The sequence below is a fragment of the Cobetia sp. 5-11-6-3 genome (assembly GCF_013374055.1).
GTDB classification, from domain to species: domain Bacteria; phylum Pseudomonadota; class Gammaproteobacteria; order Pseudomonadales; family Halomonadaceae; genus Cobetia; species Cobetia marina.
In genome coordinates this window covers 115,344-230,168 of sequence record NZ_BLWJ01000002.1, presented here as the reverse complement: position 1 = coordinate 230,168, position 114,825 = coordinate 115,344, and the positions used below count along the sequence as shown (strand labels likewise).

The window sequence follows — 114,825 nt, the reverse complement described above, 5'->3', positions numbered from 1 at the left end:
GGCGTGCAGCATCAGGCTTTCCAGCAGCAGACGCTCCCGTGGTGGCAGATCCAGCGTCGCGCCCACCAGCGTGAAAGTGCCGCTGCGGGTCGACATGGCAAGCGGGCCGAAGCGAAGCGTGTTGTCACTGCGCCCCTGACTGCGCCGCAGCAAGGCCCGCACACGGGCTTCCATCTCCACCAGCGAGAACGGCTTGGCCAGGTAATCATCGGCACCAAGATCCAGTCCACGCACCCGGTCGTCCACCCCATCCCGCGCCGTGATGATCAGCACCGGCGTCAGGTCATTGCGCTGACGCAACTCCGACAGCAGGTCCATGCCCTGCCCATCCGGCAGGCCGAGATCAAGCAGGATCAGATCAAAGCCGCCCTGGCGCGCCGCGTCCCGTGCAGGTGCCAGAGTATCGAAGACATCGATGGCATAGCCCAGCGTCGACAGACTGCGCTGCAGGGTGCGGGAAATGAGGGGATCATCCTCGACGACGAGCAGGCGCATGCATCCAAAGTCTCAGTAAGGGGAAGGGAAAGTGACAGGTTGATGAAAGGTCGCGCTCCTACCATGCCGGTATCGCAACTACCGCTGCGATATACCGATCAGACAGCGCCACCCTGTCGCCATGAACATAAAGCAAAAGGCGCTGTGAAGACAAAAACAACAGCCATCAGGAGCACACCATGCGCCAGTCCCGACGCCTGCCCTCTTCCCTTCGCGACATCACGCCGTTGCGCCTCGCCGCCGCCATGGCTGCGCCGCTCGCGCTGGCCGCGGCAAGCCTGGTCGCCATGCCCGCCGCCGCGGCCGACAAGAGCGAATGCATCGCCCCGGCCAAGCCCGGCGGTGGCTACGACCTCACCTGCCGCCTGGCCGCCAACGGCCTGCTGGAAACCGGCATCATCGACTCGCCGATGATGGTCACCTACATGCCGGGTGGCATCGGCGCGGTCGCCTACAACCACGTCATCGGGGTACGCAGTGATGACCCCAATCTGGTCGTGGCCGCCAGCACCGGTGCCGCCGTCAATCTCGCGCTGGGCAAGTTCGGCAAGTTCAGCGCCGATGACGTCCGTTGGGTTGGCGCACTGGGGGTCGACTATGGCGCGGTGGTCGTCAATGCAGACGCCCCGTGGCAGACCCTCGATGAACTGATGCAGGACCTCAAGGCACATCCCAGCGAGATTCCCTTCGGCGCCGGCGGCACCATCGGCAGCCAGGACTGGATGAAGGCCGCGCTGATCGCCAAGTCCATCGATGTCTCGCCGCGCAAGCTGCGTTACGTGTCCTTCGAGGGCGGCGGTGAAGCGCTGGCGGCACTGCTGGGCAATCACATCAAGGTCTATACCGGTGATCTGTCCGAGCTCAAGTCCCAGCTTTCCAGCGGCAAGATTCGCGTACTGGCCGCGCTGTCCGAAGAACGCATGGACGGCGCCTTCTCTGACATTCCCACGGCTACCGAACAGGGCTATGACGTGACCTGGCCGATCTGGCGTGGTTACTACATGGGCAAGGACGTCAGCGATGCCGACTACGACGCCTGGGTCGAACGCCTCAAGCAGTTGAGCGAAAAACCGGAATTCGCCGAGATCCGTGAAGCGCGCGGTCTGTTCCCGATCCAGAAGTTCGGCGCGGATTTTGACGATTACGTGAAAGGCCAGGTCGCCGACTTCAAGACCCTCGCCAAGGAAGTGGGACTGACAAAATGAGACTCGCCGCCGATCGCATCCTGGGCTTCGCCCTGATGGGACTGGCGGCGTTCATCGTCGCCCAGTCCCTGAATATCGAAGTGCCCTTCGCCTACGACCCGGTAGGCCCCAAGGCCTTTCCCATCGGCCTCTCGATCCTGATGGCCATCTTCTCGCTGGTGCTGATCCTGCGCCCCGGCCCGGAAGGTGACTGGCCATCCGCCAGCGTGATGCTGCAACTGGGGCTGGTGATGGTGATCCTGATCGCCTTCGCCTTCTTCTTCGTGCGCCTCGGCTACCCCATCACGGCCGTCGTCGCCATCACCGCCATCGCCCGCCTGTTCGGTGCCCGCTGGCGCGCTGCCTGCGTGACCGGGGTGCTGATGGCCGGCGCAAGCTACGTGCTGTTCACCGCCGTGCTGGAAATCTCGCTGCCGACCGGGCTGTGGTTTTCCTGATTCCGAGAGGGCTTTCTCATGTTTGATTTCATCCTCCAGGGCTTTGGCGTCGCACTGACGCCACTCAACCTTGGCCTGGCCTTCAGTGGCGCACTGCTGGGCACCTTGTTCGGTGCCTTGCCGGGCATCGGCCCCATCAACGGCATCGCCATTCTGATGCCGCTGGCCTATACCCTCGGCCTGCCGGCGGAATCGGCACTGATTCTGCTCGCAGGCATCTATACCGGTGCCGAATACGGCGGCCGGATGTCGAGCATTCTGCTCAACGTGCCGGGGGATGCCGGCGCCGTGATGACCACCCTCGACGGCTATCCGCTGGCCAAGCAGGGCCTGGCGGGACCGGCACTGGGCATCTCGGCGATCAGCTCCTTCGTCGGTGCCAGCATCGCGATCCTGGGTCTGACCCTGTTCGCCCCGCTGCTGGCCAAGGTGGCCGTGCAGTTCGGTCCGGCGGAACTGTTCACCATGATGGTATTCGCCTTCGCGTCCATGTCGGTGATGATGGGCAAGGACCCGGTCAAGACGGCGCTGGGCGCCATTCTCGGCGTGCTGATCGGCACCGTCGGCGTCGATTCCGGCACCGGTATCCAGCGCTTCACCTTCGATATCCCCGACCTCTACGACGGCATCGACTTCGTGGTGCTGATCATAGGCATGTTCGCGATCAGTGAAATCCTGCTGATGCTGGAAAGCCGCCTGCAGCATGGCAAGACCGGCGCCCTGCCTGTCATCGGCCGCGTCTTCGTGACGATGAAGGAAATCCTCTACTGCAAGGGCGCCATGCTGCGCTCCGGCCTGCTCGGCTTTTTGATCGGTGTGCTGCCGGGTACCGGCGCCTCGGTGGCGGGGGCCGTCTCCTACACCACCGAGAAACGTGTCAGCGACAAGAACAACACCTTCGGTACCGGCGACATGCGTGGCCTGGCCGCGCCGGAAGCCGCCAACAACGCGTCCGCAGCGGGCTCCTTCGTGCCGATGCTGACCCTGGGCATTCCGGGCTCCGGCACCACCGCCGTGCTGCTGGGCGCGCTGATGCTCTACAACATCACGCCGGGCCCGATGATGTTCAGCGAGCATCCCAAGGTCGCGGGCGGCCTGATCGCCTCGCTGTACATCGGCAACATCGTGCTGTTGCTGCTCAACCTGCCGCTGGCCGGCTTCTTCGCGCGCGTGCTGACCATCCCGCGCTGGGCGCTGGTACCGGGCATCGTCATCCTGTCCTTCGTCGGGGTCTATCAGCTGCATTCCGACATGGGGGCCATCTACCTGATGCTGGGCATCGGCGTGCTGGGCTACCTGTTGCGCAAGCTGAACTTCTCGCTGGCCACCATCGTGCTGGGCTTCGTGCTCGGCGGACTGATGGAAGAGAATCTGCGTCGCGCCCTGGCCATCAGCGGTGGCGACAGCAGTATCCTGTGGCAATCGGGCATCTCGCAGGGCCTGTGGCTGGCCTCGCTGTTGCTGCTGCTCGGGCCTTTCATGCTGTCACGACTCGGCAAGCGCAAGACGCGTACAGCCTGAGCAAGGCACCCCGTGTGGCACCCCCCAAGCCCCCGTTCTCCCTCAGGAGTCCGGGGGCTTCTTGGTGGCAGGCTCCCCGCCTGTGGCATCATGGCCCTCTCCATCTACCAGACAATCTCCGCCACGGATTCCCCCACAAGCCCTCACACAAGGATTGCCGCGTGTTCGAAACATCGTCTGCCGCCGATGCCATCAGCGTCACCCAGCTGAATCGTGAGTCCAAGCGCCTGCTGGAGCGAGGCTTGGGGGAGCTCTGGATCGAGGGGGAAATCTCGGGCTTTTCGCAGCCGCGTTCCGGCCATTGCTACTTCACGCTCAAGGATGACAACGCCCAGGTGCGTTGTGCGCTGTTCAAGAGCCGCGCCCAGTTTCTGCGTGAGAAGCCCAAGGATGGTGACCGGGTGCGGGTGCGCGCCAAGGTGTCACTGTTCGAGGCGCGCGGCGACTATCAGTTGATCGTCGAGGCATTGCAGCAGGCGGGGCTGGGGGAGTGGCTGGCGCGACTGGCGCGCCTCAAGGAGCAACTGGCGGCCGAGGGCGTGTTCGCCAATCAGCGCGCCCTGCCCCACCCGCCGCGCCATCTGGGGGTGATCACCTCCGCGACCGGCGCGGCGCTGCAGGACGTGATCGCGGTGACCCGCAAGCGCTGGCCTCAGGCACGCCTGAGCGTGCTGCCGGTGGCGGTGCAGGGGCCACAGGCGGTACCCCAGCTGATTCGTGCGGTGGCGATGGCCAATCGCGACAGCGATTGCGATGCGCTGCTGATCACGCGGGGCGGCGGCAGTCTTGAGGACCTGTGGGCCTTCAATGACCAGCATCTGGCGCGCGCGATCTTCCACTCGCGCCTGCCGGTGGTGGCGGCCATCGGCCACGAGACTGACACCACACTGGCGGAACTGGCCGCCGACCTGCGCGCACCCACGCCATCCGCCGCCGCCGAGGCGCTGTATCCGGATCAACGTGCCCAGGTGCAGCAGCTGGCTTCCCTCACGCAGCGCCTGTGGCGCGCTCAGCGCGGACGGCTCGATCAGGCGGCACAGCGACTGGATCACGCCCGCTCGCGCCTGCGCCATCCGGCGCGCGAGCTGCAGGCCCAGAGCCAGCAAGCCCGTGAGCTGGAGCGCCGCCTGCACGCCGCAGTGCGCATGCGCATGACCCGTGAGCAGCAGAAGGCCGACCAGCTGACCCGCCGCCTGCAGCAGGCCAGCCCCGCACGTGACATCCAGCGCCATCGCCAGCAGCTGGCGATGCTGACACCACGCCTCGACAATGCCCTGCCGCGCCGGCTGGCAGCGGATCGTGAGCGACTGGAAAGCGCGATGCGCGCACTGAACGCGGTCAGCCCGCTCAACGTGCTCAACCGCGGCTATGCCATCGTCGAGCGCGTCAGCGGCAGCCAGACGCCGGCAGCGGACGACAGCAAGGTGATCCGCGCCGCCCATCAGACCCAGCCCGGCGAGATGCTCTCGATCCGCCTCGGCGAGGGCCGTCTGGCCGTCGAGGTCAAGCGCCGCTACAAGCCCAGGTCCTGAGCACCTGATCGGCACTGATGCGCCACCAGACCGAAAAAAGCCCCGCTACCGGAATCGGTAACGGGGCTTTTTCATGGGCGGCTCACGTCAGATACACCGGACCGCTCTTGATCACTCGCCTTGCGCACCACTCACACTGACACGCGTGAACGGCTACGCAGGTCTTGACCCTGGTCTTTCGCGTGACTTCGGGCGCGTTGGATCGCTTTTGACCTTACGCCTTTCGCGCAGCTCCGGGCGCGCTGGATCGCTTTTGACCTTACGCCTTTCGCGCAGCTTCGGGCGCGCTGGATCAAAAATCAGGCGGACCCTGTTCGGCGCCCGGCTTGAAGGCGCCCGGCTCCAGATCATGACGTCCCAGCAGCTTGTAGAAGTCGGTGCGGTTGCGCCCGGCGATCCGCGCGGCCTGGGTCACGTTGCCTTCGGTGATCTTCAGTACCTTGATCAGATAGCTGCGCTCGAAACCGGCACGCGCCTCGGAGAAGGACGGCAAGGCGTTCTCTTCTGCGGCCAGCGCCTGGGAGACCAGCGCTTCCGGAATCATCGAGGAGCTGGTGAGGGCGACACACTGCTCGACCACGTTGACCAGCTGACGCACGTTGCCCGGCCAGGCACTGGAGGCCAGCAGATTGAGCGCTTCCGGCGAGAAGCCCTTCACGAACGGCTTGTGGCGGGCAGCCGCCTGGCTGATCAGGTACTTGGCCAGCAGCGGCACATCCTCGGCACGCTCGCGCAGGGCGGGCAGCTTCAGATTGACCACGTTGAGGCGGTAGTAGAGATCTTCGCGGAAGTCGCCGTCATGCATCGCCTTGTCGAGATTGCGGTGCGTGGCGGAGATGATGCGCACATCGATGGGCACTGACGTCGTGGAGCCCAGCGGGCGGATCTGACGCTCCTGCAGCGCACGCAGCAGCTTGACCTGCAACGCCAGTGGCATGTCGCCGATCTCATCGAGGAACAGGGTACCGCCATCCGCCGCCTGGAACAGGCCCTGGTGCGCGCTGACTGCACCGGTGAAGGAGCCCTTGGCGTGACCGAACAGCTCGCTTTCCAGCAGTTGCTCCGGCAGCGCGCCACAGTTGATGGCGACGAAGGGACGCGAGGCACGCGGGCTGGCGTTGTGGATGGCCTTGGCCATCAGCTCCTTGCCGGAGCCGGACGGGCCGGTGACCAGCACGCTGACATCGGAAGCCGCGACCATGCGTGCCTGCTCCAGAATCTGCTCCATCTGCGGGGAACGCGTGATGATGCCGGCACGCCAGGCATCGTCACCCTCCTTTACGGGCGGCGCCTGGGCCAGCGCCTCGTCGATGGCCGCGAACAGCTCATCCTTGTCGACGGGCTTGGTCAGGAAGCTGAACACGCCCTGACGAGTGGCACTGACGGCATCCGGGATCGAGCCATGCGCCGTGAGCAGGATGACCGGCATGCCCGGCTGACGCTTCTGCAGCTCACCGAACAGCGCCATGCCATCCATCTCGTCCATGCGCAGGTCAGACAGCACCAGGTCAGGACGCGCCGCCTCCAGACGGCTGAGCGCCTCACGGCCGCTACTGGCGGTGGTAACCTTGAAGCCACGGCTTTCGAGACGCATGCCGAGCAGCTTGAGCAGACTTGCATCGTCATCCACGAGCAGAATATGCGCTTGAGCGTATTTCACACTAACTCTCCTTGCGGGCCTGTCGCTCGGAAATCCCTCCGACGTCAGTCCCGCACAGTCTTGCGTCATGCAGCCGGTTGGGCCAATGACAGTTCGTGGCCAGACACGCCCGGCATCGGATTCAGGGCGTGGTCTGACGGCGAGAATTGATGGCTTCCTCGATGGCGGTCAGCGCCTCGAGCTTCTTGCTGAGCTGGGCGTTCTCGGCACTCAGCTTGCGGCGGACGCCTTCGCTCTTGTCGCGATCCGCGATCAGGCCGCGACGCTCCTCCAGCCCGTTGAGCCACTGGCGCAGCAGCGGCTGCAGACGACTTGGCGCGGTGGGCAGGTCCGCCTTGTAGAGGTCAGAGGCCAGTTCCCAATCGGACTCGTCTCCCCAGCTGAGCACGATGGCACGCGCCAGACGACGGTCATGGCGGTTGCCTTCCAGCTGCATCAGGGTGCTGTCGCGCCACTGATCGTTGCCGCGTTGAGCCTGCAGCGCAAAGGCGACCCACTCATCCAGCAGGCAGTTTCCTTCCTTGAAATCGGGCAGATCGCCCGCCCCATGACAGCTGTCCTGAACGCTGGGAGTATCGGCGACGTGTTCGTTGCCCGGCAAGGTGATATTCGACAGGGCGCCACAGGCACTGAGCAAGCTGACCAGCATGCCGGTGGTGATTCCCGTCAACAGTCGTTGACCCTTCATCACTTCTCTTCCTTGCGTGTCTGATGGCACTCTCGGGTGCCATTTCATGTGGTATGGGGTGCACTGTCACCCCCCAGCAGGACCTGCTCACCTTCCTGACCAGAGGAGGGTGAACGGCTGGGGGTCGGCAAGGTCAGGCGGAAACAGACGTCGGCCTTGGCGTCCTCCACCAGCGCCAGTTGACCAAACTGGGCGCGAGCACTGTCGGCGGCCACCGAAAGACCGATACCGGAGCCCTTGAGCGGCCCCTTGCGCTTCACCGCGCCCTGATAGAAGGGCTGGAACAGGTGATCGCGGTCCTTCGGAGCGATCGGTTCGCCGCTGTTGGCGACCTCGATCACCAGCTGGCGACGCTCCTTGCGCGCCCTCAGCCATAGATCGCCGCCATCTTCCCCATAGGCGATGGCGTTGGAGATCAGGTTGTCGAGAATCCGGCCGGTACGCGGACGATCCGCCTCCCAGCTGAGGCTGGCGGGTGGCAGGTGCACGCGCATGCCCTTCTTCTCCAGTGCCAGGCGGTGCTTTGACAGCACTTCCTTGAAGACTTCGTGCACATCGAAGCGGCTACGTTCGAGCCCCTGATTGTGTTGCAGCAGATTGTAGTCCAGGAGCTGCTCGATCAGCTTCTGCAATTCCTTGCTGGAGTCATCCAGCAGGCCAAGAATTTCCATCTGGTGCGGACTGAGCGGGCCGGCGACCTCATCGATCAACAGGCCGGTGCCTTCACGGATGCTGGCCAGCGGTGTCTTGAGCTCATGCGACATGTGACGCAGGAACTGCTGCTTCTGCTCTTCCAGCTCATCCAGGCGCGCCGCCAGCCAGTCGAGACGCTCACCCAGCTGGACCAGCTCGGCGGGCCCCTTGATGAGCGGACCCTCTCGGTCGGTGCCGCTGCCGAGACCATTGATGCGCCGCTCCAGCTGACGGATGGGACGGATGATCAGCCAGGTGAAGAACAGCATCAGCAACAGACTGATGGAGACGAGCGCGGCCGTCTGCCACCACAGTTGAGTCTTCACCTGGGAGGCGCGCGCACGAATGCCCTCGATGCGGGCATCGACGAGTTCACGGGTGGAGTTCAGAAGGCCGCTGGCCTGGATGGAGAAGGGACCGAAGTCCTCGAGATGACTGCTGACCTGCGCCACGCTCATCTCGGGCATGCGCTCGAGTTGCGACAGCGAGCCCTTGAGTTCGCTGACGCGCGGGTCTCCCTCGCCCAGCAGGCGCGCCTGCTCGTCCAGCAGCTCGCGGAAGGCACTGGCCTTGTCAGCGTAGATCTTCATCAGATCCGGATTTTCCAGCACCGCGTACTGGCGTGCGCTGCGCTCCATCTCGACGGCGAGATTGGTCAGGGTGCGGGCTCGGCGAGTCTGGTCAACCGCCTGGCGAGCGCTGACATCGGCCAGCTCCGAGAGCTCGGAGAGTGCCTGACCCGCCTGGAACATCAGCACTGCAATCGGCAGCATCACCACCATGAATGCCATCAATACCAATTGAAGCAGAGAGCGGGGGCGCCAGTGCCGTGTCACCTTGGAGGCCATTGAAAGAACTCTATGCAGGAAAGGGGTGGTCATCATCGAATCACGTCTTCCAAGGATACCAGAGTTCGCCAGCGCCCATCGCGGTTGCCAGTTCGTTAATCAATATGATTCTGATTTAATTCATCCCCGCTCGACGACAGAAACCGCGCCCGGGCAGGTGTCGTGGATGATTCACTTGACCCATCCTCGTGAAACGCACAAAAAGAGGGCCGGCAAGAGCCGGCCCAAGTACGCAGGGAACTGAAGGGTCAGTCATCACGACGAATGCCTGTTACCTGGAGAGCAGACCTCCATCGTGATTGCTGGGCCTGACAGGTGGTCTGCCTGTCGCTGGCCCGGGAGTCGCCAGTGCCACCTGGTGGTCGTTCCAGGTCAGTTGACACTCGCCTCGGACAGGGTCCGAGCTCCCTATCGGATACATCACAGGGGGGCGATGCATCGCAATGCTTGCGGCGCTCGCCGGGCACTTCCCGGCGCTCACCTGAATTCCGGGGATGGCGGTGACGGATCAAGCATCACCGCATCCAGTATCGGGCATCCATGCCCGGGCATCCTTGCCCTAAAGATACTTTCCATGCCCTCTGGGGGCCGTACCTGTCTCATCGCAACCTGAAGTCACACATCGCGTGGAGCAGACGCTTGGCCTGTCAGCGATCACGGAGCGCACAGGGTAGTGAGTACCGTCATCGCTGGAAGGCCGGAGAGAATGTCCATTTTCATGGGCACTCCCTCGTGCTCAACATGACTATTGCCAATGCCGTGCCAATAACCGGAAAACACATTCAAAAACAATGACTTGCAAATATACAAAAACCGGCATCGGCGTGGATTCCCACGCACGAGGCGTGAAACGATGAAATACACGTCCTTTTCGTCGCAAAATGCCAACAGTTATCGTTGGTATCCGATTTTCTCCTTCCATATCAATCAATTGAAACGTCTCCTTTGCAAGACATCGCGCCACTCACTGATCCAGAAGTGCGACATCGATCCAGAAGCGCGGCATTGATCCAGAAGCGCGGCATCGATCAAGAATTGCGACATCGAGCCAGAAGCGCGGCATCGATCCAGAAGTGCGACATCTTGCCGGAATTTCCCGCGCATCATGCGCAAGACCCCCGTCAGTCACCTGAAGCGTTCAGGCGGCTGACGGGGGTCGAGAGTCTTGAGGGCGACGGCAAGCGCCTTGAGCGCCACGTGCTTGGGTCGTGACTAGAGCGCCTTGATCAGCACCTTGGAATTGCGCGCGGAGTTGTAGATCTCTCGTCGCATCGGCGGGAGGTCATCCAGGCCGGCCGACACGAAGCCGTGCTCGATGAACCAGTGCAGGGTATGCGTGGTCAGCGCGAACAGATGCGTGAGGCCACCACGCCGTGCACGCACCTCGATCTCGGCCAGCAGCTGCTCACCCCGCTGGCCACGACGGTAGTCATCATGCACGGCCACGCAGGCCAGCTCGCCCATGGCAGCGTCACGACTGACATGCAGGGCTGCACAGCCGATGATCATGCCGTCACGCTCGAGCACGACATAGTCGTCGATCTCGTGCTCGAGGCGTTCACGCGAGCGAGCGACGAGGATACCGCGCTGCTCCAGCGGCCCCAGCAATGCCAGCAATCCTCCGACATCCTCCAGGCGTGCCTTGCGCAGCTGTTCGTAGCCCTGGCGGGTGATCATGGTGCCGATCCCGTCGCGGGTGAACAGCTCGCCCAGCAGCGCATCGCGATCCCGCCAGCTGAGCAGGTGAGTGCGACCGACGCCGCGCCGCGCCGCACCACAGGCCGCGGCCAGATGACGAGACAGTTCGCTGTCATCCTCACGTGGCGGCGCCAGGGCGGCGGCCTGTTCAGGGTTGAGCTGACGCAACAGTACGCCATGCTCATCGAACAGCCCCTCCCCTTCTCCCAGCAGGATCAGCTTGTCGGCGGCCAGCGCCACGGCCGCGTGCTCGGCCACCTCGGCCGCATCGAGGTCGAAGACTTCGCCAGTGCTGGAGAAGCCCAACGGCGGCAGCACCACGATGGCCTGCTGGGAAAGCAGCCCCTGGATGGCCTCGCTGCGCACCCGACGCACCTCGCCACCGTGCAGGAAGTCGATGCCCTCTCGCACGCCCAGCGGCTTGGCCATCACCAGATTGCCCGACACGGCGGAGAGCTCGACACCATGCAGCGGGGTATTGGGCAGCCCCAGCGACAGGCTGGCCTCCAGGCGCAGGCGCAGCGTGGCGACCTGCTGCTCCAGATGCGCGAGGATGTCACGGGTGACGACCCAACGCCCCTGATGACGCTCGGCCTCGATTCCTACTCCCTCCAGTGCTTCCCTGACCTGCGGACGCACGCCGAACACCACCACCAGTCGCACGCCGAGGGTGTGCAGCAACGCCAGATCCTGAATCAACTGCGTTCGTCGTGAGGAAGACAGCGCATCGCCTTCGATCAGAATGACGAAGGTGCGCCCACGGTGAGCGTTGATGTAGGGAGAGGAATTGCGAAACCAGTCCGCGAAGGGAAAACGCGTGTTCAAGAGCCAGCTCCGTGCAGGAGGGAGGAAAATGACATGTCAGGCATGCCCATGAATCATCATATCAGCGCCGCAGCCTGCACGGCGAGCGACGCCCCTGACATCCATGCGGCCTAAACGAGAAAGGCGACCCGAAGGTCGCCTTTCTCGTTTTTCAAAAACGTTTTTTCAAAAACGTTTTTCAAGTGCGTCTTGCCAATGCATCTTGTCGATGCGTCTTGCCGATGCGTCATGCCAATGCATCTTGCGTGTTTCTCTCATGCAGCGCCCTGTCGCAAACCCGTCGCAAGCCCGGGCGCTGAGGCAGATGTCGGCTTAGCCGAACATGCCCTTGAACATGAAGAAGAACAGGATCGACAGGATCGCGCCGGCCGGCAGAGTGATCAGCCAGGACATCACGATGGTACCGATCACGCGCAGGTTGAGCGCTGCCATGCCGCGTGCCAGACCTACCCCCAGCACCGCACCGACGAGGGTGTGGGTGGTGGAGATCGGCAGGCCGGTGCCGGAGGCCAGCACCACGGTGGAGGCCGCCGCCAGGGTGGCCGCGAACCCACGAGACGGGGTCAGCTCGGTGATGCCGGTACCGACGGTGGCGATGACGCGGCGACCATAGGTGACCAGGCCGACGACGATACCGCCGCCACCCAGCACCAGTACCCACCAGGGCATGCTGGCCTTGGCGCCGATCTGACCGGCGGAATCGACGACACTGATGATGGCTGCCAGCGGACCGACCGCGTTGGCCACGTCGTTGGAGCCGTGGGCGAAGGCCATGGCACAGGCGGTAAACATCATCAGCAGGCCGAAGACCTTCTCGACGCCGCTGAAGTCGAAATCATCACCGGTGGCGCGATTCTTCTCCTTGAGGCGAGAACGCGCGACCTTGCGCTCCATCAGCACGCCGATTCCCATCACGATGGCACCGATGACGACGGCCAGCAGCAGGCTGGACTCGAAGCTCAGGTGCAGCCCGACATGCTTGAGGCCCTTGACCATGGTCACCATCGAGATGATGAAGCCGACCAGGAACATGTACATCGGGACATAGCGCTTGGCGGCCGCGAACGGGTCGTCATTGTCGAAGATCAGCGTCTGCACGGACTTGAACAGCACGAAGGCGATGGAGCCCGCCAGCAGCGGCGAGACCAGCCAGGAGGCCGCGATCTGACCGACCTTGGGCCACTCGACCGCATCCACGCCGAGACCCGCCGCCGCGAAGCCGACGATGGCACCGACGATGGAGTGGGTCGTGGAGACCGGCCAGCCCTTCATGGACGCGATCAGCAGCCAGATACCGGCGGCCAGCAGTGATGCCAGCATGCCGTAGACCAGGAACTGCGGATTCTGGATCAGCAGTGACGGGTCGATGATGCCCTTGCGGATGGTATCGGTGACTTCACCACCAGCCAGCCAGGCACCGAGGAATTCGAAGATCACGGCGATGACGATCGCCTGCTTGATGGTAATGGCCTTGGAACCAACCGAGGTACCCATGGCATTGGCGACATCGTTCGCGCCTACACCCCACGCCATGAAGAAACCGAATACGCAGGCAAGGATGACGAGCACATCGCCGTATTGAGCAATGATGGACATTAGGGAACTCTTGAGCAGATGGCAGGACGTCCTGACAGCGCTTAGCGCGCCATCAGGATCTGCAGTCGGGTACCGACCTTTTCAGCTTGATCGGCGACATCGCCGACCCAGTCGATAATCTTGTAGAGGAAGATCACGTCGACCGGTGGCAGAGCGGCTTCCAGCGAGAACAGGGTCTGGCGGATCGCGATCTGCTGTTCGTCGGACTGCTTCTCGAGCTCATGCAGCTCATTGATCAGCTTGTCGACCAGCTCGCTCATGTTGCGCCCGAAGCCGGACTCGACAAGATCTTCCAGCTCGCCCAGCGCACGGCGCGCCTGGCAGACCGATTCGACCGCAGTCTTCAGATACTCACGCATGGCGGGCACCAGCGCGGTGGGTATCTGCATGTGGCGACCCAGCATGATGCCGGCGATATCCTTGGTGACGTTCGCGATGGAATCCTGGACATGGATCAGCTCGAGAAGGTCGGAACGGGATACCGGCAGGAACAGCGAATTGGGCAGATTGAGACGCAGCTGCGTCTTCAGTTCGTCCGCTTCACGCTCCAGCTTGCTGATGGTCTGACGAATGCTGGCCGCCTGATCCCAATCACCCTGTTCGCAGGCGTCGAAGAAGGTCAGCAAGTGCTGGGCACAGTCGTCTGTCTTGATGATGTGGGTGTGCAGCGCCTTGAAAGGCGAGCGCCCGAACATCGAAGAGAAAGGGTTGGTCGTTACCATAGTGGCCGTCGGCGTTAAGGATTGACGCGCGGAGTGTAGCAAAGCCTTTGTGACGATCACATAACTTTCATCGTAACGACACGATACCGCCATGCTGTTGTACTTCACGCAACATCAGCGGCAGTCGGGGGGAACTCGAAGGATTCCAGAGGAGAGATTGTCATGTAGCGACAGGACGCGGGGTCGCTGACTGATTACATTGTTCATAATATAACCAAGGAGTTGGCGGCAGGCAATTCATGTCACACAAATGTCACGATACTGTCATATCACTGTGATTCTGCTGACGCATCACCTGCCGTGGGAAGGCTGGCGACACGCTCTGCGCTTGCCTTGGCAAGGGACAGGCGCGAGCATGAAGCCGCCGGGGGCTGCCTGTCCCGGGATCTCGGACAGGCCGCCAGCGTCCTCGTATCGCTGTCGTCATCCATGCCCGGCCATCTTCATTCTTCATCTTCTCGTACAGGGAGTGCCGTCGTCATGGCGCAGGAAATCGAACTCAAGCTGGCGCTGACCCACAGCGGCCTCGGACGCACGGCGATTCTGGAACGTCTTGCGGATATCGCGGAACTGGCTGGCACCACGCCCCGTCGTCGCTGGCTGGCCAATACCTATTTCGACACGCCTGAGCATGCGCTGGAACGCGCCAAGATGGCATTGCGCCTGCGCCGCAGTGGAGAGGATGCCGACAGTCCGGGCCCCTTGCGCCAGACCCTCAAGACCAGTGGCGAAAGCCATGGCGGCCTGCATTCGCGCGGCGAGTGGGAATGGGCGCTGCCCGACGGCCAGACAGACCTCGATCTCGATGGCCTGCGCGGCCTTCCCCCTCTGCAGGCGCTTGAGGAAGGTCCGCGTGAGCACCTGCTCGGCGCCCTCGCCCCTACCTTCAGCACGGATTTCGAACGTCATGCCTGGCAGCTGGAGCTGACGGTGACGCAGGATGGCCAGACAGCGGGTGTCGGCGTCGAGATGGCGCTGGATCTCGGCCACGTGAAGGCAGCAGGTCGGGAAACGCACATCCGCGAGATCGAACTGGAACTCACTGGCGGTGACGACCTGAGCGCCGAGCAGCGCGAAGGGGTGCTGTGGACGCTGGCGGAATCCCTGGCCAGCCGACTGGCCCTGCGCCCGGCAGATGCCAGCAAGGCACGCCGCGGTGCCGCACTCAGAGATGGCGAATGGCACGAGAAGACGCTGGATACCACCGACACGAATGCCCTGCTCGCCGCGGCCATCGATGCCCTGGATGCACATGCCGACCGCCAGCAGCAAGATGACATGCGCTGGCACGATCACGCCCTGGCCGCCTTCTCGGCCCTGGCCTCGCGCCTGGCCGCCAGTCAGCATCCCGGTCATGTCCATGCGGTGGCGCTGACGGAGGCGCTGAGCGAATCCCGTGAGCAGGGCACGCCAGACAGCTGGATGACAGCGGCCTTCGGTCAGCACAGCCTGTCGCTGCTGGCGGCATTGCGCAGCCGAGGCCAGTGAGACAGCTCATTAGAATGCTCGGTGAGACAGCTCATTGAGAGACCCCGGTGAAATCGCTCGCTGAGCGCCTGGCCATCGCGCCCTCACCTGCCCTGCCCCCACCATCGCGTCGCAGCCCGCCCCGGCGCTGCGACGCCAGTCAAGGAAGCCCGCATGCCTGAACGCCAAGGGCCGGCCAACGAATACGGCAGTACGTCACAATCCGCCACCGCCCCCCCTCGCTCCAGCGATTTCGAGCCGGCCAGCGGCAGGCTGCGTGCCCGGCTGTTCCACTGGATCTTCGAGTCCGACACCAAGGCGGCCAAGGCCTTCGATATCGCGCTGGTCGCGATGATTCTCGCCAGCGTCGCCGTGGTGATGCTCGATAGCGTGCCATCGCTGAATGCCCGCCATGGGGAGCTGTTCCGTATCCTGGAATGGACCTTCACCCTGCTGTTCACGCTGGAATACGCAGTACGCCTCTATTGCCTCAAACACCCCGGCACCTGGGCGAAGGGCTTCTACGGGGTGCTCGACCTGCTGTCGATCGCCCCGACCTGGCTCTCGCTGCTGATTCCGGGGGCACAGGCACTGCTGGTGGTGCGCGTGCTGCGTGTGCTGCGGCTGTTCCGCGTGCTGCGCCTGATGGCCTTCGTCGGCGAAGGTCGCATGCTGGTCGAGGCTCTCGCGCGCAGTCGTCGCAAGATCCTGCTGTTCTTCATCACCGTACTCAGCATCATCACGGTGTTCGGTGCCCTGATCTATCTGATCGAACCTCCGGAAGCCGGCTTCACCTCCATCCCCAAGGCGCTCTACTGGGCGGTGGTGACGCTGACCACGGTGGGCTACGGCGATATCGCCCCCATCACGCCCTTGGGCCAGTTCATCTCGGCGATGATGATGATACTGGGCTATTCGATTCTCGCCGTGCCCACCGGCGTGTTCTCGGCCGAGGTGCTCAACGGCCTGCGCATGCAGCAGACCAGCGATGAAGCCTGCCCCGGCTGTGGCCGTGAGGGCCATGATCGCAATGCCAAGTACTGCAAGTTCTGCGGTACCTGGCTGGATGAAGACACGCGTGACCCACGCGAGCCAGAGCCTGAGACAGACCCGGAACCCGGACCTGAGCCCGACGCCGAGCCGCCAGCGAAGGAGGAAACCGCCTCCCCAGGCGACGACTCCCCCGACCGCGACCGCAGCTGACGAGGCCGAGTGTCACTCGGCACACGACAACGCCTCGGAAATGACAACGCCTCGGAAATGACAACGCCCCCGAGACCGCAAGGTCCGGGGGCGTTGTCATTCAGCCGGAAGCCGGCAAGGGCTAGCGGTCAGAGAAGGGCTTGTCCCAGGCGGTCAGCGTGGCCTCGCTCCAGCTGCCGTAGGAGGCATTCGGCAACATGATCCAATCCTTGCCGAAATGCTGCGCCTGCTCCGCGACGAGCGCCTTCTGCTGCTCGGGCGTCTTGTCGGAGAAGTCATCCGCGAAATCATGCAGGCTGTCGCCCAGCTGCATCACGATGTCGTGATCCTCCGCGATCGCCTGGCGACGCACCGACTTGCTCGGCCCCAGCAGGCGCACATGGGCGTCATCGACACCGGGCAGACCCAGGGCTTTCAGCGTGGTGACCGTGGCGTCCTTGTTCTCCTCGTAGCGATCCGACACGTAGTAGATCGCCACGCCACGCGATGCGGCAAGTTCGAGGAACTCCCTGGCACCCGGAATAAGGGTCGGCTTGCCCTCTCGCTCCCACGCCTTCCAGGTGTCCCAGCCCGTGAAGTCATGACAGGCCTTGAGATCACGCACCAGCAGCGCGGAGTTGTCGATCACGGTTTCATCAAGGTCGGTCATGATCGCGGCAGGTTTCTCGTCATCACGAGATGCCAGCAGTGTCTCCAGCTGACGTGTCGCCAGCGCATAGCTCTGACGCTGCAGGGCCGCGACTTCCGCCGATTGCTGCTGATAGCGCAGTGCCATGGCATATGCTGCCGGCGGACACTGCGCTGCCTCGGGTGTCTCGGCCGCCTGACTGACGGGAGCGACTCCCAGGCCCATGATTCCTGCCAGTGTCGCGACCCTGGTGGCTCTCGCCAGCAATGAGACACGCGCTTGAGATGAAGACGTGATCGGCATCGATGATCCTCTGTGCATGATAGGTATGTCGTTGAATTATCAAGACAGCCGAATATTAACACTCAGCGTTATTGAATTCCTGTTCAACGACCTCGCCTGCCATGTCACCATCCGCTTCTCGTCATCACGAGCAACGCGTCATGAGCATCTCGCCACGCGCGTCATGCGGCATGCCTCACTCGACGAAGTTCGAGATGTCGCCTCGTCCCTCACGCACGATGACGGGCGGCAGGTCGCGCAGGTCCACCACGCTGGTGGCCTCCAGGCGGCAGGCCCCACCATCGATGATCAGATCCAGCGCATGCCCGAAGCGCTGACGGATCTCTTCCGGGTCCGTCATCGGCAGCTCCTCGCCCGGCGGAATCAGCGTCACGCTCATCAGCGGCTCGTGATGTGCCTCCAGCAGGGCATGCGTGATGGCATGGTCCGGCACGCGCACGCCGATGGAGCGACGCTTGGGATGCAACAGCAGGCGTGGCACTTCGGTGGTTGCGTGGAGGATGAAGGTGAAGGCTCCGGGCGTGTGGCTCTTGAGCAGTCGGAAGACGGCATTGTCCACCTTGGCGTAGGTGCCGATTTCCGACAGATCCGAGCACATCAGGGTGAAGTTGTGCTTGTCATCGAGTTCACGCAGACGCTTGATGCGCTCGATGGCTTTCTTCTCGCCCAGGTGGCAACCCAGTGCATAGCCGGAATCGGTCGGGTAGGCGATCACGCCCCCCTGCCGAATGATGGCAACCGCTTGATCGATAAGACGTTTCTGCGGGTTTTCAGGGTGTATCTGGAAAAACTGTCCCATGCGGCGCTCCTTGCGTCAGCACAGTGCGCCGGACACTGGCGCACTGATCTCGGCGAACTCTCGACAAATTCTCGGCGAACTCTCGACAAGACCGGCCTGACACGACGCGACACGCCAGTCAGGCCGGCTCTGCCATCTCTATCACATGGTGGCGGTGGCGGCCGCAAAAAAGGGTGCAAGGCGCGGATGACACCAGACGGGCGGCACTCTGGTGCGCGGTGGCGGACTCATGCTGCCGGGTGCCAGCGGCCCCCCGGGGAAGTGGAAATCACTGCCGACGGAAGCATAGAGGCCCAGTTCATCCAGCTGACGCGCCAGGTCACGCGCTCGGTCGATGTTCTGGAAGCCGCTGACCAGCTCGGCGGCCTCACCGCCGGCAGAGATGAAGTCCCGCAGCAGCTCACCGCGCTTGGTGCGGGTCAGCTTGTAGCGCATCGGGTGCGCCATCACCGCGACACCGCCATCGGCACGTATCCATCCCACCGCCTCTTCCATCTCGGGCCAGTGTGCCTTGACGTCGCCCTTCTGGCCGGAGCCCAGGTGACGCTTGAAGGCATCCTGAAGATCACGGGCCAGCCCCGCCTCCACCAGCGCGCGGGCGAAGTCCGGCCGCGACAGGGGGCGGTCTCCCGACCCGCTGAGCGTGGCCTGCTCACGGGCACGCTGCATGGCATCACTCAGTCCCAGCTTCTCCATGCGCGCGGCGATCTCGTGACTGCGCCGCTCACGTGCATCATGTTGCTGCCTGAGGCCGGCGCTCAACGCGTCTCCGGCGCCCTCGGGCATCAGCGCCACCAGGTGGATGGTCTGATTGCGCCAGCGCACGGACAGCTCGCAGCCCGGCAGCAGGGTGACGCCATGGGCGATCGCCGCCTGCTGAGCCTCGAAGATGCCTTCCATGCTGTCGTGATCGGTCAGTGACATGCGCGAGACGCCGCGCCGCGCGACCAGCGCGACCAGCTCTGCCGGCGCCATGCCGCCATCGGAGGCGGTCGAGTGCATGTGCAGGTCGATGTCCGGCACCTCGATGTCCGTCTCGAAACGCTGGGGCAGCGCGCGGGGGACAGGACGGGCAGGCGGTGGCGATGATGGCTGGTGAGCGGGCGACTCGGATGTCGGCGGATGGTCGGACAGGACGTCGGACACGGGAAAACCTCTCGGGATGAACGTCCAGAGCCTCGAGTTGCCGATCATGCTGGCAAGCCCTCGGCAGGGACGTCAGGGGCAGTGTTGACTGCCGTATATGTCTGGAAGCCACATGGGCTTTGTCAGCAGGCAGCAATGGCGGCAGAATGAACGCATGCAGGCAAGGGTGCGCCGCTGGTTGCCAAAGGATACCACTCGCACAAGCCCTTGCCTTCCCGACGGCACCGCCGTCGTGTCCAGGAGTGTGTGTTTCTCATGAAGATGTTGCTCGACTTTCTGCCGATCGTGATCTTCTTCGCCGTCTACAAGACGACTGGCGACATGATCATGGCCACGGCCGTACTGATCCCTGCCACCCTCGCCCAGGTGCTCTATATCTACTGGCGTCACAAGCGTGTCGAGAAGATGCAGCTGGTCACGCTGGCGCTGGTCGTCGTGCTGGGTGGCGCGACCGTGCTGTTCGGCAACAGCGCCTTCATCCAGTGGAAGCCGACCGTGGTCAACTGGCTGTTTGCCGTCGCCTTCCTGCTCTCGCCGCTGTTCGGCGGCAAGCCGCTGGTGGAGCGCATGATGGAGAAGGCGATCCAGCTGCCGCGTGCCATCTGGCACCGCCTCAACCTGGCGTGGGTGGTATTCTTCCTCGCCATGGGCGGCCTCAACATCTATGTCTTCAGCCACTATTCGGAAGACATCTGGGTCGATTTCAAGCTGTTCGGCATGCTTGGCCTGACACTGCTGTTCGTCATCGTTCAGGGCGTCTATCTGTCCCGTCACATGGTGCAGGCCCCTCAGGAAGAGTCTTCCTCTTCCACCTCTTCACATAAGGATGATTCGTGATGCTGTATTCCATTGTCTGTCAGGATGTCGAAGGTAGTCTCGAAGCGCGCATGGCAGCACGACCGCCACATCTGGCACGTCTTGAGGCCCTGAATGCCGCAGGCCGTCTGGTCATCGCCGGCCCCAACCCGGCCATCGACAGCGAAGCACCGGGAGACGCCGGCTTCAGCGGCAGCGTCATCATCGCCGAGTTCGATTCCCTCGAAGAGGCCCAGAAGTGGGCCGATGCCGATCCCTTCGTCATCGCCGGTGTCTATGCAAGCGCCGAAGTGAAGCCGTTCAAGCAGACACTGCCCTAGTCCTGACTGCCGCTCGGCCGCTGACCGGCGGCTTCGCCCCCTGACGACGGACAGCCTGGCTGTCCGTCGTCTGCGTTGGAGACGTTGCCCGGCCACTGCCCTGATGCCCTGCTCTCCCGCTCGACCTCCTGCCAGGAATGCCCGTGAACGATCGTCCCTCCTCCCCCCGCCAGCCCGCTTCCGCCACGCCTGAGCCGTCCACGTCTGAGCCGTCCGCATGGTCAGTGTCCGACGCGGCGCCGAAGGACAGGCCGGACGCCATGACACGCAAGCCTGCGACGACGCCACCGAGCGCGATCGACCCTGTCACGGCACCCGGCGTGGTGCCGGAGGTCCCGCTGGCACCGCTGGCCGCGCTGGAAGAGGCACGCCTTGAATGGGATGACGCGGCCCCACAGGCCATGGATTACGGGGATGTGTACTTCTCGATCCACGATGGCCGCGCCGAGACCGTGCACGTCTTCCTCGACAGCAACCGGCTGAGCGAGCGCTTCCGAGACTGGCGGGAAGCGCGCCCCTTCGTGATCGGCGAGACCGGCTTCGGCACCGGCCTCAATATCCTGTGCGCCGCCCAGCGCTTTCTGGCCACGGCACCCGCCGAGGCACGCCTGCATGTCGTCTCGGTGGAAAAGCATCCGATGCGTGCCGCGGATCTCGAACGCGCGCTGTCCGCCTGGCCGGATCTCGCCTCACTGGCGAAACCGCTGGTGGCACAATGGCCGGCTGCGGTACTCGGCGTGCATCGTCTGTGGCTGGATGAGCGCATCACGCTGGATCTGCACTTCGGCGATGCCGTCGAGCGCCTGTCACGCCTCGAAGGAGGCGTGGATGCCTGGTTCCTCGATGGCTTCTCGCCGTCAAAGAATCCGGAAATGTGGTCACCGGCGCTGTTCGCGGCCATGGCCGGCATCTCGCATCCCGAGGCGACCTTTGCCACCTTCACCGCCGCGGGCTTCGTGCGGCGCGGCCTGCGGGCGGCAGGCTTCGCCTGGCGCAAGGTGCCCGGCCATGGCATGAAGCGCGAGATGATCTGCGGCGAGCTGGACGCTGCCACCTCGGCGGCGCGCGCCGAGCTGATGGGGCTTGCCGAAAGGCAGGAACAGCATGACCGGCCCCGTCCCCCGCTGCCATCACCCGCACAGCGCGGGGTGCTTCATCCGCTGCGCCGGGAACAGCCCTGGACGCAGCCGCCCCAGCCGGCGCCCATCTCCCGCGAGACACACGTCGCGGTACTTGGCGCTGGCATCGCCGGCACCAGCTGCGCCGAGGCGCTGGCGCGGCGTGGCGTGAAGGTCACGCTGATCGACGCCGAAGCCCCCGGTGCGCGGGCCTCCGGCAATACCCAGGGGGCGCTCTACGTGAAGCTGGCCGCCGAGACCAACCCTGCCAGCCGCTTCCAGCTGGCCGCGTTGCAATACAGCCGGCGCTGGCTGGCAAGCCTCGACCCCGAGCAGACCCTGTGGTCCGCCAGCGGCGTGCTGCAGCTGGCCACCAGCGAGCGTGAGCGCAAGCGCCAACAGCGCTTCGCGGACAATCACCCGCTGCCCGAGGCGCTGCTCAGGCCGGTCACTGCCGACCAGGCCAGCCAGATCGCCGGCAGCGAGATCACCTTCGATGGCCTCTTCTATCCCGTCGCGGGCTGGGTGCGTCCGAAGGCGCTGTGTCAGCACCTCGCCGCCACGCCGGGCATCAGCTTTCGGCAGGCGCGCATCGAGGCCATTCAGTCGCTGGGGGCCGAGGAAGGCAGAGAGGAAGGCGGAAAGACAGGCAACAACGCACCAACGCCGCGTTGGCAGCTGCAAGCCAGCGACGGCAGCTGTCTGGAAGTGGATCAGCTGATCGTCGCGCTGGGGGAGAAGACTCACCTGCCCGAGCCGCTCGCGCATCTGCCGCTGCAGCCGATTCGTGGTCAGGTCAGCGAGATCACGGTGCCGCCCGAACAGGCAGCAGGGCTGCCCATGCTCGACAGCGTGGTGTGTGCCGGTGGCTATGTCTCGCCCTGTCAGCATCACGCCGACGGCAGCGTGACGCTCAGCTTCGGCGCGACCTTCGCCCCGCGCGATGAGGATGACTCGGTACGTGAAGCAGACCACAGCGCCAATGTCGCCGAGCTGCGCAGTGCGCTGCCCGCCTTCGTCGCTGCCTGGGAGCGGGCGCGTGGCGTCAGGCTGGAAGACGATGCCTGGCAGGGGCGTGTCGCCTGGCGCGCCGCCAGCCCCGACAAGAGTCCGCTGGCCGGTCCGGCACCGGACGCCGCGCAATGGCGTGAGGATTACGCCGCCATGGCCTTCGATGCGAAAAAGCGCGTGCCGTCACTGAGCGGCGCCCATTTGCCCGGCCTGTGGCTCTCCACCGCGCATGGCTCACGCGGCTTCACCACCGCACCGCTGTGTGCGGAGCTGATCGCCTCACAGCTGTGCGGCGAGCCGCTGCCGCTGGAACGCGAACTGGCCGAGCACCTGCACCCGGGACGCCGCCTGATCCGCGATATCGTGCAGCGGCGCTGAGGCATTGGCGGACATGGGTGGGCACTGGCAGACATGAGTGGACACCGGCTGAGGCAGAGGGCTCGCCATCCGATGACGTCCTTCAGGGGAGTCGGCACTGCCTGGCAAGCGCCTGACGATCGATGACCTGATAGGTGAAGGAGGGGCGGCCTATCTGGCCGTAGTGGAAGGCCTCGCTGAGCATGCCGCAGGCCGCCAGATGGCGCAGGTACTTGCGGATGGTCACGCGCGACATGCCCGTGGCGCTCAGCAACGCCTCGCTGGTGAAACTGTCTTCATCGCGTGGCAGCGCCTGGATGGCACCGGCGACCAGCGCCAGGGACGCTGCCGTCACACCCTTGGGCAGGCGGCCATCAGACACCGTCCCCGCCGCGCCACTGACCGCCATCTGCGAGCCGAACAGCTGGTCCAGCTGCTGCTGACTGACCTCCCCCTCGAGACTCTCCAGCTGCTGGCGACCACGCCGTGCCAGTGCCAGCGCCTGCTGGAAGCGGGCGAAGCTGAAGGGTTTGACCAGATAATCGCAAACCCCGAGCGCATGCGCGCTGCGCACCGTGTCCGCCTCACTGGCGGCGGTGATCAGGATCACCTGGATGTCAGGGGCGGCATGGCGTCTCAACCAGCGCAATACCTCCAGACCGCTGCGGCTGCGCAGATAGACATCCAGCAGCACCAGGTCCACCGCCTCCTGCGCCAGCACCTCCAGCGCCGCGGCGACATCCTCGCACTGGGCGACCAGGCGCATGCCATCGATACGATTGAGGTATTCGACATTGAGACGCATGACCATGGGGTCGTCTTCGACTATCAGCACACGCATGCGCTCAGGCTCCTTGATCATGCGGGGTCTTGGACGGCAGCCGTCCAACGACGTGGAATGCTCTCAGGGCGCCGCAGTGGGCGACCGCTGGCAGGGCAAGGTCAGCTCGACCAGGGTGCCGCCGCCCGGGGGCGAGTAGAAGTGCCAGTCTCCCGCGCGCGCGGTCACGATCTCCTGTACCAGCGACAGCCCCAGCCCGCGACCTTCACCACGACTGCTTACCCCCGCCGCGCGCGCCGTCTCCATGAGCTCCGCCGGCATGCCGGGGCCGTTGTCTGCCACGCTGATCGACAACTGGGCCTCTGACGCCTCACCCACGGATTCCAGCATCAGGCTCAGAGTGACGGCCGGGGCGTGTGTGGCATCGTCCATTTCCTCCAGCGCTTCGAAGGCATTGTCGAGCAGATTGCCGATCACGCTGACCAGATCATGGCTCAAGCTGCGCTCCAGCACCGGCAGCACGGCCTGAGACAGCTCGGCCTGAGACAGCGCTGCGCCGGGCATCTCCCGGTGCTCGGGCCGTGCATGATGCCACTCGACGTCCAGCTCGACATTGAGTGCGATGCCCCGCTCGCGAGCCTCACTGTGCTTGCCGATCAGCAATCCTGCCAGCAGAGGGTCCGCGATGCGCTCGGCGGCCGCGGCATCCGCTGGCAGCTCCCGCTCCACCAGCAATGCCAGGTAATCTCGCAGGCCGTCGAGGTCCTGCATCTGCGTCAGCCCTGACAACACATGCAACCGATTGCGAAACTCATGGCGCGCGGCGCGCAGTGACTCTGCCTGTCGGCGGACGCCGGTCAGCTCCTCGGCAAGGCGCTGCATGCGGTCGTGCTCACGCAATACCAGCACGCCGCCCATGAGATGCTCGCCATCATGCACCCGCTGGCAACGCACCCACAATCGCCGCCCGTCATGGGTGACCTGACGCAGGCGAGCCGCGTCCTGCTCCGCCACCGGCGAGTGCGCGGCTAGACACTCGTGCATGCCGGTATCGGGCAACCACGCCTCAAGGCATTCTCCCGGTTCGGGGGCCGTCCCCAGCAGCTCGCGCGCCGCGGCATTCACCAGGGTGACATGCCCCTCGGGGTCGACCACGATGATGCCCTCTTCCAGGCTGGCCAGCACCGCCTGATGCTCTTCCACCAGACGCGCGATGGCCGCCGGCTCCAGTCCCTTGAGCTGTCTGCGCAGATAGCGTGCCAGCCCCAGCGCCCCCAGCGTGCCGAACAGCATCAGGATGCCCAGCCCGATCAGCAGCTGACGCTTCTCATCGGCCAGCCGCCGCCCCAGCGAATCCAGCGTGATGCCGATGGCAACGGCGCCGATGACGGAACGCGCTTCGCCATCGGATGCAGAGGCCATCACCGGGGCAAAGCTGCGCAGGCTTTCGCCGAGCGTACCGCGGGACTCGGAGAGATAGGCCGCGCCTCCGAGCGCACGTTGCTCGTCTCCCCCCTGAAACGGCTGGCCGATCCGCGCGGGCTCCGGGTGACTGAGTCGCACGCCGTCCGGACGCATCACCACGATGAAGTCGACGGCATTCTCGCGGCGCAGCCGCTCGATGCGTGCCGCCAGGCGGCTATTCGCGACGGGAGGCGCTGCCTGCGAGGCGTTGGCTTCGCTCAAGGTGGCGCGCACCTCAGGCAGCCGCGCGATGCGTTGCGCGAGGGCGGCGATGCGCTGCCCCTGTATCTCATGCTGGGTCCGCTCCAGCTGCGCACTGAAGAGCCAGGCCGCGACCAGCAGACTGACGATCACCATGCCGGCAGCCAGCAGCGAGGTCAGCGCGCTCAGTCCGGGTTGAGAAGAATGCAACACGCCAGACAGTCCACGTGCCCCCTTGGTGGCATGGCCAATTCGCCCAGCACGTGAGCGAGCCGCGCCATGCGGTTTCATAAGTTTCAAAAGGCTTTCTTTAATTCGCAAAACTTGGCCCTCGAAAGCCACATCGTAAGCTCCCTGTGACGCGCATCCACTGCGCGGACATGATGTCCCACCTTGTCCCAACCGATCCCGCGATGCCACGCCAGCGCATCCGGACATGACAACAGGTCCTGCAACGACAGAGTGCAGGACAAGGAGCCTGCATGACACATTCCTCGCAGACCGCCACGGCCACGCCTGCCGACGAGTCGCCTTGCCTGAAGACACGCATCTTCGGCATGTCCCTGCCGATCTTCGCCCTGTCGTTTCTGGTCCTGATCGCCGCCATCGCCACCGATACCCTGCCGGCCGGCATGATCGGCGCCCTGATGGTCATGATGGTCCTCGGTGAGCTGCTGGGCTTTCTGGGTGATCGCCTGCCGATCATCAACAGCTACCTAGGAGGCGGAGCGATTCTCGCCATCTTCGGTGCCGCAGCGCTGGTCTATAGCGGCTGGCTGCCACAGGATGTCACGGCCAGCGTCAGCGAGTTCATGAAGGCCGGCGGCTTTCTGAATTTCTACATCGCGGCACTGATCACCGGCAGCATTCTCGGCATGGACTCCCGCGTGCTGGTCAAGGTCGGGGCACGCTTCGCGCTGCCGCTGCTGTGCTCGGTGCTGTTCGCGGCACTCTTCGCGATGCTGGTCGGCTGGATCATGGGCTTCTCGCCCAAGGATGCCGTCATGGTCATCGCCCTGCCCATCATGGGCGGTGGCATGGGGGCAGGCGCCGTGCCGATGAGCCAGATCTACGAGCAACTGCTGGGACAGCCGGCCAGCTATTACATCTCGATCCTGGTACCGGCGCTGGCGCTGGGCAATGTCTTCGCCATCATCATCGCCGGGCTGCTCAACGGGCTTGGCAAGCGCTTCCCGTCACTGACCGGCGGAGGCCAGATGATGCCGGGCGTCGATGTCCGTGAAGAGAAGAGCGCGCCTGATCTCTCCCAGCTGGGTATCGGCATGGTCATCGCCCTGAGCTTCTTCGTCGCCAGCCAGATTCTCGGCAAGGTCATCCCGCTGCACCCCTACGCGCTGATGATCATCGCGGTTGCCGTACTCAAGTGCGCCAACCTGGTGCCGGAAAGCATCAACCAGGCTGCCGCTCAATGGTTCCGTTTCGTCGCGGGCAACTGGACCTTCGCGCTGCTGTTCGGCATCGGCGTGGCCTACACCGACCTGGGCCAGGTGATCGACGCCATCACCATCACCTACGTGGTGATCGTCTTCGGTGTCGTCGCCGGTGCCGCCTTCGGTGCAGGGCTGGTGGGCAAGCTGGTCGGCTTCTATCCCATCGAGTCCGCCATCACCGCTGGCCTGTGCATGGCCAACATGGGCGGCACGGGTGACGTCGCGGTCCTCTCGGCGGCCAATCGCATGCAGCTGATGCCCTTCGCGCAGATTTCCTCGCGCCTGGGCGGAGCCTTGATCCTGCTGATCTCGAGTCTGGTCGTGCCGATGTGGTTCGCATGATCCGGCCTCGATGCGCATGATCCGGCTTCGATAGGAGCACCGACGCCAGGTGCCTCGACAGACGCTGCAGGAACGACGACGCCCCCGGCCTGTGCCGGGGGCGTCGTCGTTTCCAGGGACAGGAGCAAGGTCAGGGCTTCGCCAACGGATCATGACCGCTGGCCGGGCTCAGTCGCCCTCTTCCTCATCGTCTGCCAGCTGACGCCCGAAGGACTGCCATTGCTCCAGCGTCATCACCTCGGTGGATTCGGTGCCGATGTCATGGACGATCAACAGCTTGCCGCGTGACAGCTGGCCTTCCAGCTCCGCGACCCAGCCAGCCATGCCTTCGCCGACATCGGTGGTGTCATAGCCCTGACGGGTGACGAAGGTCTCCAGCAGGGCACGACGCGTGTCGGCGGGCAGCATGGTCTGCGGCACCTCGATGAAGCGATCCTTCGGGTCCATCTGATCAAGCGGCATCTGACTCATGGGTAGCTCCTGTTCATCCGTGGAACGTGACGCAGCCATTGGCGCCTGCGGTGCATCATTCAGCGTGTCCGTACTCATGCATCCTCTCCTGCGCTGTCTTGCGCATCGGCTTTCTGCGCGTCCGAATCTGAGCCTGAATCTGAATCTGAGCCTGAAACTGAGTCGGTGCCGGCTTCCCACTCGGCCAGACGCGCCACGAAGGCCGCTTCATCCAGCACCGTGAGCCCCAGCTGCATGGCTTTCTCGAGCTTGCTGCCCGCCGCCTCCCCGGCGACGACACCAGCGGTCTTCTTCGAGACACTGCCCGCCACCTTGGCGCCCAGCGCCTGCAGGCGCGCCTTGCCTTCATCACGCGTCATGCTGTCGAGACTCCCCGTCAGCACCCAGGTCTGGCCTGCCAGCGGCTGGGGCCGCTCGCCGATCTCGACCTCTTCCCAGCGCAGACCACAGGCGAGCAACGCTTCCAGCGTCTCGTTGTTGGTCGCTTGCTGGAAGAAGGTATGGACATGCGCCGCGACGATGGGGCCGACATCTTCCACGGCTTCCAGCGCGGGTTGATCCGCCGCGCGCAGCGCCTCAAGCGTACCGAAGTGCGTGGCCAGATTCGCCGCGGTGGCTTCGCCGACTTCGCGGATACCGAGGGCATAGATGAAGCGCGCCAGGGTGGTGTGGCGGCTCTTGTCCAGCGAGGCGACCAGATTGGCGGCGGACTTCTCGCCCATGCGCGGCAGCTCGGCGAGCGTGGCAGCGTCGAGATGGAACAGATCCGCCGGCGTCTTGACCAGCTCACGTTCGATCAGCTGCTCGATCAGCTTCTCGCCGAGGCCATCGACATCCAGCGCCTTGCGGCTGGAGAAGTGCTTGAGGGCTTCCTTGCGCTGGGCGGCGCAGATCAGTCCGCCCGCGCAGCGTGCCACCACCTCGCCTTCAAGGCGCTCGATCTCGGAGCCACACACCGGGCAGCCGTCCGGCAGCACGATGGCTTCACGGCTGGCACCTTCGCTGGCGACCCGCACCACCTGCGGGATGACATCGCCGGCCCGCCGGATGATCACGCTGTCGCCGATCTGCACGCCGAGACGTTCCACCTCATCCATGTTGTGCAGCGTGGCATTGGAGACCACCACCCCGGCGACCTGCACCGGTGCCAGCCGGGCGACCGGTGTCAGCGCGCCTGTCCGTCCGACCTGGAAATCGACGCCTTCCAGAGTGGTTTCCTGCTCCTGCGCGGGATACTTGAAGGCGATGGCCCAACGCGGCGCGCGCGCCACGAAGCCCAGCTCGCGCTGCAGACGCAACGCATCCAGCTTGATGACCGCGCCATCGATGTCGTGATCAAGCCCTTCGCGCTGCTCACCGAGACGGCGGGTGTACTCGATGATGCCTTGGGCGCCGCGCACCACCTCAAGCTGCGGGCTGGTGCGAAAGCCATAGTCATTGAGCAGCGCCATCAGGCTGGAATGATTCTGACCGACCTCCGTGGCCAGCAGCGCCTCATCGAGGCGCGCGACCTGATAGGCACAGAACTCCAGCGGGCGCGAGGCAGCGATGCTGGAATCCAGCTGACGCAGACTGCCGGCGGCGGCATTGCGCGGATTGGCGAACACCTTGCCATCCTCGTCGCGGCCGCGCGCATTCAGCGCCTCGAAGCCGGCGTGACTCATGTAGACCTCGCCGCGCACTTCAAGCAGCGCCGGCAGATCCCCCCCCCGCAGCCTGAGCGGGATCGAGCGGATGGTGCGCAGATTGGTGGTGATGCCTTCCCCGGTACGTCCATCGCCGCGCGTCACGCCCTGCACCAGCACGCCATTCTCGTAGATGAGCGACACGGCCAGGCCATCGAGCTTGGGTTCACAGCAGAAGCTCAATGCCTCGCCTGCGTCTTCCGCATCGCCCAACTCCAGGGTTTTCGCCGCACGCTGCACGAAGGCACGCAGCTCATCGTCATCGAAGGCATTGTTGAGCGACAGCATCGGTACCGCATGCTGCACTTCCTCGAAACCGCTGGCCGGTGCGGCCCCGACACGCTGGGTGGGGGACTCCGACGTGATCAGCTGGGGGTAGTCGGCTTCCAGTGCCTCGAGACGGCGCAGGCGCGTGTCGTAGTCGGCATCGGTCAGCGTCGGGTCATCCAGCACGTAATAGCGGTGGCTGGCCTCGAGCAGCTCGCGATGCAGCTGCGCGACCTCCTCCATGACCTTGACAGGCACACCTTCCACCGCGGCCGGGGCAGCGGACTGAGGAACGCTCGAGGCGCTGGAATCATCGGCAGGGGCCGAAAACAGATCATCCTGGGCTGACATGACACTCACTCGAAACGGTGGCCTCATCAGCAGCGCCCAAAGGGCTGCGCTGATCGACCGGAAAGCGGGTGGCGACAGGTCCTCCGGCCTGAATCGCAGGGCCGGAGGATCGCCATGATGCCGTCATTGTACTCAAAGCGCTCGATGGACCCCACTCCCGGCTGAGAGGAAAGGCCGCAGATGACACATGGCATCAGGCGCTTCAGAACGAGGACGGAGAATCGCATGAACCACAAACGCCAACGGCGACCCGAAGGTCGCCGTTGGCGTTTGTGGCATGACGGACCCACTCTGAGAATGGCTCGCGAGTCGATCAGTTGGCCTGGTAGCGATGCAGACGATTGCGACGCTCGAACTCGTGCACCTGCTGGCGCTTGAACTCGATGGTCTGGGCCGTCATCACGCTGTGGTTCTCGTCCTTGAGCTCACCGCCCAGGCGACGCACCAGCAGCATGGCGATCTCGACCATGGTCTCGAAGGCGGCAGAAGTGTCGTCCGCGCCCGGCAGCGGCATCAGGAAGGTGACGCCATCCAGCTGACTGTCCACCATCTCGGCCGGCGCGAAGATCCCCGGCTTGACCACGTTGGCCATCGCGAACTGCAAGGGACTGTCGTCATCATCTTCCTCATGGCGCAGGAACAGCCCCATCTCGGAATGGCGCAGACCACAGGCCAGCGAGATGCCCAGCACGTCTTCACCGCTGAAGCCTTCCTCGCCACGCGCCATCACCGAGATGATGATGACTTCACTGGCATCAGCCAGGGTGTCACGGGCGAGCTGGTCATCGACCTGATTGCGCTCGGCACGCAGCACCAGCGGATGGCGATCATCCTCGGAGACTGTCGTGTCGGCTGCAGGCACGGCGGCCGCTTCCAGCGAAGGTTCCTTGCGCTCGGAAGCCGCGTGCTCGTCATCGGCCTGCTGGCCAGCGGAGGACGCTTCGGCCTTCACATCCTGACCTTCCTCGATCTCGGCCATCGGCTCGAGATCATCAGCCTGGGTGGAGGAGACGCTGATGCTGTCGTCATCGGCGGTGATCACCGGCTTCTCATGGAAGTCCTCTTCGCGCGCCGTCTCTGACTGCTCGCTGGAGGCGGTGCCGAGCACAGGCTCGCGATGCGCCTCGTCATGCTCGTCGTCGCGCCGCGCGCCCAGACTGGCGGTCACGTCGCGCATCGACTGGCTGGCACGCGCCCCGAAGGCCGCCGCACGCTCGCCGAAGCCCTTGCGCTCCGGCGCTTCACGGCGCTCCATGGGCTGTGCCGGACGACTCGGTTGAGTCACCCGTGAGGCCTTGATGCCATGGGCATTGTCGAGCACGGCATCCTGCTCCGCCTCGGCCTGCGCTTCGGCATCGCCAACCACCCGGTAGCCGCCATTCGGCAGCTCCCAGTTGTCACGTTCTTCCTCTTCTTCCACCGCGGAAACACCCGCCTCTTCGGTGGAATCTTCCGTACCCGCTCGATCCAGTCGGGGTACTCGACGTTGACGTTGGAGCCTGCGCACACCGTCAACGACGATGATTGCGACCAGCACCAACCCCAACAAGATGAGCCACTCTCTCAATTCCATGGGTCATTAGCCTGTTTGCTTGGGCACCATGCACGTGAACAGCATAGCGCGATTGCAGAAAAAGGGGACATTTTTCGAATGTCAATCCTGTGGTGGTGACCTGCGCAATCGCCCTTCAATTATCCCTGACTGACACTATGACGCAAACTCGTAGTGCTTTCGATCTCTATGTGCAACACGATTTTGCCAACTTGGCCGCAAAGACGGCCGCTGGCTACCGCGCACAAGGATGACCTTGGCCTCCTGCACGGCTTTTCACTCACGCTTCAGCCAGTACCGCCGCTTCTTCGATCCCTACAGAGACAAGACGCGAGACGCCCGGTTCCTGCATGGTGACGCCCATCAACCGATCCGCCGCCTCCATGGCGATCTTGTTATGGGTGATATAGATGAACTGTACGCTTTCCGACATCTCTTTCACCAGCCTTGCATAACGCCCGACGTTGGCATCATCCAGCGGCGCATCCACCTCATCGAGCATGCAGAACGGGGCCGGATTGAGCTGGAAGATGGCGAAGACCAGCGCCAGCGCCGTCAGAGCCTTCTCCCCGCCTGACAGAAGATGAATGGTCGAGTTTTTCTTGCCCGGCGGGCGTGCCATGATCGCCACGCCCGTCTCGAGCAAATCATCGCCTGTCAGTGTCAACCACGCGGTTCCGCCACCGAAGATCTTCGGGAAAAGCGTCTGGATTCCGGCGTTGACCTTGTCGAAGGTGTCCTTGAAACGCACCCGCGTTTCCTGATCTATCTTGCGTATCGCACGCTCAAGGGTCTCCAGCGCCTCGGCCAGCTCCGCATGCTGGGCTTCCAGGTAGTTGCGACGCTCGGCCTGCTGGTCGTACTCCTCGATGGCGGCCAGGTTGATGGCCCCCAGCCGCTTGATGCGCTCACCGACCTGCTCCAGATTGTGGCTCCAGGCCGATTCGGTGGCGTTCGGGTCCAGCTCGTCCTCCAGCAGCGTGATCGCCGCCTCGTCATAGCCCAGCTCCAGCAGCTGCTCATCCTGCGCATCCGCTTTCAAGGTCAGGGCCTGCACCTGCATGCGCCCTTCCTCGAGGCGCTGACGAATGCCCTCGAGATTGCGTTCATGGGTCTGGCGCGACTGTTCCGCCTGACGCATCTGTTCGACCAATTCATGAGTCTTGTCACGACAGGCATTCAGCTTGGTTTCCTGATAGAGGCGTGTCTCGAGCAACATCTCGAGCTGTTCGCGCTCTTCTTCCTGCGGCAGCGAGGCTTCTTCACGGCTGGCCTCGAGCAGCTCGATGCGCTCGGCGAGCTTCTCGCGCTGCTCGACGGCCCGCATGCGCTGGCCCTGCATGCCATCGCGCTCTGTCACCAGGCGCTGACGTTCCATGTCGAGACGGCTGACCTGCTCCCGCGCGGGCGCCAACTGGGCACGCAGCCCGGCCAGCGCCTCCTGATGCTCGCGCCGTGAGCGCTCCAGCGACTCACGCGACTGGGCATTGTTCTCCACTGCCTCCAGCGCCTGCTGCCAGCGCTCGCGCGCCTCCTCAAGCGTCAGAGCATGATTCTCGCGGGTCTCCGCCAGCTGCTCGAGCTCTTCCTCAAGCTCACGGGCACGGCCATCGACGTGCTCGAGTCGGCTGGCGAGCCCCGCCTCCTTGAGGCTCAGCTCACGCTGACGCTCGCCAAGCTCCCGCTCTTCGACCCGCAGATGCTCGAGCTGTTGCTCGGCGCCGGCAATCTGTTCATCAGCGGCAGCCAGCCGCGCCTCGATATCGTCGAGTCGCGACTCCAGCGCTTCCAGTTCCAGCACGACCTGCTCGAGACGCGCGCGCTGGCCGATCACGCTGTCGGCACGCTCGCCCGCTATCTGACGCCGACTCCAGCCACGTCCCAACCACAGGCCGTCCGGTGTCAGCACACTTTCATGGGCGGCCAGCGAATCGCGCCGGCCCCAGGCGGCGGCCTGTGACTCGACACAGTGAATGCTGGATAGCCAGCCCGTCAGCGCCGGGGCACCGCTGATCCGCGCCGCCAGCGTGCCTTCAGGGGCCGTGGCATTCGTCTCCCCGGCAGCATCGACCAGCAACAGCTCGCCTCCGGGCAACTCACTCATCAGGGCAGCCGTCGCATCCGACTCTGCACGGGACATGCGTGCCTTGAGGAAGGGCCCCAGCACCCAGGCACTGACGGACTCCCAGCCCTCGGCGACCTCGAGCCCCTCGGCCAGCGCCGGGGCCTGCGCGAGACCATGTCGGTCCAGATGTGTCGCCAGGCTGTCATCGTCATCACGCAGCGCGGCATCGATCAGCGCCTGAAGCGAGGCCTGCTCGCCCTGCAGCACGTTGCGACGCTGGCGCAGTTGGTCACGCTCACCGTCCAGCGCCAGACGATGCGTCTGTGCCTGCTCACGGGATTCACTGGCCTGCTCGCGGCGCGACTCCAGCGATTCGCTGCCGAGCGTCAGCTCGTCGAGCTGCTCGCGCAGTTCCTCACGGCTTTCGCGCAGTTCGGCGACATCCGGCAACTCCGCCAGCTGCTGACGACGGCGCTCGCGCTGAATCTCGGCGTCACGAATGGCATTCTCGATGCGCTGGATCTCGCTCTGGGCACGCTCGGCCCCGCGCTGGGATTCGTTGTCGGCCTGGCTGAAGCGCTCCCACTCGCTCTGGCTGTCTTGGCGGCGCTCCTCGGCCTCTTCCAGCGAAAGCTCGAGGCCTTCCAGCGTCTCACGCGCCAGCTCCAGTTCCGGCGCGATATCTTCCAGACGTGCCTCGATCATCTCGAGACGCTCACCGTCCTCGCCCTCGACGCGCTGGATGTCGCTCAGCTCTCGCCGCGCGATCTCGAGATCCGCCGCCAGCTGCTGCTCACGGGTTCGGGCGTGCTCGAGACTCTGCTCGAGACGGGCGATCTGGGCTCCGGTCTCATAGAAGGCGGCCTGATGCGTTTCCAGCTCACCGGCCAGCTCGTCGTGCTGATAGCGCTGCTCTTCCAGCTGGCTCTCGCACTGACGCTGACCGAGAATCTCGCGCTCGACACCGGTTTCCAGCTCCGCGACACGTGACTGCTGCTCACGCTGCTGCGCGCGCAGGCCACGCCGACGCAGCACGGCCAGCTCGCCCTTGAGGCGGTATTCATCCTGCTTGAGGGTCTGGTAGCGCTTGGCGGCTTCGGCCTGACGCTTGAGGCGCTCGAGCTGCTTGTCGAGTTCCTCGCGCAGATCATCCAGGCGTTCCATGTTCTCCTGGGTGCGCTTCATGCGGTTCTCGGTCTCGCGGCGGCGCTCCTTGTACTTGGAGATGCCGGCGGCTTCCTCGAGGGTGCTGCGCAGATCATCCGGGCGCGCCTCGATCAGCTGCGAGATCATGCCCTGACCGATGATGGAGTAGGAACGCGGGCCGAGCCCGGTGCCGAGGAAGACATCGGAGATGTCACGTCGGCGACATTTCTGGCCATTGAGGAAGTAGCCGGACTGGCCGTCACGCGTTACCAGACGCTTGACGGCGATCTCGGCGTACTCGGACCAGGCGCCACCGAGGCTGCCGTCGGCATTGTCGAAGGTCAGCTCGATGGAGGCCTGCCCCACCGGCTTGCGACCGGTGGAGCCATTGAAGATGACGTCCGTCATCGACTCGCCGCGCAGGTTCTTGGCGCTGGACTCGCCCATGACCCAGCGCACAGCATCGATGACGTTGGATTTCCCGCAGCCGTTGGGGCCGAGAATCGCCGTCATATTGCTGTCGAAGGGCACGGTGACCGGATCGACGAAGGATTTGAAGCCGACCAGCTTGATCGATTTGAGCCGCATTGCGCCTGGCGCGTCCTTGAGTCTGGAGGAAGAAGAGCTGAAGCAGGAAAACCTGAACCGCCGCGGTCTCTCAGGTCTCCCGGTGGAGAGCCCGCGCCGCTGCAGGGTAAACATGTCCTAACGACGAAACAGCCGCTCATCGAGGGCGTTTCGAAAAACCAGCGCGCAGTCTACCCAAAAGCGGCGATGGCCCCAACCGGCGCAATGATGATCCACGTGATCAGATCGTCGAGTCGGGGCACATCGCGACTCACCGTGCGACGCGGTGATCGATACGCAGCATCAGCGGTGCGTCCGCAGCCTCGTGGCTGACATCAGCATCGGCCTCGGTGCTGCGAGTAACGATGACATTCTCGAGCTTGCCTTCAAGGTCCCCCGACTGCGCCACCGGCTGACCGGAAGCGGAGATGCGCGCGACGAGAGTGACGCGCTCCGCCATCGAGAGCCGCGCCATCGGGGCCATGGCATCATCATCCGAGAGCGTGACCGTCAGCGGCAGCGTGTCTGCGGTGGTACGCACCACCGCCAGCGGCGGCAACTTGCCTTCGGCATCACGCGCCACGATGAACAGGGTCGCCTCGTCAGCACTCACCGGCATCGCCGCCAGCTGCGCCTCGAGTGCGGGGTCCAGCGACACCTTGAGCGTCAGACGTGCAGTGCCTGCCTGACTGTCCTGAGCAGCAGCCGTTGCCGGGCTGTCCAGCGCCACCGAGGCATCGACTTCACCGGCACTCGCCATGCGCTGACGCGCGGCCGCGATGCCTTCACGCAGGGCCTTGGCGGCATCGGGGTTCTCGAAACCGGCAATCGCCTTGCGCCAGTAGTCGATGGCCTCGGGATAGCGGGCTTGCTCGAACGCCTCGATCCCCAACAGGCCGAGCACGGTGGGCTGACGCGGGTCGGCTGCCAGCACCTCGTCGACCAGCCCCTGCACCTCATCGGTCAGCGTGCGCTGCGCGGCGAAGAACTTGAGCTGCGCCAGCTGCGCGACCAGCGCGGGCACCCGACCTTCGAGCGCGATCAACGCCTCGAGAGACTGCATCGCTTCATCGAGGCGTCCGGCATCACGATAGAGCGGAAACAGCGCCATCCACACCTTGGCGTTATCCGGCTGTGCCTCGGCCTCGGCACGCAGACGCGCGATGCGCGCATTGAAGCTGGCGGCATCATGGATCGGCGTGGCGGCAATCGCCTGCGCCAGCGCCAGATCGCCGCTCGCCCCTTCGCGCTGATACCAGTAGAGCGAGCCCGCCACCATCGCCACCAGCAACACGGGCACCAGCACACGACCACTGCCGGCCGCCTTGAGCGGGGAGCGCCTCAAAGCCTCGGCATCTTCCAGCAGACTGCGTTCCAGCTCGACACGCCCTTCCGCCAGCGCCGTGTCATCCAGCTCGCCGCGCGCATGGCCGCGCTCCAGTGAGGCCAGTCGACGTCGATAGACACGCACGTTCTCGGCGCCGAGGCTGTCGTTGTCCTCGAAGGCCTGCTGGGCGGCATGCACGCGGCGCGCGCGGCGCAGCGGCAGCAACAGCAGCCAACCGGCGGGAAGCAGCAGCACGGCGATCGCCAGCCATAACAGAATCATGAGCGCTCCTTGGCGTCTTGCGGTGCATTGCCGGCATCGCGATGCCTGTCGAGCAGCGCCGACAGGCGTGCCTGCTCATCATCGTCCAGCGCACGCACCCGCGCCCGTCGCCGAGCCCGCACGATCAAGGCCACGATGAGCAGTCCGAGCGCGATCAGGGCCGCCGGGCCGCCCCACAACAGCCAGGTACGCCCATCGAGGCGCGGATTGTAGAGCACGTACTCGCCGAAACGCGCGACCATGAAATTCTGGATCTCGCTGTCACTGCGACCGTCATTGAGCAGATCCGCCACGTTCTGGCGCATGTCACCGGCGATGGGGGAATCCGAGTCACCGATCGCCTGGTTCTGACACTTGGGGCAGCGCAGCGCGGCCGTCAGGCTGTCGTAGCGCTTCTGCAGCACAGGATTGTCGAACTGATGCACCTCGATGGCAGCCTGCGCCTTGCCAGCCGCCAGCCACGAGAGAAACAGCAGCACGACCAGCGCCTGCACCAGCGGGATGGCGACACTCTTGAGCACGGACTTCATGAGCTGGCCTCCTCGCCGGCGGCACCAGTCGCAGGTTTCGCGATCCGCTCCAGTGTCGGCAGGATGACATCACGGACATCCTCGGGGCGGATGTAGCCGGTGTGGTGATAGCGGATCACGCCCTCGGCATCGACGAGGAAGGTTTCCGGTGCTCCATAGACGCCGAGATCAAACCCCAGGGTGCCGTCCGGGTCGAAGAGATTGACGCTGAACGGGTCACCGAATTCCTCCAGGAACTGCCGGCCCTTGGCACGCGTGTCCTTGTAGTCGACCCCGACCATGTGCACACCGCGATTCGCGAGATCCAGCAGCTGCGGCATCTCGTGCTTGCAGGTCGGGCACCACTCGCCCCAGACGTTGACGAGGCTGACCTGGCCCTTGAGCAGCGAGGCATCGAGGCTTGCCTGCGGGTCACCCAGGGTACTGAGCGAGAATGCGGGGAAGGGGCGCGACAGCAGCGCGGAATCCCGTGCGTAGGGGTCATCATCGAGGCGCTGATAGAGAAAAGCGCCCAGCCCCACCACGACCACCAACGGCAAGAACAGCACCAGACGACGAAGATTCATGGGTGAGCCTCCTGCGTGGTGAGTGAGGGATTGTCGCTCACCGCCCTGGCCTCGACACGCCGGCGATAACGGCGATCCAGCACGGCGATCACACCGCCCGCGCCCATCAGCAAGGCGCCCAGCCACAGCCAGCGCACGAAGGGTTTGACCTGGATGCGTACTGCCCAGCTATCGTCATCGAGCTTCTCGCCCATGGCGACGTAGAGGTCACGCGTGAAGCCGGCATCCAGCGCGGTTTCGGTCATCGGCATGCCGCTGGCCAGGAACAGGCGCTTCTCGGGATGCAGCGTCGTCACCGCCTCGCCATCACGACTGACCTCCACCGTGGCGCGGTCGGACAGGTAGTTGGGACCGCGATATTCGCCAAGCTCGGTCATGCGGAACTGATAGCCGCCCACGCTGACTTCCTTGCCCTGCACCATGCGCACGCTCTCGGCGACCTCGGTATTGGAGACCAGCGTCACGCCGACGATGGTCACCGCCAGGCCCAGATGCGCCAGCTGCATGCCCCAGTAGCTGGGCGTGAGGCGCTTGAGACCCGCCAAGCGCCCTGCCCTGGAGGCACTCTTGTCCCACAGGTCGCGCAGCAGCGGCAGCACCACCCACAGCGCGATGACCAGCCCGAGCGCCACCGAGAGACTCCACTCGATATCCAGCAACAGTGGCAGCAGCCCGCCGATGATGAGTGCCGCGCCGCCGGAAAGTGCCAGACGGCGTGCAAGCTCGCGCCCCGGCATCTGCTTCCAGCGCGAGGCCGGCCCGAGCCCCATGAAGGCACACAGCAGCGTGGTCAGCGGCACGAACAGCGCATTGAAGTACGGCGGGCCCACCGAGATCTTGCCCAGCCCCAGCGAATCCAGCACCAGCGGATAGAGAGTGCCCAGCAGCACGGTGACCATCATCACCAGCAGCACGAGGTTGTTGACCAGCAGGAAGGCATCCCGCGACAGCCAGTGGAAGCCGAGCGTCGAGCGCACGCGCGGTGCGCGCAGCGCGAACAGCAACAGCGAGCCACCGACGGTGATACCGAGCAGCACGAGGATGAACAGGCCACGGTCCGGGTCACTGGCGAAGGCGTGCACCGAGGTCAGCACGCCGGAGCGCACCAGGAAGGTCCCCAGCAGTGACAGCGAGAAGGCGAAGATCGACAGCAGCACCGTCCAGCTCTTGAAGGCACCGCGCTTCTCGGTGACCGCCAGTGAGTGGATCAGGGCGGTCCCGGCCAGCCACGGCATCAGGGAGGCGTTCTCCACCGGGTCCCAGAACCACCAGCCGCCCCAGCCCAGCTCGTAGTAGGCCCACCAGCTGCCCAGCGCGATGCCGACGGTCAGGAACGCCCAGGCGATGTTGGTCCAGGGGCGCGCCCAGCGTGCCCAGGCCGCATCGAGGCGCCCGCCCAGCAGGGCCGCCATCGCGAACGAGAATGCCACCGAGAAACCGACATAGCCCATGTAGAGCATCGGCGGATGGATGATCAGCCCGATGTCCTGCAACAGCGGATTGAGATCCGCGCCATCTGCCGGCATGTCCGGCAGCAGACGTGCGAAGGGATTGGAGGTCAGCAGCACGAAGGCCATGAAGCCGGTGGAGATCAATCCCATGATGCCCAGTACCCGCGCCAGCATGTCGCGCGGCAGATCGCGCGCACCCAGCGAGACGGCAAAGCCCCAGCCCGCCAGTATCAGGCTCCACAGCAGCACCGAACCCTCGTGACTGCCCCACACGGCACTGAACTTGAAGTACCACGGCAGCTGGCTGTTGGAGTTGTTGGCGATGTAGGCGACGCTGAAATCATCCAGCAGGAAGCTCGCGGTCAGGCAGGCATAGGCGATCAGCACGAACAGGAACTGCCCCCAGGCCATCGGCTGGGCGAAGCTCATCCACAGCGGGCGACGCGTGGCGGCTCCCGCCAGCGGCACCACCGCCTGCACGCAGGCCAGACAGGCCCCCAGAATCAGCGCGAAATGGCCGATTTCCGGCAACAGTTGCGTCAACATCACTGCGCCTCCTGAGGTGTTTTCTCTGTCATCCCGGTGTCTATCCTGTCACCCGTCCTGTTGCCAGAGACATCACGTCCGGACGCCTTGAGAGCCTCGGATACCTCCGGCGGCATGTACTTCTCGTCATGCTTGGCGAGCACTTCGCTGGCCTCGAGATGCTCACCATCGAAGGTGCCCATCACCACCACGCCCTGCCCTTCACGGAACAGGTCCGGCAGGATGCCCTGATAATGCACCGTCACGTCATGATCGAAATCGGTGACGGTGAAGATGGCATCCAGCGTCTCGTTGTCACGCCTGACACTGCCATCGCGCACCATGCCGCCTGCGCGAATCTGACGCCCCTGGGGCGCCTCGCCACTGGCGATCTGGGTCGGGGTGTAGAAGGCATTGATGTTGGCGCGCAGGGCATAGAGCGTGAGGCCCACCGCGAGGGCGGCCAGCAGCACGATGGCCGTGACGAGATACAGGCGCTGCTTGCGTTTGGGGGTCATGGTCAGGGCTCGATCAGGGCAAGGGACGATCATGCCTCTCGCGACCAGCGGGACGACTGGCACGGGAGGTCGAGAATGGATTCAGGAACGGGCGGATTCCCGACGCAGGCGGCGGCGGATATCGGCCTCCACCGCGCGACGGGACAGCCGCGTGGCGATCACCAGCCCCGCGAGGCATGCCGCCGTCAGCCCCCAGGCGGACCACACGTAGAGGGCGTGCCCTCCCATGGCGAAGAACTCGCTGACACTCGAGAAGGCGACATCGGGCAAGCTCATCAGTGATCACCCTCTGTGGAAACGGGGCCTGCAGGCGAATTCTGGCCGGGGCGTGAGTCCGAGTGCGGGCTCAGCAGGTCACGCACCCATTGCTTGCGACTCTCACGCCTCAGCACCTCGACCCGCGTGCGCATCAGTACCAGCGCACCGAACAGGGCGTAGAAGCCGATGACCATCAGCAGCAGCGGAATCCACATGCTGGCCGGCATCGGCGGTGCTTCACTCAGCGTGAAGGTGGCAGGTTGATGCAGTGTGCTCCACCAATCCACCGAATACTTGATGATCGGGATATTGACCATGCCGACCAGCGCCAGAATCGAGGCGGCACGCGAGCCGCTGTCACGACTGGCGAAGGAACCACGCAGCACGATCACGCCCAGATACAGGAACAGCTGGATCAGCATCGACGTCAGCCGGGCATCCCAGATCCACCAGGTGCCCCAGGTGGGAATGCCCCATACCGAGCCGGAAAACAGCGCCAGCGCCGTCATAAAGGCGCCGACGGGAGCGGCCGCCGTGGCGACCATGTCCGCCAGCTTGATCTTCCAGACAAGGTAGATGAGTGCGCATACCGCCAGCAGCATGAAGCAGGACTGGGCGAGAATCGCCGCCGGCACATGCACGTAGATGATGCGGAAGCTGTTGCCCTGCTGGTAATCCGCCGGCGCGAAGGCCAGCCCCCACGCACTGCCGGCCACCAGCGTGAGGATCGCCACGGCCCACAGCCACGGCAGCCAGCGCTGGCTGGCCGCGAAGAAGGTCGCCGGTGTGCCCAAGCGATGCAGCCATGGCCACAGCCCGCCCTTGCGCGGGCGAACCTTGCGAGCAGGCGCTTGATGAGAGTCGGAATCGGCGTTCACACGAGCCTCTTGTCAGGGGCGAAAGGATATCTGGCGAAGTACTGGCGGCACTCAGGCCACCCCCTGCCAGCCGGCAGGGAGCAGGGACTAGCCATTGATGCTCAACCTCAGACCGGCGGCGATGGCAAGCGGCGCCAGCAACAGTGCCAGCGCCAGCATCGCACCCAGCATGGCCAGGTGGGCGGCGCTGGGCATGCCGGTGACGGCGCTCTGCACCGCGCCGGCGCCGAAGATCAGCACGGGAATGTACAGCGGCAGGATGATCAGCGAGAGCAGCACGCCGCCGCGCCGCAGCCCGACCGTCAGCGCCGCGCCGATCGCGCCGATCAGCGACAGGCTCAGACTGCCCAGCGCCAGCGAGGCGATCAGCACGCCAAAGGCGCCACTCGGCAGCCCCAGCATCACGCCCAGCAGCGGCGCCATCAGCGCCAGCGGCAGACCGGTCAACAGCCAGTGCCCCGCCACCTTGGCCAGCACCAGCAATGGCAACGGCTGGGGTGTCAGCAGCAGTTGCTCAAGGCTACCGTCGTCGAGGTCCTGCCGGAACAGCCCCTCAAGTGACAGCAACGTGGCCAGCAAGGCCGCCACCCACAGCAGCCCCGGCGCCAGTGTCGCCAGCAGCGCCTTGTCCGGCGAGATCCCCAGCGGAAACAGCGTGATCACCAGGGCGAAGAATACCAGCGGGTTGATCAGCTCACTGCGCCGGCGCAACGCCTGACGCAGGTCGCGTCGAAGTGTCGCCTTGAGTGCTCCACCCAACGAGCAGGCAACGGGAGACTCGGACAATGGTGTCAGAGGATCATGTCTCATGCCCAGGCGCCCTCCCTCGACTCCGCGCCAGCGCGTTCTCCAAGACCTATTCGGCGCAATCGCGAGACATCCGAGAAGCGATGGTGGGTCGTCATCACCACGCTGCCACCCCGCTCGGCATGCGCCAGCAGCAGCGCCTCCAGCGCCTGGACGCCATCGATGTCGATGGCGGTGAAGGGCTCGTCGAGCACCCACAGTCGACGCGGTGTCAGATGCAATCGCGCCAGGGCGATGCGCCGCTGCTGACCAGCCGACAGCTGCTGGGCCGGGACATCCTCGAAGCCGGCAAGCCCCACGGCGTCCAGCGCTGCCCAGGCGAGCGAGCGTCGCTCCGCGGCGTTTCGAGAAGATGCGGCGTCACCGAGCGCCTGATACCAGGCAAGATTCTCCAATGCCGTCAGCGTGCCCTTGATGCCGGGCTGGTGCCCCAGATAGAGCAGTGATCCCAGAAAGTCGTCGCGCACCCGCGAGGCAGGCTGCCCCTGCCAGAGCACTTCACCTTCGTGATCATGGAACTGCCCGGACAGAATCTTGAGCAGGGTGGTCTTGCCACTGCCATTGGGGCCTTCGATCTGCAGGATCTCGCCCGCCGCGAGGCTGAAGTCGAGCGCCTGGAACAGCCAGCGCTCATCGCGCTCACACCCAAGCGCCCGTACCGCCAGCAAGGGCGGCACGCAACGGGCTTCATCGCTGACTGGCTGGATCGACATCCCGACATCTCGCGGCTGGTCAGTCGCGGAGCGCGACATCAGAGGCTGGTCCCGAGGGATCCAATCGCGTCATTCTACGAGCTGAAGCCGGCACTGACCACCGGTCGCCCGAATGACGCGACCCGCACGTGTCGAGCCTTGCCCGGGAGTCAAGTTCTCGCGCGCTCCATCAGCAAAGCATGGTGCACATTCATACGACACACCCATCGCCTGATTGGCATCGACGACCGACTCACCCCTTGCCACCTCGCGCTGGCTTGCTATGATGCAGACACTGTATACAAAAACAGTACTCATACAGTATCGTCATCGCATGCCTGGCATTGCCCGGGCAGCAGACCGAACGGGTCGGCTCTCATCGCGTTGTCATCATGTTCGCAGAGCCTATCAGGCCGCAGATGAACTCAGCCTGACGACCTTTCACGCTGCATCGCAGGTCGGCTCCCTCTGCCGACCGCACAGCATCAGGGGATAGCTCATGTCACGTCTTCACGCTCCACACTACCTTCAGCGCCTTCACAATCTGCCGCTCAATGACGAGGCCTGGCAGGAAATCACTGCCAGCGACATGATGGATATCCCGTTGCTCGGCAACATCACCGCCGGCATGCCCATCGAAGCCATCGCCGACTGCGGCACGATCGCCGTGCCGACGCGCATGGTGCGACGCAATACCTACGCCCTGCGCGTTCGCGGCCACTCGATGATCAACTGCAACATCCATGATGGCGACATCATCATCATCGAGCGCAGTGAAAGTGCCGAGAACGGTGAGACCGCCGTGGTGATGATCAACCAGCAGGAAGTGACGCTGAAGAAGCTGTATATCGAGAAGAGCGGTGTACGCCTGCAACCGGCCAACGACAGCATGGCCCCCATCTACCTCAAGAATGCCGATATCGAAGTGCTGGGCATGGTGATGGGTGTCGTACGCGGCAACGCCGTCACTCATTGAGGGCGACGCTTTGCTAAGATGGCACGATGAGCTATCAGATACCTGCACTGGCGCCAGAGGCGCATCACGAGCACAGCATCGAGATCGAGAAGAGCCGCTTCATCGCCTGGCTGGCCCACGCTCCGACACCAGACGCCATGACGCGGCTGCTGGAACAGGCGCATCTCGCCCATCCCAATGCATGTCATCACTGCACGGCATTCATCGCGGGTGCGCCGAATGAGCAGAATGCCATCGGCTTCTCCGATGACGGAGAGCCGGGCGGTACCGCCGGCAGGCCGATGTATCAGGTACTGGAAGGCAGCGGCGTGGGACAGATCGCATGCGTGGTGATCCGCTACTTCGGCGGCATCAAGCTGGGCACCGGTGGTCTGGCTCGTGCGTACAGTCGTGCCGTGCTCGACGCCCTCGAGCGACTGCCCACCACCACCTTCACGCCGCGTACACCCAGACGCCTCAAGGTCGGATTCGCTCATGAGGCCGACGTGCGTCACTGGCTGAACGGCTACGATGTACCGGTGGATGCCAGCGACTATGCCGCCGATGGCGTGGTGTTGACGGCCGGCTGGCCGCAAGGCGGCGCTCAGCCACCGCTGGAAGAACTGCATGCGCGCCTCAAGGGCGCACTGGAAGTGCTCGAAGACCAAGGCTGAGCGTTTCCAGCCACTGTCTCCTCCCCCAGTGACCTCTGCTTCCCGATAGCACAAACGCCACCGCCGCTCCTCTCAGAGCGGCGGTGGCGTTTTCATTCATCATGCTCAACCAATGTGACTCAGCTACGGCAGATACACCGGGTCAGAGAGCATCCACGTAGTTGGCGATGCCTGTCCTGGCCTCTGACAGAGCTCCCACCTTTTGCTCATCGCCCATGTTGAGGCCTTCAGCGTATACGAAGTGCTGATCCGTGATGCCCATCAGCCCAAGCATGGATGTGAGATGCGGCGTCTGGGAGTCCAGGTCACTGCCCGCATACATCCCGCCACGTGCTGCCAGCACCAGTGCCTGCTTGCCTTCCAGCAGACCTACCGGCCCCTTCTCGGTATAGCGGAAGGTCTCGCCGGCACGCAGCACCCGGTCGAACCACGCCTTCATCTGGGTCGGCAGGCCCAGATTGTAGAGCGGTGCCGCGATGACCAGCAGGTCAGCCGCTCTCAGCTCGGCCAGGAAACCATCGGACAGCTCGGCGAGCTTGCGTTGCTCGGCGCTTCGCTCATCCGCCGGCGTCATCCATGCCTGCATCTCGGCGGCGCCCAGGTGCGGAAGGTCGCGCTCGACCAGATCATGATGCGTCAACTGATGCTCGTGACCGGACGCCTGCAAGGCATCCACGAACGCGGAAGCCAGTTCACGAGAGTTGCCTTTTTCTCCGAACAGGGAAGATGAGACCAGCAGAACATTGAGCGGTGTGGCAGACATGGCAGGTTCTCCGCAGACAGAAAGGACGATTTCCCATCACGAGCCAGGCTTGGCACCCGTTGCCCGTGATGGAGAGCTGCCCGCCATGATAGATGAACTCCGTGGCACGAAAAGCGATAAAGATCGCACCAACCATTCGAAAAAATCGACGAAAAAACGTCATGTCAGGGGAGGTATGCCTCTCCACAGCCACTCAGATCTCGAGATTCTCCTCCTTTTCGCGTCAGAGTCAGCTCGGAGGTCAGCGGATACGGGGTACCTTGCATGGTGTCGAAGCAGGCACCCGGCGTCAGGCTCAGTTTCAGCCACCCCCTGCCGACTGAAGCGCGCGGCAAGCGCGCCGACAGCACCTTGCCATGCTTGCCGTCGTCATTGACCCGATAGGGTAACGTCAACTGACTGAGCGACGATGACTCCTGCTCCTGCTTGCCGCTCTCGTTCCCGGCAACGCCAGAGCTGCTGTCATCGGTGCCTGTAGCGTCCTGCGACACCCGCGCCTTGCCTTGCACGGCACCCAACAGGTCGGGCGATGCCGTCACCGTCATCCGGTTATGCGCTCGATCCAGACTGATACGCCACTCAGGCTCGTGACCCTGTGCCACCAGCAGCGGCTGGTCATCGGGGATCTGGATGGTGCGCTGATCATCCTGAACGCACTCAAGATTGCCGCGCGCATTGTGCAGCGTGGCTTCCCGCCCCTTGAACCAGACTTCCAGTTCACGGGCTCCCCCCTCGGCCTGTTGACGCTGCCGCTCGGAGACCGGGGCGTCATTGGCCCGATAACGGGCGCCGGAAGCACTCACCACATGCCCCAGGGCGTAGGCATGCTGACGCGACCATAGCCGCAGCCAGCCTTCAGCAGTCGCCTCCTGAGGGGTGTCCTTCGCCACAGAGACGGGAGGCCTGCCCCTCGCGTCCTGTCCATCACTGAAGGCCATCAACAGATCCTGCGCCGGCGTACAGCGCCAGACCTGATACTCGCTGGCCCCCCGAGGCGGCAGGAAGGTCGCGGGCAATGTCACCGCCGGCGCTTGACCCAGCGACTCGGCACTGGGTGCCCTGGGCTTGACTGGTTTCGTGGCAGGACGCACTTCAGGAATCTTCAGCGGTGCCGGCATCACCTGCGCACTCGGCGCATCACGCGATTCATCCGACAGCATGGAGCAGCCACTCAGCAGCGCCATCATCGACACGCACAGGAGATTGGCCGAGGCGCCTGTCGAGATACCTGTCGCAGTGCATGTCGAGATAGTGGCCACCTGACGCCCGCCACGACGAGGCGAGACATCTGGCGCCGAACAGGCAGCGGCCCTCGTATGATCCGGGCGCGAGTGAAACGGAAACATGAAAAGCCCTCCCTGGGCATGCCTGACGACAGAACGTAACGCACCGCACTCCGCTGGAGGCGGCGACACAGCGTGATTTCAAGGCGTAGAGAGCAACGCCATCCTGGCGCATGAAGAAAGTCTATCAAGCGCAGCCAGCCTTGTGGGCCTCGATTCACGGCAATTCCCATGAGGTGCCGTCATCGTGAAGACACTGGCACTGCCTGCATGAGATGCCTCCCTCTGCGATGGCCATGCCGAGATCCATCAGGCTCAGGGGGAATGCCCAACGGAGCTCATTGACGCTTCCTCGCGCAGCAGCGATTGACCTGCGCAGCACTTCGCCCAAGAATTGAATGAAAATGAACTGTTCACTCATCCAAATGAGCAAAACTCATCATGCTCGAACTACGCCATCTCCGCACGCTGCTGGCACTGCGTGATGCCGGCTCGCTGGTCGAGGCTGCCGAGCGCATCCACCTCACCCAGTCCGCCCTCTCACATCAACTGAAGGACCTGGAAGAGCGCCTGGGCACGCCGCTGTTCATTCGCAAGACGCGCCCGGTCGAGTTCACCCGTGCAGGGCAACGCCTGCTGTCACTGGCAGAACAGGTACTGCCGCAATTTCGCATGGCAGAGCGTGACATCGCGCGCATGGCAGGCAGTGAGCAAGGACGGCTGCATATGGCCATCGAATGCCACAGCTGCTTCCAATGGCTGATGCCGACGGTGGATCGCTTCCGGGATCACTGGCCGGAGATCGAGGTCGACATTCCTTCGGGCCATAGCTTCTCTCCCCTCCAGGCGCTGGGTCGCGAGCAGCTGGACCTGGTCATCACGGCCAATCCGGTGGAGATGACCGGTATCCAGTACCTGCCGCTGTTCCGCTACGAAGTCATGCTGGCCGTGGCACGCCAGCATGCACTGGCTCTCAAGGGCCGTGTGGAACCGGAAGACCTGCGGGAAGAAGTGCTGATCATCTACCCTGTCGAGCATGACCGGCTGGACGTGTTCACCCAGTTCCTCGAACCCGCCAACATCAGCCCTCGCGAGATCCGCCATGCCGAGATGACGGTCATGATGATGCAGCTTGTCGCCAGCGGTCGCGGCGTGACGGCACTGCCCAACTGGGCATTGGCCGAATACCTGACCCGCGATTATGTTCGTGGCCTGCCTCTGGGCGACGGAATCTGGGCGACGCTCTATGCCGCGGTGCGAGAGGATCTGCTGGGCACTCCCTGGATGGATGATTTCCTGCGCACTGCCCGCGAGACCTCCTTTGAGGTGCTCAGCGGCGTGAAGCCAGCCTGAGCCAATGCCCCAGGGCATCTCCGGACAACCACTTGAATGACAAGAGCCCCGTCCCACTGCGCTTCTCGTGCAATGGGACGGGGCTCTTGTTCATGGCATGCCTCTGCGGGGCGTACCAGGTCACCGATACTGCATTTTTTCACGCACACAAACAGAAGCGCCCCAGCATGAGCTGGGGCGCTTCTAGACATCTATCATCTCACACGGAACGAATTCCGCAGCGAGTGATGATCAGTCGATAGCCTTGACGTTGGCTGCCTGCAGGCCTTTCTGGCCCTGAGTCACGTCGAAGGAGACCTGCTGGCCGTCCTGCAGGGTCTTGAAGCCTTCTGCCTGGACTTCGGAGAAGTGAACGAACAGATCGTCACCGCCGTCAGCCGGAGCAATGAAACCAAAACCTTTCGCGTCGTTGAACCACTTAACTGTACCAGTTGCCATGAGAAATTCCTCTCTGATTAGCATGTTTGAAATAACGGGCATTACCCGAAGAGCGTGGGCAAAGCAAAACCATGCATCAAATCAGCGAGGCATTTCGGGGCGCTCAAGGCGTTTTACCGAGCAGCACAGGCGACTGAGTGGTGCGTCTTGCTATCCAACAGGGGTTACCTTGCACCTTAAGCCATGATCCCGTCAAGCCTTTTCGGTAATGATGTCATCTATCATGAAGGCGCTGCCAGGCAAGCCAGGTGGTATAGCCCCCTGCAGGCAGCTGAAGATTGGGCGCGTCCGTGCCCAGCAGCAGTGACTCTCCGGTGAGCTGGACTCGCCGCGCCAGCGTCACGCCACTCCAGTCCGCGATGCTCGCGACGTCTACCTGATGACGGACCTCCTGACGCCGCTCATCCCAGCACCAGCGCCCACAATAGGCAAAGCCCTGCCGAAAGGCCGCCATCAATTGATCATCAGTGGGCGCCACCCCTAGAGGCTCACGCTCACGAGCCGCCAGCTGAACGCTCATGAAGCCATTGGGGAGATAGTGCAGCTGACCCGCACACCTCCCCAATGGCTCCCATTCACGCCCATCCGGCCAGGCATACCAGAAGCGTTGCAGCTCCCAGGAGCCGATCAATGCGTCATGCAGAGCCCCGACGTCACGGCTCGCATCTTGCAGATTCATCCACTTGCCCTCCTCGCTGATGACATCGCTTCGCACCACTGCGTATCACGATAGAGTAGCATCGCTCAGGTGCGCTGCCCGTCATCCCCCTCCCCGGGGGTCACGGGCGGCAAGGAAGGAGGCGCCTCACGTCCCAGCTTGCTGCTGGACAAGGGCAGCAGCAGGCTGAAACGTGCCCCTTTCAGGGCGATGCCCCGATCGACCACCACGCTTCCGCCATGAGAGTGCATGATCTTCTGCACGATGGAGAGCCCCAGACCATAGCCACCTGAAGATCGCGTGCGTGAATCATCCAGTCGCGCGAATGGCTTGAAGACCTTCTTGCGGTCCTCCTCGCCCACGCCGGGGCCATCATCCTCGACATCGATGCGCACCACCTGCGGGTCTCTGGAGATGCGCACCAGCACACGTGAATCTGCATGCCGACAGGCATTCGAGACCAGATTCTGCAGCGCACGCTGCAGATAGCGTGCCTCCGCCTCCACATCAAAGGCACCGCCTTCAATGCTCAGCAGCAGCTCAGGATGCAGTGGCGCCAGGGTTTCACAGACCTGTTCCGCCACTTCCCGACAGTCCACCGCTCCCAGATCCAGCTGAACCCCGGCGGCGTCATTGAGGCGTGCATAGGTCAGGATCTCGTCGATCAGCTTGTCGAGCTCCTCGATGTCACCATCGGCGCCCTTGATCTGCCGGAGCACGAAGTCATCATCCACCATGTCCTCGATCATCTGCAGCGCGAAGCGGATACGTGCCACCGGGGTACGCAGCTCGTGGGAGACGGCGCGAATCATGTCCTGCTGGGCACCCAGCAATCCCTGCACGCGTTCGGCCATGCCATTGAAGGCCATGCCGAGACGGCCAAGAAAGTCATTGGTCTCGATCCTGACCCGCGTATCGAGGTAGCCGCCGGCAATCCGGGTCGCCGCCTTCTCCAGTCGAGTCAACCGTGCCTCCAGCGAACGCACGACCAGATAGATGACACCTCCCAACAGGCTGATGACGGCCAGAATCATGGCAACGATCAATGCCGCCGGGGTCGTCTCGAAGACCTGCAGCGGCCCGACCTTGATCAGGTTGTGACCCTCCAGGCGGGTATAGAGCGCCAGCGCCTGCCCATGGCTTGCCATGTTGAGCACCACTCGCTGGTCGTTGATCCGCCCGACCTGTTGCGCATCCAGCCCGTTGGGCATATCAGGCAATTGAGCGAAGGCCAGCCCGGAGGCATCCTGCAGCTCCGACAACAGAGCGACACGCTGCTCCGGTGCCATGGGCAACAAGGTTTCCCGCAGCAACGACATCAATCCCCGCAACTGTCGCTCAGCCAGATGCAGCAGCCTGAGCTCCAGCACCTGCTCCTCGCCCGGCACCTGCATCAGTAGCTGCCAGCCAGCATCCTGATGCTCATGCACCAGAGGCCGGCCGGCCGCCAGACGGCGCTTCTCCCACCAGTTGAGGTCGAATACCTCGACAGGCGCCAGCATCAGCCGCGCATCCAGCAGGCGCGAGGAGCGCTCCAGCAGGCTCGACCTTTCGGTAGGAGGCGCCTCGGCCACCTGCCGGGTCAGCAGCAGCATCGGCGCCGCCCCCAGGCGGGTCTGGTAGGCCTCGAGTCGGACGGCGTTGGTCAGCTGATAACCGCCCAACGCCACGCCCAGCGTCAGGAGCAACGCCAGCAGCAGCACCACGTAGACGCGCAGGAAGATACTGTCAGACAGCGCACGCCGCATGAATCAGAGGTCCTTGACGAACAGGTAACCCTTGCTGCGTACCGTCTTTATCCGCTCAGGGTGATTGGGGTCATCACCGATCTTGGGCCGGATGCGCGAGACGCGCACGTCAATGGAGCGATCCTGGCCGTCATACTTGATGCCACGCAGCGCCGAGAAGATCTCTTCGCGAGTCAGCACGCGCCCGGCATTGGAAGACAGCAGCCACAGCAGATCGAACTCGGCACTGGTCAGCTCGATACGCTCACGCGCCAGCCAGGCTTCACGGGTAGCGTTGTCGATCTCCAGGTCATTGAAGACGAGACGCGTCTCGCCTGCCGCCTCTTCCGGGCCGTCGGCCCGCCTGAGCAAGGCACGCATGCGCGCCAGCAACACGCGAGGCTGCACCGGCTTGGGCACGTAGTCATCGGCGCCCATCTCGAGGCCCAGCACCTGATCCATGTCATCAGTACGTGCCGTCAGCATCAGAATGGGGCCGGAGAACTGGGGCCGCACGCGACGACAGATGGACAGGCCATCCTCGCCCGGCAGCATCAGATCGAGGATCACGATGTCGGGGCGCAGGCTGATGATCAGGTCCACTGCCCGGCCGCCATCGTGTTCGACGCTGACGCGGAAGTTGTTGGCTTCGAGATACTCACGCGTCAATGTCGCCAGACGCTCGTCATCCTCGACAATCAGTACATGTTCTTGCGCATTGGTATCCAAGGGCATTCCATCCGCATCGTTGGGTCGGCGTGGCCAGCGGCTCACAGGGAGTTACCGTCCTGTGCCACGTCGTAACCTTTTCAGGGTGATTTGTCACGAATGATACGCCAATTTGGGGATTTACGCGCCAGCTGTCCCGCACACATGCGCACTGACGAGGGGCAAAGAAATTAACACGCAATGTCTTGACATCCCCGGGCGGCAGGCACGGATTTTCAACCACACCTTACCCACAAGTTATCCACTTGCACGACCCCAAAAACAACACTATCTTGTGTCCAAATTCAGCTCACACCCCATATGTAGGGTTTTGGCGACGTCCGCACCCATAAGCCGGAAAGGCAATTTTCAAGCCTCAAGTCAAGCCCGAAAGAGATGATTCAGCAGATGGCGCGGCAACGCATGATCTGCCGCGACCAAGCTGTCATCGGTACCGAATTTCCTGTCTGACCGCCTTTCAGTGGCCTGACGGGTCATGCCAGCCGAGACAGCGATCAGACGATATGTCAGCCAGCCGTACGTGATGGCACGCCCCACCGGGTGCCTCGCCGGCAGTGACACACGCTTTGCCCACGGGCCCTCGCCGGGCAACGATTCACCTTCAGACGATTCAGGAAGGCGTCATGGATTCCACTTTCAGCACCGATCAGGCGGCAGTCGACGTGACCGCACCCCAGCGCCTGCGCGTCATCAAGCGCACTGGCGATGTTGCGCCCTTCGATGCCAGCAAGATCTCCGTCGCACTCTCCAAGGCGTTCATCGCCGTGGAAGGCGATCAGGTCGAGTCCAGCTCGCGCATCCGCGATCTGGTCCAGCAGCTGACCAGCCAGATCACCGATGCCTTCCAGCGTCGCATGCCTGATGGTGGCACTCTGCATATCGAAGACATCCAGGACCAGGTCGAACTGGCCCTGATGCGCTCCGGCGAGCACAAGGTGGCCCGCGCCTACGTTCTCTACCGTGACGAGCACGCCCGTGCCCGCAGCGCGCAGAACGACGGCATCGCCAAGCCGCACCCGACCATCAATGTCACGCACCTCGACGGCAGCGTGCGTCCGCTGGATCTGGGCCGTATCGAGACACTCGTCTTCGATGCCTGCGCCGAGCTGTCCAACGTCGACGCCCAGAAGATCGTCGATGACTCGCTGAAGAACCTGTACGACGGCGTGCCGGTCGATGGCGTGTCCACCGCGCTGATGATGACCGCGCGCACGCTGGTCGAGAAGGACCCGAACTACACCTACGTCACCGCCCGCCTGCTGCAGGACAACCTGCGCCGCGAAGCCCTGAGCTTCCTCAAGGTCGCTGACGAGGCCACCTTCGGCGAGATGAAGGACCACTACCCGGTCGCCTTCAAGGCCTACATCGAGAGCGGCATCGCCTTCGAGCAGCTGGATGAGCAACTGGCCACCTTCGATCTGGATCGCCTCGGCGCCGCCATCGATCACACACGTGACAACCAGTTCACCTATCTCGGCCTGCAGACCCTGTACGACCGCTACTTCCTGCACCAGAACGACGTGCGCTATGAGTTGCCGCAGGTCATGTTCATGCGTGTCGCCATGGGTCTGTCCCTGAACGAGGAAGACCGCGAAGGTCGCGCCATCGAGTTCTACGAGCTGCTGTCCAGCTTCGACTACATGGCCTCCACGCCGACCCTGTTCAACGCCGGTACCCGTCGCAGCCAGCTGTCCAGCTGCTACCTGACCACCGTGCCGGATGCCCTGGATGGCATCTACGGTGCCATCCGCGACAACGCCATGCTCTCCAAGTGGGCCGGCGGTCTCGGCAATGACTGGACGCCGGTGCGCGCGCTGGGGTCCTACATCAAGGGCACCAACGGCAAGTCCCAGGGCGTCGTGCCCTTCCTGAAGGTCGTCAACGACACCGCCGTTGCCGTCAACCAGGGTGGCAAGCGCAAGGGCGCCGTCTGTGCCTACCTGGAAACCTGGCACATGGATGTCGAGGAATTCCTCGACCTGCGCAAGAACACCGGTGATGACCGTCGTCGTACCCACGACATGAACACCGCCAACTGGGTGCCGGACCTGTTCATGAAGCGTGTCTTCGATGACACCGAATGGACCCTGTTCTCGCCGTCCGACTGCCCGGACCTCCACGACCTGTACGGCGCGGCCTTCCAGGCGCGTTACGAGCAGTACGAGGAGATGACCCGTCAGGGCCAGCTGAAGCTGTTCAAGCGCGTCAAGGCGCGTGATCTGTGGCGCAAGATGCTCTCCATGCTGTTCGAGACCGGCCACCCGTGGATCACCTTCAAGGACCCGTGCAACCTGCGCAGCCCGCAGCAGCACGCCGGTGTCGTGCACTCGTCCAACCTGTGCACCGAGATCACCCTCAACACCTCCGAGGATGAGATCGCGGTCTGCAACCTGGGCTCGATCAACCTGGCGCAGCACGTCATCGACGGCAAGCTGGATGGCGACAAGCTCAAGAAGTCGGTACGTACCGCCGTGCGCATGCTCGACAACGTCATCGACATCAACTACTACGCCGTTCCGCAGGCGCGTCGCTCCAACATGCGTCACCGTCCGGTCGGCCTCGGCATCATGGGCTTCCAGGACGCGCTCTATGCGCAGTCCATCGCCTATGCCTCCGAAGAAGCCGTGACCTTCGCCGACGAATCCATGGAACTCGTCAGCTATCACGCCATCGAAGCTTCCAGTGATCTGGCGGCCGAGCGTGGCCGTTACGAGAGCTTCGACGGCTCTCTGTGGAGTCAGGGCATCCTGCCGATCGATTCCATCGAGAAACTCAAGACCGAGCGTGGCGCCGACTACATCGAGATGGACGAAAGCCAGACTCAGGACTGGGACTACATCCGCGAGAAGGTCCGCACCCAGGGCATGCGCAACTCCAACGTGATGGCGATCGCGCCGACCGCGACGATCTCCAACATCTGTGGCGTCTCGCAGTCCATCGAGCCGACTTACCAGAACCTGTTCGTCAAATCGAACCTGTCTGGCGAGTTCACCGTGGTCAACGCCTACATGGTCAACGACCTCAAGGCGCGCGGCCTGTGGGATGAGGTCATGATCAACGACCTCAAGTACTACGACGGCAGCGTCCAGCCGATCGAGCGCATTCCGGAAGACCTCAAGGCGCTGTACGCCAACGCCTTCGAAGTCGAGCCGAAGTGGATCGTCGAAGCCGCCTCGCGTCGCCAGAAGTGGATCGACCAGGCGCAGTCCCTGAACCTGTACATCCAGGGCGTGTCCGGCAAGAAACTGGACGTGACCTACCGCATGGCATGGTTCCGTGGCCTCAAGACCACCTATTACCTCCGTGCTCTGGGTGCGACCGCCGTGGAGAAGTCCACCGTCGATCGCAGCAAGCACAACGCCGTCGGCAACGCACCGACCCCGGCTCCTGCTCCCGCGCCGACCCCGGCACCGGAAGCCAAGCCGGAACCGCGTGGCATCGAAGACTTCCTGCAAGGCAAGAGCGGTCAGCGTGCCCCCTCCGCCAGCAACATCGATGAGCTGGGCTGTGAGGCCTGTCAGTAAGCGATTGCGCAAGACTCGAGTCAGGCCCTGCCTGACTCCCCGCCTGCGATGACATCCCCGGCAGGCGGGCTGCGGCACTTTCTCAAGACCGAGCCTGGCTCGGTCTTGTGCCGACACAACAATCACTGCCTCCTGACATTGTCTCGAAACACGGCCCGGGCCTGACCTTCCCTCTCGGCAGATCACGCCTCTCGATGGCGCCAGCGTCGCAGGACGCACCGCCAACGCCTTCTTGTCACGCTGATTGCCCGCGTGACCACTACGAACACGAGGAACGCAACATGTTGAACTGGGACGATTTCCACGAAGACGAAGCCCCCGCTGCCGAGAAGCCGGCCGCTGCCAAACCGGCGCCGCAGGCCGAAGCCCCGGCGGCTGAAGTTGCCGTCGCGAGCGAGAACAGCGAAGGCTACGCGGTCAGCGAAGCGGAACGCATCGCCCGCGCCCAGCAGGCGCTGGACGATCTTGACGTGGCCAAGGGTCTGGAAGAACTGGAAATGGGTGCCCAGCGCATTCAGGTCGACGAGAAGCGCATGATCAATGCCCGCGCCGACGTCAACCAGCTGGTGCCCTTCAAGTACGACTGGGCATGGCAGAAGTACCTCGACGGCTCCGCGAACCACTGGATGCCGCAGGAAGTGAACATGAACGCGGACATCGCGCTCTGGAAGAGCCAGGACGGCCTGACCGAAGACGAGCGTCTGATCGTGATGCGCTCGCTGGGTTACTTCTCCACTGCCGACTCGCTGGTCGCCAACAACCTGGTGCTGGCCGTCTACAAGAACATCACCAACCCGGAGTGCCGCCAGTACCTGCTGCGTCAGGCCTTCGAAGAGGCGATCCACACTCACGCCTACCAGTACTGCATCGAGTCACTGGGCATGGACGAAGGCGAAGTCTTCAACATGTACCGTGAAGTGGACTCCGTGGCGCGCAAGTCCGCCTGGAGCCTCAAGCACACCCAGGCGCTGGCGCGTGCCGACTTCCACACCGGCACACCGGAAGCGGACCAGGAGTTCCTGCGCAACCTGATCGGCTTCTACGCCGTCACAGAAGGCATCTTCTTCTACTGCGGCTTCTCCCAGATCCTGTCCATGGGTCGTCGCAACAAGATGACCGGCGTCGCCGAGCAGTTCCAGTACATCCTGCGTGACGAGTCCATGCACCTGAACTTCGGCATCGACGTGATCAACCAGATCAAGGTCGAGAACCCGCACCTGTGGACCGCCGAATTCCAGGACGAAGTCACCCAGATGATTCTGGAAGGCACCCAGCTCGAGATCGAATACGCGCGTGACACCATGCCGCGCGGCGTTCTGGGCATGAACGCGGCCATCATGGAGGAATACCTCCACTTCATCTGCAACCGTCGCCTCGCGCAGCTGGGCCTCAAGGAGCAGTTCCCGGGCGCCAAGAACCCGTTCCCGTGGATGTCCGAGATCATCGACCTGCGCAAGGAGAAGAACTTCTTCGAGACGCGCGTCACCGAATATCAGGTCGGCGGCGCCCTGAGCTGGGATTGATCTAATTTAGTTAAATATACGTCATAACTTTCTGCGCTTGCGCTCATCAGTGCATAACTATAGTTTCACTAATGAGCTAAAAAGCCATGTACTCGGAGAATTACAGCGATGGTCAGAAAAACAAGAAGCGACTGCACTGTAGGTACTTTTGAGAAGTCACGAGGATTACCTCCTGGTTCAGTGAGGAATCCCGACGGACGTGATACTAGGTCAGATAAGAAAATCGGCACCATTCGAAAAGAACATGGGAAGCCACAAAAGAAGCAATAAAAAGCTAATGTTTTTGTGAAGATTCCCAACGGGCCATGTCATTGATATGGCCCGTTTTTGCGTCCAGCGCCCGCACAGGGTAGGCTTCGCGCCGTCCCGACTCTCCCCGGCTTCACGTGAAAGGAACGAACATGCAACTCGGTATCATCGGACTCGGCCGCATGGGCGGCAACATCGCCCGCCGCCTGATGCGCAATGGCCACGAAGTGGTCGCCCATGACCGTGACGAGGCGATTGCCCAGTCACTGGTCGCTGACGGCGCCACCCACGTCGACAATCTCGCGGCGCTGGTCCAGCAGCTGAAGGCACCGCGTGCCGTGTGGGTCATGTTGCCGGCGGGCGAGATCACCGAGCAGACCATCAGCGCACTGGCCGAGCTGATGGAAGCCGGCGACACCATCATCGATGGCGGCAACACCTTCTACAAGGACGACATCCGTCGTGCTGCCACGCTGAAGGACAAGGGTCTGAACTACGTGGACGTGGGCACCTCCGGTGGCGTGTGGGGCCTGGAGCGCGGCTACTGCATGATGATCGGCGCCGAGAAGGCCGTGTTCGATCATCTCGAGCCGCTGTTCGACACCCTCGCCCCCGGCTATGGCAACCTCGAGCGCACCAAGGGTCGCAATGCCCCGGATGAGCGCGCGGAACGTGGCTATATCCACGCAGGCCCGGTCGGTGCCGGTCACTACGTGAAGATGGTGCACAACGGTATCGAGTACGGCCTGATGCAGGCCTACGCCGAAGGCTTCGAGCTGATGCAGAGCAAGGGCTCCGAGGACCTTCCGGAAGACCAGCGATTCGACCTCAACCTGGCCGACATCGCGGAAGTCTGGCGTCGTGGCAGCGTCGTCTCCTCCTGGCTGCTCGACCTGACCGCCCAGGCGCTCGCCGGCGATGCGCGCCTGGATCACTACAGCGGTGCCGTCTCCGACAGTGGCGAAGGCCGCTGGACCGTCGATGCCGCCGTCGAGCAGGGCGTTGCCGTGCCGGTGCTGGCAAACGCGCTGTTCTCGCGCTTCAGCTCGCGCAAGGAAAACACCTACGCCAACCGTCTGCTGTCCGCGATGCGCTTCGGCTTCGGTGGCCATGTCGAGCCGCCCAAGCAGGACTGATCTTCCGCTGACGCATCAGACGTGAAACGCCCCGCTCATGGTCTCCCATGAGCGGGGCGTTTCGTTGGCGAGGCCATCGTTGGCAAGACAGCATGAGCATCAGAACCTGTCAGTCTGACTATCTGGCCGGCCTCTCCTGCCCGGCAGTCTCGTCAGCCGCCACGCCCCGCAACCGGCGTGAGTGTCATCTGCTGCCCCCGCATGTTGATATCGAACTCCCCCAGAAAGCTCATTCCCAGCAGCACCACCTCATCATGCATGCCCGGCACGATGGCCCCGCGCACCTCGCGCTGGTTGAGCCCCGCCAGACTGACGACATCCAGCGTGGTCAGTGCGCCATGGCTCACCCCATTGGCGGTGGTGAAGCGGGCATCCCGCCCGCGTGGCAGCTGAAGATGCTCGGCCAATGCTTCGGACACCGAGACATAGGTGGCGCCGGTATCCAGCAGGAAGGTCACCGGCTCACCATTGATCTCGCCGGGGGCCACGAAGTGCCCTGAGCGGTTGCGCGTCAGGGTCAGCGGCTCCCCCTGGGACAATGCCTGGCCGGCCAGCGAGGCATTCGGGCGGGTACGCTCCTCGAGCTGCCCCTGGAACCACCACACCAGCATGCCAAGTATCAGCCCCCAGCACAGCACCAGCATGCCGATACCGTAACGCCGGGTTGTCCCCTGGCCTTCAGAATCCTTCATTCACTCTCACCTCTGACAGCCGGTTGCCAACATGCGCCCCCCTCCATGCCACCGGCCCTCTTAATGCTACCGGCCTTATTCATGCTACCGGCCCTCTCAACAACAGACGCAGCGCCACCAGACACAGCGCGACCCCCAGCGCCAATGGGACGCCGATCAACCAGCCGCGCGTGCCAGGCAGACTGGCCTCGTGAGGCGCACTGCGTCGATAGTTCACGGCCACGGTCTCGCCGACCGCAGGCGTCGGCGTCTGCACCGCCAGCGGTGATACATATTCATGCCAACCGCCACGCCTGTCCTGATAACGCACGATGGGCGCGTACTGGATCGACTCGACATTGAAGCGCCCCCCCGGCGGCAAGCCTGCCATCGCCAGGGCCTCGTCCTCACTCAACTCACCGCCCTTGGGCAGATGGATGCGGCCGCGCCCTTCCACGTTCAGGGCGCGATCATGACTGATCACCTCTCCCATCACCTGGACGCTTTCCCGTGCGAGTGATTGTGCGTACTGCCAGCGAAGCGCACCCAGCAACAGCAGCGCCACGCCGATGATCAACAGCCCCCAGGGTAATACCATGCGCTGCCTCCTGCGTAGGTTGGCCATCATGTCTGGCGGGAACTCGCCGAGCGGGCTGCCTGAAGCGTCTCGTCCGACACGACATGCGCCACGCCCTGCTCCCGACCACCAGCCGCTTCCAGCATGTCACTCAAGGTCTCGAACTTGCGCCAGCGGGCGTGCGCCAGAGGTGTCACTCCCTCGGCATCCGCGAGATTGACGTCAGCGCCGTGATCCAGCAGCTGCTTGACCACCTGTTGATAGGCATCCCCGCCGTCCCCCAGCAATACGGCTTCGATCAGCGCCGTCCAGCCAAGGCGATTCTGATGATCAGGCGGCACGTCCGTCTGCTCCAGCAACACGCGGCAGATATCCGCATGGCCGCGCTCGCTGGCGGACATCAGGGCCGTGGAGGAGAAACGATTGAGCACCGTGGCCGAGGCACCGTGCTCAAGCAGGCAGGTCAGGCAATTGCCATATCCCAGCGCCGCGGCAGCTAGCAAAGGCGTGTCATGCAGGGCGTCGGTCTGCTCGCTGTCAGCTCCCGCGGCCAACAGCACCGCCACCGCTTCGGGCTGATTGGCCTGCACGGCCACCATCAACGGCGAGCGTCCGCGATAATCGACATCATTGAGGCGCTCACGCGCCCCGGGCTCGGCAAGCGCTTCCCTGAGCCCTTCCAGATCCCCACGCTGCGCGCACATCGTCATGTCCTTCATGCCCACCTCCTGACGCCTGAGAATTCACACGACTCCTGTCTGACAGCCTATGCGATCCTGAAGACGACCGTTAGCCTCCCTGCGTTCAATCTCCGCCTTGCGCACCCGCCAACCCTCTCCCGGGGTCACTGACGGGCGCGCATCCCGCTGCCGGAACAGGGGAGATATCAGGCATAAAAAAAGCGCCCCCGAAGGAGCGCCAGTTCGTCATCACCGCAGGGCGCGGCAGACGAGACTCAGAAACGAAGCCCGTCCGGCTGCCAGCCGAACCCCCTTAGAATACGGTGCGGCTGGCGTGACGCCCAATCATCTCTCGGGATCGAGATGATAGCCAAGCCCTATGAGTTGATATCTTTCAATAGGATAATATCAAAGGGCTGCAGGACACCCCTCTTCCCATCAGGCCGTGGGCTTGGTCCCCACCAGCGGTGAGCTGGGCAGCCAGACATGCGCCGCCAGGCCGCCTAGAGCGGAGCGCTCCAGCCTCAGCTCGCCGCCATACAGCGCCATCAGGTCGTCCACGATCGCAAGCCCGAGTCCTGAACCGGAGCGCCCCTCATCGAGACGTGCACCACGCCCCAGCGCGGCGGCGCTCTGCTCGTCGCTCATGCCCGGGCCATCATCCTCGATGACCAGCAGCACACCGCCATCGCGGGACTCGCTGGTCACACGTACCTGCTGCTGCGCCCATTGCAGCGCGTTCTCGAGCAGATTGCCGACCATCTCCTGCAGGTCCTGCGGGTCGACGCGCACACCGGCATCATCCTCCAGCGCGAGGCTGAGAGTGATGCCACGCCGGCTCGCCAGGCGCCCAAGGCCATCGAACACCGGCCCGGCGGCCTCGCGCAGACTGACTCGCCCACTGAGATGCGCACCGCCCGCGGCACTCGCCCGCGCCAGATGGTGACGCACGGCCTCATCGATACGTCGCAATTCGGCATCGATGCGGGCGCGGTCCTCGCCATCAAAGCGCTCGGACTGGGCCTTGAGCACACTGACCGGCGTCTTGAGCGCATGCGCCAGATTGCCCGCCGCGGCACGCCCACGCTCGATCAGGCGTTGATCTCGCTCCAGCACTGCATTGATCGCGCGCGTCAGCTCTGTCAGTTCAGGTGGCAGGCGTGTTTCCTCCAGCCTGTCCGCCTCACCCTCCGCGACCCGCTTGAGGCGTGCCCGCAACCGCCGCAGCGGTGCCAACCCCCAGCTGATCTGCGCGGCGGAGCCACACACCAGCAACGACGCCAGCGCGACAAGCGCTCCCGCCAGCAACCACTCGAAACGCGCGACCTCGGCGTCCACCTCGCTGCGACTCGCCGCCACCATCACATGCAGTGGCTGGCTGCGGCCCGGCAGGCGAATATCACGCTCGATGGCGCGCAACGACTGATGACGCGGCCCGTCGAGATCCCGGCTCAGGAACCCGTCGGCACTGATCTCATCGCGAATCGGCAGGCGTTGATCCCACAGCGAGCGCGAGGTCAGCACATTGCCGTGGCGATCGGAAATCTGCCAATACCAGCCGGAGTAGGCCTGATCGAAACGCGGATCACCCAACGAGCGCGTAAGCCCCGGACGGCCCTTCTCGCGATCGAACTGGATCGCGGCGATCAACACCTTCGACAGCGACAGCAGCCGCTGGTCAAAGGCTGTCGTCACCGCATCCCGAAAGCTCCACGCCAGCCCCAGACCGGTCAACGGCATGACGATCAAGGCGATGACCAGCGAGCCACCCAGCAGTCGCCGGCCGACGGACAATGGCTTCATGCGTCGCGGCCGTCCGCTCCCGCTGCGCCGGCCCCGTCTGCGCCACCCGATTCGGCATCCGGGTCGCGCAGGCGATAACCGCGACCGCGCAGGGTCTCGATACGCTCAGCCCCCAGCTTGCGACGCAGGCGGCTGATCTGGACATCGATGACATTCGAGTCGGGTTCATGGTCGCGGTCATAGACATGCTCGACCAGCTCCGAACGGCTCACCACGCCGGGCACGGCATGCATCAGGTGCATCAGCAACCGCGTCTCCTGTGCCGTCAGTGACACGGGGCGCCCCGCCAGGCTGACAGTGCCGCCATGCGTATCACAGGCCAGATCCCCCAGCTTGAGCACCGGATGGGCATGCCCGCGCGAGCGACGCACCAGCGCGCGCAGGCGGAAGATGACCTCGGCCGTCTCGAAGGGCTTGGTCACGTAATCATCCGCACCGGCAGAGAAGCCGGCCGCCTTGTCCGACCAGCGCTCACGCGCCGTCAGCACCAGCACCGGGACTTCGATGCCGGCCTCACGCCACTGGGCCAGCCAGCGGGTGCCATCACCATCCGGCAGGCCAAGGTCCAGCACCACCGCATCATAGCGCTCGGTCTGCACCAGAAAATCGGCATCGGCACCATTGACGGCATGCTCGACCAGCACATCTGCCTCACTGAGGCGTGCCATCAGCGCTTCGGCCAACGGCATGTCATCTTCCACCAACAATATCTTCATGAATTCTGGGCACTCCTGGGCAGTCGCTATCCGGTGACGGATACCGCGTCACGGCATCACACGAGGACACTGCTGCAAGCATAACGGTCCTCAGGGGTCTTCGGCACCCTCAAGACCGCCCGTTGGCTGACGCTCGCTCAGGGATGGCGACGGGCCTGCCGGGCTCTCGAGAGCATGACGGCGCATCGCGTCCAGATTGACGCCACGCACCTCACGCAGCTCTCCATCCGCGGCCCGTACGGTGAACTTGGCCATCTGGCCCTGCGGTCCGAGCATCTCGACCTCGTAGATCAACTCGCCATGGATGTCTTCAAGCTCCACCTCGACCACCTGCCCCAGCCAGTCACGCTCGAGACTGTCCAGCAGTTCAGACAGTGAAATGACACGGCCGGCAGCCACCTCATCGTGCAGGCTACGCCAGCGCTCACTGTCACACAGCGCATGCGGCGGCATGGCCAGGACACCGATCAGCAAGCCGCCCAGCCCCAGGCACAACCATCCATAGCGTTGCCGCCATTGGCTGACGCGGGATGCGCTGGCGCCTGTCTGGGCCTTGCGGGGAGTCGGCATGACGGAAAACCTCTTGAATTGCGGCGGGTCTGGTGCGCCGCGACGGGCGCTGATGCTCGACAAGCATCCTGGCAATGGAATGTGCAAGCAAACCTGCGTTGGAACAGCGCGGACGCCAGCGGATGCGCACGGATGACCGCATGCCGCAAAGACTGACAGGCAGCAATGAACCTCAGATGAATCCCCCTCTCAGTGTCATGCAAGGTCGCATGTCTCACAGTGAGGCCATGTTCCACTGCCTTGAGGAGGCGTCCATGCCGTCATCTCCTGCCTCTACCAGTGTGAAGGAGGCTCGCTCTCGGGCCATCAGCATCCGGCTGGCGGGGCGCTCCATCGTGAACCTTCGCCAGCGACTGGGAGCGGGCGCTCTCGGCCTGATGCTGGGCTCGGTGCCCGCCTATGCCAATGGCATCGAGGATCTCCCTCCCCAGCATCGACTGAGTGCTTCCACGCTGGGCACGGGGTTGGGTGACACTCGTCGCGAGGTGGCCGCGCTCGCCACGGCGAGCGGGCACAGTCCCGATAGCTCTGGCAGTCCTGACAGCTCTGGCAGCCCTGACAGGCGTGCTGCGGGGATGGGCGATGACAATGGCGATGCCACGTCAGGGCAAGCGTCACCGGACTCGCAGCGCGATTACGCAGGCTCTCACGAAAGCTCTCGCCTTCTGTCCACGGGGCTGGCCCCGGAACTGCTGACCCAGCTGATGATGCGAGCCAGCCACAGTGGGATGCGTCAATTCAGTGGCATGGACATCGTGGCGAATCAGGTCCGTTTCACCGGCTGGGGGCGAGACGGCTGGGAGATGGAACTGTCCATCAATCGCGCGGATGGCGAGCTGATCGATGAGGCACTACGCCGCCAGACCCGCCAGACGGAGGAAGGGGCAATGGGGAGAAACAGCCTGCGTCAGACCTTGAATTTTGCCGCCAGCGACGGCATTGAAAGAATACGCAGTGTCGACGTGGAGGCGCATGCCATCCGAATCGTCGGACTGGACGGGCAAGGCCGACAGCAGACCCTGTCCTTGAGCCTGCCCACCCTCGCCAGCACGATGCCGGGCGGATGACGCTCGGACCTGACGGCCTCCACCGCGCCCCTGCGGACACGACAATCGCCTTGACGACAACGCTGCCAACCTCGATGCTGAGATCATGAGGCAGCCAAAGGCATGACGAATCTCGCAGGGGCCTGCAGTGCCGCCCTGGCTCAGGTGCTTCAGGCGCTGACAGCCAAATGAGACACCCCACTTTCCAGACCCGATACCCCCGACCATCCACCTTCACACATCGGGTCTTCCCTGCCCGGCCCATCGGCCCGGCAACCATTGCGGAGAATCAACATGCAAGGCCAACAGCACAACACTCTCTGGAACCAGGCTCGCCAATGGCAGGCCAACGCCGGCAACCAGCGTCCTTCTCAAGGCCTGTCCGGCCTCAAGCTGGTCGCTGCCTGGCTGATCGGCGGTGTCGTCATGATCTTCAGCCTGTTCGCGGCACTGATCATGATGGTACTGGGCATCATCATGCTGCCCTTCATCCGCCGGCGCATGAAGAAGCGCATGAGCGAGATGCAACAGCGCATGCAGGAAGCCCAGGACAAGGCCAACGGCCGCCAGAACTATTCGCGGGATGCGACACGTGAAGACGGCAGCAGTACCGCGACGCTGGATGGTGAGTACCAGGTCAAGGAATAAGCCCCGACACCGATGACCGATTCAGGGTCACATGACGCAAGAAGGCCGCCCCACGGGGCGGCCTTCTTCGTTTCAGCGACCTGACGCTACACAGGCAAGCTCAGATGCCTGACCCTCACACGCGATAGACGCTGGCGGTCATCACCTTGGACATCAGCCGCATGGCGCTCTTCAGCGGCCCCGGGAAGCGATGTCCTCCGGCCTCCAGCGCCCATTGCTCATGATGGGCTTCATCGATCTCCATCTGCCGCAGCACCGCGCGTGAACGCTGATCGCCCTCGGGCAGTGTCTGCTGGTGCTTCGACAGATGCTCGCCTACCAGCTCCTCGGTCGCGGCCACGAACCCGAGGCTGACCTTGTCGTTGATGGCGCCGGCCGCTGCCCCGAGCGCAAAGCTCGTCATGTAGAACAGTGGATTGAGCAGGCTGGTATTGGCATCCAGCTCGACGAGACGTGCATCGCACCAGGCGAGATGGTCGATCTCCTCCTGAGCGGCAAGCTCCATCTGGCTGCGCGTTTCCGGCAGACGCGCCGTGAACCCCTGGCCCTGGTACAGCGCCTGGGCGCAGACTTCACCGGTGTGATTGATGCGCATCAGACCGGCAGCATGCTGACGCTCCGCATCACTGATCTCGCTGTCCACGATATCGCCTGCCGGGGTAGGTCGTGACGGCTGAGCCGCATGAGGGACCAGCGTGCGCAGAACGGTATCGAACTGATGGATCAACTGGTCGGCGCGACTGTGGTGACGTTGTGCCTGACTGGCGGTGGGGTGCGTCATATAAGAACTCCTGCACGGCGTGAGCAATGCCACCATCTTACGCAAGGCCCCCACTCACGGTAAGGGGCAGAGTGACGCTGTCGTCGTCGGCACGTCTGAGTCTCGCATCGCTCCGACATCTCCTGCCTGCAGCCTGCAGAACAAGACCGGGCATGACGCTTTCACGTCATGCCCGGTATGCGCCCGTGTGCCGCACGCTTGTATATCGCTAGCCGCTACCTGCCCGCGAACCGCCGGTACAGGCGCCTGCTCTACGCCGGCTCAGCCAGCCGGCCAGGTGAAGCGGCGACCACCCATCAGGTGCATGTGAATATGATAGACCGTCTGGCCGCCATCTTCATTGCAGTTCATCACCACACGGTAGCCATCGTCGGCGAAGCCGTATTCCTTCGCCAGTCTGGCGGCGGTGTACTGCAGGCGTCCCACCGTGGCCAGCTGGCTTTCCTCGATATCATTGAGCGTGGCGATGTGCTGCTTGGGAATGATCAGCACATGGGTCGGCGCCTGAGGGTGGATGTCATTGAAGGCCAGCACCTCCTCATCCTCATAGACGATATCGGCGGGAATCTCGCGATTGATGATCTTGCAGAACAGACAGTCCATGACACCTTCTCCCTCGACAATGACGTCGCCGCCAACGGCAGCGCAAGGTGCAAGCGTAGCGTCAGCACCGCAATGGGCCAAGCCCCGAGACAATGATCACCGAGACGTCCCCGATACCGACAGGCGCCTGCGCATGAGACGAGTGTCGCTGGATGGGCAACAGAATGATTCACTCACGACGGTGGGCGGACTCGCTAAATGATAGGATAATCATTGTTACCTCGCTAACAAGAAGCCTGCCGTCATGCGCCTGCAAACCTCCTTGATCCCCTCCCTGCACAAGGCGACTCACGAGCTGGACGCCTCCGGCAGGGCCACCACAGGTACAGTGACACCCAAGGCATCAGTGGCCACGCCTGACGCGGACACTGCCGGGACGCTGTCACGCGAACCGGCGGCAGAGGACTTTCTGCAGCGCGCCAAGGGCTTTCTCAAGGCGGAAGTCTATCTCACGCACCTCGATGGCCAGACGGTGGTATGCAAGGACTACCGTCGTTATGCCGGCACCCCGGCGGCACTGATCGCGCGCTGGCTGGTCCGTCGAGAACTGAAGATGCTGAGCCGCCTGGCCGGCTGGACGCATGCACCGCGCGCCATCGCACGCGTCTCCCCGCTGGCACTGGCCATGGAATACATTCCCGGCCCTCTGCTGAGCGATGCACAGCTGGATCCCGCGGCGCATCCAGGACTCTGCCAGCAGCTGATTCTCGTCGTGCAGCAGCTGCATCAGCGCCGCATGGCGCACAACGACATCCGCGGCTCCAACGTCATACTGCGCGATGGCATACCGGTACTGATCGATTTCACCTCGGCGGTGCGGCTGCCGCGACTGCCGGGCACGGCCGGTGTGATGCGCATGATGCGTCGCTTCGACCTGCGCCACTCCCTCAAGCTCAAGCAACGTACGCTGGGGCTGCCGCTGCGGCCACGCGAGGCTCGCCTGCTGATGCGCAGCGGTCGCCTGAATCAGGTATTGCGCCTGTGGAAGAAACGCATCCTGCCGCGTCTCAAGGGCCGGTGACGCGTCCTGCTCTCGCCGACCTCACGTCTCAGCGGAAGCGGCGCTGGGCCAGCAGACTCCTGACCAGCGGCGTGATGATCAGCTCGATGGCCAGCGCCATCAGGGCACCCGGCACCACCAGCGTATGCGGGCGCGACATGAAGGAGCCCTGGATCATCGCCAGCAGATAGGGGAAATCGACGCTGCCCGGATCACGGAAGTGCACGACGACCATCGACTCGGCATCGGTGGGAATGTCCTGCGGCTCGAAGGGGTTGGAGGTGTCCACCGTCGGTACGCGCTGGAAGTTGATATGGGTACGCGAGAACTGCGGCTGGATATAGCGGACGTAGTCATCCATGCGGCTCAGGATGGTATCGACCACCGCTTCCTGGGAGTGCCCGCGCAGCTTGGTGTCCCGGTCGATCTTCTGGATCCACTCGAGGTTCATGGTCGGTGCCACGCCGATCAGCAGATCCACATGACGCGCGATGTCATGCTCGGGCGTCACCAGCCCGCCATGCAGGCCCTCGTAGAACAGCAGGTCCGTGCAATCCGGCAGCGACTGCCATTCGGTGAAGGTCCCGACCTTGTAGCCCGCCTCGATCATGCGCTTGTCTTCGGCATGGATGTAGTGACGGTGCGTGCCGGAGCCCTGCTCGCCATACTCCAGAAACAGCGCTTCCAGTCGATCAAGCTGGTTGGCCTCGACCGCGAAGTGTGACAGCTCGCGCTTGCGCTCCGGCGCCTCCTGGAACATGCGTACCAATTCATCGCGGGTATAGCGGTGAAAGGCATCGCCATCCACATAGGCGGCATGGATCGACTCACGCGAGAACATGCGCTCGAAGGTCCGCATGACCGTGGTCGTCCCCGCACCGGAGGAGCCCGTCACGGCGATGATCGGATACTCCCGCGACATCAGCGCGCCACCTCGCAGGCCAGCGCCGCGACCGTACGCTCGATCTCGTCACTGACACGTGCACTCGGCACGGCCAGTCCGTCGGGGCCGGCAAACACCAGCCCGACCCTTACGGTGGCCAGCACACTGCCGTCACCGACCCGCACCAGACGATGATGGACACCCAGTCCCTTGCCGGACACGGGGTCCATGGCGGTCTCCACCACCAGCGCATCGCCCAGCTTGCCTTCCCCCTGATACTGCACGGCCAGATCGGAGACGATGCTCATGAGGCCATCGACATCCCATTCCGGGAAGCCGAGTGCCTGCCAGGCCTGGCCGCGTGCCTCGTGCGCCAGGCTGACCACGCTATCGTGACCGAGATGCTGGCCATAATTGATATCGCTGACACGAATCGTCATCGCATGACGATGCACCAGGCGCTGCTCTGGGAACTCGAGCCGAATACGCTCCATGAGGACTCCTCGTCGGCGAGACGGAAATGGACGATGACGGCGGAGTCGCCATGCTTCCCCGATGCCATGCTCAAGGCCGGGGAGACCCATGGGCCGCCGTTCATGCGTGAACAAGTGATGATGAAGGTTATCGCACGGCCGACACCGACATGACCAGACTCTCGACACGATGGTCGTAGAATGGCCGACGCGAGAATCACGGTGCGATAACGACAAGACCCGGCCAGAGGCCGGGTCTTGCAGACAATGCGATGATGCCGGACAGGCTCAGGCGTCGCCACGCTCACGGGCGATGGCACGCCAGGCGATGTCACGTCGCACCAGCACGTCCTGCCAGTCGATGGCGTCCACACCCTCGTAGGCACGCTCGGTGGCAGCGGCCACGCTGTCGCCCAGTGCGGTGACGCACAGCACGCGACCACCGCTGGTGATGACCTGGCCGTCCTTTTCGGCGGTGCCGGCATGGAAGACCTTGCAGCCGGTCGCCTCGGCAGCGTCGAACCCGCTGATGACATCGCCCTTGCGGTAGCTGGCCGGATAGCCACCCGCTGCCAGCACCACGCCGACCGCCGCGCGGGAATCCCACTCGCAGCTCTGGGTGTCGAGACGCCCCTCTTCGGCGGCCAGACACAGCGCGACCAGATCGGACTTCAGACGCACCATGATCGGCTGGGTTTCCGGGTCACCGAAGCGGCAGTTGTACTCGATGATCTTAGGCGCGCCCTGGGCATCGATCATCAGACCGGCATACAGGAAGCCGGTGTAGGGGTGGCCTTCGGCCGCCATGCCACGCACGGTGGGCAGGATGATCTCGTCCATCACGCGCTGGTGAACGTCAGCCGTCACCACCGGTGCCGGAGAGTAGGCCCCCATGCCGCCGGTGTTGGGGCCGGTATCGCCTTCGCCGACGCGCTTGTGATCCTGACTGGTGGCCATCGGCAGCACGTTCTCGCCGTCAACCATCACGATGAAGCTGGCTTCCTCGCCGTCGAGGAATTCCTCGATCACCACGCGTGCGCCGGCATCGCCGAAGGCGTTGTCCTCGAGCATGTCACGCACCGCTGCGCGGGCTTCCTCGTCGCTCATCGCGACCACGACACCCTTGCCCGCCGCCAGGCCATCGGCCTTGATGACGATCGGTGCCGGATGGGCCGCCAGGTACTCAAGCGCCGCATCGACCTCGGCGAAGGTAGCGTAATCGCCGGTCGGGATGGCATGACGCGCCAGGAAGTCCTTGGTGAAGGCCTTGGAGCCTTCCAGCTGGGCAGCGCCGGCCGTCGGACCGAAGCACTTGAGCCCCGCCTCGCGGAAGCGATCGACCACGCCGATCACCAGCGGCGCTTCCGGGCCGACGATGGTCAGCTCGATGGCGTTGTCCCGCGCGAAGGCGACCAGAGCATCGAGATCGTCAGCGGCAATCGCCAGATTGGTCAGCTTGGACTCGCGCGCCGTGCCCGCATTGCCGGGGGCCACGAAGACCTCCTCGACACGGGAGGACTGGGCGGCTTTCCAGGCCAGCGCATGTTCGCGGCCACCGCCGCCGATGATCAGGACCTTCATCTTTTCAACCTTCATGAGCCAGTGAGGATCAAGGCTGCCCGCAAGACACGGGCGACCGAGGAAATGTCAGGCTGCGCATTATGGCAGAAAGGGGCTCCCCTCGGGACGCCCCTTTTCACATCAACGCGATTTCATGTGATTTTCATACCGGCCGACCAGGCATCACTCAGCGTGTGCCCTCGGGGTCGTGGGCCTCGCCGTCGTCGTTCGTCCCGCCCTCCGGGGCATCATCGGCAGAGCGTGAGCTCGTCCGGCCCCGGTTGATGCCGCCCCCCATGGCCTGCTGCCAGAAGCGCAGATTCTCTTCGGCGACTTCGCGCATCATCTCCATGGGCGAGTGGCGCATGGCCTGGGACCATTGCTCCTGCATGCGCTGCTGTTGCTCCATCATCAGCCGCGTGCCCTGCTCCAGATACCCCGCCAGCGGCAATGGCTTGGCCATCGCATAGATGCGGATGAACTGCTCCAGCAGCTCGTTGGAGAAGACTTCGGCCTCACCATCGCCCTGCTCCTGCTCAATGATGATGGTCAGCAGGATGGTACGCGTGAGGTCCTCGCCGCTCTTGGCGTCCTCGACCTTGAAGACCTCTTCCGCCAGCACCAGGCTGCGCAGGTCCTCGAGGGTCACATAACGGCTCTGCTCGGTATCGTAGAGACGCCGATTGGCGTATTTGCGGATGACTCTCACGGATCAAGCTCCTGTCAATTTTTCTTCATTGTGCACTCAAGGGGGGGCACTGCAAGGAAAGCCGCTTCCACGCGGCTGATCCACTACCGCCACGCCCCGGGCAATCGCCCCCTTCGCTGTCATTTCGCCGGAGCCGAGCCATCTGGCGTCCATGCTAGAATGCCGCCTCTTTTCCTCCTGTCTGTCTACGGTATCGCCATGAACCTTATCCTGCTCGGCGCTGATGACCTGCTCGCCTCCGACCATGCACGCGTGACGGACCCGCGCAGACTGCGCCATCTGCGCGAGGTGCATCGTGCCGCTGTCGGTGACGAGATGACCCTGGGAATCGAAGGCGGGCTGATCGGTCGTGGACGCCTGGAGCGGCTGGACGCCGAGGTGGCCGAATTCAGTCTGCGTCTGGAGCGTCAGCCGCCGGCACCACTCGATGTCCATCTGCTGCTGGCGCTGCCACGCCCGCGCATGCTGGCGCGCTCGCTGGAACACGTCACGGCGCTGGGCGTGAAGCACATCACCCTGCTGCATACGCGGCGCGTGGAGAAGAGCTACTGGCAGTCGCCGGAGCTGAAAGAGGAAAAGATTCGCCAGCATCTGGTGCTGGGACTGGAGCAGGCGCGCGACACCATCATGCCGACGGTCACGCAGGAGACATTGTTCAAGCCATTCGTGGAGGACAGACTGCCGGACCTGATGGCCCCGGAGAGCGCCGTGAAGCCGCGCGGCATCATCGCGCACCCGGGCATGCCGAAGGAGTGCCCGCGCGCGGTGAGTGAGCCGGTGATCCTGGCCATCGGCCCGGAGGGTGGATTCGTGGACTATGAGGTAGAGCAGTTCATGAAGGCCGGCTTCGAGGGCGTGCACCTCGGCGAGCGCATCCTGCGCGTCGAGACGGCAGTCACGGCGCTGCTGGCGCGACTGGGCTGAGACCTCACACCGGCTGACCCGCCAGATGCCGCCACTCCCCCCAGTGGACGGCGGCATCGAAATCCAGCAGACAGTGCTCGAACCAGCGCGCCCCGAGTCGCCAGTCTCCCCCGGCGGCAAGCCATGCACGGGCCAGATGCTGGCGCTCATCCCACGGCAGCCAGCCTTCCCGGGTCAGCCTGTGCATGGCCCGGTCCACCCGTACGTCGCCCGTGCGCCCTTCGCGCCAGCGCTGGAATGCCACATCGCAGGCCGCCTCCTTCTCAAGCGCCTCGCCATACCAGCCCATCAGCGATTCCTCGGGCTGCGCTTGCAGGACCCGCTGCCAGTACTCGCGCTGGAGCAGCACGGCCATCAGCTGATGCGCCGCGAGAGACTCCCCCATTTCCCGTCGATGTTCCGCCAGTGCCTGCAGGATGCGCCGCGGACTGATGCAGCCCTGCGCCAACCAGGCGGACAGGCGCCAGGCAGCCTGCACCTCGGCATCCTCTGATTCCGGACGCGACCAGACGAGGGAAGACAGCTGCTCGCGCGCCGGCTCCTCTCCGCCTTGAAGCGTGGCGATCTCCCCCACCGGTTGCCAGGCGCTGGCCGTGGCGCACACTGCCTCCAGCGGCGGGAAACCGCGTGATGCCGATTCCGGCCATGGCGGCAAGGAACACGGCAGCCCCTGCAAGGGATTTCGCGAGGCATGACGCGTCCACCACTGGGCATCATCGAGACGCAGAGACATCACCCCGCGTGACGCCAGCGCTGGCGAGAGCCGCGAGGAGGCGGGCAATTCCGGGGCGGCGAGAGACATCGCCTTCGCACCGTGGGCCGGGCTTTCCATCACATACGGAGGCGTCCACAGGGCCGTGGGCTCCTGCGTCGCATCCCGCTCGTCCAGCGGCTCCAGCACGAGCCCTTCACGTGGGTGGCAATGCAGCCGGGTACTGGCAGGAAGTTGCGCGGCAAGACGCTGAAGATTGCCGGCATCATCCGGGGTGCGGGAATGACTGACTTCCAGGCAGTCCACGTCATGCTGGCGGACCTGGGCCAGCACCTCGCTGACGGGATCCCCCACTCGCACCAGCAGATCACTGCCGCGGCGCAGCAACATGCCACGCAGGTTCATCAGGCTCTGCCAGAGGAGGCGAAGGCGGGCAGGTCCCAGGCGAGGCAGACCCTCGACAGGCGTCAACCAGCGCTGGTCCAGCACGTACATGACCAGAAGTTGATAGGGGCGACGGACACTGGGCAGCGCGAATACCGGGTTGTCTTCCAGACGCAGGTCATGACGCAGCCAGACAAGTGACGTCTCCGGTGGGCCGCCCGAATTCGTGCTGATGGCCTCTCGCATGCGAGCTCCAAAGCGTTATCGGCGTATAATATTTGTACAATAAATAGCCCGCTCTGTACAACACGCTGTCCGATCAGGGACCTCATCCGACCTGCCGCCCGTGCGCTGGCGAGGGGTGCAAGTGCGTGATACATTCGAGAGGTTAGGTCACGATCCACCAATGTTTTCAACAAGATCGCGCAAGTGTCTCTACCCGCAAACACACTTGTCATCCAGGGGCTTCAGGAGGAATACGGCCATGCTCGCAAGACATGACATGACCGCACCAACCCGGCATCTTCACCGTCTGCCCATCGCGGGCAGCCGGGGGCGCGCTGCGGACCTCATCCCCACCTGGATGCTGGCACCTCGTGCCGTGCGCCTCCCCTTTCTGACTGATCCGCCCGCGGCGGTGACGTCTCATCCCGAGGTACCTGCGTCCCTGCCGGGCGCCTGAACCTCTGAGCCGCCATCGGCTGCCACTGCCACCCATTCCCGCCACTTGATGGCGGCACGCACCTCCCGAGCAGGCGTCGACCTGACACGGAAGCGTGATCCAGAGGTGGCAACCTCGGCAGCCTGCAATGCGCTCGCCTATCCTATCGGCACCCAGTGGCCGAAATCCGCGTCCCGACCTCGAAGCTGGTGGCCTGGCCCTGAGCCCGTGTCCGCTCCGCTGACGACAGAGGGACAACGCCCTACAACGACTGGAGCGAGTCTTCCATGACCCTGCTGTTGATCGTGCTACTGCCATTGCTCGGTGCCCTGGTGCCGTTGATGGCCAGAGACCTGCCCCGCGGCCGCCTTGCCTGGCTGACGGCGGTTGCCCCTGCCCTGGCACTTGGTATCGCCGTCTTCCATCTCGGCGATGTCTTCGCCGGCCAGATAGCCCAGTTCCACCTGCCGTGGATCACCGAACTGGGGCTGGATCTGGCGCTACGCTTCGATGGCCTGTCAGCTCTGTTCGTCCTGCTGATTCTCGGCATCGGACTGCTGATCATTCTCTATTCTCGCTACTACCTGTCGAGCGAGGACTCGCTGGCACGCCTCTACAGCTTCCTGATGCTGTTCATGACCGCGATGCTCGGCATCGTCATGGCGGACAACCTGCTGTTGATGTGGGTGTTCTGGGAGCTGACCAGTCTCAGCTCCTTCCTGCTGATCGGTTACTGGTATCAGCTGAGCGAGGCGCGCAAGGGCGCCCGCATGGCACTGACCGTCACCGGTGCGGGCGGGCTGGCGCTGCTGGCCGGCATCCTGGTCATCGGTCATATCGTCGGCAGCTACCAGTTCGATGACGTCCTCGCGGCGGCAGACCAGATCCGCTCCCACGAGCTGTATCCTGTCGCACTGGTACTGGTGCTGCTGGGCGCCTTCACCAAGTCCGCGCAGTTCCCGTTCCAGTTCTGGCTGCCCCACGCGATGTCGGCTCCGACACCGGTGTCCGCCTTCCTGCACTCCGCCACCATGGTCAAGGCCGGGGTCTTTCTGCTGGCGCGCATGCACCCGGTGCTCTCGGGGACTGATCTCTGGTTCTACATCGTCAGCCTCACGGGCCTTGCCACCCTGCTGTATGGCGCCTGGTTCGCCTTGATGAAGCAGGACCTCAAGGGTGTGCTGGCCTTCTCGACCATCAGTCATCTGGGTCTGATCACGCTGCTGTTCGGCTTCAACAGCCAGATGGCCGCCGTCGCGGGCCTGCTGCACATCATCAATCACGCGACCTTCAAGGCCTCGCTGTTCATGGCAGCCGGCATCGTCGACCACGAATGTGGCACGCGTGACATCCGCAAGCTCAACGGCCTGTACCGTTACATGCCGCATACCACGGTGCTGGCGATGGTCGCCTCGGCCTCGATGGCCGGCGTGCCGCTGCTCAACGGCTTCCTGTCCAAGGAAATGTTCTTTGCCGAGAGCCTCGATGCCCAGCTGCTGGGCGGTCTTTCCTGGCTGATTCCGGCGCTGGCGACCCTCGGTGGCATCCTGTCGGTGGCCTACTCGCTGCGCTTCATCCACGACGTCTTCTTCAATGGCGAGCCGAAGGACCTGCCCAAGACCCCGCATGAGCCGCCGCGCTACATGAAGCTGCCCATCGAGGTGCTAGTGCTGATCTGCCTGCTGGTGGGCATCCTGCCGTCACTGGTGATCAAGGACCTGCTGGTGAGCGCCTCCGCCAGCGTACTGGCAGCGCCGGTGCCGGACTTCAGTCTCGCCATCTGGCACGGCTTCAACCTGCCGCTGCTGATGAGCGTCATCGCGCTGGGCGGCGGTGTCGCCGTCTACGCCCTGCGCCATCATCTGTACGCCTTCCAGCGCCAGTTCCGGGCGCGCAACGCCCTGCTGGTCTTCGAGGCCAACGTCCAGCGAGTCGTGAAACTGTCCGAGCGCTTCATGGACAGCTTCGAGAACGGTTCGCTGCAGCGCTATATGCTGTGGCTGCTGCTGACCGCGCTGGTCTTCGTCGGCATCGGCCTGCTGGCCGTGCCGCGCCTGGGTGGAGAGCTTGAGCAGCAGCCCTTCGATGGCATGCTGCTGACGGGTGCCGTGATCACCGGCCTGGCCGGCCTGGGCACCGCGATCACTCACCGCAAGCGCCTGATCTCCCTGCTGATGCTGTCAGTGGTCGGCCTGATGACCTCACTGGCGTTTGCACGCTTTGCCGCCCCGGACCTGGCACTGACCCAGCTGGCGGTGGAGGTGGTGACGATGATCCTGCTGATGCTGGCACTGTTCTTCCTGCCACAGCGCACACCCAAGGAATCCAGCGCGCGACGCATCATGCGTGACGTCCTGCTCGCCAGCGCCTTCGGCGTGGTGGTCGCAAGCCTCAACTTCGCCATCCTGACCCGCCCGGTCGAATCGATCTCCGACTTCTTCATGGCCAATGCGGTCTCCGGCGGTGGGGGCCACAACGTGGTCAACGTGATTCTTGTCGACTTCCGTGGCTTCGATACGCTGGGCGAGATCACCGTACTCGGGATTGCCGGACTGGCGATCTTCAAGCTGCTCAACCGCCTGCGCCTGTTCATGCCGTCCACTGACCTGGATGGCCGCAACTGGTCGCCGGACCGCCACCCGATGATTCTGGCCACCGTGTCCCAGACCCTGCTGCCACTGGCGCTGCTGGTCTCGGTCTACATCTTCCTGCGCGGCCACAACGAACCCGGCGGCGGTTTCATCGCCGGTCTGGTGACCGCCGTGGCCATCATCCTGCTCTACATCGCGCGCGGCGTGGACTGGACACAGCGCTGGCTGCGCTTCCCCTACCAGCCGGTCGCGGCGGCCGGGGTGTTGATCGCCGGCCTGACGGGCGCGGGCAGCTGGGTCTTCGGCTATCCGTTCCTGACATCATCGTTCGGCCACTTCACGATTCCCGTGATCGGTGAAATAGAGCTGGCCACCGCGCTGCTGTTCGACCTCGGGGTCTATCTGACCGTGGTCGGCGCGACCCTGATGATTCTCGCCAACCTCGGCAAGCTGACGACACCGCACCGCCCGACCAAGGAGAAGAGCTGATGGAAGCCCTCTACGCCACTACCACCGGCCTGCTGGCCGCCTGCGGTGTCTACCTGACCCTGCGCGGGCGCACCTTCCCTGTCGTGGTCGGACTGACGCTATTGTCCTACGCGGTCAACCTGTTCCTGTTCTCCATGGGGGGGCTTGCCATGCACGGCACCCCCGCCGTGGTCGGCTCAGGCTCGCCCACGGCGGACCCGCTGCCCCAGGCACTGGTGCTGACCGCCATCGTGATCGGCTTCGCCATGACGGCCTTCGTGGTCATCCTCGCCATGCGCGCGCGCGGTGACCTGGGCAGTGACCACGTCAACGGCAACCGTCTGGACGACTCGAAAGAGGATGGCAAGTGATGCTGCAACACCTGATTGTCCTTCCGATCGTCCTGCCGCTGCTGGTGGGCGCCTGCCTGCTGCTGAGTCGCGGCTCATCGCCGGTACTGCGCCGCAGCATCAGCCTGATCACCCAGGCCATCATGGTGGCCATCGCCATCGCGCTGGTCGTTCAGGCCAACGACGACACCATTCGCTACTACGCGCTGGGCGACTGGCAGCCTCCCTTCGGGATCGTGCTGGTGCTGGATCGCCTGTCGGCAACCATGGTGCTGCTCAGCTCGGTGCTGGGCCTGCTGGCCTGCCTGTATGCCACGGCGGGCATCGATGAGACAGGCTCCAACTTCCATGGCCTGTTCCTGCTGCAGCTGATGGGGATCAACGGCGCCTTCCTGACCGGTGACCTCTTCAACCTGTTCGTGTTCTTCGAGGTCCTGCTGATCGCCTCCTACGCCCTGCTGCTGCACGGCGGCAGCAAGGCACGCACGCTGTCGGCCCTGCATTACGTGGTGCTGAACCTGATGGGGTCGGCGTTCTTCCTGATCGCGCTGGGCATCCTCTACGGCGTGACCGGTACGCTGAACATGGCCGACATGGCCGTCATCGTCACCACGCTGGACCCGGGGCGTGCCGGCCTGATGGAAGCCGGCGGTCTGCTGCTGCTGGTGGTATTCGGCCTCAAGGCCGCGATGCTGCCGCTGTATTTCTGGCTGCCCCGCGCCTACGCCGCGGCCTCGGCGCCGGTGGCGGCGCTGTTCGCGATCATGACCAAGGTCGGCATCTATTCCATCCTGCGCGTCTACTCGCTGATCTTCACCGACAACGCCGGCACCCTGGCAGACCTCGGTCGCGACTGGCTGTGGTGGGCAGGGCTCGCCACGCTGGTCGTGTCGATGCTCGGCGTGCTCTCGGCACGTGACCTGCGCACCCTGGTGGCCTATCTGGTGATGATCTCGGTCGGTACGCTGCTGACGGCGCTGGGCATGAACAGCATCGCGGCGGACAGCGCCCTGCTGTTCTACCTGATCCACTCCACCCTGGTCACCGGCGGCCTCTTCCTGCTGGTGGATGTGATGGCAGGCCAGCGCGGCAAGGCCGGCGCCCGTATCGTGCGCTCACGGCCACTGCTGCAGGCGGGCCTGCTGGGCGGACTGTTCCTGATCGGCACGGCGGCCGCGGCGGGCCTGCCGCCCTTCTCGGGCGCCATCGGCAAGGCGCTGATCCTGTCATCCGCCTCACTGGAGCAGCAGGTATGGCTGTGGCCAGTACTGCTGCTGGCCGGGCTATGCTCGATCGTGGCCTGTTCGCGTGCCGGTTCCAGCGTGTTCTGGCGCACCGGCAACAGTGAACCCAGCGGTGAACGACTCGGTGTCGCGCGCGGCATCGCGACCTGCGGCCTGATCTCCGCCGCACTGGCACTGGTCGTCTTCGCCGGTCCCGTCTCGCAGTGGACCAAGGCCACCGCACAGCAACTGTCGGACCCGGCACCCTATCTCGATGCCCTTCTGGGCAAGGACGCCGCACCGGAAACCGCTCTGCCGCTCAAGGGAGACGCTCAATGATCAAGTCTCGTTCTCGCGTTCTGCCCACCCCGATGCTCTCGACCCTGCTGCTGGTCGTGTGGCTGATGCTGCAGAACAGCGTCTCGCCCGGGCAGATATTGCTCGGTGCGGTGCTGGCCATCGCCATCCCGGCACTGACCTATCGTTTCTGGGAGCCGCAGCCGGACCTCCAGAAACCGTGGCGACTGATCGGCTACCTGCTGCGCGTCATCCTGGACATCATCATCGCCAACCTGCAGGTCTCGCGACTCATCCTGAATCCGCGTGCGAAATTCCGCCCGGCCTTCGTGCGCTATCCGCTGGAGCTCGAGCAGAAGTTCCCGATCACCCTGCTGTCGAGCACCATCACGCTGACACCGGGGACGGTCTCTGCCTATCTCACGCTGGATGGTCGCCATCTGATCATCCATGCACTGGATGTCGAGGATGAACAGGCATTGATCGACGAGATCCGCCAGCGCTACGAGCGCCCGCTGAAGGAGATCTACGAATGCTAGACATCGCCCTGTGGATCAGCATCGCGCTGTTCGCGGCGTCCCTGATGCTCAACGTCTTCCGGCTGGCCATCGGCCCGGACCTGCCGGACCGCATCCTCGCCGTGGACACCATGTACGTGAACTCCATCGCGCTGATCGTGCTGTTCAGCATCCAGCTCAACAGCAAGGCCTACTTCGAGGCGGCACTGCTGATCGCCATGCTGGGCTTCGTCAGCACCGTGGCAGTCTGCAAGTATCTGCTGCGCGGCGACATCATCGAATGACCTGAGCGGAGAGTCTCCATGCCCACCTGGTTCTATCCTGTCCTGGAAGGCGTCATCGCCTTCTTCCTGATCGCCGGCGGCCTGTTCGCCTTCATCGGATCGCTGGGGCTGACGCACCTCAAGGACTTCTACATGCGTCTGCACGGCCCCAGCAAGACCACCACCCTGGGGGTCGGCTGCGTACTGATGGCGTCGATGATCTATTTCCGTGCCACTACCGGTCACTTCAGCTTCCAGGAGATGCTGATCACCATCTTCCTGTTCATCACCGCCCCGGTGACCGCGCACCTGCTGTCCAAGGCCGCGCTGCATCAGAAGCTGGTGGCGGACATCCGTACCCGCAACGTGCCGGAACGTCTGGAAGTATCAGACGAACCGGATGAGGCAAATGCCGAGGCCTCGGAATCGCGCCTGCCCTGAGCGCTCGTGTTCGCCTGACGCTCTGACCTGCCCCCGGTCGGCTCCACTCCTCTCGCGAGGCGAGACGGCAGACCAACGCAAAGCGCCCCCACCAGGAGACTGGTGGGGGCGCTGTCTTTCCAGCGTTTCACTGCGCATCTGTCACTCGGACTGCGGTGCTCAGATCATTCAGGCGGGCCTCATGCCTGCCCTGCTCGTCACCAGCCCTGAGCATGCTGGCGGCACAGTGCCTCTAGCAGATCGATATGCTCACGACGGTCATTGAGCGCCGGAATGTAGCGGAACTCGCCCCCGCCGGACTCGGTGAAGTAGCCGCGATTCTCCTCTTCCAGCTCCTCCAGCGTCTCGAGACAGTCGGCCGCGAAGGCCGGCGAGATAACGTCGACGCTTTCCAGACCTTCAGCCCCCCAGGCCTTGAGCGTCTCATCGGTATACGGCTTGAGCCACTCGGCCTTGCCGAAGCGGGACTGATAGGTCATCGCCCACTCATCGTCCCCAAGCCCCAACGCCTCGGCCAGCAGCTGGCTGGTGCGCTCGCACTGGCGTGGGTAGGGGTCGCCCGCCGTCGCATAGCGCTTGGGGATGCCGTGATAGCTCATCAACAGACGCTTGCCGCGATGCCCTGCCTTTTCCCAGTGTTCACGGACACTGGCGGCCAGCGCGGCGATGTAGTCAGGATGATCATGGTAGTCACGCACGAAGCGCAGTTCCGGCAGGTGCGGACACGGCTTGAGCGCGCGCGCCAGGCGATCGAACACCGCGGCAGTCGTGGTCCGCGAGAACTGCGGATAGAGCGGCAGCACCAGGATGCGATCTGCCCCACGACTGGCCAGCTTGCGCCCCACCTCTTCCATGGTCGGCTTGCCGTAGGTCATCGCAAGCTCTACCGGAATCTCCTCGCCCAGCGATTCGGCCAGACGCGCCTCCAGCGCGGCACGCTGACGCTTGCCGATCGCCATCAGCGGCGAGCCGTCTTCCGTCCACACCGAGGCATAGGCCTCGGCGACCTTCTTGGGGCGAGTCGTCAGCACCAGGCCATGCAGGATCGGCAGCCAGAGCAGACGCGGCAGGTCGATCACGCGTACATCACCGAGAAACTCCGCGAGGTAGCGACGCACCGCCTTGGGTGTCGGGGCTTCAGGGGTGCCGAGATTGACCAGCATGACGCCGAAACGCGGGGTGCTCATGGGCGATGAACTCCTGACAAGGGGCAAGAAAAGAGGTGAAGCGGCAACCAGCCACCCTCACCGACAGCGCAGCCATGTTACCAGCTCGCCCTGTGCGTGAGGGATGAAGTTATACTATCATCACGATTTGTACAGCTTTACGACAATCATTATCACAACCTGACGCAAGCCGTGCTTGCGCTCCGCCGCAGGAGTCAGCGTGCCCGAAACCTCCACTCTGCAACTTGCCACCCGTCACGACTTCGCACGCCCGCTGGTGCTGATTCTCGGTGACCAGCTCAGTCACGAGCTTGCGAGCCTCAAGCAGGCACCTGCCGAGAGTCTGATCGCCTTCTGCGAGGTCGAGGAGGAAGGCCGCTACGTGCCACACCATCCGCACAAGATCGCGATGATGCTGGCCGCGATGCGCCATCACGCACAGGAGCTGCGCGACTGCGGCTGGCAGGTGCATGAAAGCCGCCTGGATGACCCGGACAATCGTCAATCGCTGATCCTGGAAGCCGATCGGCTGGCCGCGCTCCATCAGTGTGACGGCATTCTGGTGACTCGCCCCGGGGAATGGCGACTGCTGGAGGCCTTCCTCGCACGCCGTGAGGAAGGCGAGATCCCCTGGGTGGTGCTGGAAGATCACCGCTTCTTCACCACACCGGCACAGTTCGCGACCTGGGCCGACGGACGCAAGCAATTGCGCATGGAATACTTCTACCGTGAACAGCGTCGTGACACGGACCTGTTGATGGAAGGCAGCGAGCCCGCCGGCGGCAAGTTCAATCATGATCATGACAATCGCGAACCGATTCCCGCCGACTTCCAGTCACCGCCACCACCGCAGCATGACCACCGCCAGGATACGCTGACGCGCGAAGTGCTGACGCTGGTGGACACCCGCTTCGGCGAGGGAGCCGAGGGTGAGCTGCGTCATTTCGGCAATCTGGACAACTTCAACTGGGCCGTGACCCGCGCCCAGGCGCTCGACGATCTCGCTCACTTCCTCGCGCACTGCCTGGCAGACTTCGGCCGCCATCAGGATGCCATCGATGACAGTGACCCCTTCCTGTTCCACTCCCGACTTTCCGCGGCGCTCAATATCGGGCTTCTGAGTCCCCAAGAAGTCTGCGCTGCCGTCGATGATGCCTGGCGACGTGGCGAGGTACCGGTCAACTCCGCCGAGGGCTTCATCCGGCAGATTCTCGGTTGGCGAGAGTATGTGCGTGGGATCTACTGGACACGCATGCCCGGCTACAAGCAGGAGAATCGCCTGAGTGCGACACGGGATCTACCGGAGGTCTTCTGGCGCGGCGACAGCGGCATGCGCTGTGTGGATCAAGCCATCCTCAGTACGCGTGATCATGCCTATGCCCACCATATCCGCCGCCTGATGGTCACCGGCAATTTCGCCCTGCTGTGCGGCGTGAAGCCCGAGGCGCTGTGCGACTGGTATCTGGCGGTCTACGTCGATGCCTGCGAGTGGGTGGAGCTGCCCAATACCCTGGGCATGGTGCTGCACGCCGATGGCGGCCTGATGGGCTCCAAACCCTATTGTGCCTCGGGCAAGTACATCGATCGCATGTCCAATCACTGCGACAGATGCCAGTACTCGCCGAAGAAGGTCACCGGCACGCATGCCTGCCCCTTCAACAGTCTCTATTGGCACTTCATCGAACGCCATCGCGAATCACTGTCACGCAACCCGCGCATGTCGCTGGTCTATGGCAGCTGGCGACGCATGAAGGACGACAAGCGCGAGGCATTGCTGCAACAGGCCGAGGCCTTTCTCGCCCGACTCGACAGCGCCGCTGACTATGGCAGCGGTGCCCATCGCGCGGGTTACCATCCCGCGCCCTCCAGTTCCACGACCGACAAGGAATCCTCATGAGTCGCATCTGGCAGGCCAGTGCACCGGTCACGCTCTATCACGATGGCAAGTGCCCCCTGTGCCAGCGGGAGGTCGCCTGGCTGGCGAGACACCCGAGGCGGGAACGGGTCAGGACGGTCGACATTCGTGCAAAGGACTTTTCCCCAGATGCTCTGGGGCTGAGCTTCGAGACGATGATGGGGCGCCTGCACGTGCAGGATGCGCGCGGGGAGTGGTATGTCGGCATGGACGCCAGCCGAGCCCTCTATGCGGTGCTCGGCTATCGGCGCCTGGTGAGGCTGTCATTGCTGCCGGGGCTGCGTCCGTTGCTGGATGTGGGCTATCGGGTCTTTGCCCGCCACCGTGAGCGTATCGGCCGTTGGATCCCCCAGAGGAGACGCTGACTCAGAAGCTCAAGGGGATGCGCGAGCTCAACGGTTGATGGTACTGAGGCGGTCGGCCGATCATCTCGTCGTTGGCCACCTGGGATACCAGCCAGGCGCGTGACAGACCGGCGCGCCTGAGCTCGCTGTAGACATCCTCCAGCGAGCGGAACAGCATCGGCTTGCCACGCTTCATCAACAGTTCACTGCGCTCATCGTCTTCATCGGCACCCGCTTCCAGTACCAGCTGGACCTGATAGAAGCGGCTGGCGGCATGACTGATCACGCGCGCCTCCAGTGCCGGATACTCGGCGATCAGCGCATTCAGGTTGCTGACCAGCAGGCCAGCAGGTGTGAAGGCAGCGGCAATTCTGGACATGGTGTCGGCTCCTGGACCTCTGTTGTCTGAGGTATCCATCATCGTGAAGGTGGCGTCAAGGCTTCACGCCAGCTTGCGGGGGGACGATGACGATTGAACGGCACCGCCATGACCATTGGATGACGTCATGTTCAAGGCCGCCGCCCCGGAGAGGCTCACGGACACTGAGCACGAACCGCCAGCTGACGTTCCGCGAGGATACGCAGCAGATCCAGAGGACGCCCAAGGCCGCGATAGCATCCCCCTCGCATGATGATGAAATCCTCGTCACGATGAATGTCCCGGCGCCCGAGCAGCTTGGCCGACAGACGCTCGAGCGGCTCATCTTCCTCGACACGCAGTGAATGGGTCTGCATGACCTCATGAATCGCCCGTCGTCCATGCAGCTCCGGTCCGAAGCGCTGATTCAGCAATCCCAGCAGTCGATGGCGGATGATCATGCCGACCGGCCGCTGCTGCGCGTCCACCACTGCCAGCGCCATCAATTCCGGCTCGGCATGCAGACGCTCGGCCACCTCCTCGAGACAGGTATCCTGCAGTACCGGCGCCACCCGCCGCAGCAGGCTGCCGGCACTGAGTGCCAGAGGCGCGGCATGCCGGCGGCGACTCAGACGACGCAGGCGCTGCTCGAGGCCGGCACGCTGGCGAGCAGGGTCCACCTTGGCGCTCGCAAACAGCCAGCCTTGCAGATACTCGGCCCCCAGCTGAGACACGCATTCCATCTCGCCTTCCTGCTCGATGCCTTCCGCGATCACCTGACTGCCACTGCCGTGGGCGATGTCGATGATCGAGCGCACGAAACGCCGCTTGAGTGAATCCTGATGAATACCGCTGATGAAGTGTCGGTCGATCTTGACGAAGTCAGGCTGAACCGCCGACCACAGCTTGAGGCTGGCGTACCCTTCACCGAGGTCATCCAGCGCGATGGCGAAGCCCATCGACTGGTAATGGCAGACGGCCTCACGCATCAGTGCCGGGTCAAGCCCCGGGGTCTGCTCAGTCAACTCGATGACGACCTGATGCGGATGCAGCCCATGGCGATGCAGAAGATGACGCGTCAGTCCCCGAGAATGCGCACTGTCCAGCAGCACCTCCGGCGACACGTTCAGGAACAGGCGCTCACTCAGGCCCTGCTCGGCCCATTGCTCAAGCGCCAGCTCACGACAGAGGCCGTCCAGCTCGGCGAGACGCCGATGCTGGCGAGCCGCCTCGAACATCGCCATCGGTGAGCGCAAGCTGCATCCCGCAGCAGCGCGCGCGAGTGCCTCGTAGGCGAAGACCTCACGGCCATCTGCCGCCACGATGGGCTGGAAATGCATCCGCAACTGGCGAAGACGCAGCAACGCCTCCAGCGCCTGGCCGGATTCGGGAGTGGATGCCTCAGCTAAAGCGGGATGCGGGGATGGCAGCATGCCAGAATCAAAGCATGCTGATATGACAGGAAAATGACACGGGGCGGTGATGTGTCAGCGAAGGGTCGGGCACATCACCGCGGTGCTGCCGTGCAAGGACGCCTTGCGACGAGCCTGCCCGGTCGTGGCTGGCCAATACGCTCATGCCACGCCGGAAGTGGACGCCTTACAGCGAGTTGGGGTCGATGGCCTTGCCGAGGGAATTGCGGTCGATCCACTTGCCGGCCTTGGTTTCCTTGTAACGGAAGACCACCATGTCGCCCGCGACGACCGGCACTTCACTGTCTTCGGTCTGATAGCTGTAGCTCTCGCCCTCCACGACCAGCGTGAAGCGATAGAGATCCGGCATGCCCAGCCATTCCTTGAAAGGCCCTTCGCGCTCAAGGCTCTCCAGCGTACCGCGTCCCTGAAGCTTGGGAGTGCGTGCGCGTCCGCGCCCAAATCCACCTGCCATGCTATCTCCTCCCCGTCAGTGCGGGTCTTGCGGGGCGACGTCGCTGCCGCCGCCCGGGTACATGTTTGATGCGCATGCGCATCACGTCATTCAGCGAAGGCCTGGCCATAACTGTCTGGCGCCAGGTCCTCGAAACGGGTGTACTTGCCGATGAAGGCCATGTGAACGGTGCCGATGGGGCCGTTACGCTGCTTGCCGATGATCAGCTCGGCCAAGCCCTTGTTGTCGGGATTGTCCTTGTTGTAGACCTCATCACGGTAGACGAAGGCGATGACATCGGCGTCCTGCTCGATGGCGCCGGATTCACGCAGATCCGACATCACGGGGCGCTTGTTGGGACGCTGCTCAAGCGAGCGGTTCAGCTGCGAGAGCGCCACCACCGGGCAAGCGAATTCCTTGGCCAGCCCCTTGAGCGAGCGCGAGATCTCGGAGATCTCGGCAGTACGGTTCTCGGACAGCCCCGGCACCTGCATCAATTGCAGGTAATCGATCATGATCAGGCCGATGCCGCCGTGTTCGCGCGCCATGCGGCGACAGCGTGAGCGCATCTCGTTGGGCGACAGGGCCGCCGTGTCATCGACGAACAGCTGCTTGTCCTTGAGCAGGTTGACCGCCGAGGTCAGCCGCGGCCAATCCTCGTCATCCAGCTGACCGGTACGCACCTTGGTCTGATCGATGCGGCCCAGCGAGGAGATCATGCGCAGCATCAGCGACTCGGCCGGCATCTCCATCGAGAACACGGCCACCGGCTTGTCGCCGGAGACCACGGCATGCTCGACCAGGTTCATGGCGAAGGTGGTCTTGCCCATCGAGGGGCGCCCCGCGATGATCACCAGGTCCGATGGCTGCAGACCGGAGGTCATGTCATCCAGGTCCCGGAAGCCGGTCGAGAGGCCGGTCATCTGGCCCTTGAGATTGAACAGCTCATCGATGCGGTCCACCGCGCCGGTCAGCAGCTGACTCATGCCCTTGGGGCCGCCGCTCTTGGGGCGTGATTCGCTGATCTGGAACACCAGACGCTCGGCCTCGTTGACCAGCTCGTCGGCGTCTCGCCCCTGAGGGCTGAAGGAGCTCTCGGCGATCTGGTTGGCCGCCTGGATCAGCTTGCGCAGCGTCGCGCGCTCGCGAACGATGTCGGCATAGGCCTTGATGTTGCTGGCCGAGGGCGTATTGCGCGCAAGCTCGGCGAGGGTCGCAAGCCCGCCGACCGACTCCAGCTGGTCACGGCTTTCCAGCAACTCGGACAACGTGACCACATCCAGCGGCCGGCTGCTGCCCACCAGCTGGGACATGGCGTTGTAGACCAGACGATGCTCGTAGCGATAGAAGTCGTCGGCCACCAGTCGCTCGGACACCGTGTCCCAGGCGCTGTTGTCCAGCATCAAACCGCCGAGGACCGATTGCTCGGCCTCCAGCGAATTGGGGGGCACCTTGAGCGCCGCCGTCTCGCGATCCTGATCCTGCATCTCGCTCATGCCTGGCTGACTCCTGCTGATGACTGACACGCCCGCGGGAACCTCCATTTTCGTGCATCGCCGCGAGCCTGCCAACCATCGCGACCGCACATGATGCTCTACCTCACGGGGGCAGGCATTCTACCGGATTTTGCCTGTCACCGCCCTGCCCGCGTGCAGAGGATTTTCCCTGTCACGCCCGACAAAGAAACGCCAGACACAAAAAAACCGCCCCCGCATCCAGGATGCGAGGGCGGTTCGAGTACCACCTGTGGTGGCAGCGCCGGATCACCGGGCAGCCACCACGGATCAGCGATTACTCGCCGACCACGACCACACGAACAGTGGCAGTCACTTCAGCGTGCAGCTGCAGCACGATGTCGTATTCGCCAGTGTTGCGCAGCGGGCCTTCCGGCATGCGGACTTCGCTCTTGGCGATGTCGATGCCGGACTGGGCGATGGCTTCGGCCAGATCACGCGGACCGATGGAACCGAACAGCTTGCCTTCTTCGCCAGCCTTGGCGACCAGGGACAGTTCGATTTCGTTCAGCTGAGCGGCACGCGCTTCAGCTTCGGCCTTGCGCTCTGCAACCTGTGCTTCCAGCTCAGCGCGCTGAGCTTCGAAAGCCGCCTGGTTTTCGGCAGTGGCCGGAACAGCCAGACCGTACGGCAGCAGATAGTTGCGACCGAAACCAGCCTTGACGGACACCTGGTCACCCAGGTTGCCCAGCTTGCCAATCTTGTCGAGCAGAATGACTTGCATCTCGTAAACCTCTTATCGATGACTGCCAGCAAGACGTGCGCGAAGATCCGCAAAGACGTCAACAAGAGCCAGCAGCAGCAAAATCAGAATCGTGGGCCAGGTCGTCAGCAGCAGAAAGTAGACGCCGACCAACCATAACCCGCTCATCCCCTTTAACCCGATATAGCCATGCACCAGGGCAATGCCGGCCACGAACAACGGTATCCAGATCAGCAGGAGCACTGCAGGCACATCGAGGAAGACCCCGATGATGCTGCAGGCTGCCAGTATCAGGATTTCTCGCGGGCTCAGCCGGAAGGCATGAAACTCGTGACGAAATCCACCCGGATTGTAGAGCCCGGACTGCCAACTGCGCGCCAGGGCCAGACAGGCCGTGGCGGCCAGCAGGACCACCAACCCGGTAATACCGCCGATGACCAACCCTGCGAGCTGTTCAGTCGGCACACCTTGAGCGGCAAAGTCGCTCAAGCGTGCATCAAGCTCAGGGGCATTCTGACGAATGCTCTCAAGCAGTGGACCAGCCCCGCCTGGTGGCAGGAATATCCCGGACTGCACCATCATTGCCGCTGTCAGGCTGGCGCCAATCAGCGCCTCCCCCCATCGCATGCGAGCACGCAGCAGGGTTGCCATCAACGTGACCAGCAACACGGTCGCCAATGGCACCGGATCGCCTTGTGTCCACCACCAGCCTGCCGGAATGGCAGCGGCGATGAACACGGGTGCGGCTGGCGCAAGGCCACGCCGAAGCGTGACCAGCGCACTGATGGAGGCACTGAACCAGAAGAACCAGGGCAGAAGACCCGTCAGCAGTGCAATCGCGATGCACTGCAACGGTCCGCGCATGGCCCAACGTGCCAATGCCAGCATCATGGTGTCGCCTTACTGGTGGCTGTCGCTGTACGGCAGCAGTGCCAGGTAGCGCGCACGCTTGATGGCAGTCGCCAGCTGACGCTGATAACGCGCCTTGGTGCCGGTGATGCGGCTCGGGACGATCTTGCCGGTCTCGGTGATGTAAGACTTCAGGACTTCGATGTCCTTGTAGTCGATCTGCTTCACGCCTTCAGCGGTGAAGCGGCAGAACTTGCGACGACGGAAAAAACGTGCCATTGCAATGACCTCCTGGGGGTGCGGTATCAGTTAGCGTCTTGAGTTTCGGCTTCGTCACGCTTGTCTTCGCGACGCGGACGCTTCTCTTCAGCCGGCTTCATCATCGGAGACGGCTCGATGGCCGCTTCCTTTGCACGCACAACCAGGTTACGGATGACGGCGTCGTTGAAACGGAAGATGGTCTCGAGTTCCTCGACCACTTCACCGGTAGTTTCGACGTTCATCAGCACGTAGTGGGCCTTGTGGATCTTGTTGATCGGGTAGGCCAGGTGACGGCGACCCCAATCTTCCAGACGATGCACAGTACCGCCGGCTTCGGTCACGATGGAGGTGTAACGCTCGATCATGGCCGGAACCTGTTCGCTCTGGTCCGGGTGGACCATGAACACGATCTCGTAGTGACGCATGGCTTGGCTCCTTTCGGTTTGACAGCCTCCACGGCGCGTCTCGGGCCGGGAAGCAAGGAGTGGAGTGATTACTACGGTTGTGTCATTCGGGCTCGAAAGCCACGTACAACGCGCGCGGGCGAGGACAGGTGCCCCCATGCCGCGCATTCACTGCAGACTGCACTTCACAGAACCGCAGTATTGTAGAGAGGTGTCAAGGGCTTGGCAAGCGACACGTCGCGAGGCACGCCTCATGCCCTGCCCCCCCCATTCTCGCTGTCAGCCGTTGCGGCGCTGACGAACGGCTTCAAACAGGCAGATACCGGCCGCGACCGAGACATTCAGACTCGAGACACTGCCCGCCATCGGCAGCTTGATCAGGCTGTCGCAGTGCTCGCGCGTCAGCCGACGCATGCCCTTGCCCTCAGCGCCCATCACGATGGCCACCGGCCCGGTGAAATCGGCCTCGAAGGCCATGGCCTCGGCTTCGCCAGCCGTACCCAGCACCCAGACACCGGCTTCCTTCATGGCATCCAGCGTGCGGGCCAGGTTGGTGACCTGATAGACCGGCACCACTTCCGCTGCCCCACAGGCGACCTTGCGCACGGTCGCGTTCAGGGAGGCGGACTTGTCCTTGGGCACGATGACACCATGGGCACCGGCGGCATCGGCGCTGCGCAGACAGGCCCCGAGGTTGTGCGGATCCGTGACCGAATCCAGCACCAGAAACAGCGGCGCTTCCTCATGGGACCAGCCATCGAGGCGCAGCTTGAGACCAGTCTCGTTCTCGGTGGCGAGCGGCGCGCACAGAGCGACCAGCCCCTGATGGGCACCACCGCCGGTGGACAGCGCATCCAGCTCCTCACGCGCCTTCAAGGTGACGCGTGAACCAGCGGCACGCGCCTGCTCGACGATCTCGTTCAGACGCAGCTCGGCCTCGCCTGCCTGCACCCACAGCTCGCTCGGCGCGCGGCCGCGTGCCAGCAAGGCTTCCACGGCGTGCACACCATAGACGGCTTCCAGGCCACCGGGGATCTTCGGTGCGCCAGTGCGAGCGCCACCTCTGCGGGCCCCGCCACGTTCCTGGCGCTGAGCGCCACCACGCTCACCCCTTGAGTGCTCGCCTCGAGAGTGCTCACTTCGAGAATGGCTACCGCGCTCGCCGGCGGGCTTGCCGCGGCCGGGCTTGCGCCCCTTGTCCTGACTCATAGTGCCTTCCTGCCTGATGGCCCTGACAGGGCCCTGTCACTTGGACGGAAACTGAGCTGTCGCCATGGCGACAGCCATGAAATCCTGCGAACTCACGGCCGTGCAACGCATCAGCCCCGACCATGGCCGGGGCTGATGAATGCTGCGCGGTGAATCTTGCCGGCGGTCAGCTGCGGCCGTTGCCGCGACGCCCGCGAGAACGGGAGCCGCGCTTGCGCGACGGATCATCCTTGCCAGCGGCACCCATCGGCGCGACTGCCGCGAACGGACTGTCAGCAGATTCCGGACCGCTCGGCACCGCCGGGCGCGCCGCTGCCGGAGACTCAGGCACGGACGGACGCTCATTGCCGGTGGAGGGCTTGCGCTCGCCGCGACCGGAACGCTCATCACGCTCGCTGCGCGGCTTGCGGGCAGGACTCTCCTGCGCAGGCGTCTCGGACGCTCCGTCCGTACCGCCACCCTGGCCTTCCTGACTGACCTCTTCCGTCAGGGACTTGAGACGCTCGCGCTCACGCTTGCCGGGGCGACCCTTGGGGGCAGATTCCTTGCCGGAGGCAGCACCGCTCTTGCCGCTTGCGGGCTTGTCAGCATCACGCTCGCTGCTGCGCGCCTTGCGCGGCTTGCGCTTGGGACGCGGCGTCGGGTCACTGAGCATGAAGTCGATCTTGCGCTCATCCATGTCGACGCGAGCCACCTGGACGGTGACGCCATCGCCGAGGCCATAGCTGACGCCGGCACGCTCACCCTTGAGACGATGCTTCTCGGCCTCGTAGTGATAGTAGTCGGACGGCAGCGAGGAGATGTGCAGCAGACCTTCGACGTAGTAGGCATCCAGACGCACGAACAGGCCGAACTGGGTGACCGCCGCGACGGTACCCTCCAGCACTTCACCGACCTTGTCCTTCATGAACTCGCACTTGAGCCAGTCGTTGACGTCACGCGTCGCCTCATCGGCGCGGCGCTCGGTCATCGAGCAGTGCTCACCCAGCTCGAGCATCTGCTCGAAGGTGTACGGGCACCATTTGGTCGGACGCTCGGTCACGGCATCTTCGGCGCGCAGCACGGTGTCGGTCTTGCGCGGACCACGGATGACGGAACGGATCGCACGATGCACCAGCAGATCGGGATAACGACGGATCGGCGAGGTGAAGTGAGCGTAGGCATCGTAGGCCAGACCGAAGTGACCTTCGTTCTGCGGCGAGTAGACCGCCTGGGTCATGCTGCGCAGCATCACGGTCTGGATGATGTCGAGGTCCGGGCGCTCGGCGATCGAGGCACGCAGTGCCTGGAAGTCCTTCGGCTGTGGCTCATCGCCACCTTCCAGCGTCAGACCCAGCTCACCCAGGAAGGCGCGCAGGTTGTTGAGACGCTCAGGTGCCGGCTGCTTGTGGACACGATAGAGGGCCGGCAGATCGTGCAGATCCAGGAAGCGCGCCGTGGCGACGTTGGCCGCCAGCATGCATTCCTCGATGAGCTTGTGCGCGTCATTGCGCGTACGCGGCACGATCTGTTCGATCTTGCGCTCATCGTTGAACAGGATCTGCGTCTCGGTGGTCTCGAAGTCGATGGCACCACGCTTGTCGCGCGCCTTGCGCAGCACACCGTACAGCGCGTGCAGGTTGTGCAGCGACGGCAGCAGTTCGTTGTACTGCTGACACAGCGCCTGACCTTCCTCACTTTCCGGGTCCGTCAGCATGGTGCCGACCTTCTCGTAGGTCAGGCGCGCATGGGAACGGATCACGGCTTCGAAGAAGCGGTAGTCGAGCATCTCGCCATCGGCGGCGGAAATGGTCAGCTCACAGACCAGCGTCAGACGATCGACATGCGGGTTGAGCGAGCACAGACCATTGGAGAGCAGCTCCGGCAGCATCGGCACGACCTGACCCGGGAAATAGACCGAGTTGCCGCGCACGTAGCCTTCCTGATCCAGCGGACTGCCGCCACGCACGTAATGCGATACATCGGCGATGGCGACCAGCAGCTTCCAGTTGCCGTTGTCGTCCTGCCAGGCGCAGACGGCGTCATCGAAGTCCTTCGCGTCTTCGCCATCGATGGTGACCAGTGGCGTCTCGCGCAGGTCGATACGCCCCTTCTTGTCCTCTTCCAGCACTTCGGCGGAGATGGTCGAGATCTGGTCCTCGACTTCCGGCGGGAATTCGCTGGGGATGTCATGCGAGCGGATCGCGATGTCGATCTCCATGCCCGGGTCCATGCGCTCACCGAGCACCTCGACCACTTCCCCCACCGGCTGCACGCGTGTCGCGGGCTGCTGGGTAATGCGCACGGACACCACCTGACCGTCCTTGGCACCATTGGCCACACGGTTGGGGATGATCACTTCCTGCGCGATGCGCGAATTCTCCGGAATCAGTACCCCGAAGTCCGGCTCGGATTGGCGATAGATGCCGACGAGCGTCTGGGTATTGTGAGCCAGCACCTCGACGATGGTGACTTCATCACGACCACGGCGATCACGGCCGCTGACGCGCGCCAGCACCTGATCACCATGGAAGACGCGACGCATCTGGCGCGGCGGCACGGCAAGGTCCGGCTTGACGCCATCTTCGCGCGCCAGGAAACCGAAACCATCGCGATGGCCGACGATACGGCCACGAATCAGGTCCAGCTTGTCGATCAGTGCATAGGCACCACGACGATTGCGCAGCACCTGGCCATCACGCTCCATGGCATTGAGGCGACGGCGCACGGCTTCCTGCTGCTCGTCGTCCTCGAAACCGAGCATGCGGCTCATGTTCTCGTGGGTAATGGGCTTGCCATACTCTTCCAGCTTGTCGAGAAGATACTCGCGACTGGGGATGGGCTTGTCGTACTTATGGGCTTCGCGTTCCGCGTGCGGGTCGTCGCTGAGCGTCCATTGGGTCATTAATCAGGATTCCTTGACGATGAATTCGAGACGGGCAGCGGGCGCGGCACGGAATGACTGGTTGTCTCTCATGCGCGCATTATAGCCCCTACCATTGGGCCGACCCAACCATTCCCCAACCTTCCGACTCCCGGAAGCTCGTCAGAGTGATGCAGGAGGCCTCATTTCATGGCTTTCTTCCATGGCTTTGCCAAGCGCTTGTTTTTCCATCGGGTCTTCCAAAGCTTGCACCATCTCGAAGTTCCGGCCAGCAAGGCAGACGACCGAAATGCGTCATGCAGCCCCTGACGCCACAAATAAAACAGAAACCTCTTGCATTCCCTCAGAAGATCCGTATTATTCGGCACCACTTGCCCAGATGGCGGAATTGGTAGACGCGCTAGCTTCAGGTGCTAGTGTCCGTATGGACGTGGAGGTTCAAGTCCTCTTCTGGGCACCAATTTCAGGTTTCATGTTGACGTGACACACGTTAGGATGGATACCGGAAAACGGGTAAAGCATTCAAGTTTCAACAACTTGGACTGCTGATCCGGGTCCTTGGACCAAAACGAGTTCTGATGTCTGCCCAGGTGGCGGAATTGGTAGACGCGCTAGCTTCAGGTGCTAGTATCCGTAAGGATGTGGAGGTTCAAGTCCTCTCCTGGGCACCACGGATGTCAGACTCACGATGAACGACCCCTGTATCGCGCTTCGCCCAGATGGCGGAATTGGTAGACGCGCTAGCTTCAGGTGCTAGTATCCGTAAGGATGTGGAGGTTCAAGTCCTCTTCTGGGCACCACGATGCGCATTCGAACAGGGAACATGGTATCCACTACCAAGGATTTCATGGCGTTCCGCTGCAAGGCTCTGCTCTTGAGACTTCAGCACACAACTTGATGCCCAGATGGCGGAATTGGTAGACGCGCTAGCTTCAGGTGCTAGTGTCCGTATGGACGTGGAGGTTCAAGTCCTCTTCTGGGCACCATCAAGTTGTCATCCGATGTACTTTCTCGCAGCGCCCGCTGCTCACATCGCGATACTCTCCCCCTGCTATCAGCTTCATTGCTTTATACAGACCTGCAGCGCCCTGCGTTGTCTTTCGCGTGCTCCCAGAAACACAGATCCCCCCCTACGCCTGCTGACTTGTCCACACCCGCTTCCACTGCCTGGCCTGTGGATGGATTTCCTGCGACTGCGCGACGAATATCCCCGGACGCATCCTTCTGCACGACCCATTGCCTCCCCTGCGCCATCAGAGTCATCAGACACTCAATAGCGTGACGGGATGCGGCTGAAACTCTCGACCTGCCATCCATCACGACGTACCGAGGCTTCCAGGCGCTGCTCGATATCGTCCGGCAACTCATGGAAGAAATCGAAACCGGTGAGAGATTCGATTCTATCGATGCTGACCAGAAAGCGATCCAATGGCTCATCCCCTCTTACCTGCTGAGGAAAGAGAAACGCCAGGGCGCGAGGCGCCTGCCGAGCAGTGCCGGGCGAGACGATGATCTTGTAGAAACCATCCGGAATCTCGATCAGATTCGACAGACGCTCGATCTCTCCCGTGAAGACCGGACCTGCGGTGATCCACAGCGCCTCTTCCCGCGGCAGAATCCTGTCCATGATGGCCGCCTCGAGTCGCTGCCACAGCTTGCGATTGAGCGCCGGTGTCTGTGGAGAGATATTGGTCATGCGAAACGTCTGATGCTGGGCCTTGACCCCGTAGATCTTGCCGATGGCGTAGTTGGGCGCCAGGTGTCCGCGGTCGTAGCCACTGTTGCGATAGCTGTCCGGCGTGACGGGCCATAGCGAGCGCCAGTCGCGCTCGAACTCGTCAGGACGCTCCCCCAGCCGCGACCCCTGGGTATTCTCGAGACGCCATGTCACCCATAACGGATTGGCGCGCAGATCCGACCACCCCACCAGGTAGGCATCGCTGCGCAAGCCACGCGCCAGCGTCTTCCAGTCAAGTTCACGTGCCTCAGGCACTCCCTGCCAGGCGTAGAACTGCTGGTAATCACGCTCCTGCCACCACCACAGCCCACCTCCCACCAGCGCGAATGCCACGCTGACGCCAAACCCTCGCCACAGCTTGCGACCGGCCGAGCGAATATCATCCATCACATCCAGCATCCCGCCATTTCCTTCTTGTCGTTGCCATTGCCTCGGCAAGGCATGCGCTCGTCATTCCGTCACGACCCGCAAGCCGCAGCAACTTCATTCACGTTCTACCGTAGCATTCCATCATGCCAGAGTTCCGTTCGCGAGGCTGACGACCGCCCCAACTCAAGCCACAATAAGCAGGCAGCACTTGCTTCATGCACCATCAGCGAGCAGATATCCACGAGGGGGATCATCCCGACGGCGGATACCGCAGAATCTGACCGCATGATCAGTATCTGGCATGCCACCTGCATCTTCCCGTACCAGGATGCTTGCGACCAGCCGCGCCACACAGAGCGCTCATCAAGACGCCCGTGGCACGAGTGACACTGCAACGATCGACATGAAAGCGCCTCCTGACAGGCGAGCCGTGACCGCAGCACATCCCACCGGCTGTGCTCCAACGATGAGAAGGAATCTGACCATGGCTGATCAAAGCCGTCGTAACTTCATGCGCAACAGCCTGCTGGGGCTTGCCGCCCTGCCATTGGGTGCTGCCGTGCTCTCGCCGCGCGCCCTTGCCGCCGACCTGCCCCCACTGGATACCGACAACCCGCAGGCAAAGGCGCTCCACTATGTGGAAGATGCCAGCGAAGCCAGTGATCACCCCGCCTTCAAGCCCGGCTCCGACTGCACCAACTGCATGTTCTACAAGCCGGAGAACAAGGGCTGTCAGCTATTCCCCAGCAATAGCGTGGCACCCGAAGGCTGGTGCCAGTCCTGGACCAAGCGCCCGGCATGATACCGGCGGCACCTCGGACCTGATACGAGAAGACCGCCTCGGGAACCAATCCCGAGGCGGTCTTTTTCATGGCTGTATTACCGGTACCAGACGTCAGCTCGCAGTGGAGCCGGAAGCATCCTCCGGCAACGGCCATTGGTAGCGGCGCGCGATCTCATCCTGCTCCAATGATTCGAGATGCACCGGGAACCCCCACAACTGGTGCAGATAGCGCATCACGGGATAGACGCTGCGTGACAACGGGCGACGATCATCCTGGACATGGCGCAGCGTCAGCGAGCGATCTCCCCGGATATTCGCGGCCCACACCTGGATGTTCGGCTCGCGATGGCTGAGCGCATATTGCACCGACAGCGCCTCTCGAATGCGCTTGTAGCCTCGACTATCGTGAATGGCATCGATGAGAAGATGCTCATCACTGTCGTCATCCACCAGCGAGAACAGTTTGAGATCACGGATCACCTTGGGCGACAGGAACTGCTGGATGAAGGACTCGTCCTTGAAGTTGCGCATTGCGAAATGCACCGTCTCCAACCAGTCACTGCCGGCGATGTCGGGGAACCACTCACGGTCCTCGTCGTCAGGATTCTCGCAGATGCGCTTGATGTCCATGAACATCGCGAAGCCCAGCGCATAGGGGTTGATGCCATTGTAATGCGGGTGATCGAAGCCCGGCTGCTGCACCACCGAGGTGTGCGACTGCAGGAACTCGAGAATCACCCCCTCGCCGATCAACTGCTCATCATAGAGTTGATTCATGATGGTGTAGTGCCAGAAGCATGCCCAGCCTTCATTCATTACCTGGGTCTGGCGCTGCGGGTAGAAGTATTGCGCCAGCTTGCGCACGATACGCACCAGCTCCCGCTGCCAGGGCTCCAGCAACGGGGCATTCTTCTCGATGAAGTAGAGCAGGTTCTCCTGAGGCTCAGGAGGGTAGCGACCACGACGATGCAGACCCAGTGGGTCGTTGACCTCATCGATCAACTCATCCTCCTCCTCGGCCTGCGGAATGGTGGTCCACAGCGCATTCACCTGAGCCTGCAGATAGGCCTCACGCTCCTGCTGACGCTGGATCTCCTCTTCCGGCGAGATGGGCGAGGGACGCTTGTAGCGATCGACGCCATAATTCTGGAGCGCATGACAGGCGTCCAGCAGCTGCTCGACCGCATCGACACCATGGCGCTCCTCGCATTCGGACACGTACTTACGGGCGAAGACGAGGTAATCGATGATCGCCGAGGCATCCGTCCAGGCACGAAACAGGTAATTGCCCTTGAAGAAGCTGTTGTGGCCATAACAGGCATGCGCCATGACCAGAATCTGCATCATCAGGGTGTTCTCTTCCATGAGATAGGCGATGCAGGGATCGGAATTGATCACCAGCTCATAGGCCAGTCCCATCTGCCCGCGCCGATAGGCCTGCTCCACCGAGAGAAACTGCTTGCCGAACGACCAATGATGATAGCCCACCGGCATGCCGATGCTGGCATAGGCATCCATCATCTGTTCGGAAGTGATGACCTCAATCTGATTGGGGTAGATATCCAGCCGATACTGCGCAGCGATACGCGCGATCTCGTGCTCGAAATGCTCCAGAAGCTCGAAGGTCCAATCGGAGCCACTGGCCGGTTGCTGATTTTCCAGTCGATTATCACGTCTCTGGCTCATGGGGCCTCCCGGCCCGGCAGATGGCCGGGCGCGTCACATGATGCGATCAGGCGCTGATGCGGCGCTTGAACAGCTCTCGAAATACCGGGTAGATATCGCCCGCCTCGACAATCTGCTGCATGGCGAAACGATCCGGAAATTCGGCTTCGACTCGCTCATATTCTTCCCACAATGCCTGGTGTGCATGCGGGGTGATCTCCACGTAGGCGTAATATTGCAGACGCGGCATCAGCTTCTTGATCATCAGCTCGCGACAATTGGTGGAATCGTCATCCCAGTTGTCACCATCGGATGCCTGAGCCACGTAGAGATTCCATTCACCCGCCGGATAGCGGGATTCGATCACTTCATCCAGCAACGTCAGGGCACTGGAGACGATGGTGCCGCCGGTCTCTCGGGAGTAGAAGAACTCTTCCTCATCCACTTCCTTGGCGGCGGTGTGGTGGCGAATGAACACCAGCTCGACCTTCTCGTAGTTGCGCTCCAGAAACAGATAGAGCAACAGGAAGAAGCGCTTGCCGATATCCTTGTGCGCCTGGGTCATCGACCCCGAGACATCCATCACGCAGAACATCACTGCCTTGTTGGACGGCATCGGCTGATTGATGAGGTGGTTGTAGCGCAGATCATAGGTATCGAGAAACGGCACCGCCTTGAGGCGCGCTTCAAGACGCTCGATTTCCGCCTTGAGCTCGGCAATGCGCACCTTGTTGCGCAGCACCGGATCCTTGCGCTCCTCAAGCTCCAGCGCGTCAGTGGCCTCCTTCAGCGCCCGCTTGATGGGGGATCGCATGGCGATACGCCGCGCCTGGGCTGAACGCATCGAGCGCACGATATTGATCCTGGCGGGAGTGCCATCGCGAGCGATGCCCGCCCGCACCGGACGTACTTCATCCATGTCCGCGATCTGCTTGCGCTCCAGATGCGGAAGCTCCAGACCATCGAACACGAATTCGAGAAACTCCTCGCGCGACAGGGTGAAGGCAAAATCATCCTCGCCCTCGCCCTGGTTGGAGGCCTGACCTTCTCCGCCGCCGCCACCGCCGCCGCCGCCACTCGGGCGGCGCATGCGATCACCTTCCACGAACTCCTTGTTGCCCGGGTTGATGACACGCCGCTTGCCGCCCTGGCCATGCTGGAAGACCGGCTCCGAGATATCGCGAGTCGGAATGGAGACTTCCTCGCCACGCTCCATGTCGGTGATGGAGCGCCGATTGACGGCATCCTCCACCGCCCGTTTGATATGGCTGCGGTAGCGCCGGATGAAGCGCTGGCGATTCACCGCACTCTTGTTGCGCGCATTGCTGCGTCGATCAATGAAGTAACTCATTCGCCCTCCTTGCCGGCCTCGCGTTCAGCGAAAGACCGGATGGCAAGTGCCGGCGGCAATCACGCCCGCCGGCAGGCCTGTCGTCAGTCGGCAGGGCTTACTGCGACTTGCGCACTCGCAGATACCACTCGGACAGCAGACGCACCTGCTTCTCGGTATATCCGCGATCCACCATGCGCGCCACGAAATCCTCATGCTTGCGCTGATCCGATGCCGATGCCTTGGCATTGAAGGAGATGACCGGCAGCAACTCTTCGGTATTGGCGAACATCTTCTTCTCGATCACCGCACGCAGCTTCTCGTAGGACTGCCAGCCCGGATTCATCCCGTTGTTCTGCGCGCGAGCGCGCAGCACGAAGTTGACCACTTCATGACGGAAGTCCTTGGGATTGGAGATGCCCGCCGGCTTCTCGATCTTCTCCAGCTCCTCATTGAGCGACTGACGATTGAGCAGCTCGCCAGTCTCGGGGTCACGGTATTCCTGGTCCTGAATCCAGAAATCAGCGTAGGTCACGTAACGATCGAAGATGTTCTGACCATACTCGGAGTAGGACTCGAGATAGGCGGTCTGGATCTCCTTGCCGATGAAATCGACATAACGTGGGGCCAGATACTCCTTGATGAAGCGCAGGTAACGCTCGTGGGTCTCCTTGGGCAGCTGCTCCTGCTCGAGGCGCTGCTCCAGCACATAGAGCAGGTGCACCGGGTTGGCAGCCACCTCGCTGGCATCGAAGTTGAAGACCTTGGAGAGGATCTTGAAGGCAAAGCGCGTGGACAGACCATCCATGCCCTCATCGACCCCCGCACTGTCACGGTACTCCTGGATCGACTTGGCGCGAGGGTCGGTATCCTTGAGGTTCTCGCCATCGTAGATGCGCATCTTGGAATAGATACTGGAGTTCTCAGGTTCCTGCAGGCGCGACAGCACGATGAACTGGGACAGCATGCGCAAGGTGTCTGGCGCACAGGGCGCATGATTGAGCGACGAGTGCTCCAGCAGCTTGGCGTAGATCTTCACCTCCTCCGAGGCCCGCAGGCAGTAGGGCACCTTGACAATGAACACGCGGTCCAGGAAGGCCTCGTTGTTGCGATTGTTGCGGAAGGCCTGCCACTCGCTCTCATTGGAGTGCGCCAGCACCACGCCATCGAAGGGAATCGCCCCCATGCCTTCGGTCGGGTTGTAGTTGCCTTCCTGAGTCGCGGTCAGCAGCGGGTGAAGCACCTTGATCGGCGCCTTGAACATCTCGACGAATTCCATCAACCCCTGGTTGGCCTTGCACAGCCCGCCGGAGAAGCTGTAGGCATCCGGATCATCCTGGGCATAGAGCTCAAGCTGACGGATATCGACCTTGCCGACCAGCGCGGAAATGTCCTGGTTGTTGTCATCGCCCGGCTCCGTCTTGGAGATGGCGATCTGGTTCAGGCGGGATGGGTAGAGCTTGACGACACGGAACTGACTGAGATCTCCGCCATATTCCTTGAGACGCTTGGCCGCCCAGGGCGACATGGCGCTGCGCATGCAGCGGCGCGGGATGCCATATTCCTTCTCGAGCACCTCGCCATCCTCTTCCAGCGAGAACAGCCCCAGCGGCGACTCGTATACCGGTGACCCCTTGATGGCATAGAAGGGAATCTGCTCCATCAACAGCTTGAGTCGTTCGGCCAGCGATGACTTGCCGCCGCCGACTGGCCCCAGCAGATAGAGAATCTGCTTGCGCTCCTCAAGCCCCTGAGCCGCATGACGGAAGTAGGACACGATCTGCTCGATGGCCTCCTCCATGCCATAGAACTCGGCGAAGCTGGGGTAGCGTCGAATCAGCTTGTTGGAAAAAATCCGGGAAAGACTGGGATCCTTGGCGGTATCGATGACCTCCGGTTCACCGATGGCCGCCAGCATTCTCTCGGCAGCGCTGGCGTAGGCAGAACGATCCTGCCGACATAACTCCAGGTACTCCTGGAGACTCATCTCTTCTTGCTGGACCCGCTCGTAGCGGCTCTGCACGTGATCGAAGATGCTCATGGAAGCCTCCTTGTCGCGACTCGGGGTCGCTGGGACCATCGCCGGGGCCACTCCTGTACGATGACAGTGGTACCAGGTCACTTGATGCCCCGCGCTGCTGGCGCTCAGGTGACTGCCTCGGCGTGTTTATCAGCATAGATCGATATAGGTAGCGAGTGTCCAATACATGGACCCACCGCATTCAACGAACTTTCGCCACCCGAATGGACAACCTCGTCCCTGCATGACAAGCGCGATCTGGAACGAGGCAGGAGTGACGCCTCCTCGAGCGCACCGTTGCGCAAGAATTGCCTCGCCTCGTGGCCGTTGAAGCCCCTCCTCCTGAAAGGCACCATGTCTGCCACGTCGCACTGCAGCACACGTTCAGAATAGGGACAGAGCGGCGAGTCTCGCCAGCCAGTCCTTGCACATATCCGGCCCCACGAGGTGTCGCCAGCGACTCGATGGCGACCCGAAGGCGAATCGATGACATGCGAAACCGCCGACGCGGGCGGCCACGAGGCGACTGCTGACAGAAGCCTTGGCCGTAGCGATCACTGACCTTGTCACACCCCCGCAAGGGCATGGACGCATCGCAACGTCCTGAAAAATCTTCATGAAAAAAAAGCCCATCGGATGGCCGATGGGCTTTTTTCACTTTTCAGCACACGCTACGAGAGTGTCACTCTCAGCTCCCTTTCTTACAGGGCACTCTGGATATCAGAAAGCAGAGCATCCAGAAGATCCGTACTGGTATTCCAGGAACATACGAAGCGTGCGCCACCTGCGCCGATGAAGGTGTAGAAGGTCCAGCCACGCTCACGCAGCGCCGTCAGCACATGCTCGGGGAAGCTGGCAAAGACGCTGTTGGCCTCACAGGGAAACAGCAGTTCGATGCCGTCCAATGCCTCGAGTCGCTCGGCCAGATACTGCGCCATGGTGTTGGCATGACGTGCGTTGTCCAGCCAGACGTCATTCTCGAGCAGCCCCATCCACGGCGCGGCGATGAAACGCATCTTGGAGGCAAGCTGACCGGCCTGCTTGCAGCGATAGTCGAAGTCACGGGCCTGCTCGCGATCAAAGAATATCACCGCCTCCCCCATCGCCAGCCCATTCTTGGTACCGGAGAAGCACAGCACGTCCACGCCGGCCTTCCAGGTAAGCTCGGCCGGAGAGACGCCCAGCGAGGCACAGGCATTGGCAAAGCGCGCGCCGTCCATGTGGATCTGAAGATCATGACGGTCGGCCACTTCGCGAATCGCCTGAAGCTCTTCCAGGCTATAGACGGTGCCGACTTCGGTGCACTGGGTCAGCGAGATGACACGCGGACGCGGATAATGGATATCACTGCGCTTGGTGACCAGTCGCTCGATGCCTTCAGGCGTCAGCTTGCCATTCGGACCCGGCGCATTGAGCAGCTTGGAGCCATTGGAGAAGAACTCCGGCCCTCCGCATTCGTCAGTCTCGATATGGGCCAGTTCATGGCAGATGACGCTGTGATAGGACTGACACAGATGCGCCAGCGACAGGGAATTCGCCGCCGTGCCATTGAAGACGAAGAATACCTCGCACTCGGTCTCGAACAGGTGACGGAAGCTGTCCGTCACCTGTTGAGTCCAGCGGTCGTTGCCATAGGCGAGATCATCATCCTGATTGGCTCGCATCATGTATGCCATCGCCTCGGGGCAGATACCGGACGTGTTGTCACTGGCCAGAAAACGTGATGTACAGGTGTCATCGATGTCAGTGGCCGCGGAGCGGGTCGTGGCGAGGGCGTCAGTCGTCATGGGAGTATCCAGAGCAGAGCAAGGGGTCACCTTGCCCGATGAAACGAACGCGGTACCCGGGATGGCAGGCACCACAGTAGAAATCCCATCATAACAGCGCTGCATGCCGCCGCCAGCCATGATCCGACGCGACCATCACGACGAGACGGCCATGCAGGAAAATCCCTCAGGCAGCATCGAGAGCCGGGTACCCTCTGCGCCCCTGCAGACCGCCCGTATGCAGAACCCGTACACGAGTCCCGGGGGCGATCATCCCGTTGGCGAGGTGGTGGGCCAGTGAGGCAAACAACTTGCCGGTATACACCGGCTCGACCTGCAACCCGGCCTCGGCCTCGAATCGTTGGATGAAGTCGATCAACCAGGCGGGTGCCTTGGCGAAGCCGCCCGCCTGCGCTCCCAACCACAGCCCCCACTCCGGTGTCTTCTGCTCACTGCCGCCGCTCCGGGCCAGCAGACGACGCACACGGTGATAGAGCTGATCTCCGTGATTCATGGTCGGGACGCCAATCACACGCAGACCATCACGCTCTCCCAGCGCGCTCAGAACACCCGCCAGCGTGGTCCCGCTGCCGCAGGCCATCAGTACCAGCTGGGGCGCTGGCTCTCCGTTGCAAGGTGTCACCAGCGCCTGTGCCAACGGCTCGAGCCCCGCCACCCCCTCCACGCTGCCCCCACCTTCCGGCACCCACAGTGCATCACTGAAGCGGGCGGAGAACCCGGGCTGGTCGCGCTGTTTGTATTCCGCCCGTGAGATGAAGTTCAGGTGCATACCGTTGGCCATGGCATCCTTCAGCGTCGGCGTCAGCGGAGCTTCCGGATGCCCACGCACCAGGCCATGCGTCGCCACCCCCAGACGCGCCCCGGCAGCCGCCAGAGCATGCAGGTGATTCGACCAGCCGCCGCCACAGCTGATGATGCCTCGCCCCTCGCTGAGCGCTCGCGCCAGTGGCAGGCGCAGCTTCCATGCCTTGTTGCCGGATATCTCGGCATCCAGGGTATCAGCCCGCAGGCATTCGACCACCACCCCAGCCTCGCGGGCCACGCGCCAGTCAAGGCGCTCCACCCGTGGCAGGGTGAACAACTCGAGCAGTGCTTCCAGGCCGCCCCCTGCCGATGAGGAGTCGGCCTCGAGCGAGGCGATCGGCGAGGCCGTGACCGTCGCTGAAGACGCGACAGCGACAGCAGCAGGAGAGGAGAGCGCACCTTGAGGCGCGGACAGGACCGTGGCGCCATCCGGCGGCAGAGTCTCGTCGGTGGATTGGCGAGAAGCGGCTGCGTGCGATGACATGAGCGAGTCCCATCGTGGTGATGCGCCGTGAGAACGGCAGAAGGCGGAGAGACGACAAGGCCATCACGGCCGTCATTGTCACGCAGACACGACGGCCGTGATGGCCACTCTCAGTCTAGGCAGAGCTTCGGCTCAACTCAACGCTGAATATCCCCATCTCGCCGACACTCGCTCCGCCACGAAAGGCGCCCCGGCCAGCCGAGACTCCCGGGAGCGGGCTAGAGGGCTGCGGCCGCCATGGTGCCCTGCGCGATGGCGCGCTTGGCATCCAGCTCAGCGGCTTCATCGGCGCCACCGATGATGTGCAGCTCGATCCCTGCCGCCTCCAGGGGCGCCTTGAGCTCCAGCACCGACTCCTGGCCGGCACACAGCACGATACTGTCGAGCGCCAGATGCTGGACCTTGCCATCAATGCTGACGGTCATCCCCTCGGCATCGATGGACTGATAATCGCAGCCCGCCACCATCTTGACTCCGCGCTGCTTGAGGGTGGCCCGGTGCACCCAGCCGGTCGTCTTGCCCAGATGCTTGCCCGGCTTGGAGGTCTTGCGCTGCAGCAGCCATACCTCACGAGGGCTCTCGCCGGGCGTCGGTGTCTTGAGGCCGCCGGCGGTGCTGACCGAGAGATCCACCCCCCACTCCTCGCACCACAGTTCGCCGTCCAGCGAGGGTGACGGCTCACGATGCGTCATCAACTCCGCCACATCGAACCCGATGCCTCCCGCACCGACCAGCACCACACGTCGCCCCACTCGCTCCGGAGCACGAATCGCCTCGCCATAACTGAGCACCTGGCCACGCGAGATGCCCTCCTCGATACCGGGAATCGCGGGCGTACGCGCACGCACGCCACTGGCCAGGATCACGGCATCGAACGCTGCCAGCATCTCCGCGGTGGCACGCGTATTGAGCCGAACCTCGACACCATTGCGTGCCAGCGCCTCGTTGAAGTAGCGCAGCGTCTCGTCAAACTCCTCCTTGCCCGGAATGCGGCGCGCGAAATTGAACTGCCCGCCGACTTCCGCCTGCGCCTCGAACAGCACCACCTCATGACCACGCTCTGCCGCGGTGACGGCCGCCGACAGACCTGCTGGACCACCTCCGACCACGGCGACACGCCGCACGCGGCGGGCAGGCTCGATCACCATCTCGGTCTCGTGGCAGGCTCGCGGGTTGACCAGACACGAGGTCAGCTTCATCTGGAAGGTGTGATCAAGACACGCCTGGTTGCAGGCGATGCAGGTGTTGATGATCGCGGCATCATCCGCCTGCGCCTTGCTGACCCACGCCGGGTCAGCGAGGAACGGACGCGCCATCGACACCATGTCGGCATGTCCCTCCGCCAGTACCGACTCGGCCACGTCCGGCATGTTGATGCGATTGGTGGTGATCAGCGGCAGACTGAGCTCCGCCTTCATGCGCTGGGTCAGTCCGGTGAAGACGGCACGCGGCACACTGGTGACGATGGTGGGCACTCGTGCCTCATGCCAGCCGATCCCGGTATTGATGAGGCTGGCACCGGCCGCCTCGATGGCCTTGCCCAACGCGACCACCTCGCTCCATGTGCTGCCCTCATCGACAAGATCCAGCATCGACAGCCGATAGATGATCAGGAAATCCTCACCCAGCGCCGCGCGGATGCCCGCGACGATCTCCACCGCCAGACGGATGCGATTCTCGAAGCTGCCACCGTATTCATCCTCACGCTGGTTGGTCCGTCGACAGATGAACTGGTTGATGAAGTAACCTTCGGACCCCATCACCTCGACACCGTCATAGCCCGCTTCGCATGCCAGGGCGGCACAGCGCACATAATCCGCGATCTGGCCTTTCACTTCCTCGGTGCTCAGCGCCCGCGGCATGAAGGGGTTGATCGGGGCCTGAATGGCAGATGGCGCGACCTGATCCGGAGAATAGGCATAGCGACCGGCATGCAGGATCTGCAGGCATATCCGCCCGTCCTCGGCATGCACGGCATCGGTCACTTCACGATGACGCTGCGCCTCCTGCGAGGTGGTCAGCTTGGCCGCCCCCTGCATGACCGCGCCCTCCGGGTTCGGGGCGATCCCTCCCGTGACGATCAGGGCGACACCATGACGGGCACGCTCGCGATAGAAGGCCGCCAGGCGCGTGAAGCCATTGGGAGCTTCCTCGAGCCCGGTATGCATCGACCCCATCAGCACGCGATTCTTCAGCGTGATGTGTCCCAGCTTCAGCGGACGGAAGATATTCGGATAGGCAGTCATGGCACTTGCTCCTTGCCGTCGCACTGGCGTGGCCGTCAACCGGACCCCGGGACACCAGCACGCGGAACTCATCAGGTCGTCATTGTCATCTTGTTGCCTTGCGCTACTCGTGCACGTTGGCGGTAGACACGTCAGGGCGACGCACACCCAAGGCAAACAGTCGTATGAATCTCGATACGCTCAGTGTAGTGCATCACCGCTTGCACTCAATGCGCCTGGAGGACACATTGATATCCTTGCAGGACATGCCCTGCGCAATATCCGGCCGACGGCAAGCCTCGCGCTTATCTCCCCGACCTCTCGACACGAGCCAGCCCCATGCAATTAGGAGAAGTCTCGGTCAGCCTGGCGCACCTCGTTGCACGTGCCCTGCACGCGCGCGACGTGCACGCCGAGCCCATCATGCAGCCCTACACGGGCTGGCCGCTGCCGGACGACGGAGATGCCCGGATCGGCATCGCTCGCTACATGCGTCTGGGCCACGCCGCCATCACTGCCAGCGGTGATGAACTGTTCGGCCTGGAGATGGCCGCTCAGATTCGCCCGGGAGACTTTCTGCTCCCCGGACTTGCGTGTGCCTGCGCCCCCACTCTGGCGGCAGGGCTGACGCTGCTGTGCGAGGCTGAGGCACTTTACAGCGACAACAGTCGTGGGCATGGCCATTTCGAGCGCCAGGCCACCGGCGGCTGGCTGAACTTCTACTCCCTCGCTCCCTACAATGCCTACAACCGCTTCGTGGTCGACAGCGTACTGGGAGGCTGGTGGCATCTGGCTCGCCAGCTGAGTGGCGATGCCTTGAGCGATGCATCGCTCGAGATCGATTACATAATCCCCCGCTCGCCGGAGGACAGCTCTCCGCTCACCCCCTCACCAGACGATATGCATGAGCAGACGGAGAAGCGCTGGCGCTGGCGATATGCCCGACGCCTGGGCCTGCCTGCGAGCCAGTTGCACTTCGCGACAGGGCGCAATCGGCTGTGGCTGCCAGACAGAGTATTGAACGCCCCTACCCTGCAGGCAGCACCGGTCGCCTTTGCCCAGCTTCGTCAACAGATCACGGAGCGACTGGAGAGCCGTCAGGGCCCTCATGACACGCTGTCACGCACACGACGTGCCATTGCCATGCGGCTTTCGGGGCGCGCACCCGGACGCGACGAGATCGCAGCGGCCCTCAATCTGCACCCGCGTACCCTGGCCAGACGACTCGCCGCCGAAGGCTGGCACTATGAGGGGCTGCTGGATGACACGCGCCGCGCACTGGCCGAGCGTTATCTGCGTGACACCCATCTGAGCCTGAAGGAAATCAGCTGGGTACTGGGATTTGCCGGTCCGGAAAGCTTCCAGCACGCCTGCAAGCGTTGGCACGCCAAACCACCGGGCGCATGGCGCAGACAGCACCGCGCCTCCAGCCGAACGGGTAGCTCACGGACCTGAAACACGAAGAAACGTCGAACGGGGGATGATGGGACGATGGGACGTCCAGAAGGAAGGCAACAACGAGGAAGGCAACAACGAGCATCTTGCTGGCCAGAAACGCGAAAACCCGAGCACGAGGGCTCGGGTTTCACGAATTCTGTAGATCGAGTGGCGGACTGGACGGGACTCGAACCCGCGACCTCCGGCGTGACAGGCCGGCATTCTAACCAACTGAACTACCAGTCCACATTGGTGGGTGATACTGGATTCGAACCAGTGACCCCAAGCATGTGAAGCTTGTGCTCTAACCAACTGAGCTAATCACCCAACACAGACGATCCTTGCTGCAAGCAGCGGTGACATCGCGTCATTCTGAATGGCGGACTGGACGGGACTCGAACCCGCGACCTCCGGCGTGACAGGCCGGCATTCTAACCAACTGAACTACCAGTCCATTCAGAACAACTCAACATCGGGCGCATGACAAACGGTAGTGGCGGACTGGACGGGACTCGAACCCGCGACCTCCGGCGTGACAGGCCGGCATTCTAACCAACTGAACTACCAGTCCACTGCAACGTTTGCTTCTGCTGACGAACCAGGCCATTTAATCAAGTAACGCTTTGATAAGCAATAACTTTTTTCAAATGGTGGGTGGTACTGGGTTCGAACCAGTGACCCCCAGCTTGTAAGGCTGGTGCTCTACCAACTGAGCTAACCACCCCTGTCTCGTTGGCGCTGCATTCTACGGAATCCGCCCCATGAGTCAATACTTTTTTTACAGGAAGTTTCAGAATACTCCTCGACAGGGTCTTGATAAGACTGGATTTTCCCAGCACCACTCACCTGTAGCCCAGCAACCATCAGCATTGTGTCAACATTCTGACATCAGGATGCCACGAGGGAGAAAATTCGTGTCGCTCATGGATTGACACCCATCAGCGCAACGCAGGGTGTGCAAGGATCGCTGCCACCGCTGAGCGAATCAGTCCCTCACGCGTCTTGCCGCTCGCCTTGCGAGGCTTGAAATCATGCTCGCCATCCTCCAGCCAATGCAGGCTGATGGTGCATGGCAATCCGTAACCTTCGACTTCCTCGCAATGACCAAAGGGATCTCGCGTGCCCTGGCAGATCAGGCCCGGCGCATCAATTGCCGCCAGATGCTCGGTTCGCAGCGTGTCCGGCTTGCCGGTCGGGTGAAAGGGATAGCCCAGCGCATACCAGCCCAGGGGCGATATTCGACGTGGGCCTGATGAGGGGGCTGGCATGCCTCGCCCCTCCAGCTCCTGCATCACATGCGAGGCCACGCGACTCCCCATGGACTTGCCACCAAGCAATACCGGGCATGTCGCCAGAGACGCCCTGGCGGCAAGACTGGCGGCCAGCGCCTCATGCCAGCGCGTCATCTCCTCGATCAGCCCGGGCAGCCGCGGCGGCGGACGACGGCGTGCCTCGCAGCGCATCTTGACGAGGTAGGCGAAGTCGAATCCCAGCCATGCCGCCCCCTGGTGTGCACAGGCCTTGCCGAACTGCTGATGGAAATCGGTCTCGCGTCCGGCGCCCGCCCCATGGGCATGCAGCAGAATCACCTGCCGAGGGCTGCCATGAATCTCCAGCGGACCGAACGAGGCCACCCAGCCTCGCCAGGGACCGCGCGCCGCCAACGCCTCCTCTGACAGCTCCAGACGCTTTTCCAGCTCATCGGCGATGGCGTCAAAGGAAGCGACCTTGAAACCTTCCTCGGCGTAGGGGGTGGGAACGGCCGCCACATTGGACGCATCCCGATCTTCGTCCGATGATGAAGTGACAAGAGACACTCAGTGTCCTCCCTGGTAGCTGAAATGAATGCTGAATCGTCTCGTGAGTCGTGCTCTCTTCAGGAGAGCACATCGCTGTTCACTGCATGATGAGGTCATGACATGGGCACAGCACCTGATGGAGCAGGCGCCTCTCACGAGGTGATTCGCCAATTTGGCACGACGGCCATTCTTTCAGGCGCCGTCAGTCTATTGCTGGCGGCATGGCTGACCGCCGTGCAGTTGTGGCCATCCCTGGCCCCGCCCATCGCCTGGCTGAGCCATGGCCGTCTCGCCATTGTGCAACAGCATCTGCTGCTCTTCGGCCTGGGCGGCTCGGCATTGATTGCCAGCCTGTATTCACTGGCCAATCATGACACGCAAGCCCGGCCGGGCCAGCGGCGTCTCCAGCGGTTCACGCTGCGGGCCTGGCAGACGATTCTCGTGCTTGGCAGCATATCGATTGCCGCGGGCTTCGCGTCGGGGCATGGCCAATCCGAATATCCCTGGCCACTCAACCTGTTGATGCTGGCAGTGTGGATCGCGGTCGCGTGGCTCTTCCATGTCAACTGGAAGGCAGGACCGACAGCGCGCCTGCCCGTGGCTGGCTGGTGCTTCATTGGCTGTCTGGTGATGATACTGATGCAGCATACCCTGCTGTCACTGGCGGTGCCCCTGGGCCCGCTGACATCGTTGCCCATGTTCTCAGGCAGTCTGGACGCGCTGCTGCAGAGCTGGCAGAAGGGAATGCTGCCCGGCGGCATGCTGGCACTGGGCTTCATTGCCATGGCGTATCAGGCACTCTCGGGACTGACCCGCCAGCCCCTTCACTCTCACCGTCTGGCCATCATCAGCTTCTGGCTGCTGGTATTGCTGCTGCCCTGGAGCGGTGCGGTGCTGCTGCACGCCAGTGCCCTGCCCCAGTGGAGCCAGGCGCTGGGAATGGCGATGGGGCTCCTGCTGCTGGCGCCGGGACTGGCCATTCCTCTCAACGGCCTGCTGACCCTCAAGGCGGACTGGCCCTCCCTGCGCCATCATCCTCAGACCTGCCTGCTCGGCGCGGCCCTGCTCTTTCTGGCCATCAGCGTGATGGAGCATGTGGCACTGTCCATCGCCCCGCTCAACGACATGACCTTCAGCGCCGCCGGCAGCCTCTCGCCGGCCGGCACACTGGGCGTCATCGGTCTGGTCAGCGTGCTCATGCTCTACCGTCTGCGGCTGCCTGAAGCACCCTCGGCGCTGATCATGACCCACGCCTGGCTGGCCATCGCCGGCATGTTGCTCTGCATCGCTGCCAGCTGGACCACCACCCTGCTGCAGGGCAGCCTGTGGCATGCCGTAGACGCAGAGGGACAACCGCTGCACTCCCTCGCCGACGTCCTGGCGGTGGCTCGCCCGCCGATGCTGATGACGCTGGTGGGGCTGAGTTGCTGGGCACTCGGCCTGCTGCTGATGGCAGCGTATCTCCTGCGCGCCTCCCGCCGTCCCATCACGCGCTCCTCTACCCAGCGCGCTCATCACCACATCGGGGATTCACACGCTCGGGGGAGGACACCGGCATGAGACACGTACTGCTCGAACGGCATCCGGGCCTGATGGCCGCGCTCTGCGTGATGGCGGCAAGTGTCGGCGCGCTGGCCCAGTTGCTGCCTCTGGGGTTTCAGGAGGCAGGGCAAGAAGTGACACCGCTGGATACGCTGGCGCTGGAGGGACAGCGCCTTTACCTGCGGGAAGGCTGCCAACAATGCCATACCCGAATGGTGCGGGATCTGCCGGGAGACCAGGCACGCCATGCAAGCCGGGACGCCGCCTCCCGCCACCTCATGGAGCGACCGGCCCTGTGGGGCAACGCTCGTCAAGGCCCTGACCTGAGCCGCCTCCCGGCGGAACATGATGAGGCCTGGCAACGCCTGCACCTGTACTCGCCGCGCCACAAGGTGGCGGATTCCAGCATGCCGGCCTACCCCTGGCTGTTCGAGCACGCCCTGAGCGGCGAGGGTGTCGCCGAGCGAATGCGGGCCCTGCAGGCGCTTGGCGTGCCCTACCGAGACGACGAGATCCTCGCGGCGCCCGCCCGGGTACGCGGCAAGGCCGAGGCGACCGCTCTGCTGGCCTATCTTCAACAGACGGATCCCCTTCGGCACTCATCCGCGACAGCACCCGACCCGACAGGGGAGACACTCGCCACACTGACACTGACGACAGGAGCTGCACCATGAACCTGCTGGCAAACGTCGATCTGCCACTGTTCTGGCAGGCATGGATCAGCATGCTCACGCTGGGCAGCCTGGCCTTCTGCACGCTGTTGCTTGTCGGGCTTCGCTCGCGCAGCACCTCACCCGATGATGACCTGCAGGGAGATGGGCCAGGCGACGAACACCGCATTGACGGCACCCCTCAGCCGGACAGGCCGCTGCCGCTGGTCTGGAGTCTGCTGTTTCTGCTCACGCTGCTGGTCAGCATGGGGCAGATCGTCATGTCCTTGAGTGGATGATGTCACCTGGCTCTCCCGAGTCGGATGAGGCAGGGCGTCGCAACCTGCCCCTTCGGGAGGTTCTGCGTCTAGAGTCATGCAGGACATCACGACACAATCAGAATTATCTAATATAATGCGCGCGATTCACGGAGCACTTCACATCCCGCCCCACAGGACGGGAACCCGTTCTGGGAAGTGCGCCTGACAGGTATCATTGACGGACAGCACCGACAGGCAGCAGCGACTCAGTCCATGAGGATGCTGCCTCTCCGTACAGGACCATGGAATCGCCCTGTACCAGGTGTCGCACCCGGACACCCCCACCCGAAACCCGCCCCCCACGAGTTTCGGCGTAATGCCCCAGGAGAGTCACCATGACGGCCCAGACAACGGCATCCCATCGATTGCGTGCGCATGAAGCACGCTGTCAGACCTGCTCGCTCAGCTCACTGTGTCTGCCGCTGGCACTGAACATGGAAGCCATCGACCAGTTCGACTCCATCATTCGGCGCCGCGCGCCGCTCAGAAAGGGCGAGGTTCTCTTCACCCAGGGCGAGCCCTTCGACTGCGTCTTCACGGTGCGCTCGGGCAGCCTGAAACAGATCAACACCGAGAACAGTGGCACGGAGCAGCTCACCGGTTTCTTCCTGCCCAGCGAGCTGGCTGGACTGGATGCCATCGACAGCAATGCCTACCCCGGCAGCGCCGTGGCACTCGAGACCACGACCGTGTGCGAGATTCCCTTCGATCGCCTCGATGCGCTTTCCGCCCAACTGCCGGAACTGCGCACCCAGCTGTTCAAGAGCCTGAGCAAGGAGCTGCATGAGGATCGTCGGATGATGATGCTGCTGTCGCGCAAGACGGCAGATGAGCGCCTGGCCAGCTTCCTGGTCAACCTCTCTCAGCGCTTCCGTCGCCGCGGCTATTCGCCATACAGTTTCCGTCTTTCCATGTCCCGCGCCGACATCGGCAATTACCTGGGACTGGCCGTGGAAACCATCAGCCGTATCCTGACGCGTTTCCAGGCTCAGGGGCTGGTGGATATCCAGGCGCGCGAGGTCCATATCCTGCACCTGGATGGCCTGATAGAGCTGGCAGAAGGAGAGTGTCAGGGCGGTCGCTGACCCCCGTGATGCCATCTCTCTCACCACGAAGGCCCGCCACATCCTCATGTGGCGGGCCTTCGTGTGTTCCAGACAGTGCCAGGCGGCTCGGAGACGCTCAGCGATTCTGCAGACGGTTGTAATCTAGCAACCCGGCCTCGACGGGACGATCCGCATAATTGGCACGCAGCACGCTGTCCGAGAACTGCCAGAAGCGTGGGTCGGTGCGCCGCACTCCGATATCGGCCATCAGCTGTCGATAGTCCGCCTCATCCTTGAGCACGGCGACCCGCCGTGCCAATCCCTGCAGCGACTCGGGTGTCAGATGCCAGAAGGCATTCGGATAATCCCCGGCCACGCCGCGCAGCACATCCAGCGTATCGCGCTCAGGACGCCGATTGGCTTCCTCGTCGAACAGGCTGGTGATGTTGGCATGAGCCGAGTTGCGCAGCACGCTGAACAACTGTGGGTGCTCGCTTCCCTCCCGTTCCAGCGCAATGATGGTGACTTCCGGCAGCAGGCTGGCCGCCAGACCACTCACCTCGCTCAAGGCCTTCAATTCGCGGCGCACGGCATCATCCTCCAGCGTCTCCAGGCTACGCTCGTGGACAAGTTCCGGCGCCAGGCGCTCGCGCAGGCGACGCATCAACCCAATGCGCGCCTTATCCGGTGAGGAAAGCTCTCCCGGTGTCCAGACGATATCGCTCGGGGCATCAAACTGGGGCGGCTTCTTGAACAGCAGCTTTTCCAGCCCAGAATCCACATCCTGATACCAGCTGTCATGCACTGCCTGACGCTCGCCGGCAGGCAGAAGCGCCAGCAGGTTGTTCTCGCCTTCCATGCGCAGGAAGTCCATGTACAGGCGCGTGGTCAGCTGGTGGCCGAGGTTGCCATAGACATCGAAGCCGGCCACCAGCAGGTAATGGATGCGCTCAAGCATCGGGTAATCGATCACCCAGGCCGTCTTGGGCACATTGCCGACCAGCCCTTTCATCACGGCGGCATTGTCGAAGTGACGATAGACCGTCAGGGCGGCATTGGGGTTGTGATCGCCACCCTCGCCACCTTGCCAGCCGCTGCCGTCCCACAACAGCTGCATGTCCAGACGCAGATTGCCGTCCTCGTAGGCCTGCATCATCAGCTTTTGCTTGGCCTGCAGATAGGCCTGCTGCTTGCGCTCGAACTTGATCCACGAGGAGATGGGCAATGCATTGCTGCTCTGCTCGGCAGGCAGGCTGAGATTCTCGCCCTCCCGTGCCAGGGTGCGCTCGACCTGCGGCAGGCTGAACAGTGATGGATCGGTGAAACTGACCCAGAAGTGGTCATTGATGACGTCCACGGCCACCTGGCCACGACAGACCGGCCCCTTGATGAAGCCCATGATGGTGTTCTGCGATTCATCCAGCATGAAGCGGTAACGTGACTCGGCAGGGATCGCCTCGAACGTCAGGAAGGGATTGGACGCCGTCTTGAGGTCATAGCCAGGCAGGTCATCCACCGTATAGTCCGGCGCGAGGAACAGCGAC

Annotated in this window: 98 protein-coding genes and 9 tRNA genes (2 of these 107 running past the window's edge); 38 read left to right on the top strand and 69 right to left on the bottom strand. The window is 63.4% G+C overall.

What is annotated here, in order from left to right; all coding sequences use genetic code 11:
- A protein-coding gene (locus HXS66_RS04960) for a response regulator (protein ID WP_077378999.1) crosses the window boundary here: on the bottom strand, positions 1–495 show its 5' portion. 177 nt of this gene lie to the left of the window's left edge; only the first 495 of its 672 coding nucleotides appear in the window; it begins with the start codon at positions 493–495; its stop codon lies beyond the left edge, outside the window.
- A 179-nt stretch (positions 496–674) separates the two neighbouring features.
- On the opposite strand from HXS66_RS04960, the gene HXS66_RS04955 reads away from it, so the two are divergent.
- The 4 genes from HXS66_RS04955 (at position 675) to xseA (ending at position 5,190) form a co-directional block, all read left to right on the top strand.
- Positions 675–1,700 carry a tripartite tricarboxylate transporter substrate binding protein gene (locus HXS66_RS04955; protein WP_255303100.1) on the top strand — a complete coding sequence of 342 codons (1,026 nt, stop codon included), beginning with the start codon at positions 675–677 and terminating at the stop codon, positions 1,698–1,700.
- Positions 1,697–2,137 carry a tripartite tricarboxylate transporter TctB family protein gene (locus tag HXS66_RS04950; RefSeq protein WP_176502988.1) on the top strand — a complete coding sequence of 147 codons (441 nt, stop codon included), beginning with the start codon at positions 1,697–1,699 and terminating at the stop codon, positions 2,135–2,137. The genes HXS66_RS04955 and HXS66_RS04950 overlap by 4 nt, the downstream gene beginning before the upstream one ends.
- Positions 2,138–2,155: 18 nt before the next feature.
- Positions 2,156–3,658 (top strand): tripartite tricarboxylate transporter permease, encoded by a 1,503-nt coding sequence (locus tag HXS66_RS04945; RefSeq protein ID WP_176502987.1) that lies wholly within the window; start codon positions 2,156–2,158, stop codon positions 3,656–3,658.
- 161 nt (positions 3,659–3,819) lie between these two features.
- Positions 3,820–5,190, top strand: coding sequence for an exodeoxyribonuclease VII large subunit (gene xseA / locus HXS66_RS04940; protein WP_176502986.1), 1,371 nt, complete (start codon positions 3,820–3,822; stop codon positions 5,188–5,190).
- 292 nt (positions 5,191–5,482) lie between these two features.
- Here xseA and glrR read toward each other — a convergent pair whose 3' ends face one another.
- The 6 genes from glrR to HXS66_RS04910 all read right to left on the bottom strand — a co-directional run bounded on the left by glrR (position 5,483) and on the right by HXS66_RS04910 (position 13,920).
- Complete coding sequence (glrR, locus tag HXS66_RS04935) at positions 5,483–6,850, bottom strand: two-component system response regulator GlrR (RefSeq protein ID WP_127736341.1); 1,368 nt, start codon at positions 6,848–6,850, stop codon at positions 5,483–5,485.
- 121 nt (positions 6,851–6,971) lie between these two features.
- Complete coding sequence (locus HXS66_RS04930; RefSeq protein ID WP_077378987.1) at positions 6,972–7,538, bottom strand: hypothetical protein; 567 nt, start codon at positions 7,536–7,538, stop codon at positions 6,972–6,974.
- A gap of 44 nt (positions 7,539–7,582) precedes the next feature.
- A complete protein-coding gene (locus tag HXS66_RS04925) occupies positions 7,583–9,079 on the bottom strand; it encodes a HAMP domain-containing sensor histidine kinase (protein ID WP_077378985.1) in 1,497 nt (498 codons plus the stop codon).
- Positions 9,080–10,291: 1,212 nt separating this feature from the next.
- On the bottom strand, positions 10,292–11,602 hold the full coding sequence (gene argA / locus HXS66_RS04920; RefSeq protein WP_176502985.1) for an amino-acid N-acetyltransferase: 1,311 nt from the start codon (positions 11,600–11,602) through the stop codon (positions 10,292–10,294).
- Positions 11,603–11,914: 312 nt separating this feature from the next.
- Entirely contained in the window at positions 11,915–13,198 is a 1,284-nt protein-coding gene (locus HXS66_RS04915) for an inorganic phosphate transporter (protein WP_084209374.1), read from the bottom strand.
- A 41-nt stretch (positions 13,199–13,239) separates the two neighbouring features.
- Complete coding sequence (locus HXS66_RS04910) at positions 13,240–13,920, bottom strand: TIGR00153 family protein (protein WP_077378976.1); 681 nt, start codon at positions 13,918–13,920, stop codon at positions 13,240–13,242.
- A 480-nt stretch (positions 13,921–14,400) separates the two neighbouring features.
- On the opposite strand from HXS66_RS04910, the gene HXS66_RS04905 reads away from it, so the two are divergent.
- A complete protein-coding gene (locus HXS66_RS04905; RefSeq protein ID WP_176502984.1) occupies positions 14,401–15,408 on the top strand; it encodes a CYTH domain-containing protein in 1,008 nt (335 codons plus the stop codon).
- A gap of 153 nt (positions 15,409–15,561) precedes the next feature.
- Positions 15,562–16,590: an ion transporter gene (locus tag HXS66_RS04900; protein ID WP_176502983.1), complete on the top strand. Its 1,029-nt coding sequence runs from the start codon at positions 15,562–15,564 to the stop codon at positions 16,588–16,590.
- A 121-nt stretch (positions 16,591–16,711) separates the two neighbouring features.
- Here the strand turns inward: HXS66_RS04900 and HXS66_RS04895 are convergent, their stop codons facing one another.
- From HXS66_RS04895 to HXS66_RS04885, 3 genes are all read right to left on the bottom strand, one after another.
- Positions 16,712–17,521, bottom strand: coding sequence for a 5'-nucleotidase, lipoprotein e(P4) family (locus HXS66_RS04895; RefSeq protein ID WP_255303099.1), 810 nt, complete (start codon positions 17,519–17,521; stop codon positions 16,712–16,714).
- A 175-nt stretch (positions 17,522–17,696) separates the two neighbouring features.
- The gene (locus tag HXS66_RS04890; protein WP_077378966.1) at positions 17,697–18,320 is read right to left on the bottom strand and encodes an L-threonylcarbamoyladenylate synthase; all 624 of its coding nucleotides are present in this window, start codon (positions 18,318–18,320) and stop codon (positions 17,697–17,699) included.
- 141 nt (positions 18,321–18,461) lie between these two features.
- Positions 18,462–19,466: a PHP domain-containing protein gene (locus tag HXS66_RS04885; protein ID WP_240499608.1), complete on the bottom strand. Its 1,005-nt coding sequence runs from the start codon at positions 19,464–19,466 to the stop codon at positions 18,462–18,464.
- 255 nt (positions 19,467–19,721) lie between these two features.
- On the opposite strand from HXS66_RS04885, the gene HXS66_RS04880 reads away from it, so the two are divergent.
- The 3 genes from HXS66_RS04880 to mnmC all read left to right on the top strand — a co-directional run bounded on the left by HXS66_RS04880 (position 19,722) and on the right by mnmC (position 23,109).
- Positions 19,722–20,303: a septation protein A gene (locus HXS66_RS04880; protein ID WP_077378961.1), complete on the top strand. Its 582-nt coding sequence runs from the start codon at positions 19,722–19,724 to the stop codon at positions 20,301–20,303.
- Positions 20,303–20,602 carry a YciI family protein gene (locus HXS66_RS04875; RefSeq protein ID WP_077378958.1) on the top strand — a complete coding sequence of 100 codons (300 nt, stop codon included), beginning with the start codon at positions 20,303–20,305 and terminating at the stop codon, positions 20,600–20,602. Before HXS66_RS04880 ends, HXS66_RS04875 begins: the two co-directional genes overlap by 1 nt.
- A gap of 260 nt (positions 20,603–20,862) precedes the next feature.
- Positions 20,863–23,109 (top strand): FAD-dependent 5-carboxymethylaminomethyl-2-thiouridine(34) oxidoreductase MnmC, encoded by a 2,247-nt coding sequence (gene mnmC / locus HXS66_RS04870; RefSeq protein ID WP_176502982.1) that lies wholly within the window; start codon positions 20,863–20,865, stop codon positions 23,107–23,109.
- An 82-nt stretch (positions 23,110–23,191) separates the two neighbouring features.
- Here mnmC and HXS66_RS04865 read toward each other — a convergent pair whose 3' ends face one another.
- Together HXS66_RS04865 and HXS66_RS04860 are read right to left on the bottom strand one after the other, a co-directional pair.
- Positions 23,192–23,929 (bottom strand): response regulator, encoded by a 738-nt coding sequence (locus HXS66_RS04865; RefSeq protein ID WP_176502981.1) that lies wholly within the window; start codon positions 23,927–23,929, stop codon positions 23,192–23,194.
- A gap of 63 nt (positions 23,930–23,992) precedes the next feature.
- Positions 23,993–25,747 carry a sensor histidine kinase gene (locus HXS66_RS04860; protein WP_255303098.1) on the bottom strand — a complete coding sequence of 585 codons (1,755 nt, stop codon included), beginning with the start codon at positions 25,745–25,747 and terminating at the stop codon, positions 23,993–23,995.
- Between the two features lie 269 nt (positions 25,748–26,016).
- Here HXS66_RS04860 and HXS66_RS04855 point away from each other — a divergent pair, with 269 nt between their 5' ends.
- A complete protein-coding gene (locus HXS66_RS04855) occupies positions 26,017–27,327 on the top strand; it encodes a 2-hydroxycarboxylate transporter family protein (RefSeq protein WP_176502980.1) in 1,311 nt (436 codons plus the stop codon).
- Between the two features lie 168 nt (positions 27,328–27,495).
- Here the strand turns inward: HXS66_RS04855 and HXS66_RS04850 are convergent, their stop codons facing one another.
- The 13 genes from HXS66_RS04850 to ccmA all read right to left on the bottom strand — a co-directional run bounded on the left by HXS66_RS04850 (position 27,496) and on the right by ccmA (position 43,286).
- Positions 27,496–27,798: a YheU family protein gene (locus HXS66_RS04850; RefSeq protein ID WP_240499610.1), complete on the bottom strand. Its 303-nt coding sequence runs from the start codon at positions 27,796–27,798 to the stop codon at positions 27,496–27,498.
- 74 nt (positions 27,799–27,872) lie between these two features.
- A complete protein-coding gene (gene ligA, locus HXS66_RS04845; protein WP_255303117.1) occupies positions 27,873–29,993 on the bottom strand; it encodes an NAD-dependent DNA ligase LigA in 2,121 nt (706 codons plus the stop codon).
- A 421-nt stretch (positions 29,994–30,414) separates the two neighbouring features.
- Positions 30,415–31,674, bottom strand: coding sequence for a cell division protein ZipA C-terminal FtsZ-binding domain-containing protein (locus HXS66_RS04840; RefSeq protein WP_176502978.1), 1,260 nt, complete (start codon positions 31,672–31,674; stop codon positions 30,415–30,417).
- A gap of 259 nt (positions 31,675–31,933) precedes the next feature.
- Positions 31,934–35,452 (bottom strand): chromosome segregation protein SMC, encoded by a 3,519-nt coding sequence (gene smc, locus HXS66_RS04835; protein ID WP_176502977.1) that lies wholly within the window; start codon positions 35,450–35,452, stop codon positions 31,934–31,936.
- A 250-nt stretch (positions 35,453–35,702) separates the two neighbouring features.
- The gene (gene ccmI / locus HXS66_RS04830; protein WP_176502976.1) at positions 35,703–37,040 is read right to left on the bottom strand and encodes a c-type cytochrome biogenesis protein CcmI; all 1,338 of its coding nucleotides are present in this window, start codon (positions 37,038–37,040) and stop codon (positions 35,703–35,705) included.
- Positions 37,037–37,570, bottom strand: a complete 534-nt coding sequence (locus HXS66_RS04825; RefSeq protein ID WP_103751472.1) for a cytochrome c-type biogenesis protein — start codon at positions 37,568–37,570, stop codon at positions 37,037–37,039. The genes ccmI and HXS66_RS04825 overlap by 4 nt, the downstream gene beginning before the upstream one ends.
- Positions 37,567–38,136 carry a DsbE family thiol:disulfide interchange protein gene (locus HXS66_RS04820; protein ID WP_077378937.1) on the bottom strand — a complete coding sequence of 190 codons (570 nt, stop codon included), beginning with the start codon at positions 38,134–38,136 and terminating at the stop codon, positions 37,567–37,569. Before HXS66_RS04820 ends, HXS66_RS04825 begins: the two co-directional genes overlap by 4 nt.
- Positions 38,133–40,133 (bottom strand): heme lyase CcmF/NrfE family subunit, encoded by a 2,001-nt coding sequence (locus HXS66_RS04815; protein ID WP_304363341.1) that lies wholly within the window; start codon positions 40,131–40,133, stop codon positions 38,133–38,135. The genes HXS66_RS04820 and HXS66_RS04815 overlap by 4 nt, the downstream gene beginning before the upstream one ends.
- Positions 40,133–40,630: a cytochrome c maturation protein CcmE gene (ccmE, locus tag HXS66_RS04810; RefSeq protein WP_084209386.1), complete on the bottom strand. Its 498-nt coding sequence runs from the start codon at positions 40,628–40,630 to the stop codon at positions 40,133–40,135. The genes HXS66_RS04815 and ccmE overlap by 1 nt, the downstream gene beginning before the upstream one ends.
- Before the next feature lie 81 nt (positions 40,631–40,711).
- Positions 40,712–40,906 (bottom strand): heme exporter protein CcmD, encoded by a 195-nt coding sequence (gene ccmD / locus HXS66_RS04805; protein ID WP_077378928.1) that lies wholly within the window; start codon positions 40,904–40,906, stop codon positions 40,712–40,714.
- Positions 40,906–41,703, bottom strand: coding sequence for a heme ABC transporter permease (locus tag HXS66_RS04800; protein WP_176503073.1), 798 nt, complete (start codon positions 41,701–41,703; stop codon positions 40,906–40,908). The genes ccmD and HXS66_RS04800 overlap by 1 nt, the downstream gene beginning before the upstream one ends.
- A gap of 150 nt (positions 41,704–41,853) precedes the next feature.
- The gene (gene ccmB, locus HXS66_RS04795) at positions 41,854–42,576 is read right to left on the bottom strand and encodes a heme exporter protein CcmB (RefSeq protein ID WP_077378925.1); all 723 of its coding nucleotides are present in this window, start codon (positions 42,574–42,576) and stop codon (positions 41,854–41,856) included.
- Positions 42,573–43,286, bottom strand: a complete 714-nt coding sequence (gene ccmA, locus HXS66_RS04790) for a cytochrome c biogenesis heme-transporting ATPase CcmA (protein WP_176502975.1) — start codon at positions 43,284–43,286, stop codon at positions 42,573–42,575. The genes ccmB and ccmA overlap by 4 nt, the downstream gene beginning before the upstream one ends.
- Before the next feature lie 478 nt (positions 43,287–43,764).
- Between ccmA and HXS66_RS04785 the strand changes: the two genes are divergently transcribed.
- Together HXS66_RS04785 and HXS66_RS04780 are read left to right on the top strand one after the other, a co-directional pair.
- On the top strand, positions 43,765–44,241 hold the full coding sequence (locus tag HXS66_RS04785; RefSeq protein WP_077378921.1) for a LexA family transcriptional regulator: 477 nt from the start codon (positions 43,765–43,767) through the stop codon (positions 44,239–44,241).
- 26 nt (positions 44,242–44,267) lie between these two features.
- Positions 44,268–44,894, top strand: a complete 627-nt coding sequence (locus HXS66_RS04780; RefSeq protein ID WP_176502974.1) for a YigZ family protein — start codon at positions 44,268–44,270, stop codon at positions 44,892–44,894.
- Between the two features lie 142 nt (positions 44,895–45,036).
- Here the strand turns inward: HXS66_RS04780 and HXS66_RS04775 are convergent, their stop codons facing one another.
- Entirely contained in the window at positions 45,037–45,657 is a 621-nt protein-coding gene (locus HXS66_RS04775; RefSeq protein WP_084209388.1) for an FMN-dependent NADH-azoreductase, read from the bottom strand.
- 164 nt (positions 45,658–45,821) lie between these two features.
- Positions 45,822–46,844, bottom strand: coding sequence for an MliC family protein (locus HXS66_RS04770; protein ID WP_176502973.1), 1,023 nt, complete (start codon positions 46,842–46,844; stop codon positions 45,822–45,824).
- A 537-nt stretch (positions 46,845–47,381) separates the two neighbouring features.
- Between HXS66_RS04770 and HXS66_RS04765 the strand changes: the two genes are divergently transcribed.
- Positions 47,382–48,293, top strand: coding sequence for a LysR family transcriptional regulator (locus HXS66_RS04765; protein ID WP_077378906.1), 912 nt, complete (start codon positions 47,382–47,384; stop codon positions 48,291–48,293).
- A 231-nt stretch (positions 48,294–48,524) separates the two neighbouring features.
- On the opposite strand, the gene HXS66_RS04760 is transcribed toward HXS66_RS04765, so the two are convergent.
- The 4 genes from HXS66_RS04760 to HXS66_RS04745 all read right to left on the bottom strand — a co-directional run bounded on the left by HXS66_RS04760 (position 48,525) and on the right by HXS66_RS04745 (position 51,845).
- Positions 48,525–48,731 carry a cold-shock protein gene (locus HXS66_RS04760; protein WP_077378903.1) on the bottom strand — a complete coding sequence of 69 codons (207 nt, stop codon included), beginning with the start codon at positions 48,729–48,731 and terminating at the stop codon, positions 48,525–48,527.
- Positions 48,732–48,945: 214 nt separating this feature from the next.
- Positions 48,946–49,410 carry a lipocalin-like domain-containing protein gene (locus tag HXS66_RS04755; protein WP_139345494.1) on the bottom strand — a complete coding sequence of 155 codons (465 nt, stop codon included), beginning with the start codon at positions 49,408–49,410 and terminating at the stop codon, positions 48,946–48,948.
- Between the two features lie 65 nt (positions 49,411–49,475).
- Positions 49,476–51,137 carry an ATP-binding protein gene (locus HXS66_RS04750; protein ID WP_176502972.1) on the bottom strand — a complete coding sequence of 554 codons (1,662 nt, stop codon included), beginning with the start codon at positions 51,135–51,137 and terminating at the stop codon, positions 49,476–49,478.
- Between the two features lie 3 nt (positions 51,138–51,140).
- A complete protein-coding gene (locus HXS66_RS04745) occupies positions 51,141–51,845 on the bottom strand; it encodes a winged helix-turn-helix domain-containing protein (protein ID WP_371861098.1) in 705 nt (234 codons plus the stop codon).
- A 623-nt stretch (positions 51,846–52,468) separates the two neighbouring features.
- Here HXS66_RS04745 and HXS66_RS04740 point away from each other — a divergent pair.
- The 3 genes from HXS66_RS04740 to gnd all read left to right on the top strand — a co-directional run bounded on the left by HXS66_RS04740 (position 52,469) and on the right by gnd (position 58,277).
- Positions 52,469–55,369: a ribonucleoside-diphosphate reductase subunit alpha gene (locus HXS66_RS04740; protein WP_084209391.1), complete on the top strand. Its 2,901-nt coding sequence runs from the start codon at positions 52,469–52,471 to the stop codon at positions 55,367–55,369.
- A gap of 281 nt (positions 55,370–55,650) precedes the next feature.
- Positions 55,651–56,892 (top strand): ribonucleotide-diphosphate reductase subunit beta, encoded by a 1,242-nt coding sequence (locus HXS66_RS04735; protein ID WP_084209392.1) that lies wholly within the window; start codon positions 55,651–55,653, stop codon positions 56,890–56,892.
- A 401-nt stretch (positions 56,893–57,293) separates the two neighbouring features.
- The gene (gene gnd, locus HXS66_RS04730; RefSeq protein WP_077378886.1) at positions 57,294–58,277 is read left to right on the top strand and encodes a phosphogluconate dehydrogenase (NAD(+)-dependent, decarboxylating); all 984 of its coding nucleotides are present in this window, start codon (positions 57,294–57,296) and stop codon (positions 58,275–58,277) included.
- A gap of 152 nt (positions 58,278–58,429) precedes the next feature.
- On the opposite strand, the gene HXS66_RS04725 is transcribed toward gnd, so the two are convergent.
- The 6 genes from HXS66_RS04725 to HXS66_RS04700 all read right to left on the bottom strand — a co-directional run bounded on the left by HXS66_RS04725 (position 58,430) and on the right by HXS66_RS04700 (position 63,294).
- Positions 58,430–58,969, bottom strand: coding sequence for a TIGR02281 family clan AA aspartic protease (locus HXS66_RS04725; RefSeq protein ID WP_176502971.1), 540 nt, complete (start codon positions 58,967–58,969; stop codon positions 58,430–58,432).
- A 79-nt stretch (positions 58,970–59,048) separates the two neighbouring features.
- Positions 59,049–59,546, bottom strand: coding sequence for a DUF3592 domain-containing protein (locus HXS66_RS04720; RefSeq protein ID WP_077378881.1), 498 nt, complete (start codon positions 59,544–59,546; stop codon positions 59,049–59,051).
- A gap of 26 nt (positions 59,547–59,572) precedes the next feature.
- The gene (locus HXS66_RS04715) at positions 59,573–60,244 is read right to left on the bottom strand and encodes an ankyrin repeat domain-containing protein (protein WP_077378878.1); all 672 of its coding nucleotides are present in this window, start codon (positions 60,242–60,244) and stop codon (positions 59,573–59,575) included.
- Positions 60,245–60,643: 399 nt separating this feature from the next.
- A complete protein-coding gene (locus HXS66_RS04710; protein ID WP_077378875.1) occupies positions 60,644–62,008 on the bottom strand; it encodes a HAMP domain-containing sensor histidine kinase in 1,365 nt (454 codons plus the stop codon).
- Complete coding sequence (locus tag HXS66_RS04705; protein ID WP_077378872.1) at positions 62,005–62,724, bottom strand: response regulator transcription factor; 720 nt, start codon at positions 62,722–62,724, stop codon at positions 62,005–62,007. Before HXS66_RS04705 ends, HXS66_RS04710 begins: the two co-directional genes overlap by 4 nt.
- A 90-nt stretch (positions 62,725–62,814) precedes the next feature.
- Complete coding sequence (locus tag HXS66_RS04700; protein WP_176493686.1) at positions 62,815–63,294, bottom strand: PepSY domain-containing protein; 480 nt, start codon at positions 63,292–63,294, stop codon at positions 62,815–62,817.
- 254 nt (positions 63,295–63,548) lie between these two features.
- Between HXS66_RS04700 and HXS66_RS04695 the strand changes: the two genes are divergently transcribed.
- Both HXS66_RS04695 and HXS66_RS04690 read left to right on the top strand, forming a co-directional pair.
- Positions 63,549–64,361 (top strand): hypothetical protein, encoded by an 813-nt coding sequence (locus HXS66_RS04695; RefSeq protein WP_176502970.1) that lies wholly within the window; start codon positions 63,549–63,551, stop codon positions 64,359–64,361.
- Between the two features lie 273 nt (positions 64,362–64,634).
- The gene (locus tag HXS66_RS04690) at positions 64,635–64,988 is read left to right on the top strand and encodes a hypothetical protein (protein WP_077378868.1); all 354 of its coding nucleotides are present in this window, start codon (positions 64,635–64,637) and stop codon (positions 64,986–64,988) included.
- Positions 64,989–65,103: 115 nt separating this feature from the next.
- Here the strand turns inward: HXS66_RS04690 and coq7 are convergent, their stop codons facing one another.
- Together coq7 and HXS66_RS04680 are read right to left on the bottom strand one after the other, a co-directional pair.
- Entirely contained in the window at positions 65,104–65,769 is a 666-nt protein-coding gene (coq7, locus tag HXS66_RS04685; RefSeq protein ID WP_084209398.1) for a 2-polyprenyl-3-methyl-6-methoxy-1,4-benzoquinone monooxygenase, read from the bottom strand.
- 261 nt (positions 65,770–66,030) lie between these two features.
- Complete coding sequence (locus HXS66_RS04680) at positions 66,031–66,372, bottom strand: histidine triad nucleotide-binding protein (protein WP_176502969.1); 342 nt, start codon at positions 66,370–66,372, stop codon at positions 66,031–66,033.
- A 244-nt stretch (positions 66,373–66,616) separates the two neighbouring features.
- Between HXS66_RS04680 and HXS66_RS04675 the strand changes: the two genes are divergently transcribed.
- Entirely contained in the window at positions 66,617–67,393 is a 777-nt protein-coding gene (locus HXS66_RS04675) for an RIO1 family regulatory kinase/ATPase (RefSeq protein WP_176502968.1), read from the top strand.
- Positions 67,394–67,421: 28 nt separating this feature from the next.
- Here the strand turns inward: HXS66_RS04675 and HXS66_RS04670 are convergent, their stop codons facing one another.
- From HXS66_RS04670 to phaR, 4 genes are all read right to left on the bottom strand, one after another.
- Complete coding sequence (locus HXS66_RS04670; RefSeq protein ID WP_077378856.1) at positions 67,422–68,294, bottom strand: phosphoribulokinase; 873 nt, start codon at positions 68,292–68,294, stop codon at positions 67,422–67,424.
- Complete coding sequence (locus tag HXS66_RS04665; RefSeq protein ID WP_077378853.1) at positions 68,294–68,749, bottom strand: thioesterase family protein; 456 nt, start codon at positions 68,747–68,749, stop codon at positions 68,294–68,296. The genes HXS66_RS04670 and HXS66_RS04665 overlap by 1 nt, the downstream gene beginning before the upstream one ends.
- A 267-nt stretch (positions 68,750–69,016) precedes the next feature.
- Entirely contained in the window at positions 69,017–70,309 is a 1,293-nt protein-coding gene (gene purD, locus HXS66_RS04660) for a phosphoribosylamine--glycine ligase (RefSeq protein WP_176502967.1), read from the bottom strand.
- Between the two features lie 166 nt (positions 70,310–70,475).
- The gene (gene phaR, locus HXS66_RS04655) at positions 70,476–70,997 is read right to left on the bottom strand and encodes a polyhydroxyalkanoate synthesis repressor PhaR (RefSeq protein ID WP_084209401.1); all 522 of its coding nucleotides are present in this window, start codon (positions 70,995–70,997) and stop codon (positions 70,476–70,478) included.
- 198 nt (positions 70,998–71,195) lie between these two features.
- On the opposite strand from phaR, the gene HXS66_RS04650 reads away from it, so the two are divergent.
- A complete protein-coding gene (locus HXS66_RS04650; RefSeq protein ID WP_176502966.1) occupies positions 71,196–71,921 on the top strand; it encodes a 16S rRNA (uracil(1498)-N(3))-methyltransferase in 726 nt (241 codons plus the stop codon).
- A gap of 4 nt (positions 71,922–71,925) precedes the next feature.
- On the opposite strand, the gene HXS66_RS04645 is transcribed toward HXS66_RS04650, so the two are convergent.
- Positions 71,926–73,263 carry a deoxyribodipyrimidine photo-lyase gene (locus HXS66_RS04645; RefSeq protein ID WP_176502965.1) on the bottom strand — a complete coding sequence of 446 codons (1,338 nt, stop codon included), beginning with the start codon at positions 73,261–73,263 and terminating at the stop codon, positions 71,926–71,928.
- 702 nt (positions 73,264–73,965) lie between these two features.
- On the opposite strand from HXS66_RS04645, the gene HXS66_RS04640 reads away from it, so the two are divergent.
- The 6 genes from HXS66_RS04640 to HXS66_RS04615 are packed head-to-tail and all read left to right on the top strand — an operon-like array spanning position 73,966 to position 79,829.
- Positions 73,966–76,758: a monovalent cation/H+ antiporter subunit A gene (locus HXS66_RS04640; RefSeq protein ID WP_136939080.1), complete on the top strand. Its 2,793-nt coding sequence runs from the start codon at positions 73,966–73,968 to the stop codon at positions 76,756–76,758.
- Positions 76,758–77,108, top strand: coding sequence for a Na+/H+ antiporter subunit C (locus HXS66_RS04635; RefSeq protein ID WP_077378839.1), 351 nt, complete (start codon positions 76,758–76,760; stop codon positions 77,106–77,108). The genes HXS66_RS04640 and HXS66_RS04635 overlap by 1 nt, the downstream gene beginning before the upstream one ends.
- Complete coding sequence (locus tag HXS66_RS04630) at positions 77,108–78,649, top strand: monovalent cation/H+ antiporter subunit D (protein WP_136939081.1); 1,542 nt, start codon at positions 77,108–77,110, stop codon at positions 78,647–78,649. The genes HXS66_RS04635 and HXS66_RS04630 overlap by 1 nt, the downstream gene beginning before the upstream one ends.
- Complete coding sequence (locus tag HXS66_RS04625; RefSeq protein ID WP_077378833.1) at positions 78,646–79,146, top strand: Na+/H+ antiporter subunit E; 501 nt, start codon at positions 78,646–78,648, stop codon at positions 79,144–79,146. The genes HXS66_RS04630 and HXS66_RS04625 overlap by 4 nt, the downstream gene beginning before the upstream one ends.
- On the top strand, positions 79,140–79,409 hold the full coding sequence (locus HXS66_RS04620) for a K+/H+ antiporter subunit F (protein ID WP_077378830.1): 270 nt from the start codon (positions 79,140–79,142) through the stop codon (positions 79,407–79,409). Before HXS66_RS04625 ends, HXS66_RS04620 begins: the two co-directional genes overlap by 7 nt.
- Before the next feature lie 18 nt (positions 79,410–79,427).
- A complete protein-coding gene (locus HXS66_RS04615) occupies positions 79,428–79,829 on the top strand; it encodes a Na+/H+ antiporter subunit G (RefSeq protein WP_077378827.1) in 402 nt (133 codons plus the stop codon).
- Positions 79,830–80,026: 197 nt separating this feature from the next.
- On the opposite strand, the gene hemH is transcribed toward HXS66_RS04615, so the two are convergent.
- Positions 80,027–81,016, bottom strand: coding sequence for a ferrochelatase (gene hemH, locus HXS66_RS04610; protein WP_077378824.1), 990 nt, complete (start codon positions 81,014–81,016; stop codon positions 80,027–80,029).
- A gap of 199 nt (positions 81,017–81,215) precedes the next feature.
- Between hemH and HXS66_RS04605 the strand changes: the two genes are divergently transcribed.
- Positions 81,216–82,892, top strand: coding sequence for a cryptochrome/photolyase family protein (locus tag HXS66_RS04605; protein WP_255303096.1), 1,677 nt, complete (start codon positions 81,216–81,218; stop codon positions 82,890–82,892).
- The gene (locus tag HXS66_RS04600) at positions 82,889–83,275 is read left to right on the top strand and encodes a thiol-disulfide oxidoreductase DCC family protein (RefSeq protein WP_176502964.1); all 387 of its coding nucleotides are present in this window, start codon (positions 82,889–82,891) and stop codon (positions 83,273–83,275) included. Before HXS66_RS04605 ends, HXS66_RS04600 begins: the two co-directional genes overlap by 4 nt.
- A 1-nt stretch (position 83,276) precedes the next feature.
- Here the strand turns inward: HXS66_RS04600 and HXS66_RS04595 are convergent, their stop codons facing one another.
- The 10 genes from HXS66_RS04595 to rnr all read right to left on the bottom strand — a co-directional run bounded on the left by HXS66_RS04595 (position 83,277) and on the right by rnr (position 93,302).
- Positions 83,277–83,633, bottom strand: coding sequence for a DUF6482 family protein (locus HXS66_RS04595; protein WP_219815849.1), 357 nt, complete (start codon positions 83,631–83,633; stop codon positions 83,277–83,279).
- A gap of 155 nt (positions 83,634–83,788) precedes the next feature.
- Complete coding sequence (locus tag HXS66_RS04590; protein ID WP_176502963.1) at positions 83,789–85,045, bottom strand: EAL domain-containing protein; 1,257 nt, start codon at positions 85,043–85,045, stop codon at positions 83,789–83,791.
- 166 nt (positions 85,046–85,211) lie between these two features.
- Entirely contained in the window at positions 85,212–85,499 is a 288-nt protein-coding gene (locus HXS66_RS04585; RefSeq protein ID WP_043334752.1) for a hypothetical protein, read from the bottom strand.
- A gap of 86 nt (positions 85,500–85,585) precedes the next feature.
- Positions 85,586–86,965: a replicative DNA helicase gene (gene dnaB / locus HXS66_RS04580; RefSeq protein WP_077379359.1), complete on the bottom strand. Its 1,380-nt coding sequence runs from the start codon at positions 86,963–86,965 to the stop codon at positions 85,586–85,588.
- Between the two features lie 304 nt (positions 86,966–87,269).
- On the bottom strand, positions 87,270–87,716 hold the full coding sequence (rplI, locus tag HXS66_RS04575; RefSeq protein ID WP_065392637.1) for a 50S ribosomal protein L9: 447 nt from the start codon (positions 87,714–87,716) through the stop codon (positions 87,270–87,272).
- Positions 87,717–87,728: 12 nt separating this feature from the next.
- The gene (locus HXS66_RS04570; protein ID WP_176503071.1) at positions 87,729–88,583 is read right to left on the bottom strand and encodes a hypothetical protein; all 855 of its coding nucleotides are present in this window, start codon (positions 88,581–88,583) and stop codon (positions 87,729–87,731) included.
- Between the two features lie 12 nt (positions 88,584–88,595).
- On the bottom strand, positions 88,596–88,823 hold the full coding sequence (gene rpsR / locus HXS66_RS04565; RefSeq protein WP_024952281.1) for a 30S ribosomal protein S18: 228 nt from the start codon (positions 88,821–88,823) through the stop codon (positions 88,596–88,598).
- Between the two features lie 26 nt (positions 88,824–88,849).
- Positions 88,850–89,230: a 30S ribosomal protein S6 gene (gene rpsF / locus HXS66_RS04560; protein WP_065392636.1), complete on the bottom strand. Its 381-nt coding sequence runs from the start codon at positions 89,228–89,230 to the stop codon at positions 88,850–88,852.
- Positions 89,231–89,488: 258 nt separating this feature from the next.
- Positions 89,489–90,244: a 23S rRNA (guanosine(2251)-2'-O)-methyltransferase RlmB gene (gene rlmB / locus HXS66_RS04555; protein ID WP_240704295.1), complete on the bottom strand. Its 756-nt coding sequence runs from the start codon at positions 90,242–90,244 to the stop codon at positions 89,489–89,491.
- A 340-nt stretch (positions 90,245–90,584) separates the two neighbouring features.
- Entirely contained in the window at positions 90,585–93,302 is a 2,718-nt protein-coding gene (gene rnr / locus HXS66_RS04550) for a ribonuclease R (protein ID WP_176502962.1), read from the bottom strand.
- Between the two features lie 352 nt (positions 93,303–93,654).
- Here rnr and HXS66_RS04545 point away from each other — a divergent pair.
- The 4 genes from HXS66_RS04545 to HXS66_RS04530 all read left to right on the top strand — a co-directional run bounded on the left by HXS66_RS04545 (position 93,655) and on the right by HXS66_RS04530 (position 94,267).
- Positions 93,655–93,741, top strand: a tRNA-Leu gene (locus HXS66_RS04545).
- 124 nt (positions 93,742–93,865) lie between these two features.
- Positions 93,866–93,952, top strand: a tRNA-Leu gene (locus HXS66_RS04540).
- A 42-nt stretch (positions 93,953–93,994) separates the two neighbouring features.
- Positions 93,995–94,081: transfer RNA gene (locus tag HXS66_RS04535), tRNA-Leu, on the top strand.
- A 99-nt stretch (positions 94,082–94,180) separates the two neighbouring features.
- Positions 94,181–94,267 (top strand) — tRNA-Leu (locus tag HXS66_RS04530).
- Between the two features lie 284 nt (positions 94,268–94,551).
- Here the strand turns inward: HXS66_RS04530 and HXS66_RS04525 are convergent.
- A complete protein-coding gene (locus tag HXS66_RS04525) occupies positions 94,552–95,418 on the bottom strand; it encodes a DNA/RNA non-specific endonuclease (protein WP_255303095.1) in 867 nt (288 codons plus the stop codon).
- A gap of 454 nt (positions 95,419–95,872) precedes the next feature.
- Here HXS66_RS04525 and HXS66_RS04520 point away from each other — a divergent pair, with 454 nt between their 5' ends.
- Positions 95,873–96,190, top strand: coding sequence for a high-potential iron-sulfur protein (locus HXS66_RS04520; protein WP_077378804.1), 318 nt, complete (start codon positions 95,873–95,875; stop codon positions 96,188–96,190).
- Positions 96,191–96,283: 93 nt separating this feature from the next.
- On the opposite strand, the gene HXS66_RS04515 is transcribed toward HXS66_RS04520, so the two are convergent.
- From HXS66_RS04515 to HXS66_RS04490, 6 genes are all read right to left on the bottom strand, one after another.
- Positions 96,284–97,858, bottom strand: a complete 1,575-nt coding sequence (locus HXS66_RS04515) for a SpoVR family protein (protein ID WP_077378801.1) — start codon at positions 97,856–97,858, stop codon at positions 96,284–96,286.
- 46 nt (positions 97,859–97,904) lie between these two features.
- Complete coding sequence (locus tag HXS66_RS04510) at positions 97,905–99,188, bottom strand: YeaH/YhbH family protein (protein ID WP_176502961.1); 1,284 nt, start codon at positions 99,186–99,188, stop codon at positions 97,905–97,907.
- 97 nt (positions 99,189–99,285) lie between these two features.
- Positions 99,286–101,208 carry a PrkA family serine protein kinase gene (locus HXS66_RS04505; protein WP_077378796.1) on the bottom strand — a complete coding sequence of 641 codons (1,923 nt, stop codon included), beginning with the start codon at positions 101,206–101,208 and terminating at the stop codon, positions 99,286–99,288.
- A 680-nt stretch (positions 101,209–101,888) separates the two neighbouring features.
- Positions 101,889–102,929, bottom strand: coding sequence for a low specificity L-threonine aldolase (locus HXS66_RS04500; RefSeq protein ID WP_176503069.1), 1,041 nt, complete (start codon positions 102,927–102,929; stop codon positions 101,889–101,891).
- Between the two features lie 211 nt (positions 102,930–103,140).
- Positions 103,141–104,262: a 1-aminocyclopropane-1-carboxylate deaminase/D-cysteine desulfhydrase gene (locus HXS66_RS04495; RefSeq protein WP_176502960.1), complete on the bottom strand. Its 1,122-nt coding sequence runs from the start codon at positions 104,260–104,262 to the stop codon at positions 103,141–103,143.
- A 218-nt stretch (positions 104,263–104,480) separates the two neighbouring features.
- A complete protein-coding gene (locus tag HXS66_RS04490) occupies positions 104,481–106,508 on the bottom strand; it encodes an NADPH-dependent 2,4-dienoyl-CoA reductase (protein WP_176502959.1) in 2,028 nt (675 codons plus the stop codon).
- 318 nt (positions 106,509–106,826) lie between these two features.
- Between HXS66_RS04490 and HXS66_RS04485 the strand changes: the two genes are divergently transcribed.
- The gene (locus tag HXS66_RS04485) at positions 106,827–107,942 is read left to right on the top strand and encodes an AraC family transcriptional regulator (RefSeq protein ID WP_176502958.1); all 1,116 of its coding nucleotides are present in this window, start codon (positions 106,827–106,829) and stop codon (positions 107,940–107,942) included.
- Between the two features lie 151 nt (positions 107,943–108,093).
- On the opposite strand, the gene HXS66_RS04480 is transcribed toward HXS66_RS04485, so the two are convergent.
- The 6 genes from HXS66_RS04480 to HXS66_RS04455 all read right to left on the bottom strand — a co-directional run bounded on the left by HXS66_RS04480 (position 108,094) and on the right by HXS66_RS04455 (position 109,693).
- Positions 108,094–108,170 (bottom strand) — tRNA-Asp (locus HXS66_RS04480).
- A gap of 4 nt (positions 108,171–108,174) precedes the next feature.
- Positions 108,175–108,251: transfer RNA gene (locus HXS66_RS04475), tRNA-Val, on the bottom strand.
- 50 nt (positions 108,252–108,301) lie between these two features.
- A tRNA-Asp gene (locus HXS66_RS04470) sits at positions 108,302–108,378 on the bottom strand.
- 40 nt (positions 108,379–108,418) lie between these two features.
- A tRNA-Asp gene (locus tag HXS66_RS04465) sits at positions 108,419–108,495 on the bottom strand.
- 77 nt (positions 108,496–108,572) lie between these two features.
- A tRNA-Val gene (locus tag HXS66_RS04460) sits at positions 108,573–108,648 on the bottom strand.
- 214 nt (positions 108,649–108,862) lie between these two features.
- The gene (locus HXS66_RS04455) at positions 108,863–109,693 is read right to left on the bottom strand and encodes an alpha/beta family hydrolase (RefSeq protein ID WP_255303094.1); all 831 of its coding nucleotides are present in this window, start codon (positions 109,691–109,693) and stop codon (positions 108,863–108,865) included.
- A gap of 150 nt (positions 109,694–109,843) precedes the next feature.
- On the opposite strand from HXS66_RS04455, the gene HXS66_RS04450 reads away from it, so the two are divergent.
- The 4 genes from HXS66_RS04450 (at position 109,844) to fnr (ending at position 113,320) form a co-directional block, all read left to right on the top strand.
- Positions 109,844–111,283 (top strand): cbb3-type cytochrome c oxidase subunit I, encoded by a 1,440-nt coding sequence (locus HXS66_RS04450; RefSeq protein ID WP_176502957.1) that lies wholly within the window; start codon positions 109,844–109,846, stop codon positions 111,281–111,283.
- A complete protein-coding gene (locus HXS66_RS04445) occupies positions 111,280–111,939 on the top strand; it encodes a cbb3-type cytochrome c oxidase subunit II (protein WP_176502956.1) in 660 nt (219 codons plus the stop codon). Before HXS66_RS04450 ends, HXS66_RS04445 begins: the two co-directional genes overlap by 4 nt.
- Positions 111,936–112,214, top strand: coding sequence for a hypothetical protein (locus HXS66_RS04440; RefSeq protein WP_084209417.1), 279 nt, complete (start codon positions 111,936–111,938; stop codon positions 112,212–112,214). Before HXS66_RS04445 ends, HXS66_RS04440 begins: the two co-directional genes overlap by 4 nt.
- Before the next feature lie 356 nt (positions 112,215–112,570).
- A complete protein-coding gene (gene fnr, locus HXS66_RS04435; RefSeq protein ID WP_077378772.1) occupies positions 112,571–113,320 on the top strand; it encodes a fumarate/nitrate reduction transcriptional regulator Fnr in 750 nt (249 codons plus the stop codon).
- Between the two features lie 97 nt (positions 113,321–113,417).
- On the opposite strand, the gene HXS66_RS04430 is transcribed toward fnr, so the two are convergent.
- Positions 113,418–114,825, bottom strand: partial view of a fatty acid cis/trans isomerase gene (locus HXS66_RS04430; RefSeq protein ID WP_176502955.1) — the 3' portion only. The gene runs 1,091 nt beyond the window's last position; only the last 1,408 of its 2,499 coding nucleotides appear in the window; its start codon lies beyond the right edge, outside the window; its stop codon occupies positions 113,418–113,420.

Excerpts from the sequence above, each read along its gene's own strand:
- HXS66_RS04815 (WP_304363341.1), bottom strand. The coding sequence starts at position 40,133 with ATGTTGACGCAACTGTTGCCGGAAATCGGCCATTTCGCGCTGATTCTG.
- HXS66_RS04515 (WP_077378801.1), bottom strand. The coding sequence starts at position 97,858 with ATGAGCCAGAGACGTGATAATCGACTGGAAAATCAGCAACCGGCCAGT.
- gnd (WP_077378886.1), top strand. The coding sequence starts at position 57,294 with ATGCAACTCGGTATCATCGGACTCGGCCGCATGGGCGGCAACATCGCC.
- smc (WP_176502977.1), bottom strand. The coding sequence starts at position 35,452 with ATGCGGCTCAAATCGATCAAGCTGGTCGGCTTCAAATCCTTCGTCGAT.
- HXS66_RS04880 (WP_077378961.1), top strand. The coding sequence starts at position 19,722 with ATGAAGATGTTGCTCGACTTTCTGCCGATCGTGATCTTCTTCGCCGTC.
- hemH (WP_077378824.1), bottom strand. The coding sequence starts at position 81,016 with ATGAGCACCCCGCGTTTCGGCGTCATGCTGGTCAATCTCGGCACCCCT.
- HXS66_RS04495 (WP_176502960.1), bottom strand. The coding sequence starts at position 104,262 with ATGTCATCGCACGCAGCCGCTTCTCGCCAATCCACCGACGAGACTCTG.
- HXS66_RS04840 (WP_176502978.1), bottom strand. The coding sequence starts at position 31,674 with ATGGAATTGAGAGAGTGGCTCATCTTGTTGGGGTTGGTGCTGGTCGCA.
- ccmD (WP_077378928.1), bottom strand. The coding sequence starts at position 40,906 with ATGAGCTTGCCCGATGTCGCCTTCTCGAGTGTCAGCGAGTTCTTCGCC.
- HXS66_RS04785 (WP_077378921.1), top strand. The coding sequence starts at position 43,765 with ATGTCACGTCTTCACGCTCCACACTACCTTCAGCGCCTTCACAATCTG.
- HXS66_RS04895 (WP_255303099.1), bottom strand. The coding sequence starts at position 17,521 with ATGCCGATCACGTCTTCATCTCAAGCGCGTGTCTCATTGCTGGCGAGA.
- HXS66_RS04525 (WP_255303095.1), bottom strand. The coding sequence starts at position 95,418 with ATGCTGGATGTGATGGATGATATTCGCTCGGCCGGTCGCAAGCTGTGG.
- HXS66_RS04670 (WP_077378856.1), bottom strand. The coding sequence starts at position 68,294 with ATGTCGCGGGAGTATCCGATCATCGCCGTGACGGGCTCCTCCGGTGCG.
- dnaB (WP_077379359.1), bottom strand. The coding sequence starts at position 86,965 with ATGCAGGATCAGGATCGCGAGACGGCGGCGCTCAAGGTGCCCCCCAAT.
- HXS66_RS04620 (WP_077378830.1), top strand. The coding sequence starts at position 79,140 with ATGCTAGACATCGCCCTGTGGATCAGCATCGCGCTGTTCGCGGCGTCC.
- HXS66_RS04650 (WP_176502966.1), top strand. The coding sequence starts at position 71,196 with ATGAACCTTATCCTGCTCGGCGCTGATGACCTGCTCGCCTCCGACCAT.
- HXS66_RS04875 (WP_077378958.1), top strand. The coding sequence starts at position 20,303 with ATGCTGTATTCCATTGTCTGTCAGGATGTCGAAGGTAGTCTCGAAGCG.
- rpsR (WP_024952281.1), bottom strand. The coding sequence starts at position 88,823 with ATGGCACGTTTTTTCCGTCGTCGCAAGTTCTGCCGCTTCACCGCTGAA.
- HXS66_RS04640 (WP_136939080.1), top strand. The coding sequence starts at position 73,966 with ATGACCCTGCTGTTGATCGTGCTACTGCCATTGCTCGGTGCCCTGGTG.
- HXS66_RS04665 (WP_077378853.1), bottom strand. The coding sequence starts at position 68,749 with ATGGAGCGTATTCGGCTCGAGTTCCCAGAGCAGCGCCTGGTGCATCGT.
- HXS66_RS04445 (WP_176502956.1), top strand. The coding sequence starts at position 111,280 with ATGAGACACGTACTGCTCGAACGGCATCCGGGCCTGATGGCCGCGCTC.
- HXS66_RS04950 (WP_176502988.1), top strand. The coding sequence starts at position 1,697 with ATGAGACTCGCCGCCGATCGCATCCTGGGCTTCGCCCTGATGGGACTG.
- HXS66_RS04910 (WP_077378976.1), bottom strand. The coding sequence starts at position 13,920 with ATGGTAACGACCAACCCTTTCTCTTCGATGTTCGGGCGCTCGCCTTTC.
- HXS66_RS04505 (WP_077378796.1), bottom strand. The coding sequence starts at position 101,208 with ATGAGCATCTTCGATCACGTGCAGAGCCGCTACGAGCGGGTCCAGCAA.
- HXS66_RS04490 (WP_176502959.1), bottom strand. The coding sequence starts at position 106,508 with ATGACTGCCTATCCGAATATCTTCCGTCCGCTGAAGCTGGGACACATC.
- HXS66_RS04675 (WP_176502968.1), top strand. The coding sequence starts at position 66,617 with ATGCGCCTGCAAACCTCCTTGATCCCCTCCCTGCACAAGGCGACTCAC.
- HXS66_RS04725 (WP_176502971.1), bottom strand. The coding sequence starts at position 58,969 with ATGAAGGATTCTGAAGGCCAGGGGACAACCCGGCGTTACGGTATCGGC.
- mnmC (WP_176502982.1), top strand. The coding sequence starts at position 20,863 with ATGACACGCAAGCCTGCGACGACGCCACCGAGCGCGATCGACCCTGTC.
- HXS66_RS04635 (WP_077378839.1), top strand. The coding sequence starts at position 76,758 with ATGGAAGCCCTCTACGCCACTACCACCGGCCTGCTGGCCGCCTGCGGT.
- HXS66_RS04585 (WP_043334752.1), bottom strand. The coding sequence starts at position 85,499 with ATGGCAGGTGGATTTGGGCGCGGACGCGCACGCACTCCCAAGCTTCAG.
- HXS66_RS04695 (WP_176502970.1), top strand. The coding sequence starts at position 63,549 with ATGCCGTCATCTCCTGCCTCTACCAGTGTGAAGGAGGCTCGCTCTCGG.
- fnr (WP_077378772.1), top strand. The coding sequence starts at position 112,571 with ATGACGGCCCAGACAACGGCATCCCATCGATTGCGTGCGCATGAAGCA.
- HXS66_RS04865 (WP_176502981.1), bottom strand. The coding sequence starts at position 23,929 with ATGCGTGTGCTGATAGTCGAAGACGACCCCATGGTCATGCGTCTCAAT.
- HXS66_RS04680 (WP_176502969.1), bottom strand. The coding sequence starts at position 66,372 with ATGGACTGTCTGTTCTGCAAGATCATCAATCGCGAGATTCCCGCCGAT.
- HXS66_RS04735 (WP_084209392.1), top strand. The coding sequence starts at position 55,651 with ATGTTGAACTGGGACGATTTCCACGAAGACGAAGCCCCCGCTGCCGAG.
- HXS66_RS04945 (WP_176502987.1), top strand. The coding sequence starts at position 2,156 with ATGTTTGATTTCATCCTCCAGGGCTTTGGCGTCGCACTGACGCCACTC.
- HXS66_RS04570 (WP_176503071.1), bottom strand. The coding sequence starts at position 88,583 with ATGCTGGCATTGGCACGTTGGGCCATGCGCGGACCGTTGCAGTGCATC.
- HXS66_RS04930 (WP_077378987.1), bottom strand. The coding sequence starts at position 7,538 with ATGAAGGGTCAACGACTGTTGACGGGAATCACCACCGGCATGCTGGTC.
- HXS66_RS04760 (WP_077378903.1), bottom strand. The coding sequence starts at position 48,731 with ATGGCAACTGGTACAGTTAAGTGGTTCAACGACGCGAAAGGTTTTGGT.
- HXS66_RS04825 (WP_103751472.1), bottom strand. The coding sequence starts at position 37,570 with ATGAAGTCCGTGCTCAAGAGTGTCGCCATCCCGCTGGTGCAGGCGCTG.
- HXS66_RS04915 (WP_084209374.1), bottom strand. The coding sequence starts at position 13,198 with ATGTCCATCATTGCTCAATACGGCGATGTGCTCGTCATCCTTGCCTGC.
- HXS66_RS04850 (WP_240499610.1), bottom strand. The coding sequence starts at position 27,798 with ATGAGTCAGATGCCGCTTGATCAGATGGACCCGAAGGATCGCTTCATC.
- HXS66_RS04440 (WP_084209417.1), top strand. The coding sequence starts at position 111,936 with ATGAACCTGCTGGCAAACGTCGATCTGCCACTGTTCTGGCAGGCATGG.
- HXS66_RS04595 (WP_219815849.1), bottom strand. The coding sequence starts at position 83,633 with ATGTCCAGAATTGCCGCTGCCTTCACACCTGCTGGCCTGCTGGTCAGC.
- purD (WP_176502967.1), bottom strand. The coding sequence starts at position 70,309 with ATGAAGGTCCTGATCATCGGCGGCGGTGGCCGCGAACATGCGCTGGCC.
- ccmB (WP_077378925.1), bottom strand. The coding sequence starts at position 42,576 with ATGAGACATGATCCTCTGACACCATTGTCCGAGTCTCCCGTTGCCTGC.
- HXS66_RS04955 (WP_255303100.1), top strand. The coding sequence starts at position 675 with ATGCGCCAGTCCCGACGCCTGCCCTCTTCCCTTCGCGACATCACGCCG.
- coq7 (WP_084209398.1), bottom strand. The coding sequence starts at position 65,769 with ATGACGCACCCCACCGCCAGTCAGGCACAACGTCACCACAGTCGCGCC.
- HXS66_RS04905 (WP_176502984.1), top strand. The coding sequence starts at position 14,401 with ATGGCGCAGGAAATCGAACTCAAGCTGGCGCTGACCCACAGCGGCCTC.
- HXS66_RS04890 (WP_077378966.1), bottom strand. The coding sequence starts at position 18,320 with ATGGGACAGTTTTTCCAGATACACCCTGAAAACCCGCAGAAACGTCTT.
- ccmI (WP_176502976.1), bottom strand. The coding sequence starts at position 37,040 with ATGATTCTGTTATGGCTGGCGATCGCCGTGCTGCTGCTTCCCGCCGGT.
- HXS66_RS04740 (WP_084209391.1), top strand. The coding sequence starts at position 52,469 with ATGGATTCCACTTTCAGCACCGATCAGGCGGCAGTCGACGTGACCGCA.
- HXS66_RS04510 (WP_176502961.1), bottom strand. The coding sequence starts at position 99,188 with ATGAGTTACTTCATTGATCGACGCAGCAATGCGCGCAACAAGAGTGCG.
- HXS66_RS04855 (WP_176502980.1), top strand. The coding sequence starts at position 26,017 with ATGACACATTCCTCGCAGACCGCCACGGCCACGCCTGCCGACGAGTCG.
- HXS66_RS04820 (WP_077378937.1), bottom strand. The coding sequence starts at position 38,136 with ATGAATCTTCGTCGTCTGGTGCTGTTCTTGCCGTTGGTGGTCGTGGTG.
- HXS66_RS04590 (WP_176502963.1), bottom strand. The coding sequence starts at position 85,045 with ATGCTGCCATCCCCGCATCCCGCTTTAGCTGAGGCATCCACTCCCGAA.
- HXS66_RS04750 (WP_176502972.1), bottom strand. The coding sequence starts at position 51,137 with ATGCGGCGTGCGCTGTCTGACAGTATCTTCCTGCGCGTCTACGTGGTG.
- rpsF (WP_065392636.1), bottom strand. The coding sequence starts at position 89,230 with ATGCGTCACTACGAGATCGTGTTCATGGTCCACCCGGACCAGAGCGAA.
- HXS66_RS04600 (WP_176502964.1), top strand. The coding sequence starts at position 82,889 with ATGAGTCGCATCTGGCAGGCCAGTGCACCGGTCACGCTCTATCACGAT.
- ccmA (WP_176502975.1), bottom strand. The coding sequence starts at position 43,286 with ATGTCGATCCAGCCAGTCAGCGATGAAGCCCGTTGCGTGCCGCCCTTG.
- HXS66_RS04710 (WP_077378875.1), bottom strand. The coding sequence starts at position 62,008 with ATGAAGCCATTGTCCGTCGGCCGGCGACTGCTGGGTGGCTCGCTGGTC.
- HXS66_RS04925 (WP_077378985.1), bottom strand. The coding sequence starts at position 9,079 with ATGGCCTCCAAGGTGACACGGCACTGGCGCCCCCGCTCTCTGCTTCAA.
- HXS66_RS04700 (WP_176493686.1), bottom strand. The coding sequence starts at position 63,294 with ATGCCGACTCCCCGCAAGGCCCAGACAGGCGCCAGCGCATCCCGCGTC.
- HXS66_RS04715 (WP_077378878.1), bottom strand. The coding sequence starts at position 60,244 with ATGAAGGACATGACGATGTGCGCGCAGCGTGGGGATCTGGAAGGGCTC.
- HXS66_RS04615 (WP_077378827.1), top strand. The coding sequence starts at position 79,428 with ATGCCCACCTGGTTCTATCCTGTCCTGGAAGGCGTCATCGCCTTCTTC.
- HXS66_RS04775 (WP_084209388.1), bottom strand. The coding sequence starts at position 45,657 with ATGTCTGCCACACCGCTCAATGTTCTGCTGGTCTCATCTTCCCTGTTC.
- HXS66_RS04625 (WP_077378833.1), top strand. The coding sequence starts at position 78,646 with ATGATCAAGTCTCGTTCTCGCGTTCTGCCCACCCCGATGCTCTCGACC.
- HXS66_RS04780 (WP_176502974.1), top strand. The coding sequence starts at position 44,268 with ATGAGCTATCAGATACCTGCACTGGCGCCAGAGGCGCATCACGAGCAC.
- HXS66_RS04900 (WP_176502983.1), top strand. The coding sequence starts at position 15,562 with ATGCCTGAACGCCAAGGGCCGGCCAACGAATACGGCAGTACGTCACAA.
- HXS66_RS04770 (WP_176502973.1), bottom strand. The coding sequence starts at position 46,844 with ATGATGGCGCTGCTGAGTGGCTGCTCCATGCTGTCGGATGAATCGCGT.
- HXS66_RS04765 (WP_077378906.1), top strand. The coding sequence starts at position 47,382 with ATGCTCGAACTACGCCATCTCCGCACGCTGCTGGCACTGCGTGATGCC.
- ligA (WP_255303117.1), bottom strand. The coding sequence starts at position 29,993 with ATGGAGGAGGTCGCGCAGCTGCATCGCGAGCTGCTCGAGGCCAGCCAC.
- HXS66_RS04520 (WP_077378804.1), top strand. The coding sequence starts at position 95,873 with ATGGCTGATCAAAGCCGTCGTAACTTCATGCGCAACAGCCTGCTGGGG.
- HXS66_RS04645 (WP_176502965.1), bottom strand. The coding sequence starts at position 73,263 with ATGCGAGAGGCCATCAGCACGAATTCGGGCGGCCCACCGGAGACGTCA.
- HXS66_RS04485 (WP_176502958.1), top strand. The coding sequence starts at position 106,827 with ATGCAATTAGGAGAAGTCTCGGTCAGCCTGGCGCACCTCGTTGCACGT.
- HXS66_RS04720 (WP_077378881.1), bottom strand. The coding sequence starts at position 59,546 with ATGGTATTACCCTGGGGGCTGTTGATCATCGGCGTGGCGCTGCTGTTG.
- ccmE (WP_084209386.1), bottom strand. The coding sequence starts at position 40,630 with ATGACCCCCAAACGCAAGCAGCGCCTGTATCTCGTCACGGCCATCGTG.
- HXS66_RS04690 (WP_077378868.1), top strand. The coding sequence starts at position 64,635 with ATGCAAGGCCAACAGCACAACACTCTCTGGAACCAGGCTCGCCAATGG.
- HXS66_RS04755 (WP_139345494.1), bottom strand. The coding sequence starts at position 49,410 with ATGAATCTGCAAGATGCGAGCCGTGACGTCGGGGCTCTGCATGACGCA.
- rnr (WP_176502962.1), bottom strand. The coding sequence starts at position 93,302 with ATGACCCAATGGACGCTCAGCGACGACCCGCACGCGGAACGCGAAGCC.
- HXS66_RS04630 (WP_136939081.1), top strand. The coding sequence starts at position 77,108 with ATGCTGCAACACCTGATTGTCCTTCCGATCGTCCTGCCGCTGCTGGTG.
- rplI (WP_065392637.1), bottom strand. The coding sequence starts at position 87,716 with ATGCAAGTCATTCTGCTCGACAAGATTGGCAAGCTGGGCAACCTGGGT.
- HXS66_RS04705 (WP_077378872.1), bottom strand. The coding sequence starts at position 62,724 with ATGAAGATATTGTTGGTGGAAGATGACATGCCGTTGGCCGAAGCGCTG.
- HXS66_RS04450 (WP_176502957.1), top strand. The coding sequence starts at position 109,844 with ATGGGCACAGCACCTGATGGAGCAGGCGCCTCTCACGAGGTGATTCGC.